At 62.9% G+C, this 82372-nt stretch carries 74 protein-coding genes and 1 riboswitch; of the genes, 43 read left to right on the forward strand and 31 right to left on the reverse strand.

Features of this window, described 5'->3' with window-relative positions; genetic code table 11:
- The 8 genes from ABDX79_RS17025 to ABDX79_RS17060 all read left to right on the forward strand — a co-directional run.
- Nucleotides 1-679: hypothetical protein (locus tag ABDX79_RS17025; RefSeq protein WP_346221505.1), on the forward strand; the 679-nt coding region annotated here is incomplete at its 5' end.
- Complete coding sequence (locus tag ABDX79_RS17030) at nt 679-1572, forward strand: Mu-like prophage major head subunit gpT family protein (protein ID WP_346221506.1); 894 nt, start codon at nt 679-681, stop codon at nt 1570-1572. The genes ABDX79_RS17025 and ABDX79_RS17030, both read left to right, overlap by 1 nt.
- Nucleotides 1573-1582: 10 nt before the next feature.
- Nucleotides 1583-2572, forward strand: coding sequence for a phage protease (locus ABDX79_RS17035; RefSeq protein WP_346221507.1), 990 nt, complete (start codon nt 1583-1585; stop codon nt 2570-2572).
- Nucleotides 2573-2576: 4 nt separating this feature from the next.
- Nucleotides 2577-2981, forward strand: a complete 405-nt coding sequence (locus ABDX79_RS17040; protein ID WP_346221508.1) for a hypothetical protein — start codon at nt 2577-2579, stop codon at nt 2979-2981.
- 42 nt (nt 2982-3023) lie between these two features.
- The gene (locus tag ABDX79_RS17045) at nt 3024-3344 is read left to right on the forward strand and encodes a hypothetical protein (RefSeq protein WP_346221509.1); all 321 of its coding nucleotides are present in this window, start codon (nt 3024-3026) and stop codon (nt 3342-3344) included.
- A 259-nt stretch (nt 3345-3603) separates the two neighbouring features.
- Complete coding sequence (locus ABDX79_RS17050; RefSeq protein ID WP_346221510.1) at nt 3604-5223, forward strand: peptide chain release factor 3; 1620 nt, start codon at nt 3604-3606, stop codon at nt 5221-5223.
- A 12-nt stretch (nt 5224-5235) separates the two neighbouring features.
- Nucleotides 5236-5961, forward strand: coding sequence for a DNA repair protein RecO (recO, locus tag ABDX79_RS17055; protein WP_346221511.1), 726 nt, complete (start codon nt 5236-5238; stop codon nt 5959-5961).
- 28 nt (nt 5962-5989) lie between these two features.
- Nucleotides 5990-6430, forward strand: a complete 441-nt coding sequence (locus tag ABDX79_RS17060; protein ID WP_346221512.1) for an acyl-CoA thioesterase — start codon at nt 5990-5992, stop codon at nt 6428-6430.
- Here the strand turns inward: ABDX79_RS17060 and ABDX79_RS17065 are convergent.
- Together ABDX79_RS17065 and ABDX79_RS17070 are read right to left on the reverse strand one after the other, a co-directional pair.
- Complete coding sequence (locus ABDX79_RS17065) at nt 6409-7332, reverse strand: DMT family transporter (protein ID WP_346221513.1); 924 nt, start codon at nt 7330-7332, stop codon at nt 6409-6411. The genes ABDX79_RS17060 and ABDX79_RS17065 overlap by 22 nt on opposite strands.
- Nucleotides 7333-7347: 15 nt before the next feature.
- Complete coding sequence (locus ABDX79_RS17070) at nt 7348-8589, reverse strand: MFS transporter (RefSeq protein ID WP_346221514.1); 1242 nt, start codon at nt 8587-8589, stop codon at nt 7348-7350.
- 241 nt (nt 8590-8830) lie between these two features.
- Here ABDX79_RS17070 and ABDX79_RS17075 point away from each other — a divergent pair, with 241 nt between their 5' ends.
- On the forward strand, nt 8831-9457 hold the full coding sequence (locus ABDX79_RS17075; protein ID WP_346221515.1) for a hypothetical protein: 627 nt from the start codon (nt 8831-8833) through the stop codon (nt 9455-9457).
- Here ABDX79_RS17075 and def read toward each other — a convergent pair.
- Nucleotides 9454-9975 carry a peptide deformylase gene (gene def / locus ABDX79_RS17080; RefSeq protein WP_346221516.1) on the reverse strand — a complete coding sequence of 174 codons (522 nt, stop codon included), beginning with the start codon at nt 9973-9975 and terminating at the stop codon, nt 9454-9456. The two genes, ABDX79_RS17075 and def, sit on opposite strands and share 4 nt — an antisense overlap.
- Nucleotides 9976-10523: 548 nt before the next feature.
- Between def and ABDX79_RS17085 the strand changes: the two genes are divergently transcribed.
- Complete coding sequence (locus tag ABDX79_RS17085; RefSeq protein ID WP_346221517.1) at nt 10524-11147, forward strand: CarD family transcriptional regulator; 624 nt, start codon at nt 10524-10526, stop codon at nt 11145-11147.
- Nucleotides 11148-11690: 543 nt separating this feature from the next.
- A complete protein-coding gene (locus ABDX79_RS17090; protein WP_346221518.1) occupies nt 11691-12554 on the forward strand; it encodes an RNA polymerase factor sigma-32 in 864 nt (287 codons plus the stop codon).
- Nucleotides 12555-13482: 928 nt separating this feature from the next.
- Here ABDX79_RS17090 and putP read toward each other — a convergent pair.
- The 7 genes from putP to ABDX79_RS17125 form a co-directional block, all read right to left on the reverse strand.
- Nucleotides 13483-14988 carry a sodium/proline symporter PutP gene (gene putP, locus ABDX79_RS17095; protein ID WP_346221519.1) on the reverse strand — a complete coding sequence of 502 codons (1506 nt, stop codon included), beginning with the start codon at nt 14986-14988 and terminating at the stop codon, nt 13483-13485.
- A gap of 86 nt (nt 14989-15074) precedes the next feature.
- On the reverse strand, nt 15075-16418 hold the full coding sequence (gene glcF, locus ABDX79_RS17100; RefSeq protein ID WP_346221520.1) for a glycolate oxidase subunit GlcF: 1344 nt from the start codon (nt 16416-16418) through the stop codon (nt 15075-15077).
- Complete coding sequence (locus ABDX79_RS17105) at nt 16418-17140, reverse strand: endonuclease NucS domain-containing protein (RefSeq protein ID WP_346221521.1); 723 nt, start codon at nt 17138-17140, stop codon at nt 16418-16420. Before ABDX79_RS17105 ends, glcF begins: the two co-directional genes overlap by 1 nt.
- 9 nt (nt 17141-17149) lie before the next feature.
- Complete coding sequence (gene glcE, locus ABDX79_RS17110; protein WP_346221522.1) at nt 17150-18397, reverse strand: glycolate oxidase subunit GlcE; 1248 nt, start codon at nt 18395-18397, stop codon at nt 17150-17152.
- A complete protein-coding gene (locus tag ABDX79_RS17115) occupies nt 18394-18990 on the reverse strand; it encodes a Uma2 family endonuclease (protein WP_346221523.1) in 597 nt (198 codons plus the stop codon). The genes glcE and ABDX79_RS17115 overlap by 4 nt, the downstream gene beginning before the upstream one ends.
- Nucleotides 18991-18992: 2 nt before the next feature.
- On the reverse strand, nt 18993-20486 hold the full coding sequence (locus ABDX79_RS17120; RefSeq protein ID WP_346221524.1) for an FAD-linked oxidase C-terminal domain-containing protein: 1494 nt from the start codon (nt 20484-20486) through the stop codon (nt 18993-18995).
- A 386-nt stretch (nt 20487-20872) separates the two neighbouring features.
- On the reverse strand, nt 20873-22618 hold the full coding sequence (locus ABDX79_RS17125) for a peptidoglycan D,D-transpeptidase FtsI family protein (RefSeq protein WP_346221525.1): 1746 nt from the start codon (nt 22616-22618) through the stop codon (nt 20873-20875).
- Between the two features lie 214 nt (nt 22619-22832).
- Between ABDX79_RS17125 and ABDX79_RS17130 the strand changes: the two genes are divergently transcribed.
- The 7 genes from ABDX79_RS17130 to ABDX79_RS17160 all read left to right on the forward strand — a co-directional run bounded on the left by ABDX79_RS17130 (nt 22833) and on the right by ABDX79_RS17160 (nt 31537).
- Nucleotides 22833-23258 carry an RrF2 family transcriptional regulator gene (locus ABDX79_RS17130; RefSeq protein WP_346221526.1) on the forward strand — a complete coding sequence of 142 codons (426 nt, stop codon included), beginning with the start codon at nt 22833-22835 and terminating at the stop codon, nt 23256-23258.
- A gap of 191 nt (nt 23259-23449) precedes the next feature.
- The gene (locus ABDX79_RS17135) at nt 23450-24220 is read left to right on the forward strand and encodes a sulfite exporter TauE/SafE family protein (protein ID WP_346221527.1); all 771 of its coding nucleotides are present in this window, start codon (nt 23450-23452) and stop codon (nt 24218-24220) included.
- 274 nt (nt 24221-24494) lie between these two features.
- Complete coding sequence (gene fliF, locus ABDX79_RS17140; protein ID WP_346221528.1) at nt 24495-26150, forward strand: flagellar basal-body MS-ring/collar protein FliF; 1656 nt, start codon at nt 24495-24497, stop codon at nt 26148-26150.
- Nucleotides 26151-26153: 3 nt separating this feature from the next.
- Entirely contained in the window at nt 26154-27044 is an 891-nt protein-coding gene (locus ABDX79_RS17145) for a hypothetical protein (RefSeq protein WP_346221529.1), read from the forward strand.
- Nucleotides 27041-28219, forward strand: a complete 1179-nt coding sequence (locus ABDX79_RS17150) for a MotB family protein (RefSeq protein WP_346221530.1) — start codon at nt 27041-27043, stop codon at nt 28217-28219. The genes ABDX79_RS17145 and ABDX79_RS17150 overlap by 4 nt, the downstream gene beginning before the upstream one ends.
- 178 nt (nt 28220-28397) lie before the next feature.
- Nucleotides 28398-29744: a hypothetical protein gene (locus tag ABDX79_RS17155; protein ID WP_346221531.1), complete on the forward strand. Its 1347-nt coding sequence runs from the start codon at nt 28398-28400 to the stop codon at nt 29742-29744.
- Complete coding sequence (locus ABDX79_RS17160) at nt 29741-31537, forward strand: flagellar hook-length control protein FliK (RefSeq protein ID WP_346221532.1); 1797 nt, start codon at nt 29741-29743, stop codon at nt 31535-31537. The genes ABDX79_RS17155 and ABDX79_RS17160 overlap by 4 nt, the downstream gene beginning before the upstream one ends.
- A gap of 16 nt (nt 31538-31553) precedes the next feature.
- Here the strand turns inward: ABDX79_RS17160 and ABDX79_RS17165 are convergent, their stop codons facing one another.
- On the reverse strand, nt 31554-32660 hold the full coding sequence (locus ABDX79_RS17165) for a 2'-deoxycytidine 5'-triphosphate deaminase (protein ID WP_346221533.1): 1107 nt from the start codon (nt 32658-32660) through the stop codon (nt 31554-31556).
- Between the two features lie 97 nt (nt 32661-32757).
- Nucleotides 32758-32835: riboswitch (SAM riboswitch) on the forward strand.
- Between the two features lie 95 nt (nt 32836-32930).
- On the opposite strand from ABDX79_RS17165, the gene ABDX79_RS17170 reads away from it, so the two are divergent.
- The 5 genes from ABDX79_RS17170 to ABDX79_RS17190 all read left to right on the forward strand — a co-directional run bounded on the left by ABDX79_RS17170 (nt 32931) and on the right by ABDX79_RS17190 (nt 39582).
- Nucleotides 32931-34127 carry an O-succinylhomoserine sulfhydrylase gene (locus ABDX79_RS17170; protein WP_346221534.1) on the forward strand — a complete coding sequence of 399 codons (1197 nt, stop codon included), beginning with the start codon at nt 32931-32933 and terminating at the stop codon, nt 34125-34127.
- Between the two features lie 263 nt (nt 34128-34390).
- Nucleotides 34391-35146, forward strand: coding sequence for a sulfite exporter TauE/SafE family protein (locus ABDX79_RS17175; protein WP_346221535.1), 756 nt, complete (start codon nt 34391-34393; stop codon nt 35144-35146).
- Nucleotides 35147-35234: 88 nt separating this feature from the next.
- Complete coding sequence (locus tag ABDX79_RS17180) at nt 35235-37181, forward strand: KUP/HAK/KT family potassium transporter (RefSeq protein ID WP_346221536.1); 1947 nt, start codon at nt 35235-35237, stop codon at nt 37179-37181.
- 106 nt (nt 37182-37287) lie between these two features.
- A complete protein-coding gene (locus ABDX79_RS17185) occupies nt 37288-38757 on the forward strand; it encodes a mannitol dehydrogenase family protein (RefSeq protein ID WP_346221537.1) in 1470 nt (489 codons plus the stop codon).
- A gap of 87 nt (nt 38758-38844) precedes the next feature.
- Nucleotides 38845-39582, forward strand: coding sequence for a glutathione S-transferase (locus tag ABDX79_RS17190; RefSeq protein ID WP_346221538.1), 738 nt, complete (start codon nt 38845-38847; stop codon nt 39580-39582).
- 69 nt (nt 39583-39651) lie between these two features.
- Here ABDX79_RS17190 and ABDX79_RS17195 read toward each other — a convergent pair whose 3' ends face one another.
- On the reverse strand, nt 39652-40476 hold the full coding sequence (locus ABDX79_RS17195; RefSeq protein ID WP_346221539.1) for a lytic murein transglycosylase: 825 nt from the start codon (nt 40474-40476) through the stop codon (nt 39652-39654).
- Between the two features lie 302 nt (nt 40477-40778).
- Nucleotides 40779-41126 carry a hypothetical protein gene (locus ABDX79_RS17200; protein WP_346221540.1) on the reverse strand — a complete coding sequence of 116 codons (348 nt, stop codon included), beginning with the start codon at nt 41124-41126 and terminating at the stop codon, nt 40779-40781.
- Nucleotides 41127-41330: 204 nt separating this feature from the next.
- Between ABDX79_RS17200 and queD the strand changes: the two genes are divergently transcribed.
- Both queD and queE read left to right on the forward strand, forming a co-directional pair.
- Complete coding sequence (gene queD / locus ABDX79_RS17205; RefSeq protein WP_346221541.1) at nt 41331-41684, forward strand: 6-carboxytetrahydropterin synthase QueD; 354 nt, start codon at nt 41331-41333, stop codon at nt 41682-41684.
- Complete coding sequence (gene queE / locus ABDX79_RS17210) at nt 41663-42385, forward strand: 7-carboxy-7-deazaguanine synthase QueE (protein WP_463671195.1); 723 nt, start codon at nt 41663-41665, stop codon at nt 42383-42385. Before queD ends, queE begins: the two co-directional genes overlap by 22 nt.
- Nucleotides 42386-42473: 88 nt before the next feature.
- On the opposite strand, the gene acs is transcribed toward queE, so the two are convergent.
- Nucleotides 42474-44429 (reverse strand): acetate--CoA ligase, encoded by a 1956-nt coding sequence (acs, locus tag ABDX79_RS17215; protein ID WP_346221543.1) that lies wholly within the window; start codon nt 44427-44429, stop codon nt 42474-42476.
- Nucleotides 44430-44658: 229 nt separating this feature from the next.
- Complete coding sequence (locus ABDX79_RS17220; RefSeq protein ID WP_346221544.1) at nt 44659-45057, reverse strand: DUF1761 domain-containing protein; 399 nt, start codon at nt 45055-45057, stop codon at nt 44659-44661.
- Between the two features lie 244 nt (nt 45058-45301).
- Here ABDX79_RS17220 and ABDX79_RS17225 point away from each other — a divergent pair, with 244 nt between their 5' ends.
- Nucleotides 45302-46489 carry a winged helix-turn-helix domain-containing protein gene (locus ABDX79_RS17225; RefSeq protein WP_346221545.1) on the forward strand — a complete coding sequence of 396 codons (1188 nt, stop codon included), beginning with the start codon at nt 45302-45304 and terminating at the stop codon, nt 46487-46489.
- 233 nt (nt 46490-46722) lie between these two features.
- On the opposite strand, the gene holA is transcribed toward ABDX79_RS17225, so the two are convergent.
- From holA to ABDX79_RS17250, 5 genes are all read right to left on the reverse strand, one after another.
- Nucleotides 46723-47760, reverse strand: coding sequence for a DNA polymerase III subunit delta (gene holA, locus ABDX79_RS17230; RefSeq protein ID WP_346221546.1), 1038 nt, complete (start codon nt 47758-47760; stop codon nt 46723-46725).
- A 36-nt stretch (nt 47761-47796) separates the two neighbouring features.
- Entirely contained in the window at nt 47797-48339 is a 543-nt protein-coding gene (locus ABDX79_RS17235; protein WP_346221547.1) for a hypothetical protein, read from the reverse strand.
- Nucleotides 48326-50941, reverse strand: a complete 2616-nt coding sequence (leuS, locus tag ABDX79_RS17240; protein WP_346221548.1) for a leucine--tRNA ligase — start codon at nt 50939-50941, stop codon at nt 48326-48328. Before leuS ends, ABDX79_RS17235 begins: the two co-directional genes overlap by 14 nt.
- Before the next feature lie 118 nt (nt 50942-51059).
- A complete protein-coding gene (locus tag ABDX79_RS17245; RefSeq protein ID WP_346221549.1) occupies nt 51060-51503 on the reverse strand; it encodes a GNAT family N-acetyltransferase in 444 nt (147 codons plus the stop codon).
- 68 nt (nt 51504-51571) lie between these two features.
- Nucleotides 51572-51877 (reverse strand): type II toxin-antitoxin system TacA family antitoxin, encoded by a 306-nt coding sequence (locus ABDX79_RS17250; protein ID WP_346221550.1) that lies wholly within the window; start codon nt 51875-51877, stop codon nt 51572-51574.
- Nucleotides 51878-52179: 302 nt separating this feature from the next.
- Between ABDX79_RS17250 and ABDX79_RS17255 the strand changes: the two genes are divergently transcribed.
- Complete coding sequence (locus ABDX79_RS17255) at nt 52180-52854, forward strand: YggS family pyridoxal phosphate-dependent enzyme (RefSeq protein WP_346221551.1); 675 nt, start codon at nt 52180-52182, stop codon at nt 52852-52854.
- A 37-nt stretch (nt 52855-52891) separates the two neighbouring features.
- Here ABDX79_RS17255 and ABDX79_RS17260 read toward each other — a convergent pair whose 3' ends face one another.
- Both ABDX79_RS17260 and ABDX79_RS17265 read right to left on the reverse strand, forming a co-directional pair.
- Complete coding sequence (locus ABDX79_RS17260) at nt 52892-53638, reverse strand: M48 family metallopeptidase (RefSeq protein ID WP_346221552.1); 747 nt, start codon at nt 53636-53638, stop codon at nt 52892-52894.
- Nucleotides 53639-53853: 215 nt separating this feature from the next.
- Complete coding sequence (locus ABDX79_RS17265) at nt 53854-54297, reverse strand: DUF2852 domain-containing protein (RefSeq protein WP_346221553.1); 444 nt, start codon at nt 54295-54297, stop codon at nt 53854-53856.
- Between ABDX79_RS17265 and ABDX79_RS17270 the strand changes: the two genes are divergently transcribed.
- The 4 genes from ABDX79_RS17270 to ABDX79_RS17285 all read left to right on the forward strand — a co-directional run bounded on the left by ABDX79_RS17270 (nt 54296) and on the right by ABDX79_RS17285 (nt 57288).
- Nucleotides 54296-54490: a hypothetical protein gene (locus tag ABDX79_RS17270; protein ID WP_346221554.1), complete on the forward strand. Its 195-nt coding sequence runs from the start codon at nt 54296-54298 to the stop codon at nt 54488-54490. The genes ABDX79_RS17265 and ABDX79_RS17270 overlap by 2 nt on opposite strands.
- 42 nt (nt 54491-54532) lie before the next feature.
- Entirely contained in the window at nt 54533-54982 is a 450-nt protein-coding gene (locus ABDX79_RS17275; RefSeq protein WP_346221555.1) for a YqaA family protein, read from the forward strand.
- Nucleotides 54983-55138: 156 nt separating this feature from the next.
- Complete coding sequence (locus ABDX79_RS17280) at nt 55139-55645, forward strand: TadE/TadG family type IV pilus assembly protein (RefSeq protein WP_346221556.1); 507 nt, start codon at nt 55139-55141, stop codon at nt 55643-55645.
- Nucleotides 55642-57288, forward strand: coding sequence for a pilus assembly protein TadG-related protein (locus ABDX79_RS17285; RefSeq protein ID WP_346221557.1), 1647 nt, complete (start codon nt 55642-55644; stop codon nt 57286-57288). Before ABDX79_RS17280 ends, ABDX79_RS17285 begins: the two co-directional genes overlap by 4 nt.
- A gap of 30 nt (nt 57289-57318) precedes the next feature.
- Here ABDX79_RS17285 and ABDX79_RS17290 read toward each other — a convergent pair whose 3' ends face one another.
- Nucleotides 57319-58881 (reverse strand): SLC13 family permease, encoded by a 1563-nt coding sequence (locus ABDX79_RS17290; RefSeq protein ID WP_346221558.1) that lies wholly within the window; start codon nt 58879-58881, stop codon nt 57319-57321.
- A 315-nt stretch (nt 58882-59196) separates the two neighbouring features.
- Between ABDX79_RS17290 and ABDX79_RS17295 the strand changes: the two genes are divergently transcribed.
- The gene (locus ABDX79_RS17295; protein ID WP_346221559.1) at nt 59197-60477 is read left to right on the forward strand and encodes a glycerophosphodiester phosphodiesterase family protein; all 1281 of its coding nucleotides are present in this window, start codon (nt 59197-59199) and stop codon (nt 60475-60477) included.
- Between the two features lie 524 nt (nt 60478-61001).
- Here the strand turns inward: ABDX79_RS17295 and ABDX79_RS17300 are convergent.
- The gene (locus tag ABDX79_RS17300; protein WP_346221560.1) at nt 61002-61892 is read right to left on the reverse strand and encodes a branched-chain amino acid aminotransferase; all 891 of its coding nucleotides are present in this window, start codon (nt 61890-61892) and stop codon (nt 61002-61004) included.
- Between the two features lie 289 nt (nt 61893-62181).
- Here ABDX79_RS17300 and ABDX79_RS17305 point away from each other — a divergent pair, with 289 nt between their 5' ends.
- The 3 genes from ABDX79_RS17305 to ABDX79_RS17315 are packed head-to-tail and all read left to right on the forward strand — an operon-like array spanning nt 62182 to nt 64949.
- Nucleotides 62182-62727, forward strand: coding sequence for a MarR family winged helix-turn-helix transcriptional regulator (locus ABDX79_RS17305; protein ID WP_346221561.1), 546 nt, complete (start codon nt 62182-62184; stop codon nt 62725-62727).
- Nucleotides 62724-63440, forward strand: a complete 717-nt coding sequence (locus ABDX79_RS17310) for a response regulator (protein WP_346221562.1) — start codon at nt 62724-62726, stop codon at nt 63438-63440. Before ABDX79_RS17305 ends, ABDX79_RS17310 begins: the two co-directional genes overlap by 4 nt.
- A 12-nt stretch (nt 63441-63452) precedes the next feature.
- Nucleotides 63453-64949 (forward strand): ATP-binding protein, encoded by a 1497-nt coding sequence (locus ABDX79_RS17315; RefSeq protein ID WP_346221563.1) that lies wholly within the window; start codon nt 63453-63455, stop codon nt 64947-64949.
- Nucleotides 64950-65073: 124 nt separating this feature from the next.
- Here ABDX79_RS17315 and fae read toward each other — a convergent pair whose 3' ends face one another.
- From fae to ABDX79_RS17335, 4 genes are all read right to left on the reverse strand, one after another.
- On the reverse strand, nt 65074-65613 hold the full coding sequence (gene fae / locus ABDX79_RS17320; protein ID WP_346221564.1) for a formaldehyde-activating enzyme: 540 nt from the start codon (nt 65611-65613) through the stop codon (nt 65074-65076).
- A 141-nt stretch (nt 65614-65754) separates the two neighbouring features.
- Complete coding sequence (locus tag ABDX79_RS17325) at nt 65755-66738, reverse strand: MBL fold metallo-hydrolase (RefSeq protein WP_346221565.1); 984 nt, start codon at nt 66736-66738, stop codon at nt 65755-65757.
- A gap of 50 nt (nt 66739-66788) precedes the next feature.
- Nucleotides 66789-67313, reverse strand: a complete 525-nt coding sequence (locus ABDX79_RS17330; protein WP_346221566.1) for a DUF1993 domain-containing protein — start codon at nt 67311-67313, stop codon at nt 66789-66791.
- 52 nt (nt 67314-67365) lie between these two features.
- Entirely contained in the window at nt 67366-68205 is an 840-nt protein-coding gene (locus ABDX79_RS17335; RefSeq protein ID WP_346221567.1) for an MOSC domain-containing protein, read from the reverse strand.
- Between the two features lie 208 nt (nt 68206-68413).
- Between ABDX79_RS17335 and ABDX79_RS17340 the strand changes: the two genes are divergently transcribed.
- Nucleotides 68414-68548 (forward strand): hypothetical protein, encoded by a 135-nt coding sequence (locus ABDX79_RS17340; protein ID WP_346221568.1) that lies wholly within the window; start codon nt 68414-68416, stop codon nt 68546-68548.
- A gap of 122 nt (nt 68549-68670) precedes the next feature.
- On the opposite strand, the gene ABDX79_RS17345 is transcribed toward ABDX79_RS17340, so the two are convergent.
- Entirely contained in the window at nt 68671-73584 is a 4914-nt protein-coding gene (locus ABDX79_RS17345) for an NAD-glutamate dehydrogenase (RefSeq protein ID WP_346221569.1), read from the reverse strand.
- A 233-nt stretch (nt 73585-73817) separates the two neighbouring features.
- Here ABDX79_RS17345 and ABDX79_RS17350 point away from each other — a divergent pair, with 233 nt between their 5' ends.
- Both ABDX79_RS17350 and pdxY read left to right on the forward strand, forming a co-directional pair.
- Complete coding sequence (locus ABDX79_RS17350; protein ID WP_346221570.1) at nt 73818-74075, forward strand: hypothetical protein; 258 nt, start codon at nt 73818-73820, stop codon at nt 74073-74075.
- A complete protein-coding gene (pdxY, locus tag ABDX79_RS17355) occupies nt 74072-74968 on the forward strand; it encodes a pyridoxal kinase (RefSeq protein WP_346221571.1) in 897 nt (298 codons plus the stop codon). Before ABDX79_RS17350 ends, pdxY begins: the two co-directional genes overlap by 4 nt.
- A gap of 627 nt (nt 74969-75595) precedes the next feature.
- Here pdxY and ABDX79_RS17360 read toward each other — a convergent pair.
- A complete protein-coding gene (locus tag ABDX79_RS17360; protein WP_346221572.1) occupies nt 75596-76501 on the reverse strand; it encodes a LysR family transcriptional regulator in 906 nt (301 codons plus the stop codon).
- 100 nt (nt 76502-76601) lie between these two features.
- Between ABDX79_RS17360 and ABDX79_RS17365 the strand changes: the two genes are divergently transcribed.
- From ABDX79_RS17365 to ABDX79_RS17385, 5 genes are all read left to right on the forward strand, one after another.
- Nucleotides 76602-77492: an NmrA family NAD(P)-binding protein gene (locus ABDX79_RS17365; RefSeq protein WP_346221573.1), complete on the forward strand. Its 891-nt coding sequence runs from the start codon at nt 76602-76604 to the stop codon at nt 77490-77492.
- A 34-nt stretch (nt 77493-77526) separates the two neighbouring features.
- A complete protein-coding gene (locus tag ABDX79_RS17370) occupies nt 77527-78678 on the forward strand; it encodes an epoxide hydrolase family protein (RefSeq protein ID WP_346221574.1) in 1152 nt (383 codons plus the stop codon).
- A 383-nt stretch (nt 78679-79061) separates the two neighbouring features.
- Nucleotides 79062-79703: a DUF3885 domain-containing protein gene (locus ABDX79_RS17375; protein ID WP_463671193.1), complete on the forward strand. Its 642-nt coding sequence runs from the start codon at nt 79062-79064 to the stop codon at nt 79701-79703.
- A gap of 203 nt (nt 79704-79906) precedes the next feature.
- Nucleotides 79907-80560 (forward strand): carbonic anhydrase, encoded by a 654-nt coding sequence (locus ABDX79_RS17380; protein ID WP_346221576.1) that lies wholly within the window; start codon nt 79907-79909, stop codon nt 80558-80560.
- Between the two features lie 382 nt (nt 80561-80942).
- A complete protein-coding gene (locus ABDX79_RS17385) occupies nt 80943-81533 on the forward strand; it encodes a protease inhibitor Inh/omp19 family protein (protein WP_346221577.1) in 591 nt (196 codons plus the stop codon).
- Between the two features lie 103 nt (nt 81534-81636).
- On the opposite strand, the gene ABDX79_RS17390 is transcribed toward ABDX79_RS17385, so the two are convergent.
- Nucleotides 81637-82372: phosphohexomutase domain-containing protein (locus tag ABDX79_RS17390; RefSeq protein WP_463671194.1), on the reverse strand; the 736-nt coding region annotated here is incomplete at its 5' end.

The following is an 82372-nucleotide window of genomic DNA, read 5'->3' on the forward strand; positions in this document are numbered from 1 at the left end:
CACGCTCGGTGATCTGTGCGACTGCATCGCGCTTGAACTCATCAGTGAAATTGACAGACCGCATCCGGACCTCCTTGCCTCAAAATCAGGGAAGAAGGCGTCCACAAATCTCGGGGCTATTCACACACGCTGTTTGGCAGCCGCAACTCCTACCCCCCCATCATCCTTCCGGGTGTGTTGCGTTTCTATGGGGGGTAGTTCTCGGTCTATGAACATCACGTGGACCGACGCTTCCGGCATTCAATATACCGCTCCCGTGCCGGAAGTGGTGGCCCCGTTCGTCGAAGCGATCGGCCTTGAGAAAACCGCCCGGCTTGTGACGAGCTTCGGCGGGACGCGGGTATTCTTTCCCGTGAATACCACCAACGAGAAACGCTGCGAAGTTTCGTCGTTGCTGGAAAGGGAGGCTACCCTGACTATAGGTCGGACGCTCGGTCCCGGTGAGATAGATATACCTCTCGCGAATGTTTTCCTCGCCCGCCACCTCAAATCCACTGGTCTTCCTCACGCAAAAATCGCTCGAAAGCTTCGCGTCTCGGAAGTGACTGTCCGAAATCTGCTGCGACCTGACGAGGCGCGTCAGAGTAGGTCGCGAAAAATCGAAGACACCTTCGAGCGAAATCCAAACCGCCGCGTCGGAGTTGGTTCGTATCCGGCTATCACGAAAGAGAGTTCGTAATGGACATCACGCAGGAAAACATAGAACTCGCCTTCCGTGGGTTCAAAAAGACGTTTGAGAACGCATTCGGCGATGTGAAATCCCACCGGGACACGCTGGCGATGACGGTCAATTCCACAACGTCCGAAGAGAACTACGCATGGATGGGCGAATTCCCTGAGATGCGTGAATGGCTCGGCGTACGTGTCATCAAAACGCTTCAGAACCATGGGTTCAAAATCGTCAACAAAGATTTCGAGAGCACGGTTCGGGTCAAGCGCAACTCTTTCGAAGACGACAATCTCGGCGTCTACACGCCGATGGTGAAAGAGATCGCTCGCATGTCGAAACAGCATCCCGACAAGATGCTGTTCAACCTGCTTTCCGATGGGATTGCGAAGAATTGCTATGATGGTCGGCCATTCTTCTCGGAATACCATCCGCGATCCGGCCAAGTCGGAGATGAGGCCGAACCGATCTCCAACCTTCAGCCAGGCGCGCAACCGATGTGGTACCTCATGGACCTCAGCCGGCAGATCAGGCCGCTCGTATGGCAGGAGCGCAAACCTTACAATTTCGGGGCTCTGACCGATGAGAAGAACGAGCACGTCTACATGGCGAACGAGTTCTTGTTCGGCGTCCATGCACGTGTGAATGCTGGCTTCGGTCTCTGGCAACTGGCCTACGCGTCGGGAGCCGAACTCAACGCCGCAAACTACGAGATGGCTCGGCAGGCCATGATGCGGTTCCGGGGAGATCAAAACCATCTCCTCGGCATCATGCCGACGCATCTGGTCGTTCCGGCTGAACTGGAAGGGCAGGCCCGCCAGCTTATCACCGCGAGCGTCATCGCGAACAATTCCAACATCTGGCAGGGCACGGCGGAACTGATCGTCACGCCTTGGCTGTCATAAGGGGATCACGATGGACGGAACCGCTCATTTTCCGCATCCCATCGTAACGCTCGCCGTCGGTGGAGAACTGGATACCAAACCGACGACGAGCGGGTGGATCAAGATCGCGCCGCGCGGCCGGGTGACCGACCGCAACGGCGTCTCGCACGCCTTCGATCCCGAGTTGCTCGCATCTCGCTTCAACGCCGACGAAACGAAAGTTCCGCTCGACTTCGACCATTCGACCGTCCTTCTTGGCGCGAAAGGCCAAAGGTCCGATGCGATCGGCTGGATCGAGGAGATGGAAGCGCGAGCAGACGGGCTTTACGGCCGCGTTGACTGGCTCGACACCGGTAAAGCGGCTCTTGGCGCCCGCACTCATCGCTACGTCAGTCCCTCGTTTCCGCGCGATAAGGCCGGCAACGCCGTCTGGATACATACGGTCGCTCTCGTGACCGCGCCAGCACTTGCGAAGATGCCAGCGCTCGCAGCGGCACGCGCCGCCGCCGACCATTCGCAGGAAGAAGAACAAGCGATGCAAAGCGCTTACGCTGAAGCGCGATCGTCGAACTTCATGGCTGATCTTCGGAAGGTTCGCGACCTTCCGGAAGACGCTGACGAGAAAGCCATTCTCGAAGCGATCCGTGCTTCGAACGCTACGAAGCTTGCAGCTTCGTCCACTGCCGAGCTGCTTCTTCTCGATCTCGCAAAATCGAGGGGCGAACAGTCGGCGCGTCACGCATCCGAACAAGCTGACAAAGCAATCGCCAGGGGCGTTTTCCCGGCTTACGCACGGGATTGGGCCATCGCGACATGCGCAGCCGATCCACATGCATTCGAAGGTATCGTCGAGCGCGTCGGCGCTCCGCTGGCTCATCTGTTCCGGCCTGCCATCACACCGGAAATGGAAGCCAATATGCAGATGACGGCGCTGTCTTCGCGCCTGGATATCTCCCGGTCGGAAGCTGCTGAACTCGTCGCGAAACAACTCGGCTTGTCGGCCGACGACCTGAAGGACTGATAGAATGGCCGCGACCAAGAATATCAACACGCCCCTGCGTGGGCCGATGTCAGGTTCCCGTTACGATTATCCGGTCGCCAGTGGCGTCCGTATCTTCGGCGGAACGATGGTGGGCGTGAATGCGGCGAAGGAAGCCGTTCCGATCCATAACGCTTCTGCGGTCGCGTTCGTTGGGATCGCGCTCGATCCAGCCGACAATCGAGCCGGGGCGGCTGGGGCAAAACGGGTCCTCGTGGGTCGCGGCGTGTTCGACGGCGGTGCTCTATTCGTCGGCGCAGTCGCCGCTGACATCAACCTTCCCCTTTACGTGGTTTCAGACGACGAACTGACGAAAGACGAGGTAGCCGGTTCGTATCTCGCCGCCACGATCGAGGCTGTCGATGAGGAAAGCGTCTGGATCAAGGTCTAGGCCCGCACCTGCGTTCTTCGCCGCTCGATCAATGGGATGCCGATGCCTGAACGGTTCGTTGTTCATCGCCCGACTGTGCGCGAAGTCTTGAACGTATGGGAGCGCGACTTTGCGGCGTCGGCTGGCCTGCCCGTCTGGCGCAATTTCGAAATCCGGGAATTCTGTGCGGTCAAGCTTCGCGAGTTGTCGCCTCGCGAGGCGTTCGGTGACTGTCTGGAACGCTACGGCGAAGCCGAAACACCGACGCTCAAGGCGCTTCAGAATTTTGACGATCGGCTTCGTGACATTGAGGAGCAACTCCTGATCGATCGCCTTGGCATCACCCTCGATAAGTCCTTTGATCGTCGGATCGGGCGAAGCTGAGATCGATCAAGCACGGCGCTATCCAAGCGTCACCACTTAATCCCGTCAAATACCGGCTAATCCCGGATAAATCGTACCGATACCGATTATCGTTCAACAGTACAGAATCACCTGAGCCTCGTCTTTCCTGTTTCCCAAGTCGTCAGCTTGTGCGACATGCGAAGCATCGTACATTATCGAGATAAGCCCCCCACAGATGCGCCGTTTTTCGCGGCGACAAGGGCGGCAATCATATTCGAACACCTGAAGAAAGCCCGTCATGAGCAGCCTTGCCCTTGAGGCCGAAGACAGATCGAGCCCGACGCCCTCCGCAAAGTCGAGCTACTCCAACCGGCGGACCTTCGCGATCATCTCGCACCCCGACGCCGGCAAGACGACGCTGACGGAAAAGCTGCTCCTCACCGGCGGCGCGATCGAGATGGCCGGCGCCGTGCGCGCCAAGGGCAACAAGGCGCGCGCGAAATCCGACTGGATGGGCATCGAGAAGGATCGCGGCATCTCGGTCACCTCCTCGGTGATGACCTTCCAGAAAGACGGCGTGAACTTCAATCTTCTGGATACGCCCGGCCATAGCGACTTTTCCGAAGACACCTATCGCACGCTGACGGCTGTCGACTCCGCCATCATGGTGATCGACGCGGCGAAGGGCATCGAGGGCCAGACCCGCAAGCTGTTCGAGATCTGCCGCCTTCGCGACATTCCGATCATCACCTTCGTCAACAAGATCGACCGCGAGGGCCGCGACCCGTTCGAGCTCCTCGACGAGATCGAGGAACAGCTCGCCATGGACGTCGCACCCATGGTCTGGCCTGTGGGTCAGGGCGGCCTGTTCAAGGGCGTCTACGATCTTGCCGCGAACGATTTCATTTCGGCCAAGGGCGAAGGCACGAAGCATTTCGACGGCGGGCTCGACGATCCGGGCCTGGAAGAAGCGCTCGGCACGGAGACCTATGCCGGCTTCCGCGAGGCGGCCGAACTTGCCGGTGAAGGCTATGCCAGCTTCGATGCCCAGAGCTATCGCGACGGCCATCTGACGCCGGTGGTCTTCGGCTCGGCGCTCGAAAATTTCGCCGTCGACCGGCTGATGGACTTCATCGCCGCCCATGCGCCGGAGCCGCGCCCCCAGCCATCGGACAAGGGTCCGATCGATCCTTCGGGCGAGAAGGTCTCGGGCTTCGTGTTCAAGGTGCAGGCCAATATGGACCCCAAGCACCGGGACCGGGTCGCTTTCGTCCGGTTCTGCTCGGGCCATTTCAAGCGCGGCATGAAGCTCGATCATGTGCGCTCGGGCAAGGCGATCGCTGTGTCCAACCCGATCTATTTCGTCGCGCAGGAGCGTTCGCTCACCGAGGAAGCCTTTGCCGGCGACGTGATCGGCATTCCGAACCACGGCACCCTGCAGGTGGGCGACACGCTGACCGAAGGCGAAACCTTCCGCTTCACCGGCCTTCCCGCATTTGCGCCGGAGGTGCTGCGCCGGGTGCGCCTCGAAGACACGATGAAGATGAAGCAGCTGCGCCGGGGCCTTGAAGACCTTGCCCAGGAAGGTCTCGTCCAGGTGTTCCGCCCGACCATCGGCTCCGACTGGATCGTCGGCGTCGTCGGCCCCCTGCAGCTCGATGTTCTCGCCTCTCGCATCTCCGGCGAATACAAGGCGGACGTGACCTTCGAGCCGGTGCAATACAATGTCGCGCGCTGGATCAGGTGCCCGAACGAGCAGACGCTCAAGCAGTTCATCAAGGACAACACAAATCAGATCGTCCGTGACCGCGACGACCGCCCGGTTTATCTCTGCCGCGACGACTGGGACCTGCGCTATGTGATGGACCGCAACAAGGACATCGCCTTCGACGCAACCCGCGAGATCGTGCAGCAATAGGGCGCCACCGCCATGGAATGGCGTGAGGAAGGCATCGTCCTCGGCGTGCGCCGCCATGGCGAGACGAGCGTCATCGCAGAGCTGATGACCCGGTCCCGGGGCCGTCACCTGGGCCTCGTGCGGGGCGGACGGTCGAAGGCGATGCGGCCGGTGCTTCAGCCCGGCAATTCGGTGCTCGCCCATTGGCGGGCGCGGCTCGACGAGCATATGGGGGCCTTCGCGCTGGAGCCGGTTCTGTCCCGCGCCGGTGGCCTGATGGAAAGCGCCGTCGGGCTCCATGGCGTCCAGCTCGCGGCGAGCCATTTGCGGCTTCTGCCCGAGCGCGATCCCCATCCGCGCCTGCACGACGGGCTGATCGTGCTTCTGGAAAATCTGGGCGCGGACCGCATGACCGCCGGCGAACTCATGCTGCGCTTCGAACTTGCCGTTCTGGAAGAGCTCGGCTTCGGCCTCGATCTCACCCGATGCGCCGCAACCGGGGCCAGCACAGACCTCGTCTATGTCTCGCCGAAAAGCGGGCGCGCGGTCAGCCGAGAGCCGGGCGAGCCCTATCGTGACAAGCTTCTCGCCCTCCCCGCTTTCCTCACCGAGACGGACCGTGCGGCCGATGGCGAGACCCTGAAGGCCGGCTTCACCCTCACCCGCTATTTTCTCGCCCGTCACGTCTACGAGCCGCGCGGGATCGACGAGCCTCTTTCGCGCACGGGCTTCATTTCGGCGGCGAGTGCGTCAGGTTAGCTGGCTCAGACGGGTTTTGAGGAAGACCATGGCGGACCACAGCGAAAACGGAATCGACCTTGGCGGCTTCGTCGTCCATCCCTGGCATCTCGATCAGTTCGGCCACATGAACGTGCGCTGGTACGCGCCGGTCTTCGACGACGCCTCGTTTCTCTTCTGGGAAAAGGCGGGGCTTTCCATGCGGGCCATGACGGAAATCCATGGCGTCCACACCGTCACGCTCAAGGCTGAGACCGAATTCAAACGGGAGCTTCTGGCCGGCGATTGCACCTTTATCGGGGGCCGCGTCACCCGCGTCGGCGGCAAGAGCGTCACGCTGGAAATGACGCTTCATACCTATCGCACCGGCGAGGTTCACGCGATCTATCGCACAGTGGAGGTGTTCGTGGAGGCCGGCTCCCACGCCTCCTGCGCGATACCCGACGCGGTCCGCGAAACGCTCGAAGGCTACTTGCCCGACGAGGGCTGAGCGCCGGTCTTTCGCGGCCAGACCTCCAGACCGCCCGCGATCAGCACCAGCGCCCCGCCGGCAAGCTCCAGGGAGCCCAGTTCCTCGCCCGCAAGCCAGGCGGCCGAGAGCGCGCCGATGAGAACCTCCGCCATGAGGAGAATGCCGACGCGTGCCGGCTCCAGCCGCGAGGCCGCCCAGATGAGCGCGGCCATGGACAGGCCCCACCACAAGGGGCCGGCAAAGACGGCCCAGCCGAGGGCGCGGATGATTTCATCTCCGCCAAGCAGGGACGGGAAGGGCTCGAGCGTCGGCGCAAGCAGAAACGCGCCGATCATTCCCCCGAAGGCGAAGACGAAGGCCGATTCCGAAGCCCCAAGCGATGAATTGGCTCTCATACCGGTGGTCGAGATCGACCATAGGATGCCGGAAAGAAGCGCCAGCCACTCCCCCATGCCGCGCGGTATCGGGACTTCGCCGTTCGCGCCCAGCATGACGGCGAGCCCGGCAAGGCCGGTGACGAGAGCCGCGATGCGCAGGCCCGTAATGGGCCATCCCATCACGAAGCGGCCGATCAGTGTCGACCAGACGGGGGTGAGGAAGAACAGGAGAATGATGATCGCCACCCGGCCATAGACGAATCCGACCGAGTAGAAGACGAATGCGGCCCCGCCGATCGCGAGCGCGGCAAGTTCCGGCAGGCCCGCGCGCTTCAGGCTGCGCCGCCGCTGAAACGCGACGGGCATAAGCAGGATCACGGCAGAGGCGACGATTGCAAGCGAGCCCCAGGCACCGCTCAGACCCAGCGCGTCGAGCCGGCGGACCGGATACCAGTAGAAGCCCCAGAGCGCACCCGTTGCAACGACGATCAGCGTCGCCACAGTCAGGGTCCGCCGGCGTGCGCTGCCGTCCTCTTCAACCATTCGGCAGCATTCCGATCAGGTTGCCGCGGCAAGGCGCGGCGCGGCTTTTTCCTCGATCGGCCAATGGACGATCGCGGCGAAGACACCAAGTCCGACGCCGATCCACCAGACCGGATCGTAACTGCCATAGGTCTCACGCAGATAGCCGCCCAGCCAGACCCCGAGGAACGAGCCCACCTGATGGGAGAAGAACACCGCGCCCCCCAAAAGCCCGAGATATTTCGTGCCGAACATGATCGCGACGAGCGCATTCGTCGGCGGCACGGTGGAGAGCCATAGAATACCCATGACGGCTGAGAAGATGACGACGCTTGTCGGCGTGATCGGCATCAGGAGAAAGGCCGTCACGGCGATCGAGCGGCCGAGATAGATGAAGACGAGAAGGATCGGCTTGGAGCTTTTCTGCCCGATCATGCCGGAACCCAGCGAGCCGATGATGTTGAAAAAGCCGATCAGCGCCATGCCGACCACCGCCCAGTAAGGATCGATCCCGCGATCGGCGAGGAAGGCCGGATAGTGCGCGGTGATGAAAGCCACCTGAAACCCGCAGACGAAGAAACCGCTCGTCAAGAGCACATAGCTTCGCGTTGCGAAGGCCTCGCGCAGGGCCTCGCCCATGCTCTGCTCGATCTCGTTCGTCGAAAGCGCCGAGCCCACCTTGGGCGCGCCCTTGAGGGCAAAGGCGAGGAGCGGAACGATCAGCATGGTGCCGGCCATGATGAACAGCGCATCCACCCAGCCATAGGCATCGATCAGCCCGCGCGTGAAGGGTGCGAAGATGAACATGCCGGCAGAGCCTGCCGCCGTGCCGAGGCCGAAGACGAAGGAGCGCTGTTCGGCCGTTACCCGCCGGGCGAAGGCGGCCAGAACGATGCCGAAGGAGCCCGCGGCAACGCCGAGGCCGACAAGTATCCCCTGCCCGACGATGAGCCAGATCGGCGCCTCGCCGATCGCCGTCAGCGCAAGGCCTGAGGCATAGAGCAAACCGGACAGGATCAGCACCTTCGCCGTGCCGAACTTGTCGGCGATCGCCCCGAAGATCGGCTGGCCCGCCCCCCAGAAGAGGTTCTGGATCGCGATGGCGAGGGCGAAATCCTCCCGCGTCCAGCTGCGATCGGTGATCATCGGAAGCTGGAAGAAGCCGATCGCCGATCGCGGCCCGAAGGTGAGGAGGGCGATCAGGCATCCGGCGGATATCGCAAGGATGGTGGCCAGGCGTGTTTCCGCGCCGGCACCGGCTGTCGAGGGCGTTGTCATCGAGCGGCATGTCCCATGGCTAAGCTCGCCGTCGCAGCGAATGGCAGACAGGCTGGAGCGGTCGTGTCATCGAATGGATGAGGAACGGTGGGCAGGCCAGGACAGCACCCGTTCATTGTCTTATCTCGGCTTTCTACGCCCCGAGCTGCGCCATGGGCAAGGGATGTCTTCCACTTTCCCCTCTTCCGATCAAAGATGGGGGCAAGACCCCGCCCGCTCGCCGCCTCGAAAGGATCGCCCCATGCCAATCCCTCATGTCCGCTTCGCCGGGCTCGCACTCGCCGCATGGGCGTCGCTGTCGCTCCCGACGCCCGCCAAGGCACAGGATATGGCCGGGGACAGGTTTTCGCCCGAGGATATCATCACGGTCGCGACGGGCGATTTCGACGGCAATGGCGCGGCGGATGCGGCGATGATCGTCTCCCCGCAGGACGAGGACGCCTTCGCGTCCGATCTCTACATCTTTCTTGAGGGGACGGGCGAGGATACCCCGCCCGGCAAGCTGGGGCTTGCGCTGTTTCGAAAGGGTGCGGCCTGGGGCGCTCGGCCGCTGCTGGCCGGACAGGTGCCTCATCTGACCGCCCTCTCCAACGGCTCGCTTCGGATCGAAACGGAAAATATCGCGATCGGCCGCAATGCCTGGGAGCAGCATGTGACGCTTGCCTACCGCGATGGCCGCTTCCGTGTCGCCGGCTTCACCTACAATGCCTATGACCGGCTGCAGGAGGAGGGCGAGGTCAGCTGCGATCTCAACCTCTTTTCAGGCAAGGGGCAGATCAACGGCGCGACCGTGCGGTTCGACGTGTCCCGCACGCCCTTCGAGGACCGGAAGGACGAAGACGCGCTTCAGATCTGCGGAATAAATTAGGCGGTGACGCGCTTCGTCTTCGCGGCCTTGGTGAACTTCTTGATCACCATGTCGCGCTTGAGCTTGGAAAGATAGTCGATGAAGAGCACGCCGTTGAGGTGGTCGATCTCGTGCTGCAGGCAGGTCGCGAGAAGGCCGTCGGCCTCCTCCTCGTGCATTTCTCCGTCGAGCCCCAGATAGCGCACCGTGACGCGCGCCGGGCGCTCCACCTCGGCGAAATATTCGGGAATCGAGAGACAGCCTTCCTCATAGACGCTGAGATCGTCGGAATGCGAGACGATCTCCGGGTTGAGATAGACCCGCGGCGCCTTCTCCTCGTCTTCCTTCGAGAGGTCGATCGTCAGCATCCGGAGCGGTTCGCCCACCTGGATCGCGGCAAGACCGATGCCCGGCGCCTCGTACATGGTCTCCAGCATATCGTCGGCGAATCGTTTCACGTCGTCGTCGACCCGCGCGACAGGTTCGGAAACTTTCCGGAGCACCGGATCGGGAAGGATGATGAGCGGCTTGATCGTCATGGTTTCGAGGTAGCGAGTGTTTCGCGCCCGGTCAATTCATCAGAAATCCGTTCAATCGCTTTGCGATAGCACAGTTGAAAATCGATCAAACGACGCGGCGGACTTGGTGTGCCGTTGTCGGTTCAACAGTCCGGCTGCGGCAGGTGACGATACGGAATCAGGACATCGGTCCCGGTCGGCCGTCATGGTGCGGCGCACTCGTCCGCCGTTTCGAAGCGGAGGGCAAGCCGTCCCCAACGCCCGGATTCCCTATGGGAATTACTTTATTCTTGAGATTTGGCGGGTTTTGGGGTATTCTCAGTACACGGTCGGGCAGTTCGAATTTTTGCACCGCATCGTGCGCAAAAAGGGGCGCCGGCAAAACCATCCGAAACGACGACGATTCGAGCTCGGTTCAGGAGCCATCGTCGTCTTGCGGCATGCCTCCACGTCCAGCGCGTAAAGGGTCGATCCGCCATGAAGGCGGATTTGAATCAAACCGGCGGCATGTTCGCCGTGACGTGTCTAGCGGCTGTAGCGGCCCGACACAAGAAGGAGTTTGAAAGCGTATGAGTAGCCCAAAGAAGGCGCCCGCAAGCAAGGGCTTCAAATCCGGCGAAAGCATCGTCTATCCGGCACACGGTGTCGGCAAGATCATCGCGATCGAGGAGCAGGAAGTCGCGGGAATGAAGCTCGAACTCTACGTCGTCGATTTCGAGAAGGACAAGATGCGCCTCAAGGTACCGGTTGCCAAGGCCAAGTCGGTGGGCATGCGCAAGCTCTCGGAAACTGATTTCGTCGATCGCGCCCTCAAGGTCGTGCAGGGCCGTGCCCGCGTGAAGAAGACCATGTGGAGCCGGCGGGCCCAGGAATACGATGCGAAGATCAATTCCGGCGATCTGATCCAGATCGCGGAGGTGGTTCGCGACCTTTATCGCGCCGATACCCAGCCCGAGCAGTCCTATTCCGAGCGTCAGCTCTATGAGGCCGCCCTCGGCCGCATGGCGCGCGAACTCGCCGCCGTCAACGAGGTGTCCGAGACCGAGGCCGTCCGCCTGATCGAGGAAAATCTCAACAAGGGTCCGAAGCGCGGGCCGAAGTCCGATGCCGACGACGCCGATGACGCCGATGACGAGGACGGCGAAGAGACGTCTGCCGACAACGACGCAGCGTCCAAGGACGAGGCTGCCTGAGCAAGGTGGTGCCGAGGCCTCCGAAAAGGGCGATCTCAGCAAATCGTGAAGCCGGCTCCTCCCAGGGGGCCGGCTTTTTTCATGATCTTTGCCCACTCGTCGACCCGAACGAAAAAAGATAGCCGCTTAAAGACTTAGCCCATGGGGCGTGGGCCGAACGAAGACCCTTCTGCGTAAGGGAAATACCATCAAAAGCCCGGCGAACCGGGGCGCGGGGTTGATTGCGCTCTCTCTTTCCGGCATTGTCCGCCCGAACCCGCACCCTAAGGCCGGCCTTCGAGCCCCCAACTGGAGCGGATGCAACGACGCGTTCGAAAGACATACCGGACCATGAAGAGCCGGGCCCCTCGATTGCGGCGATATTGATCGCACTTCACCGTCGTTTGACTTGCCTGACGCACATCCCCCTCTACATTTCGTAAAAAAGTTTCCCCTTTTGGGAACGTTTCCAACCCTCCCCGCATTACGCCAACACCACAGCGCTGTGTGAGCAATGCAGCGCAGTTGGCTCAAAAGCCTGGAACGCTTCACCGGAGGGATAGCATGAAATCTCAATCCGCACGCCGCACGATGATCCGCGCCGCCATGGCAGCGCCCTATCTCGAGCGCGAAGAGGAATATCAACTCGCGGTCCGGTGGAAGGAAAACCGGGATCAGGAAGCTCTCCATAAAATCACCTCGGCGCATATGCGCCTCGTCATCTCGATGGCCTCGAAGTTCCGCCATTTCGGCCTGGCGATGAACGACCTCATCCAGGAGGGCCATGTGGGTCTCCTGGAGGCGGCCGCCCGCTTCGAGCCCGAACGCGAAGTGCGTTTTTCCACCTATGCCACATGGTGGATCAGAGCTTCGATCCAGGATTACATCCTGCGCAACTGGTCGATCGTCCGGGGTGGCACGTCCTCGGCCCAGAAAGCCCTCTTCTTCAACCTTCGCCGCTTGCGCGCCCGCCTCAGCCAGGGCGCCGAACCCATCAGCGGCAATGCCATGTATCGTGAGATCGCCGGCGCGCTGAAGGTCTCCGAAAGCGACGTCGCGCTGATGGACTCGCGCCTGTCCGGGCCCGACTCCTCGCTCAACGCGCCCCTTCTCGACGATGAATCCGGTAGCGCCGACCGTCAGGATTTCCTCGTCGCCGACGATCCCCTGCCCGACGAAACCGTGTCTGTCTCAATTGACGACGAGCGCCGTGTGATCTGGCTCACCAATGCCCTCGACGTTCTGTCCGAGCGCGAACTCAAGATCATCCGCGAGCGCCGCCTGCAGGACGACGGGGCGACCCTCGAAGCCCTCGGCACCAAGCTCGGCATCTCCAAGGAGCGCGTGCGCCAGATCGAGACCCGCGCCCTCGAAAAGCTTCGCTCGGCGCTTCTGGAAACCAACAAGGACCGCTCGGCCTATGTTTGATATCGGCGTCCGGTGAAGTCAGCCGGACCCTCGTATCAAAGCCCAGGTAGCCGATACGCATATCTGAGATCCGTCGAGGTGAAGCGGTCGGGCACGCCTCGGCAAGCGCTCAAGCAAAAAGCGGGCGGAAAATTGCATCCGCTCGCGGGAATACGCTCACAGATGGCTGCTCTCCGGCCATCAGCGCGACATCGCCAGATCTCCGTCGATGACATATGAAGATTTTGGCTCCTCACGGGGCCCGATCGTCTCGACATGAAAGGCCTGCCAGAAATCCCTTGGCTTCCGCTCGGATTTCTTTCCCGACCCTTCCGACAGATCGCCAGCCCCGCGCCGGCCATCGGGCGCAAGGCACGCCTTCTGCAGCTGGAAATTCAGTCACCACTTCCGATGGCCGGTTGTCAGCTGGTTTGGTTTCGCGCGTCGTCGCCAACTCCCGTGAATGGCATTTTGCTGAATTTTTCGGGCTCGATCGCGAAGCCTCTTGCCAAATTGGACTCACCGTCCTCATGTTCGAAAGTCAGGTGATCGCCTGGTCTGAAGCCGGATCGAAGCCATGCAGCGCGCGCCCGAGCGCCGCCATGCCGAACCTCGCGCGCAAAAATCGCGCCTTCGGCTGTCATCCAACGAAGCGATTGCACTGAATGTCCGCCCATAAAGCGGACGCCGGGGATGACGAGACGCTTCGACGCAAGCCCCTCTGCGCATTTGCGCCGCACCACCAACAAAGCTCGACCAGGACCCGTGCCGTGCGGGACGAACGTCCGCGGGTCGCTGCCGCCGCTGGGTCTTGTCGCGATAACGCAAAACGCCCCGGACAATCTGGAAGGATCATCCGGGGCGCAGTCGTTCGTTTCAGATCCGCCCCAGCTCTGACACGAGAGCCCGGCTCAACCAGCCGGGCCGCCCTATCGACCGGACGCTCGCCTCACTCGGCGGCTTGCGCGCTCCCCTCCGGCCGGAACTCGCCGCTCGTCTCGGTCGCCTTGGAAACCACGACGATCGCGATGAAGGCGAGAACGAAGCCCGGAATGATCTCGTAGACGCCGGGACCGCCGAGGAAGCTCGAATTCCAGCCAAGCGAGATCCAGACGATCACGGTGACCGCCCCGGTCACGAGGCCGGCGACCGCGCCCGCGCCGGACATGGCAGGCCAGGTGAGCGCCAGGATGATCAGCGGACCGAAGGCTGCGCCGAAACCGGCCCATGCATTCGCGACGAGCCCCAGCACCTCCGAATTCGGATCGCTCGCGATATAGGCGGCAACGAGCGCCACCAGCACCACGCAGACACGGCCGACATTGACCATCTCCGTCTCTCCTGCCTGCTTGCGCAGGAACAGCCGGTAGAAGTCTTCCGTCAGCGAAGAGGACGCGACGAGAAGCTGGGACGAGATCGTGCTCATGATCGCTGCCAGAAGGGCCGCGAGGAGGAAGCCGGTGATCAGCGGATGGAAGAGAAGTTCGGCAAGCACGATGAAGATCGTCTCGGGATCCTCGACATCGAGCCCGTTGCGCTGGGCATAGGCCCGGCCGAACACCCCGACGCCCAGCGCGCCGATCAGCGAGATCGCCATCCAGCTCATGCCGATGTTCCGCGCAGCCGGCACGTCCTTGACCGAACGCACGGCCATGAAGCGCACGATGATATGCGGCTGACCGAAATAACCGAGACCCCAGGTGACCGCCGAGAAGAAACCGACAACGGTCAGTCCGTTGAACAGGGACAGGAAGTTGGGATCGACCGCATTCAGGGTTTCCTCAGCACCGGCAAAGCCGCTGCCCTGGCCGGAATAGAGTACGACCAGCGGCATGATGATGAGGGCGAGCATCATGATGCAGCCCTGCACGAAATCCGTCAGAGAAACCGCGAGGAAACCGCCGACGACCGTATAGGCAAGCACGATGGCAAGCGTCAGCCAGATGCCGACCGAATAGTCGCTCATTCCGCCGATATTGATGAATTCACCGAAGGCGCTGTCGAAGAGCTTGCCGCCGGCAACGAGCCCGGACGCGGTATAGACGGAAAAGAAGACCACGATGATGATGGCCGAAATCGTCCGCAGCGCCGTCGCCTGCGTGGGAAAGCGCTTGCCGAGAAAGGCCGGGATCGTGAGCGAATTGTCGTAGCGCTCGGTCTGTTCCCTCAGACGCGGGGCAACGATGAGCCAGTTAAAGAACGCGCCGACGAAAAGCCCGATCCCGATCCAGGCCTCGACGAGACCGGACGCGAAGAGCGCGCCGGGCAGGCCGAGAAGCAGCCAGCCGGACATGTCCGAAGCACCGGCGGAGAGCGCCGCAACCGAAGGGCTGAGCTGCCGCCCGCCCAGCATGTATTCTTCCGAACTCGACGTCGATTTTCGCCAGGCGTAAAATCCGATGCCAAGCATGAGAATGAAATAGGCTGCTAGACTGATCCATACGCCGATCTGCATGGGTGCTGCTCCGTCGGTTTGATCGATCGATAGGCAGCTAGAGGTAAGGACAAGTCCGTCAACACATTTCTGTCATTTTAGCGTCGTCATTCCGCCGCGATTGCGCGCTCCCTGCCAATGGGTTCGATACCCTGAAGCACTGCCGGCTTCTCGCCCCCATAGGCCCAGTCGAGCAGCTCCGCCGTGTGCAGGATGGGGATTTTCGTGCCGGACGCGATCTGCGTGATGCAGCCGATATTGCCGGTTGCGATCGCCTGCGGACCGACGCTCTCGATATTCTTCACCTTGCGCGCCTTCAGCCGCGCGGCGATCTCCGGCTGGGTGATGTTGTAGGTGCCGGCCGAGCCGCAGCAAAGATGGCCCTCGGGAATTTCGTGCACGGTGAACCCCGCTTTCGACAGGAGCGATCGCGGCGGGGTCTTGATGCGCTGGCCGTGCTGCATGGAACAGGCGGAGTGATAGGCAATGTCGAGACCGGTCGCGTTGACCGGTTCGGGGATATCGAGGGTCGCCAGATATTCGGTGATGTCGAGCGTCTTTTTGGAAACGGCAGCCGCCTTGTCCTTATAGGCCGGGTCCAGGCGCAGCATGTGGGCGTAATCCTTCACCGTGGTGCCGCAGCCAGACGCGGTCATGATGATGGCGTCGAGACCCTCGCCCTCGATCTCCCGCATCCAGGTATCGATATTCTGTTTGGCGAAGGCGTGGGCATCGTGCTCCTTGCCCATGTGGTGGACGAGGGCGCCGCAGCAGGTCTCGCCTTTCGGCACCACAACCTCGACGCCGAGCCGGTTGAGAAGGCCGACGGTCCTCTCGTTGATCTTCGGATCGAGCACCGATTGGGCGCAGCCACGCAGGATCGCGACCCTCCCCCTTCGCGCGCCTTCGGCCTTGCGCACGCCCGGCTCATTGACCGTCGACTTCGCCGGCACCTTGTCCGGGGCAAGCCGAAGCATCGCGCCCATGGGCTTCAGCGGCTTGATCGTCTCGATCAGCCCCGCAAAGGGCCGGCCGAGCCTTGCAAGCTTCAGGCTTGCGCGGAAGCGGTCCGGATAGGGCAGGACGAGCGCCAGCAGCTTCCTCGTGATCCGGTCGATCAGCGGGCGCTTGTAAGTGCGCTCGATATGGTTTCGCGCATGGTCGACCAGATGCATGTAGTTGACGTCGGCCGGGCATGTGGTGATGCAGGCGAGGCAGGACAGGCACCGGTCGATATGGGTGACGATCTGATCGTCCGCCGGCCGGTCGTTTTCCAGCATCTCCTTGATCAGGTAGATGCGCCCGCGCGGGGAGTCGAGTTCGTTGCCGAGGGTCACATAGGTCGGACAGGTCGCCGTGCAGAACCCGCAATGCACGCATTTGCGGATGATGCCTTCCGAATTGGCGACCTCCGGATTTTCCAGCTGAGCGGGTGTGAAATTGGTCTGCATCAGGCCTCAACCTCAAAATTGAAACTTATCGAATAGCGCTTCAATTCCAGTTGAGGAACGACACGCGATGCCGCCTTGGATCGGCGATCGAAATCATGGGCTACAAGGATTCCGCGAACCGGCGCATTTTCCTCTTCTGCGGAGAGATCGCCCATGTAACCAAGTATCTGGCCTATAGCTCTGCTGTCACCGCGCCCAGCTTTAAGTTCGACTACGACGAGACAACCGCCGCGATCGCGGCATGTGATATCGATAAAACCGGAATCGACGGATCGCTCAGCGCCATCGTCGATGATTGTCAGTCCGCTTTCGAGGCTAGCAATATTGCGACGCAGCTCGAACTGCATATCGCGTTCGAGCGAAAATCGAGACTGGATAGCGACCTCAGAGTCAGGTTCTGCCGCGTTGTCACTTCGAATAGACGCGTTTTCCGAAGCGAGCAATCTGAAGCGGATATAGCGTTTGGCGGCATCTCGAAGCGATTGTAGCCCAGTGCGGAAGTCTCCGTTTAAAACAATTCTCGACGGGTTCGGCCTGTTGCTCTGGGCATCTGCGGTCGTATAGCCGAGTTCTTGGACAAGCCCTTCAATCGTGCCCGTGTCGAACAATTCATCAAGCGAACCGTATGCGCGCTCCAAACGCTCTATACGAGCGATCTGCATGGTTTGAGTGCTTTCGGCATATCCCTGGTCGACAAGCCACGCGCGGTAATCGTCTCTCATAGCGATCGATTACCCCATCTTTCCCGGATTGAGCACGCCGGAGGGGTCGAACTGCTCCTTCAACCGCCGTGAAAGGCCGGAAAGCGCCTGCGGCTGCGGCTGGAAAACCTCGCTCGCGGCGCGCACCTGTTCGCTGGCACGCACGAGCGTCGCATGGCCACCGCCGATTTCCTTCACCCCGGCGCGGACCAGATCTGCCTCCGGCTCGCCGCCCTCCATACGCAGCCAGATCAGCCCGCCCTGCCAGTCGTAGAAGGCGTCGATCGCGGCGTGACGCCTCAGGCCCATGACAAGATCGTGCCCCGCCGTCGGCGCGACCGAGATGCGCCAGACCGGGCGCTCCGTGCCGTCGGCGAACGGCGTCACGTCCTTGATATCGCGCCACAGGGCCTTGGACTCCTCGCCATAGAGGTGTTGGAGCTTGCCCATATCCTCGAGCACGGTGCCAAGATGCCTCGCCCGCGCCTCGACGGACGGCCCGAATCCCTCGAGCCGGATCGCCGTCGCGGCCTCGTCGCCCAGCCCGCCCTCGACCACACGCTTGGCAACGAGCATTGGCAGGTGAGCCGCACCCGACACTTCGGCCGGCGAGCCCATGGCTCGTGCCATCGCGGCGCTCGCCTCCTCGTCGGACAGGCCGCGCAGGATCAGCGTCGTCTCGGCCTCGGCCTTCGGCAGCACCTTGATGGTGATGTCGCTCATCACCGCGAGCGTGCCGAAGGAGCCGGCAAGGCCCTTCGACAGGTCGTAACCGGTCACGTTCTTGACGACCCGGCCACCGGATTTGAAGGCCTCCGCTCGCCCCGAAACGGCATGAACCCCCAGGATATGATCCCGCGCCGCGCCCTGTTTCAGCCGCCGTGGCCCTGCGAGATTGCAGGCGATCACACCGCCGAGCGTGCCCTCTCCGCGCTCCCGGCCATGCAGCGGGCCGTAATCGATCGGCTCGAATTCAAGGCGTTGTCCTTCCTTTTCGAGCATCGCCTCGATCTCGGCGATCGGGGTGCCGGAGCGCGCCGAAAGAACCAGTTCGTCGGGCTCGTAAAGGGTCACGCCGGACAGATTGCGGGTCGAAAGCGTCGCGCCGGCCTGCACCGGCCGCCCGAGCCCGGATTTGGATCCGGTTCCCTCGACCGCCAGCGGCGTTTCCTCCGAGACCGCCGCCGCGATGATCTCCCGCAACGCCTCGACGGAGTTCGGCGCGTAGACGCGGGGCTCGGTCCCGGCCCCGTGTTCAGGTTGTCGAAGCTGACTCATAGGAGATCCGTTCGCGCGTAGAGGTCTTTCAGGCGGCAGGAGAAGCTGAATTCGGGAAGGTCGAACACGGCCTCTGGGTCCATATAGACACGCTCGGCCCAACCGCATGATCGTGCCCAATGGCGCAGGCGCATCTCGTTTTGCGATAGGATGACGATGTGCTGGCACTCCGGCAGTTCGGTGTAACGCTGGCGCTTCGTCACGAGATCGACATGCTCGGTCGATGGCGAGAGCACTTCGGCCACGAGCCTGCAGGTTTCGTAGAAGCGGTCGGTCGGCCGGGCGACCTCCTCATCCGGATCAATCACGACCACATCGGCTTCAGGACGAAAAGACGTGTCGGTCGGATGGCGCAACGGAACTTCGCGGTCTGCTTCGAGTGGTAGCTGCGCAGCCCGCAAGGCCGCGTTCAGGAGCCGCTCGAGGTTCTTGGCAATGGCCCGGTGTCGCATGGATGGCGGCGGCATCATGAACGGAATTCCCTCGATCAGTTCCCAATGGCCATCGTCGGACCTCTCGTCGAGGAAATCGAGGAAACTTGCCTCGTCGAAGCGGGATCGAGCACGGCTGACCAGTTCTTCCACAGCACTCATCGTCAAAACCTCGGCAGATCGGGAAAGGCGACCTCGCCCTTGTGAACATGCATCCGGCCGAGTTCGGCGCAGCGGTGGAGCTGCGGAAAGACCTTTCCGGGATTGAGCAGGTGCTTGGCGTCGAAGGCGCATTTCACCCGCTGCTGATGCTTCATGTCGATTTCAGTGAACATCTCGCCCATCAGGTCGCGCTTTTCGACGCCCACGCCGTGCTCACCGGTCAGGACCCCGCCCACCTCGACGCAGAGCTTCAGAATGTCGTTGCCGAACGCCTCGGCCCGTTCCAGCTCGCCCGCATTGGCATCGTAAAGGACCAGCGGATGGAGGTTCCCGTCGCCGGCGTGGAAGACGTTCGCGACCTGAAGCCCGTATTTCGTCTCCATCGCCTTCATACCGGCCAGAACCTTCGGCAGTTCCTTGCGCGGGATCGTCCCGTCCATGCAGTAATAATCGGGCGAGATGCGCCCGACCGCCGGGAATGCCGCCTTGCGGCCCGCCCAGAACGCCGCGCGTTCGTCTTCGTTCTGCGAGACCCGCGTCGTCGTCGCGCCGTTCTCACCCGCAATCGCCTCGACTTCGGTCAGAAGGTGGTCGACTTCCGCCTTCGGCCCGTCGAGCTCGACGATGAGAAGCGCCTCCACATCCCGTGGATAGCCGGCGTTGACGAAGTCTTCCGCCGCATGGATCGCCGGCCTGTCCATCATCTCCATGCCGCCGGGAATGATGCCCTTGGCGATGATCGAGGCGACGCACTCGCCCGCCTGTTCGGAGGAGGGAAAGCCGATCAGCACGGCCCGCGCCGTTTCCGGGGCCTGCAGAATGCGCACGGTCACCTCGGTCACGACACCGAGAAGCCCCTCCGATCCGGTCATCAGGCCCAGCATGTCGTAATGCCCGTCCGCATCGAGATGCTTGCCGCCCAGCCGCACGACCTCGCCCTCGATCGTCACGAATTCGATGCCGAGCACGTTGTTGGCCGTCAGACCGTATTTCAGGCAGTGCACGCCGCCGGAATTTTCCGCGATATTGCCGCCGATCGAGCAGGCGATCTGCGAAGAGGGATCGGGCGCGTAATAAAAGCCGCGATGCTCCACCGCCTTGGTGATGCCGAGATTGGTGACGCCCGGCTGGACGACGGCGCAGCGATTGTCGAAATCGATGTCCAGCACCTGGTTGAACTTCGACAGGACCAGAAGAACCCCGTCCTCCAGAGGCAGGGCGCCGCCGGAAAGCGAGGTGCCGGCCCCGCGCGGCACGACCGGGATGTCGTTCTGATGGCAGTATTTCAGCACTTTCGAAACCTGGCGCACGGTCTCCGGCAACACGACGACGAGGGGAAGCTGGCGATAGGCGGTGAGGCCGTCGCTTTCGAAGGCCTTCATCTCGTTGGTGGCATCGACGACGCCTTCGCCGGGAACGATCGCGCGCAGGGCCGACACGATGTCCTCGCGCCGGGACAAGACCGCCTCGGACGGTTTCGGCATCGCAATCGACATGGGCTGACCTCCTCAAATTCCTCAGCTTCAAATTAAGGGTGAAGCGAAGGCGCGTCCACTGCGCGATCGCCGCATGGGCTTGCGGGGGGTCCGAAAGCCGGCAGGGCTGGCCAGTTCTTGCCCAATAAAGGCTGATGCGCCGTGGCCTGCCTCCCTTACGCCTCTTCGTGCCGATCTGGCGAAAACGAACCGCCGGGGAAGGGCTTTCATCCTCTCGTTAGCGGCGAGGAATGGATCGTATCCTGCCGGCCATTCGACGGGCCGAGTGAAAGTGCGATCGCCCTTCAGCGCGAAATGCGATGAGACGGACTCGAGATTTCGCTCTGAAGGTTTGGCTTTGCGCATGATGCTATCCGAAACGGCATGCTGCGTTTCGGCGACATACCCTAACGCGCATTTTCCTCCGTCGACACCTCCATACGCGGCCCGCTCCAGCTCGCCTCCACCACCGGCAGCATCAGGTCCTGCCGGCCCGGCCTGAACCGTTCGGAGCCGAAGGCACCGGCCTCGATCATCTGCGGGAACGTTCCTCGTCGTTCCCAGTCCGGAGAAATCCCGAGCATCGGCACGATGCGCTCGATCAGCTTGCCCGCGACCGGCACCGCGTTCCAGCCGGACGTGCGGAAGCCGTAGGTTTCCTTCAGTCCCTTCGGTTCGTCGAGCATCACCAGAATGAGGTAACGGGGCTCGTCGGCCGGCACCACGCCCATGAACGAGGTGAGCACCTTGTCCTTGGCGTAGCGTCCGTTCACCACCTTTTCGGCGGTGCCCGTCTTGCCGCCGATCATGAAGCCGTCGACATTGGCTTTCTTCGCCGAACCGACCTCGGCATTGAGGCGCATGAGATAGCGCAGTGCCTCGCCGGTCCGCTCGCTGACAAGACCGGTTTGGAGCACGCGTCCTTCGACCGGCGCATCCTTGATGAAGGTCGGGCGGATCAGCGTTCCCCCATTCACAAGGGCGGCGATCGCCGTGCTCGCCTGAAGCGGCGTCACCGCCAGACCGTGGCCGAACGAGATCGTCGCCGTGTTCAGCATGCGCCAGTTGGAGGGGAGGATTGGCGAGGCGCTTTCCGGCAGCTCCGTCGTCAGCCGATCGAGAAGGCCGAAGCGCTTCAGAAAATCGCGCTGCCCGTCGACACCGATCTCCATCGCCATCTTCGCCATGGCGATGTTGGAGGAATGAATGAAGGCCTCCGGCACGCTGAGCGGGCGCTTCTCGCCGCGATAATCGTTGATGCGGAAGCGTCCGAACTGGAGCGGCTTCGTCGCATCGAGCACGGAACGGATACTGAAGCGGCCCGAGTCGAGCGCCATCGCCGTGTTCAGTGCCTTGAAGGTCGATCCCATCTCGTAGGTCCCGACATTCATCCGGTTGATCCTGTCCGGCTTCAACGCGTCGGATGGCTGGTTCGGATCGAAATCGGGCAGGGAGACGAGGGCAATGACCTCGCCCGTCTTCACGTCGAGGACGAGGCCCGAGCCCGCGACCGCGTCGAACGTGTCGATCGCCTTCACGAGTTCGTCGCGCACCGCGTGCTGGACCCGGTTGTCGATGCTGAGCGCAACGGGCTCGAGATCCTCACGCGTGAAATCGAGACCGGCTTCGCGCAGGCCCGCATGCCCCTCCCGGTCGATCCATCGCTCGATCCCGGCCGTTCCGCGATTGTCCACATCGACCGTTCCGAGAAGATGGGCCCCGCTCGGACCGTTCGGATAAAGCCGCTTGGTTTCGGTTCGAAAGCCGACGCCGGGAATCCCCTGGGCGAACACGGCCTGGCGCTCGGCCGGCGTCACGCGCCGCTTGATCCATGCAAAGCCCGAGTCCGACGAAAGCAGCCGGTGGGTCGCCACCGGATCGAGATCGCTTAAGGCCGCCGTCAGCTTTTCCACCGCCTCGTCCACGTCGACGATGCGCCGCGGCTCCGCGAAGATCGAGCTTGCGGGCAGATCGGTCGCCATGGTGGTGCCGTTCCGATCGAGAATATCGGGGCGGGCGGCGGACGGCGCTGACAGGGCAAGCACGGCCTGCGTCGGCTCGATATTCGCGAATTCGGCAAGGCGATAGACGATTGCCCCGTAGACGGCGCAGAAAGCCGTGATGGCCATCAAAAGACGTGGCGATGCCTGCATGACGCCTCCGAAGGATCATCACGTTCAGAATTCATTAAGAATACTGCCGATTCTTGACCACGTATTCCCTGACACCACTCAGCTTAGCTGCGTTTTCAGTCCGTCAAAATGAATTAAATTTGTGTTCTATTTGAATTCATATGCGATAATCTTGCGCGACCGATCCCCTCGCCGGGCCGCTTGACGGCCGGACCTCGGCGGATCAAATGGTCCCATGATCTCCCAGCGTGCCCGCTATGCCATCCGCGCGATGTTCAACATCGCTCCAAGAACGATCCCCGTCTCGGCCTCGGTCATCTCGGACGAAGAGGCCATTCCGAAGAAATTCCTGGAAGCCATTCTCGCCGAACTCAAACAGGCCGGCTTCGTCTCCAGTTCGCGCGGCAAGAACGGCGGCTATCTCCTTGCGTTGCCGGCCTCCGAGATCAGCTTCGCCGATGTTCTGCGGGTGGTCGACGGTCCCCTCGCACTGGCCCCTTGCGCCAGCCGCACGGCCTATCGCCGGTGCGATGACTGCAGGGATGTCGAAACCTGCGAGACCCGCAAGGCGCTTTTGAGGGTCAGGGACGCGACCGCCGAAATCCTGGAAAACCGGCGGTTCGACGAGATCCGGGCGGCTGATCCAGTCGCCGGACCTTAGCCTTCCGGCTGGTCCATGCCTTTGCGAACTGCGGCTGGACGCGGCGGGGCGGATTTTTCACGCTTCGACCCGGTTCGGAGGATCAATTGGAATATCCTACTCATTCAGTGGGGTTATTGAAAACATAAATACCTATCGAATGAGTATGATATTGACATAGGCTTGCTCCATCGTCCCTTTGGAGTTCGCAAATGACCGATTTCCTTCTCTTTCTCCTCGTCGGCGGGCTCGCCCAGCTCGTCGATGGCGCCCTCGGCATGGCATACGGCGTCGTCTCCTCGACGGTCCTGATTTCGTTCGGCGTCGCCCCCGCTGCCGCATCGGCATCGGTCCACACCGCCGAACTCTTCACGACCGCGGCCTCCGGCACGGCCCACGCCCTGAACCGCAATATCGACTGGAAGCTCTTCTGGCGGCTGGTCCCCTTCGGCGTCCTTGGCGGCGTTGTCGGAACCTATGTGCTGACGAGCTTTTCCGGCTCGGTGATGAAGCCCTATGTCGCCGCCTATCTTTCGATCATCGGCCTCTACCTGATCACCCGCTCTTTTCGAAAGATCCCCTCCCGGCCCGTTCCGGGGCCGGTCGCCCCGCCCCTCGCCCTTGCCGGCGGCTTTCTCGACAGTGTCGGGGGCGGTGGCTGGGGACCGGTCGTCACGACCGGGCTCCTGGGCGCGGGCGGGGCTCCGCGCTACGTGATCGGCACGGTCAATACGGCCGAATTTCTCGTCACGCTCGCGGTGTCCCTGAGCTTTCTCTTCGCGCTCCTCACCGGGCACTGGGAAGACGCCGGCGATCTCGCCTCCCACGGCCTTGCGATCCTCGGCCTGATCGTCGGTGGCGTCATCGCGGCACCCTTTGCCGGCTACGTCGTGCGCAAGCTGAAGGAGACGATCCTCCTGCGTCTCGTCGGCGGCCTCATCACCGTCCTGGGACTGGTGCAGGTCGTCCAGATCCTCCTGTAACCCGAACGCCGTCCGCTCGGTTGACGATAACGGATTTTACGGACGCTCAAGCACCGCACCAGGCTGTGCCGGGCGTCCGGCCGCATCAGCCGAAGTCCCCGCCCACGCCCTGACACGCAAGGCTTTGCGCTGCCCGGCAAGGCTCTTCGAGGCGCCCCGGCTTCACAGGCGAACCTCCGCGTTAACCCTTTGTTAACCGGGGTTTCGCGCAAGCTTACCAACGCATGGTCGGCTCACGGTAACCTTTTATTAAGCGTGAAATCGGGGGTGCGTCATGGCTGGTGCTCTAGGCGGACAGGCACAACAGATCGTTTCGAACCTCTCACAGCTGGGACCCAGGAAACTGGCGGCTCTCGGCATTGTGGGACTGCTCGTCGTGGTTCTTGTGGGGCTTGGAAGCTATTTCCTGTCCCGCGCGGACATGGAAACACTTTATTCAGGCCTCGACCGCCAGGATGTCACCCGAATCGGTGCGGCTTTGACGGAGGCTGGCATTCCGTTCGACGTGACGGCCGAAGGCGACGCGGTCAAGACGCCCTTCTCGCAGACCGGCGATGCGCGCATGCTGCTTGCCGAAAAAGGCCTCCCGCGCTCGGAAAACGCCGGCTACGAGCTGTTCGACAATATCGGCTCGATCGGCCTCACCTCCTTCATGCAGGAAGTCACCCGCGTCCGGGCGCTCGAAGGTGAGATCGCCCGCACCATCCAGTCGCTGTCCAATATTCGTGCCGCGCGGGTCCATATCGTCCTTGCCGACGAGGGCTCGTTCCGCCGCGAGCGCCGCAAGCCCTCGGCCAGCGTCGTGATCCGGACCGATTCCTCGGGCGATTTCGGCTCGGCCGGAGCGATCCGCTCGCTGGTCGCCGCGGCGATCCCCGGCATGACCGCGCAGGAAGTCACCGTCCTCAACTCCGACGGAACGCTGCTCGCATCGGGCGAGGACAGCCTGTCGAGTGCGCCCACCAAGCTCTTCGGCATCGAGAAGATCATGTCCGGCAGCGTCGAGGAATCGATCCGCCGCACGCTCGCGCCCTATCTCGGCGTCGGCAACTTCCAGACCTCGGTTCAGGCAAGCCTCAACACGGATCGCAAGCAGGTTTCCGAACGCATCTTCGATCCCGAAAGCCGCGTCGAGCGCTCGATCCGCTCGGTCAAGGAGAGCGATCAGAGCCAGAACACGACCCAGAACCAGGCAGTCGGTATCGAGCAGGACATCCAGGCAGCCGACGAGGTACAGGGAGCACCTGGCGGCGAGAATTCCTCGGACGAGAAGCAGCGCAAGGAGGAGCTCACCAACTTCGAGATCAACGAGAAGACGATCCAGACGACGTCGGAAGGCTACGAGGTCGAGCATCTGTCGATCGCGGTCGTCATCAACCGCCAGCGTCTCGCCGACGCGATCGGGGAGAATGCGACAGACGCCGATATCGACGCGCGGATCGTGGAGATCGAGTCCCTCGTTGCCTCCGCCGCGGGCTTTTCCGAAGAGCGCGGCGACAAGCTGAAGGTGACCGCCGTCGACTTCGTCGGCGCCGCCGAGGCCCTCGAGCCGATCCCGGGCCCCGGCTTCGGCGAGATGTTCATGCGCCAGTCCGGCACCCTGATCAACGCCTTCACCATTCTCACCGTCGCGGTTCTGGTCATCTGGTTCGGCCTGAAGCCGGCCATCCGGGCCCTCGCCGCGCCGGAGCCGATGGGCCCCGAAGCCGGCAACGACAACGCCATCGAAGACCTCCAGCGTTACGGAGAAGGCGTCGATCCAGCTTTGGCAGGTACATTCGGCCTCTCGACCGCCCAGCCTGGGTTTGTCGAGGACATGTCAGGAGCGACCCCCTCCCCCCAGGCCCGCCTGGAAGCGCTCGTGAACATCGACGAAGGTCAGGCCGCCAATGTTCTCAAGCAGTGGCTCAAACAGAAAGAGGCCGCGTAAATCATGATCCCTCTGGCACAATATCTGAACGATCGCGAAAACGATTCCGGCTTCAAGAGTCTCGCTCCCAAGCGCCCGGCACGCGGCGCAAAACAGCCCGGCGAATTCAATGCAATCGGCAGCGAGCGTCCGGCGCGCACCCGGCGCAAGCCGCAAGGCTTCGAGGGCATGGGCGGCGAGGCGGCAGAATCGGCCTTCCCGTCCGAGGACGGCATCGATCTCGACACCGCCTCGCTGATGGAGGAGATGGAAAGCGAGCTCAGAAACAGGGCCGCTCCGCAACAGCCGTCGCAGGATGCCCGCGCTCTTCAGGACGAACTGAAGAAAAATGCCGGCCGGATCAATGCGTCCCCCTCCCCTGCCTTGGAATCGGCGCGTCAGGCCGCCTACGAACAGGGCCGGACCGAGGCGCTGGAAGAGGCCGCGGCTGAGCGCGACGCCGCGATCGAGGCGGCGGTCGAGGAAGAGCGTGCCGCCGCTCATGAACGACAGATCGAAGCAATCGAAGCGGCGCGCGCCGAGTGGGCCGAGAGCGAGGGCACGGCACTTGCAGAGGCTCTCGCCACCCAGACCGAGCGCCTCAGCGATGCCATGCGCACCACCTTGTCGAGCATTCTGAAGCCCCTGGCGATCAACACCCGTCAGCGCCAGTGCATCGACGAGCTCGTCCGCTCGATCGCGCTCGCGGCCTATGACGGCCAAGCGATTTCGGTGAAGGCGAGCGGCTCGGTCGATCTCCTCGGTCATCTGGAGGCAGCGCTTGGCGAGCGCGCCGCCCATGTCACCTTCAATCCCTCCGACGAGGCGAAAGATGTGAAGATCGAAATCGGTCAGACGGTGCTTCAGACCCGTCTTGGCGAATGGCGTTCCGCTTTGGAGACGGCTTTGTCATGAGCGAAGCAGGCCACCGGGAGCATCAGGAAATCATCATCGTCAAGCGCAAGGGCGGCGGTCACGACGAGCACCATGGCGGCGTGTGGAAGATCGCGTTCGCCGACTTCATGACGGCGATGATGGCCTTCTTCCTCGTCATGTGGCTGACCAACTCCACCGACGATGCGACCCGGACGCAGGTCGCGCAGTATTTCAACCCGATCAAGCTGACGGACTCGAAGCCCGCCTCCAAGGGCCTGGACAACTCCCAGGACCAGTCCAAGAAAAGCGCGGACAGCGATGGCGATTTCGAGAAGGAAATCGTCGGAAAGAGCGGCGGCAAACCGATTGCCGGCGACGAGGAAGGCGGCGAGGAACAGGCCCTCTTCCGCGATCCTTACGCGGTTCTCGCCGAGATCGCCGCCAATTCCACCTCCTCCGGGTCCGGGGAGAGGGAAGGCGAGCCCGACGGCAGCGGCCTGCCCGGTCTCAACGGCGGCGACGCCTATCGCGATCCTTTCGATCCGCAATCCTGGCAGCTTTCGCCGAACATGGCAGAGACCGGCGGCGACCTTGGCGAGCTTCCACCGTCCGAATTCAAGACCGCCGTCCTGCCGCCGGAAGGCGCGGATGCCGGTGCCACCGAAGGCGAGGGCGAGACCGAGGTTGCGGCCAAGGCCGAACACGAGGGCGATAAAGCCGACGCAGCCAAGGAAAAGGACGAGGAACCCGTCGACAGCGAGACGGCGGACCTGAAGAGCGACATCGATGCCGAGCTTGCCGATATGGGCGATGGCGTACCCTCGAAGGTCGAGGTCAGCAAGGGCGATGGCGGCGTCATGATTTCGCTCGCCGACAATTTCGATACGGGCATGTTCTCGGTCGGTTCGGCCAAGCCGAATGCCGAAACCATCAAGATGATGGAGAAGATCGCCAGTGTCCTGATGACGCGCAAGGGCAAGATCATCATTCGCGGCCACACGGACTCGCGTCCGTTCAACGACGAGAACTACGACAACTGGCGTCTTTCGACGGCACGCGCTCACATGGCCTATTACATGCTGACGCGGGGCGGGCTCGGAGCCGAGCGCGTCGAAGCGATCGAAGGCTTCGCCGACCGCAAGCCGAAGGATCCCGAAAATCCGGAAGCCGACATCAACCGGCGCATCGAGATCCTTCTGGTCGAGGACACCTGACATGGCGCGCAGTTTTCTCCTCCGCTCCCTCCTTGCCGGCACATGTCTCGCCCTTTCCGGGGCGAGCATGGCATTGGCCGCCGGGGAAAGCTCGCATGAGGCCTCATCCCACGAGGCAAAGCCGCACGAAGCCTCATCGCACGAAGCCACGTCTCACGACCCAGAGCCGCAAAAAGCCATGTCCGAGCAAGTCCGCGCGGCCTCCGAGGCGGCCCGGAACGAGGATACTCACAGCTCCGGCGACGACAGCGATCATCATGCCGAGGCCGCCGTTCCTAAAGGGGCTGAGCACGCCGGCGAGGTCGCGGACGATCACGGGACGGATCATGCAAGCGAGGACCACTCGGCAGCGGAGGGCCACGGGAGCGACGAGCACGCGGACGCAGAGCATGCGGACGAGGAACACGCAGGCGGGGACCATGCCGGCCCAAATTGGCAGACCGAGCGCGAGCCCATGCCGTTCGAGGTCATCCGCTCGCTGCAATATCTTCAGGATCAGGCCGCGCGCGGCAACAGCGCCGCCCTCGGCGTCCAGCGCCGCATCCTGAAGCGGTTCGGTCCATCGCTCAAGGTCCGGCCCCACGAGATATGGCAAGACAAGCGTAATGTGCGCGCGATCGTCCTGTTCGTTCTCTCCGGCGGCCCTTCGGAGCCGCTTTCCGAGCTCTACCGGCAACGGGTTTTCCCCGAGGAGGACATGCAGCTGATCCAGGGGGTTCTCGCCTACGCGAACAACCAGATGGAGGACGCGGAGGCAAAGCTCTCGAGCATCGATCTCGAGCATGAAGAGACGGTTTTCGCCGCACAGATCCAGCTCGCGCTAGCCCAGCTGCGTCAGGGAAGCGATCCGGCCGGCTCGCTCGCGGCACTGGAACAGGTGATGCTTGCCGCGCCCGGCACCCTTCTCGACGAAGCAGCTCTCCGGCTCGGCGTCATGCTTGCCGAAGACGCTGGCGAGACGGAGAAGGCCGACCGCTATGCGCGGCAATATTTCGATCGCTATGCCGCTTCGGTCTATGCCGGCAACTTCCGGGCCCGCTTCTCGGCGGTCTATTCCGACCGGCCGAAAGGCAGCGAGGAACAGACGCTGCAAACGCTCTCCGACACGCTGCGTCTCCTCCCCGATGACCAGAAGCTCGCAATGTACCTCTCGGTCGGACGGCGCGCGCTCGTCGGCGGCAATCTGGAACTCGCCGCGGAGGCGTCCGCCAAAGCCCTTTCCATGGGCGTTGGAACACCGGCCGACAGGCAGCGCGCTCTTCTCTACAGGATCGCCTCGACGCTTTCGTCCCTCGATGCAGGCGAGATTCTCGCCTCCCTCGACGCCATCGACGACGATCAGCTGCACCCGGCCGATCGCGCCCTGAAGGAAGCCGCGCTCGATGTCGTGAACGCAATCCGAAAACCAGCCGAGATCGCGTCTTCCGAAGGAGAAGCCGACGAGGCCCCCGAAAATCAGACCCTTGCACGCGCCGCATCCCTGATCGATGCCATCGACAAGGATTTGGAGAATTTCGCCCCATGAGCGCGCTCATTTCTAGTTCAATCCCCGACAACGCCAGCCTGTCGAAGCGATCCGGCACCGCCGCCGGTCGCGACGATGGCGAGGCATCGGGCTTCGACATGATCCTCAAGGGAGGAACCGAGCGCAAGACGGCGGGCGCAGGCGAACGGGATGCTCGCGGCGCGCAGACCCTTGCCGCTCAGGATGCGGACGCTCCCGAGAGCGACGACGCGACCCCGGCCGAGACCGTCCAGCCGAAAGGCGTGAGGGCCAGAGGCGGATTCGGGCGGCTCGGATTCGAACGGTCCCTCCTGCAGGCCCAGCACGAAGTCAAACCCGCTCCATCGAGCCGGGAGACCGCAGAACCGCAAGACATGGCGACGTCGGCAACCGGCCGCGACCACCCGGCCAGCCTTGCGGGTGAAACCATCATGCTACCGCACCAGACCTCGGCACAAGCGGAGGCGACCCTTGCAGCTGCCCCCGGCATTGAGACCAACCAGCGACCGGGCGCAAAGGCGACGATCGAACAGCTTTTAAGCGGATATGGGTCGAAGCCCGGCGCGGTCGCGCAGGATGCTCCGCCTTCAACGGGCGCGCAGCTGCAGGCGGGTACCGCTCTCGACGGCAAGGTGGCCGGCACGAATGCGGCACCGGTCTTTCCCTCATCCGACGCAGCGGCAGCCGTCTCTCTTGCGGCCGGACGGGTCGTGCGCGCGGGCGAGACGCAAGGCTCGATGTCGGCGCGGGCCGATCTCGTTTCCATGCGCACCGACTTCCAGCCGGCCGGCATGGATGCAAGAGGCGCAAACGCTGCGGTCGGCGCCAATCCGCTCGCGGCGCAGAAGCTCGAAACGGCGATGCGCGCAGGGGCAGCCTCCGCGTCAGCTCAGCCAGGCGATGGAACAGAGGTGTCCCGAAACGACAAAGCCGGCGCGGAAGCGGCAGGCACAGCCCTGCCCGACCAACGCGTCAAAACGAGCGAAGCCGGCACTCCCGTTCCAGGCCAGCGCGGCGTGAAGACCGATCGAAGCGCGGACACGGCGGAAACGCCGTCCATGACCGCCAACGACAGCAATGGCGCGATCAACGACAAGCAGATGAAAGCGGTCCGGCATCCGATGGAGTCGGCTCGCCTCACGACCGACAGGCCCGTGAAAGCCGATGCCGGCATCGCGATCGAGAAATCCGTCGATGGCGATGGCGAGTTCGGCAAGCAGATCGGCTCGATCATCGCCGAGAACATGCCCCAGAGCGGCAGTCGTCAAGGACCTGCGCCCCAGGCTTCAGCCACAGCCCATGCCGCATTTCAGGGTTCCTCCGAGCGCGTGCGCTATCAGGCCGGCGGTGCCGCGATGAAGACGCTGCAGATCCAGCTCCAGCCAGCCCATTTCGGCAAGCTCGACGTCCTGATGAAGGTCGTGAACGGCCAGATGGCGCTCGAACTCTCCGTGAGCGAGCCGGAAACCCTGATGCGCCTCCAGGATGATCGCGAGGGCTTGAAAGCGGCCATGGCATCGGCCGGCTTCGATCTCGACGAAGCCCAGGTGACGATCACCCTGAGGGATAATGGCGGACAGCAGGTCAGGGCAAGCGGCTCCAACGCCGATCCGGCCGGCCAGACCCGGACCGACGGCAATGCCGCGAATGGTGGCAATGCTGCCAACGGCGAGGCGGGCGGGTCGCGTGGCCAGGATGGTCAGCGCGGCGGCCGGTCGTCGCAAGCCCCGATGCCGGCAGACCATGCCGGCGCATCGGCTCAGGGTCCGGCCCTCGAACGTGGTCGCCGCACCGGCTCGGACTATTATCTCTAGCCTTCGGACCTTCGCCTCAGGCGAAATGCTTCGACAGCTTGAGGCCCTGCGCCTGATAATTGCTCCTGAGGTCGGCTCCGTAGAGCCGATCGGGCAGCGAGGCCATGTACTCGTAGACGAGACGGCCGACGGTCTGGCCGTCCTCCAGAATGAACGGCACCTCGTGGCTTCGGACCTCCAGCACCGCGCGGGACCCTGAGCCACCCGCCGCATCATGCCCGAAGCCCGGATCGAAGAAGCCGGCATAGTGGACGCGGAACTCGCCCACCAGCGGGTCGAAGGGCGTCATCTCGGCGGCATAGGCCGGCGGCACGTGGACGCTTTCCTTGGAGACGAGAATATAGAACTCGTCGGGATCGAGAACGAGCTCGCCCGCCCCCGATCGATAGAGCGGTTCCCAGAAGTCGGCGACCGGGTTCGCCCCACGTTTGTCGACATCGACGACACCGGTATGGCGCTTGCCGCGATAGCCGACGAGGCCGTCGTGATTGCCCTTCAGATCGATCGACAGCGCGATCCCGCCGCCGGTGATGTTGGCGGCCCTGTCGGATGTCAGGCGGTGCGCCTCGTGCAACTCTTCCAGCTCTGCGCCGGTGAGCGTCGGCTCGCCGCGCCGGAAGCGGATCTGCGAAAGCCGCGAACCCTGACGAACCAGCACCGGGAAGGTGCGCGGGGAGATTTCGAGATAGAGCGGCCCGTCATAGCCCGCCGCCACCTTGTCGAATTCCCGGCCGCGATCGGTGAGGACGCGGGTAAAGATGTCGAGCCGGCCGGTGGAGGATTTCGGGTTCGCCGTCGCCCGCACGTCGTCCGGCAGGCGCAGCTTTTCCTGCAAGGGCACGATGTAGACGCATCCGGTCTCCAGGACAGCGCCCTCTTCAAGCGAGAATTCGTGGAGGGAAAACCGCTTCAGTTTGTCCTCGACGGTGCGTTCGATGCCCGGAAGGAAGCTCGCCCGCACCCGGTAGGCCCGGTCCCCGAGCCTCAAATCGAGCGAGGCCGGCTGGATCTGGTCCTCATCACGGGCGCGCGGTGCCGTTATCGCGCCGCTCTCGAACAGACGGGCGATATCGCGATCGGGCAGAATGCCGTCGCCTTGAGGTTGTCCCTGCTCGTCCGCCACCGCTGATCCCGCTCGCTGCTTCGTGTTTCGGGCCCTCTCGCATAAGCGCGCGGCCGCTTTTTCCAAGAATTGACGCTTAGACGAATTCGGCGTATGCGCAAAGTGAAGTGGTGATTTGGCCGGCCGGCTTGCAGCCACGTTAAACAACTTGCTAAAGGGCCGATCCGATCGTGGACCGAAGAGGGTCCCTTTGTCGAACCGGCTCGCTAGCGATCTTCGCCAGGCCGGTTTTTTTGTGCCCAACTCTCATGCCCAGGAGTTCGAACGACCATGCTGAAGCGCAACGACAAAAAGAAGGGCTGGCGGCCCGCGACCGAACTCGTGCACGGCGGGACGATGCGGTCCAATTTCGGCGAGGTCTCCGAAGCGATCTTCCTCACCCAGGGCTATGTCTACGACACGGCCGAACAGGCCGAGGCCCGTTTCAAGGGCGAGGATCCGGGCTTCATCTATTCGCGCTATTCCAACCCGACGACCCGCATGTTCGAGGAGCGGATGATACTGCTCGAAGGCGCCGAGGACGCGCGCTCGACGGCGTCCGGCATGGCGGCGGTCTCCACGGCTTTGCAGTGCCAGCTTCAGGCCGGCGACCACGTGGTTTCGGCGAGAGCCCTGTTCGGCTCCTGCCGCTATGTCGTGGAAACGGTCCTCGGGCGCATGGGCGTCGCCTCCACCTTCGTCGACGGGCGCAATCTCGACGAATGGCAGGCGGCGGTGCGGCCGAACACCAAGGTCTTCTTCATGGAGACCCCGACCAATCCGACGCTCGAGATCGTCGACATCGCGGCGGTCGCCGAGATCGCCCATCAGGCCGGTGCGCGCCTTGTCGTCGACAATGTCTTCGCGACCCCGCTCTTCCAGCATCCGCTTGAGCTCGGCGCGGATGTCGTCGTCTATTCGGCGACCAAGCATATCGACGGTCAGGGCCGATGCCTCGGTGGTGTCGTCCTTTCCTCGAAGGACTGGATCGACGAGAACCTGCACGACTATTACCGCCACACCGGGCCGGCCATGTCCCCCTTCAACGCCTGGGCACTTCTCAAGGGCCTCGAAACCCTGCCCCTTCGCGTCAGCCAAGCGACCGCCTCGGCGAGCCGGATCGCCGATTATCTCGCCGATCATCCGAAAATCGCCCGCGTCTTCTATCCCGGCCGCGACGACCATCCGGATGCGGCGGTCGCGAGGAAGCAGATGAGCGGCGGCTCGACGCTGATCGCGTTCGAGTTGAAGGGCGGCAAGACAGAAGCCTTCGCCTTTGCCAACGGGCTGAACCTCGTCCTCCTCACCAACAATCTCGGTGATACTCGCACGCTGACGACCCATCCGGCGACCACCACCCACAAGAACCTCAGCCAGGAGGCGCGCGACCAGCTCGGCATCTCAGACGGCCTGATGCGGCTGTCGGTGGGCATCGAGGATGCAGACGATCTCCTGGAGGATATCGAGGGCGCGCTGGCGGGGGTCTGAGTGGCCACATCGGAAGGGGCGCAGACCTAGTTGCCGCGACTGCCAATCACGGCTTTTCGCGGGATCATTGTCGTGCGCATCAGGCATACGTCGAGGCGACCGCCTGGCTGACGAAGAATGGTTTGCGGGAGAGTGCTGTTATCGAGGGTACCTGCTCACGGGTCGCCCTCGCCCGCCTTCCGGAGCGCAGGGTTCTTCCAATTGCACGCATGCATTGGCCGTGACATAGCAGCGAACGCTTCAATCGAGATCGCCCGAAACGAATGTCCCTCCTCACCATTGCCCTTCTCTTCGTCGCCGGCTTCATGTCGGGCTCGATCAACGCGGTCGCGGGTGGGGGCACGTTCATCTCCTTCGGGGCGTTCTCGCTCATCGGCATGCCGCCGATCGTCGCCAACGCCTCCTCGTCCATCGCGCAGCTGCCGGGCTACTTCACCTCGACGCTGCCCTATCTCAAGGACATCAAGACGCTCTGGCGCGGGTTGATCCTGCTCGCCATCGCCTCGGTCCTCGGCTCCGTCATCGGCGCGCTGATCCTGCTCTGGCTCGATAATGACCGCTTCCGGGTCATGGTGCCCTGGCTGCTTCTTGCCGCGACGGCCCTCTTTGCCGCCGGCCCCTGGCTGAAGCCGAAGCGCACCCACGAGGCGGACGCTGCCAAGGGGCATAATTATTCAGGGCCCCTCGTCCAGTTCATCACCTCCATCTATGGCGGCTTCTTCGGCGCCGGCATGGGAATCATGATGCTGGCAACGCTGGGTCTGACGGAAAGCGGCGACTATCACCGCCTCAACGCCATCAAGAACGTCCTCTCCAACGTCATCGCCGTCGTCGCCATCGTCGTCTTCGTCTCGGGCGGGGTCGTCGACTGGCTCGGGGCGCTCGCCATGGCGCCCGGCATCGCGCTCGGCGGGTTTTCCGGCGTCTGGATCGCCAAGCGCGTGCCGCAGATCGCCGTCCGGCTTTTCGTCATCTGTTTCGGCGTTTTCCTCGCGGGCTATTATTTCTTCACCGGTTGAAGATCGCGCGCCGACGATCAGATTGAGATTATTCCGGCCCGGGCCGTTCCGCGGCCCTTTCGACGTGCCCCTTTGATCGCAAAACACGATGTCTGACCCCTTGCCGGGCTCCCGGACCAGAACGCCCTCCTCAAACAACGAAACCGCGGAAGCTGCGAAGGCGGGCCATGCCACGTCCGCCTCGCTTCTCACCCTTGGTCCGCTTGGCGTCGTCTTCGGCGACATCGGCACGAGCCCGCTCTACGCCTTCCGCGTCGCCGTCGGCATCGCCGGAACCCCCGATCAGATCGCGGTCCTCGGTATTCTCTCGCTCATCGTCTGGTCGCTCGTCCTCGTGGTCACGATCAAATATGTCGGCTGGATCCTGCGCGCCGACAACGGAGGAGAAGGCGGCATCCTGGCGCTCGTTGCCCTGATGAAGCTGCATCGCAGGCAGGAAACGCGCTTTCGCCGGATCATTCTTCTCGTCGCGCTCTTCGGCGGTGCGCTGCTCTTCGGCGATGCGGTCCTGACGCCGGCGATCTCGGTCCTCTCCGCCATCGAAGGCCTCAACGATATCGCGCCGGCCTATAGCGACTGGACCGTGACGACGGCGGTCGCGATCATCGCGGGCCTGTTCATCGCCCAGGCCTTCGGCGTTGCGCGGATCGGGGCGGTCTTCGGGCCGGTGATGCTGGTCTGGTTCGCGGTTCTCGCCATCAGCGGCATCGTCGCGATCGCCTCCTATCCGCAAGTGCTCGCCGCGCTCTCGCCGACCTATGCGGTGTCGCTTTTCGTCGCGTATCCCTATTACGCGACGGCCTTTCTCGGGGCGGTGTTCCTCGCCGTCACCGGCGGGGAAGCGCTCTATGCCGATCTCGGCCAGTTCGGGCGTCCGGCGATCACCAGAGCCTGGCTCCTGATCGTCCTGCCGGCGCTCACGCTCAACTATTTCGGCCAGGGCGCCATGGTGATCCATGATCATCGCTTTGCCGAAAGCACGTTCTATTCGCTGTTTCCGGCGTTTCTCCTGCCGGCCATCGTGCTTCTCGCCGCGAGCGCCTCGGTCATTGCGTCCCAGGCCGTGATCACCGGCCTTGCGAGCCTCACCAGCCAGGCAATCCGCCTTGGCTTCCTGCCGCCCATGAACGTGACCTTCCTGTCGCCGAAGAACCCGCACGACGTCTACGTGCCGGTGGTGAACGTCATCGTCGGCGCTCTGACGATCGCGGTGGTCGTCTCCTTCGGATCGTCGGACGCACTCGCCAACGCTTACGGGATCGCGGTTGCGGGCGCGATGATCACGACGACGATTCTATTCATCGCCTATGAGCGGGGCGTTCCGGCCCGCGATCTCAGGGGCCGCATCTTCGCCGCCGTCCCCTTCGCCTTCCTCGCCATCGATCTCGTCTTCATCACCGCGAATGCCGGCAAGATCCCGAGCGGCGGCGCGCTGCCGCTTTTCCTTGCCGCGATCGTCTTCCTCCTCGTCCAGTGCTGGCGTGCCGGACAGTCCCGGCTCGACGCGCTTCGCATGGGCGAACAGACGACGATCCGGGATTATCTGCGCGAGCATGCAGGGTCCGGCACTCTGGCGACGGCCAACCGGACCGCGATCTTCCTTGCACGGCCGGACATCGCCATCCCGCGGGCGCTCGCGGAGATGACGGAGCTCGTCGGGATCCGCTTCGAACGGGTGGTGATCGTTTCGGTGCGCACCTTCTCGGTCCCGCGCCTGCGTCCCGAAGACCGGGTAACGGTCGAGCATCTGAAGAACCGCGACGTCGTCCGCGTCCAGGTCGGCGTCGGATATCTGCAGCGGATCAATCTTCCGGCCCTTCTCGGCGAAACCCTCGGCAAGCTCGATGTGAAAGCCGAAGCCGCGACCTATATCGTCGGCCTGGAACGGCCGATCGCGCCAAAGCTCCTTTCCGGCTGGTCCGCGCCCGTCTTCGCGCTCTACGCCTTCATGGCTCGGCTTGCGCTCCGGCCGACGGATCGCTTCCTCCTGCCGCCCTCGCGCACGCTGGAAGTGGGCATGCCGCGATGGCTCTGACCCGGCATGAGCGGAGGGTTTGTCCAGTGCCATCATGCACTATGTTCGACTTGCTAAACCATTCAAGCCGACCGGAGAGATCGGCACACGGGCAGGAGGAAACCCGATGACCACGAAGCTGTCCCTTCACACGCTCGACGATCTGCCGGAGGGTGTCGCCAAGCCGTCCTATCAGCGCTCGGACCTCAAACCCGGTATCCTTCATATCGGTGTCGGCAACTTCCACCGCGCCCACCAGCAGGTCTATCTCGACCGGCTGTTCGAAACCGGCCGCGATCTCGACTGGGCCTTTGTCGGCGCGGGCCTCATGCCCTTCGACGCCAAGGTGCGCGATACCCTGAAGGCCCAGGACTATCTTTCGACCGTCGTTGCCCAGGAAGCCGGCAGCTCCACGGCCCGCGTCACCGGCGCGCTGATCGATTTCGTCGAGCCGGGCGATCCGGAAAAGATCGTCGAACGTCTTGCCGATCCGGCCATCCGCATCGTCTCTCTCACCGTCACCGAGGGCGGCTATTTCGTCGACCCCTCCACCGGCGAGTTCGATCCGGCAAACCCGAAGATCGTCGCCGATGCGAACAATCTCGATGCGCCGCAGACCGTCTTCGGCGTCATCCTGAAAGCGCTCAGGAACCGGCGGGAAGCGGGCCAGAAGCCCTTCACGGTGATGAGCTGCGACAACCTTCCGCACAATGGCAAGGTCGCGCGCGATGCCGTGATGGGCCTTGCCCGGGAAGCCGACCCGGATTTCGCCGCCTGGGTGGGCGAGAACGTCGCCTTTCCGAACGGCATGGTGGACCGCATCACGCCGGCCACCGGCGACCGCGAACGGCGGATCGTCGCTGAGGACTTCGGCATTGCCGACGAATGGCCGGTGTTCTGCGAGGACTACATCCAGTGGGTTCTGGAGGACAAATTCACCGATGGTCGCCCAGCGCTCGATCAGGTGGGCGTCCAGTTCGTGCCCGACGTTTCGCCATACGAGACCATGAAGATCCGCATCCTCAACGGCGGTCATGCGATCATCGCCTATCCGGCAGGTCTCATGGACATCGAGTTCGTCCACGAGGCGATGGAGACCGATCTCATCCAGCGCTTCCTGAAAAAGGTCGAGACCGAGGAGGTGATCCCCATCGTCCCGCCGGTGCCCGATACCAGCCTTGAGGATTATTTCGCCCTGATCGAGACGCGCTTCGCCAATCCGAAGATCGCCGATACGATCCGCCGGCTCTGCCTCGACGGTTCGAACCGGCAGCCGAAATTCATCATTCCCTCGATCAAGGACAATATCGCCAAGGGCCGGGACGTCTCGGGGCTCGCGCTGGAAAGCGCGCTGTGGTGCCGCTACTGCCTCGGCGAAACCGATAGCGGAACGGCGATCGCGGACAACGATCCGAGCTGGGACCGGCTGACGGTGCAGGCGAAGGCCGCGAAGGAAAACCCCTCCGCATGGCTGGAGATGACCGATATCTACGGGACCCTGAAGGACGAGCCGCGCTTTGCCGAACCCTTCGCGCGCTGGCTGAACATGCTCTACGAGAAGGGCACGAAGGCGACGCTGGAAACGTATCTCGGCTAAAATTCAGGCACCCGGCCGGTTGTCATCGCCGGCCGCAGGCGTAGCTCCGCAATCGTCACGACACCGACGCTTGAAGGCATCAGAGCCATGATCGATCTCTATTACTGGCCGGGCATTCCCGGCCGGGGCGAATATGTCCGGCTGGTTCTCGAAGCCGGCGGCGTTCCCTATCGCGATGTCGTCCGCCTGCCGGAGGACGAAGGCGGCGGCATGGCGGCGATGACGGCCTATCTGGAGGGCCGCAAGGGCTATCCGATCCCGTTCGCGCCGCCCTTCATCATCGACGACGGCGTTCTCATCTCGCAAACCGCCCTCTGCTGCGCCCATGTCGCAGAGAAATGCGATCTCGCGCCCAAGCAAGAGGCGGATCGCGCCTTCGCCCTCTCGATCGCGGTGACGACGGCCGATTTCGCGGCCGAGGCCCACGACACCCACCATCCGGTCGGCGTTTCACTCTATTACGAAGACCAGAAGCCGGAGGCGGAGCGACGGGCGAAGAACTTCCGCCTCGAGCGGATTCCGAAATTTCTCGCCTGGTACGAGAATCTCATCGAGAACAATCCTGAGGATTCCGGCTGGCTCGTCGGCGACACGATGACCTATGCCGATCTCGGCCTCTTCCACACCTGCCGGGGCCTCGCCTACGCGTTCCCGAACGCCATGGGTGAAGCCGCCCGTGCCGCACCGAAGGTGCAGGAGCTCTGCCGCACCACCGCGAACCTGCCAAAAGTGCTCGCCTATCACGACAGCGACCGCGCCCTGCGTTTCAACGAGGATGGTCTTTTCCGGCGCTATACGGAACTCGATCCGGCAAGCGTCGGGTAATTCGACCAAAAAAGCCCCGGCCGCTTCGCGCGACCGGGGCTTTTTCAAGTCTTCATGACGTGATCGCGATCAGCGCGCCGCGTCGATCTGCTGGCCGAGATAGGCGATCGCCTGCTGGTAGACCGGGGCCGCGTTCCAGCCCTGAATACCGCGATAGCCAGCCTGTCCCTGCTGATAGTTCTGCGTCATGCCGTGGGAGCGCAGGAAGTTCGCGGTCGAATAGAGCGCGTCACGGGTGCTGGACAGGTCGACCCGGCCATTGCCGTCGCCATCGACGCCGTAGCGCAGGATGTTGCCGGCGAGGAACTGGGTGTGACCATACTCGCCATGGCCGGCGCCGCGCGAGTTCGGCGACAGGCCGCCGCGATCGACGAGCTGAAGGGCCGCGATGAGATGCGGCTTGAAGAAGTCGGACCGACGGCAGTCATAGGCGATGGTCGCGGCGGAGGAGATGACGTTCTCGCCGCCCATGAACCCGCCGAAGCCGGTTTCCATGCCCCAGATCGCGAGCAGCGGTCCGGGCGGAACGCCGTAGCGGCGCTCGATGTCGTTGAACATCGCCTTGTTCTGGGCGAGCTTGCGCTTGCCGGTGTTGACGATGGAGGCGCCGCCACGCTTCTTCAGGAAGGTGTCGAGGCTCATCGTGAAGGCTGAGCCACCCTTCTGGGCCGCGCGATCGATGCGGATGGTCTTCTGGTTGTAATTGGCGTTCATCAACGCCTGGATGCCGCGGCTGCCAACGCCGTTCTGCTGGGCGACGCCCGCGAACTGCTGCTTCCACTGGTCGAAGCCGGCCGCGCTGTTGCCGCAGGATTGGGCATAGGCGGAGGTCGCACCGAGCGAGAGGGCGGCAGCGATGCCCAATCCCTTCAGCATGGTCTTGAATGAAGTCATTTACAGGTCCTTGTCGGCTGGCCCATCATGGGCGCGGTCGCAATAGCATGGGCGCGGCCCAGGGCAATCATCCACCATTCTCGGCTGAACGTTTGAACGTTCACTGAACGGCGTCACGCTGTCGAGACCGGCAATCTGTTTTGCGAGAGCGGGTTAACCCCTCGCAGCACGCGCTTATCAACCGAAGACAACGGCAAAACGGTGACAGCACGCAATCTTGAGCAAGAAAGCTTGAGAAGGCGTTGCGAAAACGCACCAATCGGGTCGCCCGCCGAAGCATGCAGGCCACAGGAAAAGGCGCGTCAGCGCTCGGCGTCGACGGCTTGGTCCGCTTCGTCCTGCCTCTCGGCCCACCAGTCGGCATAGGACGAGTTCCAGGGCGCCTTGCGGGTTTCGTCGGGCGCTCCGTCGTCCCACCAGACCGGACCGCGCTCGCCGAGCCGGCGCTTGGCCTCGTCGACCCGGTCGCGCGCCGCCCGCTCCTCCTCGTCGTTATCCGCATTCCTCACGGCCCGGCGCGCTTTCATGAGCTCGCTGACTGCCGCTTTCCGCTCGTCCTCGGAAAGGCTTGGATCGGTCTTTCGCCAGAGCCGGTCCCTCGCGACGAAATAGCGCCCGTCCGGCGTCTCGGGATAGGGTTTCGCGGCCATCGCTGCCTCTTCTGCGCTCGGCGCGTCGTTGCAAAGAACGGTCACAGGATTTAGGTCAGGGAAAACCGGTCGCAGCCTACCCGGTCATCAAAACAAGGGTTTATCGATGACTTTCCCATTCGCCCGTTCGTGCGGGCTTCGCTTCTCGCCGTCAATGCTTCACGGCCGCACGTGCCATGTGCCGGCCGGGCAAGGATCGGCCTGATGTTCCGCATCACGAAGGAATTTCACTTTTCCGCCTCCCATGTCCTCGAGACGCTCCCAGAGGACCATCCCTGTGCGCGCCTCCATGGTCACAACTATGTCGCCGTGGTCGAACTTGCCGCCGAGACGCTGAACGACCACGGCTTCGTGCGGGACTATCGGGACCTCAAAGACCTCAAGGCCTATATCGACGAACGGCTCGACCACCGTCATCTCAACGACGTCCTCGACGGTTCGCCGACTGCGGAAAATCTCGCAAGGCATCTCCATGACTGGTGCGCGGCCCGCTGGCCGGAAACGCGTGCCGTACGGGTATCGGAAACGCCCAAGACCTGGGCCGAGTACCGACCGTGACCCTGCGCATCGCGGAAATCTTCGGTCCGACGATCCAGGGCGAAGGCCCGCTGATCGGCGAGCCTACGGTGTTCGTACGCGCGGGCGGCTGCGATTACCGGTGCGTCTGGTGCGACAGTCTTCATGCCGTCGAGAGCCGCTACCGGCACGAATGGCAACCGATGGAAGCGCCTGAGGTGATGGAGCGGATCGAGCGCCTGTCCGGCGGACGCCCGCTTCTCGTTTCCATCTCCGGCGGCAATCCCGCCATTCAGGACTTCGAACCGCTCATCGCGCTCGGCAAGGCAAAGGGTTATCGGTTCGCCTGCGAGACCCAAGGAACGCTCGCGCCATCTTGGTTCGCCGATCTTCACACGCTCGTCCTGTCTCCCAAACCGCCCTCGAGCGGGATGGAAACCGACTGGAAGGCGTTCGAGGCCTGCCTCGCGGCGAAGGGGACTGTGAGCGCCGCCATGAAGATCGTGGTGTTCGACGATGTGGATCTGGAATTCGCCCGCGACGCCGCCGATCGTCATCCAGATCTGCCGCTCTTCCTCCAGCCCGGCAATGCCGAAACCGACCCGGCGAGACCCGTCGATCTCGATCAGATGGCCGGTCGCCTCGCATGGCTCGTCGACGAGACGGTCGGCAAGGGCTGGCTCAAGCCGCGCATCCTGCCGCAGCTTCATGTGATCGTGTGGGGCAACCGGCGCGGCGTATGACGCCGCCGAGCGGTCTCTTTTCTCAGAGCATCCGCAAATGTCAGGATGACCCGAGGAGCGGAAATCGGTCCTCGGGTCTGCGCTTGTGTCAGGCGGAAGCCTTGCCGCCCTTGTTCTGGCGGTTGTCGATCAGGTGATCGACCACCGACGGATCGGCGAGTGTCGAGGTATCGCCCAGTTCATCGAGCTTGTCCTCGGCGATCTTGCGCAGGATGCGGCGCATGATCTTGCCCGAGCGGGTCTTCGGCATGTCGGGCGCGAACTGCAGCGCGTCGGGCTTGGCGATCGGGCCGATCTCGGAGCGCACATGCTTGACGAGTTCGTCACGCAGTTCGTCGCTGGGCTCCGTGCCCTCCATCAGCGTGACATAGCAGTAGATGCCCTGACCCTTGATATCGTGCGGGAAGCCGACGACCGCAGCCTCGGACACCGCCTTGTGGGCGACGAGCGCGCTTTCCACCTCGGCCGTGCCCATACGGTGGCCGGAGACGTTGATCACGTCGTCCACACGGCCGGTGATCCAGATATAGCCGTCCTCGTCGCGCTTGGCGCCGTCCTCGGTGAAGTAATAGCCCTTGTACTGCTGGAAATAGGTGTTCGCGAACCGCTCGTGGTCCTTGTAGACCGTCCGCATCTGGCTCGGCCAGGAATCGGCCATGGCGATGACCCCTTCGACGCCATTGCCTTCCAGAACCTCGCCCGACTGCGGATCGAGGATCACCGGCTGCACGCCGAAGAACGGCTTGGAGGCCGAGCCCGGCTTCAGCGGCGTCACGCCCGGCAGCGGCGTGATGAGGATACCGCCCGTCTCGGTCTGCCAGTAGGTGTCGACGATCGGTACGTTGGACTGGCCGACTTCCTCGTAATACCAGTTCCAGGCTTCCGGATTGATGGGCTCGCCCACCGTGCCGAGAACCTTGAGCGCCGAAAGGTCGTGCCCGTCCACATGCTTGCGGCCCTTGCCCATCAGGGCGCGGATCGCCGTCGGCGCGGTGTAGAACTGGTTGACCTTGTGCTCCTCGCATACCTTCCAGCAGCGCGAGGCGTCCGGATAGGTCGGCGTCGATTCGAACACCAGCGTCGTCGCGCCATTGGCGAGCGGGCCATAGACGATGTAGCTGTGGCCGGTGATCCAGCCGACATCGGCCGTGCACCAGTAGATGTCGCCCTGATGATAGTCGAAGACGTATTCGTGCGTCATCGAGGTGTAGACGATATAGCCGCCAGAAGTATGGACCACGCCCTTCGGCTTGCCGGTCGAGCCGGAGGTGTAGAGGACGAAGAGCGGATCTTCCGCATTCATCGGCTCGCATTCGCAGTCGTTGCCGACCTTGGCTTCCATCTCGTGCAGCCAGAAATCGCGGCCGTTCGTGATCGGCGTGTCGTCGCCGGTGCGCTTGACGACGAGACATTTGACGTCGCCCTCGATACCCTCGAAGGCCTTGTCGGTGTTCTTCTTCAGCGGCGTCGCCTTGCCGCCGCGCGGCGCATGGTCCGCCGTGATGACCACCTTGGCCTCGGAATCGTTGACCCGGTCGCGAAGGGCGCCCGGGGAGAAGCCGGCGAAGACGACGGAGTGGATCGCGCCGATCCGGGCGCAGGCGAGCATCGCATAGACTGCTTGGGGGATCATCGGCAGATAAATGACGACGCGGTCGCCCTTGCCGACGCCGAGTTCCTTCAGAACATTGGCGAACTTGCAGACATGCTCGTGCAGCTGCTTGAAGGTGATGTGCTGGGCATTGCCCGGCTCGTCGGCCTCCCAGAGGATGGCGGTCTCGTCGCCCTTGTCCTTCAGGTGCCGGTCCACGCAGTTGTAGCAGACGTTGAGTTCGCCGTCCTCGAACCATTTGATCGAGACGTCGGGATACATGTAATCGACCGACTTGATCTTGGTCGGTTCCTTGATCCAGTCGATGCGCTTGGCATGCTCTTTCCAGAACCCTTCCGGGTCCTCGATCGACTGCTTGTACCACGCGTCATAGGTGGCCTTGTCGAGCTTCGCGCGCGACTTCCACTCGTCCTTGACTTCGATCATCGTCATTCGACTGTTCCTCCCAAAACTCATCTGTGCCGTGTGCCCCGCGGCCTCCGGCGAACGCGACAGACGACGATGGCACGACCACGTCCCATCGGCTTCCGGCGTCAGCGGCGCGCGATGCCCTCGTCACAAACTTAAACACCTGACGGCATCTGGCAATCCGTCCTAAGTCGGACACGGGGTAAGCGGCCTGATGTTAGCCGGCTTCGCCGATGGTCCGCGCGGCCCGATCTCAGGCTCCGAAAAGGCCGATGATCACGCTCATGATCAGGAACACGCCGAACCAGTGGCCCGCATTGATGTAGGTGAGTTTGCGCGAGCGGGCCTCGAAGGAATGATCGACCACGATGGTCGCCAACACGAAGCCGGCCCAGACGAGGATGCCGGTCACGAAGGTCTCGTAGACGCCGACCGTGCCGATATGGGCCGTCAGCCCCGCGAGCATGCCGGCGATCACGATATAGGCGATGAAGACGATTACCAGCGGCCCTGGCTTCAGGGCCGGCTTGCTGCCATAGCCGGCGGCCGTCATCCAGGGCTTTTCGAGAAACCTGTGCCAGAAGAAGCCGAAGATGAAAGCGGCAAGCGCGGCGATGACGACGCCGAGCGGGCTGAAATTGGTGAAGCCCATCGGGTATATCCTTGTGCTGCGGCCGACGCGCATCACCTGCGGTCCGGCACTCATTGATTCGCGAATGGTCGAAGGCCCAACGGACTGGCGAGCATTCAGGTTCAATCTGCAGTGACCGGGAGCGATCAGCGCCCGACACATCGAGCGCCCGGCTGGCAGCGCATCAGGTTTTCGAATTTGGGATGGCGCGCCAGATGGTCCAAACACCGGACACTTATGTCGAAACGCTCTCGGAGGCGGCGCCGTGACGATCCCCGTTTTACACAATCGCGATGCACGGCACATCTTCATGGACCGCCATCTCCTCGCGGGACGTCCGGCAAGCGGCCAGGATCTCATGGGCCTCGTTCGCAATCTCGGCTTCGTTCAGCTCGATTCGATCCGCACGGTCGAGCGTGCCCATCACATGATCCTCAGGGCACGGCAGCCCGGCTACAAGCCGAAGGCGCTGACGCTCCTGATGGAGCGCGACCGGGCGATCTTCGAGCACTGGACCCACGATGCATCTGTCATCCCCATGGATTTCCTGCCCTATTGGAAGATGAAGTTCGAGCGAACCACTCCGGCGCTGCTTCAACGCTTCATCGAGTGGCAAGGTCCCAGGTTCAAGGACAAGCTCGACGAAACGCTTCGCCATATCGAGGCAGAGGGCCCTGCAGGCGTCGGAGATGTCGGTCAGGACGAGGAGCGCTCGGCCGGGGGCTGGTGGGAATGGCACCCCTCCAAGACCGCACTGGAATTTCTGTGGCGCACGGGGCAGCTTGCGATCGCGCGGCGCGAGAATTTCAACAAGATCTATGATCTGGCAAGCCGGATTTACCCGGACTGCCGCACCGCGAGCCTTGAGGAGACCGTGGACTGGTCATGTTCTGCCGCGCTCGATCGGCTGGGCTTTGCGACATCCGGCGATCTTGCCGCCTTCTGGAGGCTGATCAGTCCGGCGGAGGCAAAATCATGGGTCCAGCGCGAACTTGAAGCCGGTCGGCTCGAAGAGGTGGATGTGGAGGCCGACGATGGTCGCCTCAGGCGACACATCGCGCGTCCGGGCCTCATCGATACCATCCCCGAGATGCCGGCGAACGCCACCCGCGTGAAGATCCTCTCCCCCTTCGATCCGATGCTGCGCGACCGGAACCGAACCGAGCGCCTGTTCGGCTTTTTCTACAGGATCGAGGTCTTCGTGCCCAGGCCGAAACGGCAATACGGCTATTACGTCTTCCCGGTCCTTCAGGGGGACCGCCTGATCGGGCGGCTCGATGCCAGGGCCGAGCGGGCAAACGGCACGTTGAACGTTCGCGCGTATTGGCCCGAGACCGGCATCAGGCGATCTGACGGCCGGATCGCGGCGCTCATTACGGAAATCGAACGCCTCGCGCGCTTTGCCGGATGCAGCGCCGTGCGCTACGGGGCCGACTGGTATCGGGAGGGGTGATACCATATCCGGCTGATGAGGCCGGAAACGGTATCGAAGCCCGCGCGGCGCAGACACGTTCCTGAAATCCCATATCGCGAAGCGATCAAACGGATTTCGCATGATAAGCCGGCTTGTTTTCGCCAGACGAATGAACTGATCCTCAGGGCCGGTTTTCACCCGGCTGGTGGCTCAAGCGCCGCTCGACCTGCCGGCGGACCGTCGAAAGCGGTGCTTTCACATATCCACCGGCATTACTTGCGCCGGTTCAAGGCCGCCTCGACGGCAATCGAAAGCATCATCTGGCGGGTGATCGTCAGCGCCATCTGGTTTTCCTTGCGGCTCTTCAGGATATCGGCCTCGATCCGACGGCCCGTACGGGCGAGCGCCTCCAGCGGCCATGCAGCAAGGGCCGTCTCCAGTGCGGGCTTGCGCTTGAAATGCGGCCTGCGGCGCTCGACGACGCGGCCCACCGGCTCGCCCTGGCGCTCCACGACCTCTCGCATAGCGGTCAATTGCTGGATGGTCCGAAGAAGATTCTGCTGGAGCTGGAAAATCGGCGTTCCCGCATCCGTCAGCCGCTCGATCAGCGCCGGCAGCTTCTTCACCGCGCCGCTGATCGTCGCATCGATCGCCTCGTCCACGGCATCGGCCGACACATCGCCGACGATCGCCGCGACGTCCTCGGCGGTCACCCGCTCGGTGCCATAGGCATAGACGCAGAGCTTCTCGACCTCGCCGCGCGAGGCCATGCGGTTTGCCCCGAGCCGGCTCTTCAGCTCCTCGCGCCCCTCCCGGTCGATCTGCAGGCCGGCGCGCGTGAACTCCTCGTCGATCATCCGGTCGAGCGCCCGCCCCTCGTCCTGGTAACACGGCAGTGCGATCGCATATTTCGCCCGCTCGACACCGAGGCGCAGCGCCGCATTCTTCTTGAGCTCGCCAGCCTCGACGATGAGGATCGCGCCTTCGAGCTTCTTTTCGGAAAGGGTCGTGACTGCTTCGGACAGGGCCTTGCCGGTGCCAGCCCCGCGAACGCGGATGAGGCGCGTCCCCCCGAACAGGGAAACCGTCAGGGCCTCGTCGTAAAGCCGGCCGATATCCTTTTCTATGTCGTCGGCGGCAAGACTGACGCTCGCGAAGGGATCGCTCGGATCGACGCCCGAATGCTTCGCAATCGCGCTCGCGCGTTCGGATACGAGGCCCGGATCGGGCCCATAGAGAAGGATCACCGGATAGGAAAAATCCGGCCGCGAGAGAAAGGCGTCGACCTCCCCGGCTTTCTTCTGGGCCATGACGAACCTTTCAAGCCGCGATCGGCGAAGTCGAAATCAGTAGCCCTGCTTCTCGAGCGCCACCGCGATCGCGAGTTCCAGCTGGGCCGCAGCTTCCTTGCCGGCCTGCGTGCGGGCATTCAGCAAGGCGCGCTGGGCCTGGAAGAGCTGACCCGTGCGGTCGAACGGGGTGATGACCTCCCGCTTTCCGCTGTCGATGGTCTGGTTGTCGGAGACCCGGACGAGCGTATAATCGACGGTGAGACGGTAGACCGACGATGTCGGCACACCGCCCGGCTCGATCGTGATGCCCTGCTCGACACCGCTTGCCGTCAGATTGACCGCGTAGACCGGCTCGGACACGGGCTTGCCTTCATTGAGCCGGGACAACAGCGCGTTGCGGACGATCTGTGTCGTGCGCGTGTTCGCCTCGCTGATCGCGATCCGGCCGCGCAGGCTCGCAAAATTCGGGGACGAGATGGCGCCCGACGGTGAAAGGTCGCCATAGAGCGGCCTTGCCGTGCAGGCGGAGAGCGCACCGAGGCCGGCGACGACGGCGAGCGCGACACCGCAACGCTTGAAACGATCAGACGACCACATTCACGATTCTCCCCGGCACCACGACAAGCCGCTTGGGCGTGCCGCCATTCAGCGCCTGCTGCACGACGTCGGCGGCGAGCGCCGCCTGTTCGATGTCAGCTTTGCTGGCGTCGGCGGGGACGGTCAAGTCGCCGCGCTTCTTTCCGTTGATTTGCAAGGGAAGTGTGACGCTGTCGTCTCGCAGGAGATCGGCTTCGACGACCGGCCAGCTCTGTGCGGACACGAAATCGTCATGGCCGAGCAGCGTCCAGCATTCCTGGGCAAGATGCGGCATCATCGGCGCTATCAGCCGCACCAGCATGTCGAGCGCGGCCGCTGCCGCCGCCTTCGTATCGGCGTCGGCCCCATCGAGCTTGGAGAGCGGGCCGGCAAGGACGTTGACGAGTTCGTGGATGCGCGCAACGGCCTTGTTGAAGCCGAGCCGCTCGATATCGGTCTCAACGCCGTGAGCCGCACGGTGCGCCGCCTTGCGGATGTCGAGAGCCGGCTGAGCCTCGGGGTCGCTCACGGCGCCGGCACCCGCCACATGGGGCGCCGCCTCGCTGACGAGCCTCCAGACCCGCTGTACGAAGCGGAAAGCGCCCTCCGCACCGGCTTCCGTCCAGATCACGTCGCGATCGGGCGGTGAATCCGACAGGACGAACCAGCGCGCGGTATCGGCGCCGAAGCGGCCGATGATGTCCTCCGGGTCGACCACGTTCTTCTTCGACTTCGACATCTTCTCGATGCCGCCGATGGTGATTTCCGCCCCCGTGGAAATGCGTGTCGCAACGCGCTTGCCGTCCTCCTCGACGATGTTCACGTCGGCAGGCGAGACCCATTCACGGCCGTCCTTGTAGGTCTCGTGGACGACCATGCCTTGCGTGAAGAGGCCCTTGAACGGCTCGTCCAGATCGAGATGGCCCGTCGCCTTCATGGCGCGCACGAAGAAGCGCGAATAGAGAAGATGGAGGATCGCATGCTCGATGCCGCCGATATACTGGTCGACTGGCAGCCACCTGTTCGCGATCTCCGGCACGGTCGGCGTTTCGGCGCGCGGCGCGGTGAAGCGGGCGAAATACCAGGACGAATCGACGAAGGTGTCCATCGTGTCCGTCTCGCGCAGGGCCTCGCCGCCGCATTGCGGACAGGACGTCTTGCGCCAGGTCGGATGGCGGTCGAGCGGGTTGCCCGGCTTTTCGAAATCGATGTCGTCCGGCAGCTGAACCGGCAGGTTCTCGCGCTTCTCCGGCACCACGCCGCAGGCCTCGCAGTGGATGACCGGGATCGGGCAGCCCCAGTAGCGCTGGCGCGAGATGCCCCAGTCGCGCAGGCGGAAATTGATCTTCCGCTCGGCCTGAGGTTTGCCGGCTAACTCGGTCTCTTCCAGCCGTTTCGCCACGGCCTCGAAGCCCTCGTCCGGGCTCTTGCCATCGAGAAATTCCGAATTGAACAGAACGCCGTCGCCGTCATAGGCTTCCGAATAGATCGAGAAGACCGTCGGGTCTTCCTTCGGCGGCAGGACGACCGGCTTGACCGGAAGCTCGTATTTCCGCGCGAAATCGAGATCGCGCTGGTCGTGGGCGGGGCAGCCGAAGACCGCGCCCGTGCCGTAATCCATCAGCACGAAGTTCGCGACATAGACGGGAAGCGTCCAGTTCGGATCGAACGGGTGCACCGCCTCGACGCCCGTTCGGTATCCCTTCTTCTCCGCCGTCTCCAGCGCCTCGGCGCTGGTGCCCGTCCGCCGGCAATCGGCGGCGAATTCTGCGAGGTTCGGATCGCTCTCGGCAAGCTTCAACGCCAGGGGATGATCGGCCGCGACTGCGAGGAAGGACGCACCGAACAGCGTGTCGGGCCGCGTGGTGAAGACCGTTAGCTCGTCGAAACCGTCCGGCTTGCCTGTTTCTGCAAGCTGCCAGCGCACCATCAGGCCTTCCGACTTGCCGATCCAGTTCTTCTGCATCAGCCGGACCTTTTCCGGCCAGTTCGGCAGATGGTCGAGCGCCTCCAGAAGGTCTTCGGCGAAATCGGTGATCTTTAAGAACCACTGGGTCAGCTCGCGCTGCTCGACGAGCGCGCCGGAACGCCAGCCGCGTCCGTCCTCCACCTGTTCGTTGGCGAGCACGGTCATGTCGACCGGGTCCCAGTTCACCTTCGACTTCTTGCGATAGGCGAGCCCCGCATCGAGGAAATCGAGGAAGAGCATCTGCTGGCGGTGGTAATATTCCACGTCGCAGGTCGCGAACTCCCGCGACCAATCCAGCGACAGGCCCATGCTTTTCAGCTGGGCGCGCATGGAGGCGATGTTCTCATAGGTCCATTTCGCGGGATGCACCTTGTTCTGCATCGCCGCGTTCTCGGCGGGCATGCCGAAGGCGTCCCAGCCCATCGGGTGGATCACGTTGAAACCTTGCGCGCGCTTGTATCGCGCCACGACATCGCCCATCGTGTAGTTGCGCACATGGCCCATATGGATGCGCCCCGAGGGATAGGGAAACATCTCGAGCACGTAGTATGTCTCGCCCGGCGCATCGGTCTTGGTCTCGTAGAGACCCGCCTCGTCCCAGGCAGTCCGCCAGCGAGGTTCGACGGCGCGCGGATTATATCGTTCGGTGGTCATGAAGCGTCGCGATCTTTGGGCCGTGTCGACCGGCCTTTTGGAATAAGTCAGCGCTGACTTATCCTTTTCGCGATGGCGAATTCAACCTGATACCGCAATGTGCCGCCGCCACTCTCGATCAACGTGCCATGGCCGCGTTGAGAGATGCGACGATATCTTGGGTCGGCAGGATCAGTTTCATCGGGTTGATCTTGGTCGAGGCAAAGCCGAAGCGCCTGTAGAATGCCGATGCTTCCTCATCGATGGCATCGACCACGACAGCCCGAAATGCCACGGCTTGGGAGGCCGAAGCAGCATTGCGAAGCGCGTTCGAAAGAAGTGCTTTGCCGATGCCTTTGCCCTGCAAATCCTGCGCAACGGCGAGACGGGCAAGCAAGGCAACCGGAATTTCAGACGGAGACCCGTGAGGCGCGACCTTCTTCGGCGCCTCCTTGCGCAGGATCATCCCCGCGCACAAGGCATAGAAAGCCCGAACCTTCCTGTCCTCATCGCAGATGACGAAGGTGCGAGAAAAGTTGTTGGCCTGATTATGGAAAGCGAGCTCGGTGAGCCATGAATCCATGACCGGCTTCCCGCTTGAAAAGCCGGCCGGATCGTGCGCTTCGTTCAAAGGTTCAGGCGCGTAGAGCCCTAGTCGTTTGAAGTCGCCCACGCATTCTCTTCCGCAAACAGATCGACCAGTGCCGGATGGGTCTTCGCAGGCTGAGACAGGGTTTCGGATACGGAATCGAACAGCTTTGCATCGAGATGCATGAAACGCTGATCCATCAGCGACTTCTGGGCGCTATTTATGGCTGATTCCATAACGAAATTGGAAAGGCTCTTTCCGCAAACGGCGGCGGCTCGGCGGATCAGTTCGAGATCAGCCGGCGCGATACGAGCCGTGAATGTTTCGTCTTTTTTTGCGGCAGACATAACCATATCCTTCATGACCATTCGGTCATGCTCAGAGCCAAGGCGTCAGGCTTCAAGCGCTATCAGCTTCGAACCGATTATCACGAGAAACCTGTACTGACAATGTATGAACGAACAATGAGTTTAACAGAGCCGCCACCTCTCACGGGTTTGTGTTGCAGCGCCAAATTTTAAAGGCAGAAGCACGCATGGGGATAACTCAATTGCAAACGCAGCTTTCGCTGCGTTTGCAATTGAGCCTTCTTCAGACGCATCGGGGCTGGAGATTGCCACCACCCGTGCGATAAGAGAGGCCAATCTTAAAAGCTTCTGCGAGGAATTTCGTGTCCACCGCCGACCAGTATCACGTCGTGAAAGACACCATCGCGAAGGCCGTGACCGATGCCGGGCGCGAGGCGAACAGCGTCGCCCTCGTCGCGATTTCCAAGACCAAGGGCGAGGAGGAGATCGTGCCGGTTCTCGAGGCCGGCCATCGCATCTTCGGCGAGAATAAAGTGCAGGAGTCCCAGGCGAAGTGGCCGCCCCTCAAGGAACGCTATCCGGGTATCGAACTGCGCCTCGTGGGCCCGCTCCAATCGAACAAGACCGCCGATGCCGTCGCCCTTTTCGATGTGATCGAAACGGTAGACCGGGAGAAGATCGCCCGCGAGATCGCCAAGGAAATCTCGAAGCAGGGCCGGACGCCGCGTCTCTATGTTCAGGTGAATACGGGCGAAGAGGATCAGAAAGCCGGCATCATGCCGAAGGAGGCCGTCGCCTTCGTGGAGCGCTGTCGAACGGAGCATGGCCTGACCATCGAAGGTCTCATGTGCATCCCGCCGGTGGACGAGAATCCTGGCCCCCACTTCGCCCTCCTCGCCAAGCTCGCCGGTGAAGCCGGCATCGAAAAGCTCTCCATGGGCATGAGCGGGGATTACGAGACTGCGGTCGAATTCGGCGCGACGAGCGTGCGCGTCGGTTCGGCGATCTTCGGCGAGCGGGATTATTCGAACGGCTGAACGGGTTTCCCGTTTCACGTGAAACATCGCACGGCGTTCAATCGAAGCGGATGCGATGAAGCGAGGCGCCGTTCGTCTTCAGCCAGTCCCGGCCCTCGTCCATTCGGGGGCACAGCTCGCGGCACACCGCCCAGAACGCCGCCGAATGGTTCATTTCCTTGAAATGCGCCACCTCGTGGGCCGCGAGATAGTCGAGCACATGGGGCGGCGCCATGACGATCCGCCAAGAGAACGAGAGACGGCGGTCGGAAGTGCAGGACCCCCAACGGCTCACCGTATCCTTGAGGGTCACCATCTTGGGGCTGAGGCCGACGCTCGCCGCATGGGTCGAAACCGCCGCCATCAGATCGGCCTTGGCTTCCTTCCTCAGGAAATCCTTCACCCGTCGGCCGAAATGCTCCGGCATGCCGCCAACGGTCAATTCGCCCGACTGCGTATCAAACCGCGATACGCGCCGGCCGCCGCGATAGACCAGCTTCACGGTCTCGCCCCGCAGCGGGATCGATCCGCCATCGGTAACAAGCACCGGCGCGGCCGCCCCCCCTGCCCGCTCGGCGATCCAGCCCTGATGGCGTGTGATGAAATCAGACAGTGTCTTCCTGCGCGTCTTCGGCGGCACCGTCACCACCGCGCCGCCGTCCGGCGCGATGCGCAGGATCAGCCGCTTGGCGCGTGCGTTCTCGCGCACGGTAAGCGGCACCTGCCGTCCACCGGCTTCCACAAAGTCCGGCAATGGCGTCGACGCTTCCGGACGCCGGTAAAGACTGCGCAGTTTGAGAGCCATGAGCGTGACGCCGCGAATGATTTGGGTCGGTCTGATTTGCCAGATAACACGGCAATCGAGCAGCTCCCATGGCGAGGATCATGCGCCCGGCCGTCATCCCCAGACGATGCCATGTCAGGGCCAGGCGGACAAAAGAAAAGGCGGCACCCTCGCGGCACCGCCTTCATATTCATTGCACCAAGTCAGGCTCTTGTGAGCCGTCCCGCAAGCGGGGATCAGGCCGGATGGCCGTCAACCACCGGGCCGTCGTCGCTGCGGGTATCGCGCGAACGGCGATCCTTCATGAAGCGATCGAACTCTTCCTGATCCTTCGCCCGGCGCAATTCGCGGGCATAGGCCTCGAATTCGGCCGAAGCCTCATGCAGCTTGCGGCGCTCCTCGTCGAGACGCTTCAGCTCGGCATCCCGCCAATCGTCGAAAGCGACATTGCCGGTGCGCTGGGCGCTGAAAGACGACGCATTGAAGCCGGCGCGCTTCAGACCACCGAACAGGCGGTCAGTCGAGGTATTGACGTCGCGCTTGAAGGCGTCGAGGCGATCACCCCAAAGAATATAGGCCAGAACGGCCAGGCCAAGCGGCCAGAAAACGAAGAAACCGCCAACCATCAGGGCGATCGTTGCTGGCGTCCAGGCCGGCCGAATCAGGGCGCGTGAAGTCATGGAGATCCCGTTCCTTTCAAAAATCGGCGACGACGGCAAGCATCGTCAGCCAGAAGAGAGTGTTCATCTGTATTTCCCCTATGATGTGGTGATGACAGACAGTGCGTTCAATCTCTGTGATCCAGAAAATCGACAGGTTGCCGCAACCACTTCTTCAAATCATCGGCCTTGCGATGCGGCCGAAGGATCGTGACACCTTCTTCCATGCCGTCGGCAGCCCGGCTATCGCTCACCCATGACCGCACTCGCCATTTTCGCCGGCCTCTTCTGGAGCGCCTTTCTCGCCGCCACCATCCTGCCCGGCGCATCGGAACTCGTGCTGATCGCCGCGCTCGCAGAAACTGCGGTCGATCCGGTCACCGCCGTCTTGATCGCCGGCACGGGAAACACGCTGGGTTCGATCGTCAACTGGGCGATGGGACGCTACTTCGCGCGTTATGCCGATCGGAAATGGTTTCCGGTGCCCAAGCCAGCACTGGAGAAAGCGGAGATGGTCTTCAGGCGCTACGGCTCCTGGACGCTTCTCTTCGCCTGGTGGCCCTTCGGCGGAGACGCCCTCACTCTGGCCGCCGGCTTCCTGCGCATCCCTCTCCTCACCTTCACGGTTCTCGTCGCAGCCGGCAAATTCGCCCGCTACGCCGTCATCGCGGCGGCTACCCTGGGTGTGGAGAACTGTATCCTCTAAGGCCATTAATGCTACCTATATAGGTATAACCTGAAGACGCGTAAAATTAGAGATAACGCAAATTGTCACGTGTCTGTGATCAGCCGCGGTTACTATTTGTTAGGCCGCTAAAAGCAAGCATAGCTTAGTTTTATGGCGACGGATGGTTAAGACCCCATGCGCATTCAGAAACCGATTGCTTCCGGATTCCATCATAACGTTGACGGAGCTTTCAGGCCGGACCCGATCAGGCTTTCAACGTCAATAAGGGCACGATCTCAGCTGATCTCGCTTTTCACCCAATCGAAAGGCGCAGCCGGCGTCGAGTTCGCGGTGATCCTGCCAGTTTTCCTCTTCATCGCCTTCGCGGTTGCTTTCTTCGGCGTCTATATCGGCCTCGCCCATTCCCTACAGGCGATCTCCGCCGATGCGAGCCGCTACGCCATGGTGGGGCTTGATGCCGATGAACGCCGGACCCTCGTCGGCGCGGCCATCGCGAATTCTTCCGAACAATATGCACTGATCAACCGGGACCTTCTCACCTACGAGGTCAAGGAAGACGGGCACTGGTTCACGGTCAATGTCGCCTATGACGTGTCCGGTTTCGGGCTTCCCGCCATCGTGACCAAGCCGCTCGGCGAGACCGAGAGCCTCCGGCGTTCGGCGACGGTGCTTTTGCCATGAAGCGATTTCTTCAGCTCCTCGGGCCCCGTTCGAACAGCGGAAATATCGCCATCACATTCGCCCTGATGCTGCCCGTCATCCTTGGCTTCGGGGGCTACGCGACCGATCTTGGTCTTGCCTATCTGGAACGGCGCGCCTTGCAGGCCGCCAGCGATGCAGCCGCACTCGCCGCGATCCGACACCCGGACGACGCCGAGGCGATTGCCGCCAAGGTTTTCGCCGCCTCTTCCCAGGACGACGTGACGTTCGATCTCGTCTTCGGAACATACGAGGCCGCGAAACCGCGCGAGGAGCGCTTCCAGGCAGGTGTTTACGGCAGCTCGCCTGTCGTGAGGATCGAGGCACGCAAGCCGCATGTCTATACCCTCGCTCGTGTCCTCGGCATCGATGGCGTCGACCTGACGGTGCGCTCGGACGCCGCGATCGATGCGAGGGTGGTGTTTCAGGCCGGCAGCCGCCTCGCAAGCCTCGATCCGAAGCTTCTGAATACGATCCTCAAGGATGCGATTGGCGTCGAGCTCTCGCTGGACGCCCTCGATTACAACAATCTCCTCAGTACATCCGTCACGCTTGGCGATCTCATCCCCACAGACGGCCCCGACAGCTCGAAAACCTCGGATTTCGCCGCGGCGGTCGGCACGGAGATGCCGGCATCGGATCTGCTGATGGCCGGTTCGGACGCTCTGGCAGAGAGCGGAAAGGCGATGGCAGCCGCATCCATGCGCAAGGCCGCGCAGAGTTCGTTGGCGCTCGATGCCAAAATGCGAGTGTCCGATCTGATCGATCTCGGCAGCGACGATATTTCGATCACGCGAAATGCTGCGGCAGAAATTCTGAACACCCGGCTGTCGGCGCTCGATGTCGTCGATGCCATTGTTAAAAAGGCGGCATCCGGGCTTACTGCGTCTCTCGATCTCGATCTGCCGACGCTTGGCACCGTCGAACTGGACCTTCTTCTCGGGGAGGCGATGAAGTCGACGCCGACGCTGGGGATTGCCGCGATGGGCCGGGGGATCGAAACCGGTCAGGCAAGGCTACGCCTTCGCGCTGAAACGCAAAGCCCCTTGGACGGGCTGGGCATCGGTCTCGATCTTCCGATCGAAGCGATCCTTGCGGGCGGACGCGTGGACGTCGCCGCCATCACCTGTTCGTCCGACCCGAACGCCCGATCGGTGACCCTTGCCGTGACGCCCGGACTTGCCCGGCTATCCCTCGGACGGTGGACGAAGCGCCTCGAAGAGATCTCGATGAGAGATCGTCTTTACTACGCACCGATCGTGGAGGCCCTCGTCGCTCAGGTCGACGCCCGCGCCAATCTCGCGATCGAGAACGCTGAGCCCGTCCTCGTCACCTTCACCGGCACAGATATCGCAACCGGGAATACGAAGGCCGTCCGGACCACCTCGCTTCTGTCTAGCCCCATGACGAGCCTCTTCCGCGAAACCGATCTGTCGGCGCGGGTCGGCTTGATCGGGCTTTCCACCGGATCGCTGACCGCAATGGTGAACGATGCGCTTCTCTTCGACGCAACGCCGCTCGACGCGCTTCTCGCGGATGTCCTCGCGGTCGCAGGACTAAGCCTTGGCGAGATCGACGTGAAGGTCAGCGATGTCCTCTGCCGCAATGCGAGGATCGTTGGCTGACGAACACCCTCATCCCATCGACGGACCAGATCAGCTCGTCGAACCGCCGCTCGCCCAGCCCGGCATCTCGCCGACCGTAACGCCGAAGAGCGTCGTCAAGATCAGGTAGCCAAGGGTCGAGATGATCACGAGCGCCGCGAGATTGTGCCAAGCGCCATATCGAACCATTTGCGGGATCGAGATGTGACCGGACGCGAAGACCAGCGCATTCGGCGGGGTCGCAACCGGCATCATGAACGCCATGGAGGCAGACAGGGCGGCGGGGATCGCCAGAAGCAGGGGATTTTCGCCGATGTTCAGGCTGAGCGCGGCAAGCAGCGGCAGGAAGGTGGCGGAGGTCGCGGTGTTGGAGGTGAATTCCGTCAGGATCATCATGATCCCGGCGACGATGACGATGAGGACGAAAATCGTCAGAGCCCCGGCGAAACTTCCGATTGCCTGACCGATCCAGCGATCGAGTCCGGTCCCGGCAACGGCGGCCGCGAGCGTCAGCCCGCCGCCAAACAGGATCAGCACGCCCCAGGGAATGTTGGCAGCGGTCTTCCAGTCGAGCAGCGCGACCCGCATGCCATCTTCGTCCTTCATTCCAGTCGGAACGAGGAACAGAACCAGTGCCGCCCCGATTGCGATGGCCGCATCGTCGAGGCTCGGGATGAAGTTCTGGAGCCAGGAGCGGGTCATCCAGAGGATGGCGGCCGTCATGAAGACGGCAGCGACGATCTTTTCGGCACGCGACATCTTGCCGAGGCCTTTCAGTTCATCCGCGATGATCCTGTCTGCACCCTCGACTTCATGCGTCGGCAGACGCAGCGCGAACTTCGTCAGGATCAGCCAGGAGATGACGAGCATCAGGATCGAGACCGGCAGGCCGATCAGCATCCAGCGGCCAAAGCCGAGATCGAAGCCGTAGTTTTCGCTGAGCATGCCGGCAAGAAGCGCGTTCGGCGGCGTCCCGATCAGCGTCGCCACACCGCCGATCGAGGCGGAGTAAGCGACACCAAGAAGCAGGGAGAGGGCGAAGAGCTTCGTCGCCTTCTCATCGCCCGTCTCGTCGCCGACGAGGCCGATGACGGAGATGGCGATCGGCAGCATCATGACGGTGGTCGCCGTGTTCGAGACCCACATGGAGAGAAAGGCGGTGGCGATCATGAAGCCGCCAACGATCTGGTGCTGGCGCGAGCCGGTGCGCGAGGCGATGTTGAGCGCAATCCGACGGTGGAGATTCCAGCGCTGCATGGCACCCGCCAGCATGAATCCGCCCATGAACAGGAAGATCGTCGGATTGGCATAGGGCGATGCGGTTGCGCTCATGGACATGGCGCCGGTGAGCGGAAAGAGAACGAGAGGGACGAGGGCGGTCGCGGGCACCGGCACGGCCTCCGTGAGCCACCAGATCACCATGAGCGTGGCGACGGCGACGACGCGCCAGGCCTCTATCGAAAGATCGTCGGGTTTGGGAAGAAAAAGGAGAAGGACAAAGGCAGCGATACCAACAAGGGCCGGAACGAGTTTGAGCGTGCCTGTCGCGCCCTCGCCGCTCGTTTCACGTGAAACACCCTCTTTGCGGTCCTTCGACCGATCAGTCGTTGCCATCGCGCGACATCCTCCACCAAGTGTTTGCTACCCTCTGGTGAACTGGCTCAGGAAACCGTGAGCGACAAGTCCAATCGGCCCACAGCTCAGGGGGCGCGCCGTCATCTTTTACCCACGGGTAAGTGATAAGAGAGCCGACCGATCCACCTGGATCTGCGTATAGGTGCGCGCGCGGCACGGCGGCACCGATAAAAGCCATCATCCCTAAGCGGTCAAACCGGTTTCAAAAGTCCGCCATCTGTCGTTCCTCTGTCGTAAAACGTCTCTATCTCCCTCCTCAAGACGCTGGCTCCGCACGATCACGGGAAAACCTTCATGCGCGCGACCTTGACCCTTGCGACGGCCCTCACCGGCTTTGCCTTCCTCCAGCCCGCGATCGCCCAGAATCAGGGCACGGGCGCGGTGGCAATGCCCGCATCCGCCGAGATCGGCGTCCGGCCCGGCTATCTCGTCGATCAGCTGGAGGACGGAGACCTCAAGACGAAGCTTTCGGCCTGTCTCGGCCAGCCGATGAAGGCCAGCGACTGGTCGATCGGCCATCGCGGCGCGCCCTTGCAATTTCCTGAGCACAGCCGCGAGTCCTATATCGCCGCGGCCCGGCAGGGCGCCGGCATCATCGAATGCGACGTCGCCTTCACGAAGGACCGCGAGCTTGTCTGCCGGCATGCCCAGTGCGATCTCCACACGACGACCGACATTTTGACCCGTCCGGAGCTTGCGGCGAAATGCACCACGCCGTTCACTGCCGCCACCGGCACGGGCGAAGGCGAGGAAGCGCAGGCGAAGTGCTGCACATCAGACCTGACGCTTGCCGAGTTCCAGACGCTGAACGCCAAGATGGATTCCTTCGATCCGGCGGCCGAAACCGCCGAAGACTATCAGGGCGGCCTCGCGGACTGGCGCACCACGCTCTATTCGCCGGGCACGTTGATGACCCACAAGGACTCGATCGAACTCATCAAGTCGCTCGGCCGCAAGTTCACCCCGGAGCTGAAGGGCCCCGAGGTCGAGATGCCGTTCGAGGGCGAGTACAGCCAGGCCGATTACGCCCGGCAGATGATCCAGGATTATATCGACGCGGGCGTTTCGCCGGGCGACGTCTACCCCCAGTCCTTCAATCTCGCAGATGTGAAGTTCTGGATCGCGGAATTTCCGGAGTTCGGACAGCAGGCCGTCTATCTCGACGATCGCTACGAAACGCTCGACGGCTTCGACCCGATGAAGCCTGACACATTCGAGCCGACCATGCAGTCGCTTGCCGACGACGGGGTTCGGATCATTGCGCCGCCGCTCTGGATGCTCGTCACCGCCGAAGACGGGGAGATCGTTCCCTCACCCTATGCACGGGAAGCGAAAGAGGCCGGTCTCGACATCATCGCCTGGTCGCTGGAGCGCTCCGGTCCCCTCGCCGCCGGCGGCGGATGGTACTACCAGTCGATCAACGACATCACGACGTCCGATGGCGACATGCTGAAGCTTCTCGATGTCCTTTCGAGCGATATCGGCGTGAGGGGCGTCTTCTCCGATTGGCCGGCGACAACCACATTCTTTGCCAACTGCATCGAATCCGCCGAAAATAAGGCGGAGACGAATTGACTCGCGATGACAAGCAAAGATAAACTTTAAATGACAGGGGAACGAGCGATAATCCGGCGCAGTTTCTCTTTCGTCTTCTGCAAAATAGGACGTTGATGACCGCGATGACCTTGTCTTTTCTTCGCAGCCGCGTTCTTGAACGCACGCCCGAGGTCCCTCAAGAGGCCGAAACGGAGGCAGTCTCGAGCATCCCGGGGCTTCCAGCTGAAACCGAAACACGGCGCCTCCATCCGTTCTCGCAGCCGAGCGATGTCAGTGCTCTCTACCGCGCGGCCGATGCCGCCGGCGGAGCAACCGCGATGGCCACAAACGACTGAGGCAGTCGGAGGGTCATCCGCAACGATCCTCCTTGCCTTCAATACCAGTCGGACATCAGGGGCGCTGTGTGCGCCCCTTTTTCATTTCCGTCGTCAAGGGAAAGCCACGGCGCAGGACTTGGTGTTCAGATTGGCCCCCGCGATCGCAAAGCCTGTCGCGAAAGCTTCGGGCCGAACCGTCCTGCACCGTTTCCGGCACCCTCGCCCTTACTCCGCGGCGGCGCGCTTCGGCTGAACTTCCGCCGTGTAGTCCTCGATCAGCTGGCGCGTGATCTCGCCCGGCGTGAAGCGCCAGTCGGCGATCTCTGCGACCGGCGTCACCTCGGCGGCCGTGCCGCAGATGAAGCATTCGGAGAAACCGGACAGTTCCTCCGGCATGATCGCTCGCTCGATCACCTCGATGCCGCGACGTTTGGCGAGTCCGATCACCGTTTGGCGGGTGATGCCATTGAGAAAGCAGTCCGGGTCCGGCGTGTGGATGGCACCGTCCTTCACGAAAAAGATGTTGGCGCCCGTCGCCTCGGCCACCCGGCCGCGCCAGTCGAGCATCATCGCATCGGCATAGCCCTTGGCTTCCGCCGCATGCTTGGAAATCGTGCAGATCATGTAGAGGCCGGCGGCCTTGGCGCGCGAGGGCGCCGTCATCGGATCGGGGCGGCGATATTCGGCAAGATCCAGGCGGATGCCCTTCATCCGCTGTTCGGGATCGAAATAGCTCGGCCAGAGCCAGGCGGCGATGGCGACGTTGATTGTGTTCTTCTGGGCTGAAACGCCCATCATCTCGGACCCACGCCATGCGATGGGCCGGATATAGGCATCGGTGAAGCCCTGGCGCTTCAGAAGCTCATTCGTCGCCGCATCCAGCTCGTCCGCACTGTAGGGAACCTTGAACCCGAGGATCCGGCCGGACTTGATCAGTCGCTCGGTGTGCTCGCGCAGCTTGAACACTTCGCCGCCATAGGCGCGCTCACCTTCGAAGACCGAGCTCGCATAGTGTAGACCATGGGTCAGAACGTGGATCTTGGCGTCCTTCCACGGCACGAACGTGCCGTTCATCCAGATTTCGCCTTCGAGCTGATCGAACGGAACACTGCTCATGGTCTGATGTCCTTCCGGCGCCGGATACAGGAGTGGGGCGCGAGTAAAAATCGAATGCGTCTCGGTTGAATTCAGTCTCGAAACCGCCCCTTTCAAGGGGGGCTCGGCCTGTCCGATGGCGGATGCGCGAGGCCCACCCTATTTCGGCTTATACCGACCGGGCGAACCACACTGGGCCCGTCATCATCGTCTCGACACCGTGCGGGCCCATGGTGACCACGCAGTTTTCAACATCTGCGCAGTTGTGTAACGTGGACCGAAAAATGCGTCAATAGTGCTGACCTATTTCATGAACAAATCTGTTGCAGATGGATCAAAGCTTGAGCAAGCGGAGCTGATCGTCTCCGAGCCGCTGGAAACGCTCGGCGAGGTGGATTTTCGTTTCATCGAGCTGATGTTCTTCGCCTATCGCCAGTTCACGGCGGATGCGGACGCGATCCTTGCCTCCTACGGCTTCGGCCGGGCCCACCACCGGATCCTGCACTTCGTCAACCGCTCTCCGGGGATCACCATCGCCGAACTGCTGGAACTCCTGAAGATCACCAAACAGTCCCTCTCGCGGGTGCTGCGCCAGCTGATCGACGAAGGTTTCGTCGCCCAGTTGCCGGGCGAGGAGGATCGCCGCCAGCGCCGGCTCTACCCGACGCCGAAGGGCCGGGACCTCACCCTCGAACTCTCGCGCCAGCAGTCGAAGCGCCTCGACGCGGCCATCGCGAAGATCGGACCGGACGGCGTTGGCGCCGTCGCCCATTTCCTTGCCCATCTCGGCGCAAGCGAGCCACCGGCCCGCAACTGGCTCGAGAGCCGCGTTTGGAACGAAGGACCCATCGAATGAGCGAAGCACCCACGGCAGAGCGCGACATCCTTGACGACAGCGCGCCCCATATCCTCATCGTGGACGACGATCGCCGCATCCGTTCGCTGCTCTCGCGATTTCTCTCCGAGAAGCGCTTCCGCGTCTCGACCGCCTCCGATGCGGCCGGAGCCCGCCGCATCCTCGAAGGGCTCGATTTCGACCTGATGATCGTCGATGTCATGATGCCCGGCGAAAACGGCCTCGACCTCGTGCGCTCCCTGCGCGAGACGCGGGACTGCCCGATCCTCATGCTCACGGCCCGTTCGGAAATCGATTCCCGCATCGAGGGCCTCGAGGCCGGGGTCGACGACTATCTCGCCAAACCCTTCGATCCGCGCGAGCTTCTGCTGCGGCTCAACAACATTCTGAAGCGCGGGGTCAGTCAGGCGCCGGTCGCGATCGAGACCGTCTGTTTCGGGCCCTTCGCCTTCAATCTGTCCCGGCGCGAACTCAAGCGCGGCGGCGAGATCGTGCGCCTGACGGACCGCGAACAGGACATCATGGCGCAATTTGCCGCCAAGCCCGGCGAGACCGTGCCCCGCCTCGATCTTCTCGGCGAGGAGAACGAGATCGGCGAGCGGACGATCGACGTGCAGATCAACCGGCTGCGGCGCAAGATCGAGGCCGATCCGGGCAATCCGCTCTGGCTGCAGACCGTGCGCGGCGTCGGCTATCGCCTGAACATCGACTGAGGGTTCGTCCCCATGACCTTCATCGAGCGCATGCGCAAAGGCCGAAGCGACACGACGAACGCCCTTTCCAAGGCATCGCGCTTCTCGCGGGACTGGTTGCGGCGCTGGCCCGATGTCTGGGGGTGGCGCTGGCTGCGCCGCGTGCCCATCCCCTCGCGCATCGACATCTGGCGCGGACCGCTGCGACCCATTCCACGCTTCTTCGCGCGCTACACGCCCAAGAGCCTCTATGCCCGCTCGCTGATCATCATCATCGCGCCGATGGTCATCCTGCAATGCGTCGTCACCGTCGTCTTCATGGAACGGCACTGGGCCATGGTGACCGAGCGCCTGTCCGAGTCCGTGGTGCGCGACATCGCGGCGATCGTCGAGATGGTGCAGACCATTCCGGGCGACGAGAGCGATGCGATCGCCATGCGGATCGCCCGGCAGGACCTCGATCTCAACGCCTCGATCATGCCGCTGGAACCGCTGCCGCCGCCGGCGCCCAAGCCCTTCTTCAACATTCTCGACAGCATTCTTTCCAACGAGATCCGCGACCAGATCGGTCGCCCGTTCTGGATCGATACAGTCGGCGATTCGAAGGTCGTCGAGATCCGCATCCAGCTGGACGACAAGATCCTGCGCATCTTCGCGCCGCGCAATTCGGCCTATGCGTCGAACACCCATATCTTCATCGTCTGGATGGTCATCACCTCCCTCGTCCTCCTGCTGATCGCGATCCTCTTCCTGCGCAATCAGATCCGGCCGATCCAGAACCTTGCTGCCGCCGCCGAAGGCTTCGGGCGCGGTCAGCCCCTGCCCCCCGATTTCAGGCCGCGCGGCGCGTCCGAAGTGCGCCGGGCCTCGATCGCCTTCATCCAGATGCGCGACCGGATCGAACGCCAGCTCGAACAGCGAACCCAGATGCTGAACGGCGTCAGCCACGATCTTCGCACCATCCTCACGCGCTTTCGCCTGCAGATCTCCTTCCTCGGCGAAGGCGAGGACGCCACCGAACTGAACGCCGATATCGACGAGATGCAGCGCATGCTGGAAGGCTATCTCGCCTTCGCCAAGGACGAGGCGAACGAGGATGTCGGCGCGGTGGATATCGAGGAGGTTCTGCAGCGGTTCCGCAGCGAAGCGCAGATGAAGAACAAGCGCCTGACGATCCGCATCATCGGCGATCCCCGGCTGACCGTGCGGCCGGACTCGTTCCAGCGCATGGTCACGAATGTCGTCGGCAACGCGCTTCGCTATGCCGACAAGGTGGCGGTCGAGGCCAATCACCAGGGCCGCTGGCTGACCCTCGAAGTGGAAGACGACGGGCCCGGCATTCCGGCCGACAAACGTGAGGAGGTGTTCAAGCCCTTCTTCCGGCTCGACGATGCGCGCAATATCGATGCCGGCGGAACGGGCCTCGGTCTCGCCATTGCCCGGGACATCGCACGCAGCCACGGCGGGAACATTCTTCTGTCCGAGAGTCGCTTGGGCGGACTGCGGGCGCTCATCCGTTTGCCGGCTTAATTTCACGAAGATTTGCCGGCTTATTATACAGTGAACGAGAGCGGATCAGAAACTTTGCCGGCTTGATAAGCCGACAAAGAAGACCTCTGGTCCCTTGCGAAAAGGGACCTTCAGAACGCGTGGCTCAGTAATCCACGACGCCGTCGAGAGCGTAATGTTTCACCGTCTTGCGGTTCTCGATCAGCGTATCGATCGACGGCTCGTTGTTCAAGGCGCGGGCGATGGCAAGCTTCGTCGCCTCGTAATTGGTCCGATAGAGATCGGCCTTGTCGAGGTTCTCGTCCTCGGCGCAGCGCGGATCGAGCCAGATCGTCACGATCATGCAGATGTCGTCGACGATGTCCTTCGGGATTACGCCCTCGATGACGCAGTCGACGATCGCATCGCCGGTGGCTGCCTGCACGACACCACCGAGAAGCTCCACATAGGCTTCCGTGTGGATCGTCGCCTTGGTGGTCATCATGGTCGCCGGACGAACCATCTGGTTAAGGTCGCGCACCACGAACATGCGGGTATGGCCGACGGTCTGGCCAAGCATGCCGGCAAAGGCGTGGCCGACGGGCCCCGAGAGTGAGCCGATGACGATTTCGGGCATGGCGTCGGTCGCCTGGCCTTCGGCCGCGAGAACAGTTGCCTCGCCAGTGCGCATGATGATGTCTGACATGCGGAAATTCCTTGAATGGGAGGGGGTTCGGCTCGCTCGCTTCCCGTTTGTCGAGCCGTCTTTCGAGCGGCTCTTTAGGGGTTTTGATCCGCCTCGGACAAGAGCGCCGCGAGTAAAATTCCTAGAGCCGATCCGGAGCCGTCATGCAGGCCCGAGATCAAGCGTTCCGCCGGGCTCCACAGCAACGAAGCTTTCACGGGGCATGCCCCGCTCGTCGAGCGCCTTCATCAAACGCTCGCGCGGCTCCTCCCGCGCTTCGTCCGTCAGCTGGAACGTGCCCCAATGAATCGCCAGCGCGCGTTTCGCTTCGAGAATCTCGAAGACGGAGACCGCCTCTTCCGGGTTCATATGCTGGGGCTTCATGAACCAGCGCGGCTCATAAGCGCCGATCGGGATCAGAGCGAGGTCTGGCACGCCGTGTTCTTCCCGGATCTGTCTGAAGATCGCGCCGTCGCCATAGCCGCTATCGCCAGCGAAATAGATGGTCGCGGCCTTCGTCTTCAGAACGAAGCCGCACCAGAGCGCCATGCGCCGGTCGCGAAGCCCGCGCGAGGACCAGTGATTGGCCCGCGTCAGCGCGACGGACTGACCTCGCGCGATGTCGATGACATCGCCCCAGTCCCCAGCGGTGACATCGATGCCGGGGACCGCCTCACGCAGGAAACGGTCATTGCCGAGGGCCGTGATGACGCGCGGGCGAAACCGGTCGTCGAGCCGTTTCAGGCTGGCGGTATCGCAGTGGTCGTAGTGATTGTGGGAGAGGAGGACGACATCGATCTTCGGCAGGTCTTCAAAGCGGATGCCCGGCGGGGTGACACGCTTCGGCCCGGCAAAGCTCACCGGGCTGACGCGCCTCGAAAACACCGGATCGGTGAGGATGTTGAGCCCATCCACCTGCAGGAGAACGCTGGCATGGCCGATCATCACGGCGCGGCATCCCGTAACCGTTTGTTCCGGACGGGCCGGATCGACGAGGACGCTGTCCGGCCATTTCGCGCGCGTTTCCTTAAAGCGCCAGCGCAGGACATCGCTCAGCGAGCGTTCCGTCGAGGGCTCGCCCGGATTGAAGAAGCACGTTCCGTCGAAATGATCGCTGATCGGGCCGGAATAATAGGGGTTTTTCAAACTGCGACCGTCCCACCTCTGCCCATCATGTCCCGGCTTGAGAGACCGGCCTAACCCGGCTTACGGGCATAGGCGAACATATAGGGGACGTAGTCGGCCTTGCCGAGGTCGACGCCCGCCTGGCGCATGATCGCGTAAGCCGTGACGATGTGAAAATAGAATTGCGGCAGGGCCCAGTCGCGCACATAGTCGGCGCCGGTCATATCGAAAGTGACACCGATTGGAAGCGCGATCTCGATCGCGCGGCTTTCCGCCCCGTTCCATCGCGCGGGATCGGCCTGGCCAAGCGTTTCCACGGTTTCCTCGATCAACGCCACGGCCTCTTCGATCGCCGTCACCTCGCGCACCGAGTCCGCCCCGCGCACCCCATCGCCGGTCAGGCGGTCCATGCATTCGAGGCTCTGAAGACAGGAAAACCGGATCTGTGTCGCCAGCGGAAACATGTCCGGCGCGAGGCGTCCGGCGAGAATGGTCGAGCTGTCCGTGCCGGTGTCCGCCGCCTTTGCGAGCTGGCCTATCAGCGCGCTCAGCATCTGGCGATGGGTCGGCACGGTCATCTGATGAAGCGGGTTCATGGGGGCATGTCTCCGAACAGCAAATGGTCTATCTCCCTCAATGTTAGAGAGATCAGCTGCGAACCACATCCCCCTCGCGCCGCTCCAGCACCTCCACCCGGTCGCCAACATCGAACCGCCCTTCCCCGCGCGGCACGGCGTTCCAGCCGAACAGGACGCCCGGCACATTCCGGTCGGCGGAAAACCGCGTCTCGCGCAGGATCTCGAGAGGCTGGCTTCCCGCCAGGACACCATCATGCTGGTCGACCGTCGTTACCTTGCAGCGGGCACAGGGTTTCACGAGATCCAGCGTGATGCTGCCGATACGGATCGTCCGCCACTCGTCCTCGCGCCACGGCCCGCTGTCGTCGATCACGAGATTGGGCCGAAATCGGCTCATCGGCACGGGCTCGTCTCCGTCATAGACAAGCCGCGAATTGAGGTCGCGCAGGGAATCCGTGGTCGTGATCAGAAGCGGATAACCATCGGCAAGCGAAACTGGACTTCCGGCAGGCGCGAAGTCCGCATCGGCTTCACGATCGAGCCGGTCCTGATAGACCAGCCGCAAATCCCTGCCGAACCAGCGCGAGATTGCGACATTCGTCTCTTCGCCTGCGAGCGCGACTTTGAGCCGATCCTGCCACAGCCGGGCTTCGATCCACTCGGTCCCGTCGGGAAACGGCACGAAGCGTTCTCCTTCGTCGTCAAAGGTCAGGATCACACCGTCCTCGGTGGGCTCGGCATCGAGACGCGCCAGCTGCGGCATCTCCCGCTGGGTCTGGAAGCGGCCATCGGCATCGACCAGCATCCAGCGGCGGTCGTTCCGAAGCCCCTCGCGGTTCAGCTCCGCCGCCGCCTGGCTGATCGCACGGCCACCCTTCACCGGATGGATATGAATTGCGCCAAGCTTCATGGAAAGATCGTCCTGTTGTCAAAGCGGTCGAAGGCAGTTGCCGTGCTTGAGCGGCGTCATCCTCCGAAACATTAAATTGCGAATGGGTTCAAGACGGTGATAAGTTCCGCACCGGATCATCCGGTCCTCGAGACCCTTCGTCCCTTCACGCAATTTCGGACGAACCGCCTGACATCAACTCGGAATTGCAGTGTGAGGAAGGTCTATCATGGCCAAGGGACAAGTGCGCGGCAACAAGGAAGTCCGCAAACCGAAAGCCGACAAGAAAGCGGTCAAACCCGAGGCGGCAACGGCCACGCCGTCCGCAAAATTCTCCAGAAGCCAGGACGACAAGAAGAAGTAGGCCCCTCGCCTCTCCCGCCAACCGGCGGAACGACGCTGATTTCAGGGTCAGTCGTACAGCTCGAAATTCTAGAAACGGGTGCCGCAACCCAATGCGGCACCCGTTACTGTTTGCGGGTTTCCCTAACCGGCCAGATCGGCGAGGAGGCCGGCCGCAACGGTCAGACGCGGCACCGAGGTCTCACCGCTTCCCGTCAGCGTCCGGATCTGATTGCCGATCCGCTTGGCATGATCGCCCTGATCCTCACCCCACGCCGTAACCGGATCAGCCGCGTCGCCATAACGCTTCAGCGCGGCCTCCGTGAGTTTGCGGCGGGCTTCGGCAATCTGGCTGCCGGAGCGATCGAGCGCGAGGATCTCGTAGTAATCGGCCGCTTCCAGTCCGAAGATCGCCGTTTCCAGACGGCCGATCTCGAAGCGGTCCGTCATGCCGAAATAGGTCGCCATCACCGTCTCGGCCTGCTGCGATGTTTCACGTGAAACAGACGCGATATCCGGCACGAGCGCGACCAGCGACAAGAGTGCGAGATCTTTCGCGAGGTCCTCCGGCACGCCGCTCTCTGCCCATTTCCTGGCCTTGGCCTCGGTCTCGGCGCGCGAGGCATCCGAGGCGAGATCGAGAAGCTTCGGCCGCAACTGCTCCAGCGCATTGCGGCACTCGACGACGACGCCGGTGAGCCCGTCCGCAAAACTCTCATTGCGCACGAACCAGCGGGTCGTCCGGCGCAGGAAGGCCGCGACCGCTTCGTAGAGATCGTTCTGAAGCTGACCGTCGATCTTCGTATCGAGCTCGTCGATCCGATCGTAGAGCGAGGCTGCGTTGAGCCCATCATGGGCCGCGACGAAGCCGCGAACGATATGCGAGGGCGAGGCACCCGTCGCCTCCCTCACCACCGTCAGGAAGGTCGGCCCGCAGCGATTGGCAAGTTCGTTCGACAGGATCGTGGCGACGATTTCGCGCTTCAGCCTATGGCTTTCGATATCGCGCGCATAATCGCGCCGCATGGGCCCGGGGAAGTAATCGTGCAGCCGATCCTCCAGATAGGGATCGTCCGGCAGATCGCTGTCCACCAGCTGATCGAACAGGGTCAGCTTGGAATAGGCGAGAAGCACCGCGATTTCCGGGCGCGTCAGCCCGTTGCCGGTCGCCTTCAGATCGGCGATCGCACCATCGGCGGGCAGCACCTCGACCACCCGGTCGAGATCGCCGGTTTCTTCGAGCGCCGCCATGAAACGCGATTGCAGCGGCAGGATCGTATCGCCCTTGCGCGCATCGAGAGAGATCGCCAGCGTCTGCTCGTAATTGTTGACGAGCACCAGCTTGGAGACGTTCTCCGTCATGGAGGCGAGAAGCTTGTTGCGCGCCTCGCGCTCGAGCCGGCCATCCTCCATCGCCGATTTGAGGGCGATCTTGATGTTCACCTCCACGTCGGAGGTGTTGACGCCGGCGGAGTTGTCGATGGCATCGGAATTGATCCGTCCGCCCCCCCGGGCAAACTCGATCCGCCCCCGCTGGGTCACGCCCAGATTGGCGCCCTCGCCCACGACCTTGGCCCGAACCTCCTTCGCGGTGACGCGAACCGCGTCATTCGCCCGGTCGCCCACATCCGTATTCGATTCCGATGTCGCGCGGATATAGGTGCCGATCCCGCCGAACCAGAGGAGATCGGCCTCGCTCTTCAGGATCGCGGAGATGATCTCCGGCGGGGTGCCGCTCTCCTTGTCGAAGCCGATCGCCTTGCGGGCCTCGGGCGACAACGTGATCCGCTTGTGCTTGCGCGAGAAGACGCCGCCGCCCTTCGAAATCTTCGCCTCATCGTAATCGGCCCAGGACGAGCGCGCCTTGTCGAACAGCCGCCTGCGTTCAGCGTAGCTCGTTTCGGGATCGGGGTCGGGATCGATGAAGATATCGCGATGGTCGAAGGCCGCGATCAGCTTGGTGTGGCGCGACAACAGCATGCCGTTGCCGAAGACGTCGCCCGACATGTCGCCGCAGCCGACCGCCGTGAAGGGTTCGGACTGGATGTTGTGGTTCATCTCGCGGAAATGTCGCTTCACCGCTTCCCAGGCACCGCGGGCCGTGATGCCCATGGCCTTGTGGTCGTAACCGACGGACCCGCCGGAGGCAAAGGCGTCGTCAAGCCAGAAGTCCATGGATTGGGCGATGGCATTCGCGGTGTCGGAGAAGGTCGCCGTGCCCTTGTCGGCGGCGACGACGAAATAGGGATCGTCCCCGTCGATCCGCTTCACCCGGTCCGGCACGATGATATCCGCGCCGGCGATATTGTCGGTGATCGAAAGCAGCGAGGCGATGAAGACGACATAGGCCGATTTGCCGGCATTGAACCAGGCCTCGCGGTCGGCCGCGGGGTCTGGCAGGCGCTTGGGGTAAAACCCGCCTTTCGCGCCGACCGGAACAATGACGGCGTTCTTCACCTGCTGCGCCTTCACGAGGCCCAGCACCTCGGTACGGTAATCCTGGGCGCGGTCGGACCAGCGAAGGCCCCCGCGCGCCACCTTGCCGAAGCGCAGATGAACGCCCTCGACGCGCGCATCGAAGACGAAGATCTCGCGGAACGGCACCGGTTGGGGCAGGCCTTCCACCGCCGAACTGTCGAACTTGAAGGCGAGCGCCGGCTCCACCGCGCCGGGCTTGTTGTCGAGTTCGGCGCAGGTGCCGTCGATGGCGAAATAATTGGTGCGCAGCGTCGCGAGAATGGCGCTCGCATAATGGCGCAGGATGCGATCCTCATCGATCGAATCCACATCGTCGAGGCGCTGCACGATGTCGGTGAAGAGATCGACCACGCCGCGATTGACCGCCCGTTCCATCAGCGCGGCGTCGACGCCCGGCAGGCCCTTCGCTTTCTCCTCGCTGTCGAAGTCACCGCCCTTGCCCGCCGGGACATCCGGATCGAGCGCCTTGTCGAAAAGCGCAAACAGCGATTTGGCGAACTCCCAGCGCCGGGTCAGCGCTGCGGCCATGAAGCCGGTGGAATAGGTCAGGCCACCCTGTCGCAGATAGCGGCCATAGGCGCGCAGCACGTTGGCCTGGCGATGATTGAGACCGGCTTCCAGCACCAGAGCATTGAACCCGTCATTCTCGATTTGCCGGGCCCAGACGGCCGAGAAGGTGTCTTCCAGCGCCTTGCCTTCGTCGTTCAGCTGGATCGTTCCGCCGGCCCTGCGCTGAAGATCCATGTCGTGAAGATGGACATGCTCGCCATCGGGGCGGCGAATGTCGAAGGTGCGTTCCGAGACGACCGAAAAGCCCATGTTCTCGAGGATCGGCACGCGCGTCGAAAGTGCCACCGCATCGCCCAGATGGTAGATCTTGAGGCGTAGCTTCGTCTCGGCATCGCCTGGGCGCCGGTAGAAATCGAGGGTGAGCGATGCCTCGGGCGAAAGCCTGGCCATCACTCCGACATCGGACACCGCTTCCTCGGGCGCAATGATATCGCGATAGCTTTCGGGAAGACCGGCCGAAAAATCGGCAAGTTCCCCATACAGTCCCCGATGGGCGAGTTCCGCCTGGAAAGTGTCGGCCCAGTTCCTCGCGAGCTGGCGGATCTCCTCCTCGATCGCCTCGACATCCACCTTCGGCAGCTGTTCGGACCGTCGGCCGATAATGACGTGGAGGCGGGCAAGCGGGCCTTCGGGGAAGGCCGGATAATAGGCCGAGACCCGACCTTCATAGGCATCGGCGAGACGCGAGCCGATCTGTTCGCGCAGCCGTGAATCGTAACGATCGCGCGGCACGTAGACCATGATCGAGACGAACCGGTCGAACCGGTCATGGCGCGGCATGATCTTGATGCGCGGGCGCTCGTTGAGGCCGACGGTGGTCGTCGCGAAATCCTCCAGCGTCTCGGGATCGATCTGGAAGATCTCGTCGCGCGGATAGGATTCCAGGACGTTGAGCAATGCCTTGCCGGAATGGGAATCGGCGCGGAAACCGGACCGGGCGATCACCGTTTCAGCCTTCAGCCGCAGATAGGGGATCGACAGGATCGAACGGGTATAGGCCGAGGAGGTGAAGAGGCCGACGAACCGGACCTCGCCGCGCAGCGCACCGTTGTCGTCGTATTGCTTGATCCCGACATAATCCATGTAGGCGCGGCGATGGATCTTGGTCTTGGCGTTCGCCTTCGTCACGATCATCGGCTGGGACGTTTCGAGGAAGGCCCGGATTTCCGGCGTCGTCGTCGTGGGCTTGCCCTGCCGCCCGAGGATCGAGACGGACGGATCGGACAGGATGCCGAGACTGTTGTCCTCGCGGCGCGAGAGAAGGTCGCCGTCATCCTCGTGGCTGACGCCGTAATCGCGGCATCCAAGAAAGATGAAATTATCGTCGCGCAGCCATTTCAGGAGTTCGGCCGATTCGAGCACCAGCGTCTTCTCGTCCTCGCTCACCCGCTCGGCTTGGCTGCGCAGATCGGCGATCACAGCATCGGCCCGTTCGCGCATCGCGCCGAAATCGCGGTTGGCAAGCCGCACATGGCCGAGAATTCGCTCCAGGCTTTCGCGCAATTGCCGGCTCCCTTCGGGATCGGCGAAGCGGTCGAGTGCGAACTGGATGATGCTGATGCGCTCGCTCCCAGTGCCGTCGAGATCGTGATGGGATGCGGTCGCGAAGCTGGAAATGGTCCCGTCGGCTTCACGTCTCACGTCGAGGATCGGGTGCGAGATGTAATGGATGGCCGAGGACCGCGAGGCGATTTCGCCGGCGATGGAGTCGAACAGGAACGGCATGTCCCGGGTGACTATGGTGACGATCTGCAGGGCATCGCCCTCGCGCGCAAAGCCCTCCGGCTCCTCCACGCGAACCACCGGGCCTTGACCGTCATGGGCCTGCAGGCAGTCGGCCGCGGTTCTGACGGCTATGGCAAGGGCCTTGATCTCGAAGGCCCTGAGGTCCTCCACGGGAGGTCTTGCAAAGAGAAGCGGTGCAAGTGTTACGGCGGCATCCCCTTCGGGAAACTGTTCGACCACCGATGCGAGAAGCTCCGCTTTCGTCGGTCCCACCGGTCTATCCATGACGCTCTCCCGCTTTCTTTTCTTGACCTTGCTTTGCAACTGCACCCGTTTCGCGTCAGCTTATCCCCTGTCTATGCGAAGGCACAATGAAGACCGAACGAGAGCGGTGCCGGCATAGATAGGCCGGGATCTGCGCGGCAGGACCGGTGTTCGGTCGGAATTTTTTTAAGGCAGGCTTTTGAACGACCGCGCCGCTTTTCATGGTGCCACACAAAGGATAGAGACTAGACGCCATGGGAAGACGCGAAGACGAAGACGAGGCCCGTGGGCGGGAAGCGAACCGGATCCTCAAGGGCGTTCGCGAGGAAACCGATCCACAGACGGGCACCCACGTCCAGAACTGGCTTCTGCGGCCGAAGGCATTCTTCGCCGCGTCCGACGCCGATCCCGACGACAGGATCGAGCGGCTCGGTCTTCGCATCGGCCGGATCGCGAGCATTGTCGGCTTCGTCGTCTTCGCCTTCATCCTCTACAACCAGTGGATCTCATGAGCCGGACGACTGCCCGCGGACAAGCCGCGCCCGAGGGCGAGAAGGCGACGATCCTTGCCATCTCCAGCCATGTCGTGCGCGGCGCGGTCGGCAATCGCGGCGTCGTCTTCGCGCTCGAAAGCCTCGGCCACCGGGTCTGGTCCGTGCCGACGATCGTCCTGCCCTGGCATCCGGGGCACGGCGCGGCAACGAAAATCATCCCCGAAGACGACGCGTTTCAGGCGCTTTGCGCCGATATCGCCGCTTCCCCCTTCGCAGCCGAGATCGGCGCGGTGGTGACGGGTTATTTCGCGACAGCTGCCCAGGTCCATGCAGCGGCCGACCTGATCATCGCGCTCCGCAAGGCGAACCCGAAGCTCACCTATTGTCTCGATCCCGTCGTCGGTGACGAGGGGCGGCTCTACCGTCCGCCGGAGGTGCTGGCGGCGATCTCGGAACGGCTTTTGCCCCTCGCCGACATCGCGACGCCCAACCGTTTCGAGCTGGAATTCCTCACCGAGCTGACGCTTTCCGAAAACGCCCATCTCGTGGAAGCGGCCCGCACATTAGGTCCGGCGATGGTGCTCGTGACGTCGGCCTTCGGGCTCCTTGCAGGCAGCATCGCCAACCTTCTCGTCACGGAAAAAAGCGTTGACCTTGCCGAACACCGGCTGATCGAAAACGGGCCGAATGGCGGCGGCGATCTGACGGCGGCCCTGTTCCTCGCCCGGCTGATGGAAGGCCGCAGTCCCGAGGCCGCCCTTCGCCTCGCGACGGCGTCGGTCTTCGAGATTCTTGCCCGCACGGCCAAGCGCGGGCTCAACGAATTGTCGCTCCAGACCGACGCGACCTCACTGCAAACGCCCTTCGCCATGGTCCAGATGCGCAAGCTTGCCAGCGCGAAAAAACGCTGAGCGGTCGACCGTTTCGCTAAAAGAGCAAGGCGTGGTCTTCGGCGCATGACACGATGCCCGCACGGGGATGCCGCCGTCGATGGACGTGCGGCATCACACGAAATCCGCTTGATCACTTCGCGACAACGGATCTGAAGAACCTGTCTGCGCCGCCTGGGGCTTCGATACCGTCCCCGGCTTATTCAGCCGCAATCGCATCGATCAGCGTTTCGTCATTCTCGGCCTTCGTGCCGCGTATCCAGTGCGATTCCTCGTTTCGTGTCGACGCCGAATTCTGCGTATTGTCGTGACCTTCTCCGGATCCTCGGGACGGAGCCCGAGCATGACGATCGAGAGGGTGAGCCGCCGCCCAATGACAGGCGTCACGGTCGAGTGGGCCAGATTAGGCAATGGATCGTGCACAATGGGCGTCCCATTAGGTCGCACCGTAAAAGCGAACGGTATTGAGCACGGCAGCTGAAAAAGAAGCCAATGAAAGCGCTTCAAAACGAGCATCCAAAGGACCGGGAAGGATGGTAAGGTGACGGTCCGCTTATGGATCTGGTTGGTGATAAGCCGCCATTCGCGATCCTGGCAATCTTTCCCGCAGACGATGGTCGATCGAGACTGGCAAGGCCTTCTACGAGTCTATTTTGGGAGAACTTCGCTCCCCATATCACTGCGATCGACGCTGGCAATTAGCGAGTCGATGAATACCCGTACCTTGGCCGATAGGCTGCGGTGGCTCGGATATACGGCGTAGATCACGAACTGGTCGCCTTGGGTGGCGGGCCATAGCCTCACCAGCCGACGGTCCGCGACGTGCGGCGAGGCGAGGAAGTCGGGCAGTTGGGCGATGCCAGCGCCGCCCAAAACCATCGGCAGCAGAGCGGACGAGTCCGAAATGGCAACCGCCGGCGGTAACTCGATCTGGCCGGGTGTCGGCGCATCGTCCTGGTAAACCGTGGTTCGATCACCGTAGCCTAGCAGCGTGTGGTCAGTCAGATCTTCGACGCGAACGGGCGTGCCGCGTGCCGCCAGATAGCCGGGACTGGCGCACAGCCAAGTTTGAGATGCCAGCAGGCGGCGGGCAATCAGGTCGCTGTCCGCCAGCGGGCCCACCCGGATCACCAGATCGGCTGGCTCGGCAGGCATGTCGATGAAACGGTTCTCGACCGCCAGCACGACACGCACCTGAGGGTACGTTGCCATGAACTCCGGTAACATGGGGGCGACCAGCGCGGTCGCCACCGTGAAGGGCAGGCTGACCCGAAGCGTCCCCGCCGGGACGCTTCCAAGCCCTTCGAGCGCGGCACCCGCCTCGTCGACATCGGCCAGGATGCGCAATGCGTGCGGACGGAACAACCTGCCAGCGTCCGTCAACCGCAAGTGCCTGGTCGATCGGTCGACCAGCAACGCGCCGACATCGCGTTCCAGCCGCGCAAGCGCGCGGCTCACCCCGGATTTCGGCAGGCCGAGCGCCCGCGCAGCGGCCGACACGCTCATCAGGTCGGTGATACGCGCGAAAGCACGAAGATCAGACAGTTCCATCATCGTTCCACTGGCTGCAACACCCTGTCGCGTTTCGCCTGTCTAATCGCAGGCAACTGCAACGACTATCCTTCTTTCGATTAAGAAACAGGAGGATCATGCCATGAATGGCGAGCAGAACCGGCCCGTCGTGGTCGTAGCGGGCGCCACGGGCGACCTCGGCGCCCGGATCGTCAGGTCGCTGGCAGCCAAGGGCGTACTGGTGAGAGCTTTGGTGCGCCGGCGGTCCGGCAAGCTCACCCCTGACATCGAACAGGTCACGGTGGAGTTTAGCGACAGCGTGGCTTTGACCCGCGCCGTCACCGGCGCCGCATCCATCGTATCGGCTCTGAACGGCACGGGGCCCGTCATTTTGGGCGCACAAGGCCGGCTGCTCGATGCCGCGGTGGCTGCGCGCGTGCCTCACTTCATCCCGTCCGACTTCTGCTTGGACTATCTGGCGACCCGCCCGGGCGACAACCGCAACATGGATCTGCGGCGCGAGTTCGCTTCCCGCCTCGACGCGGCGCCGATCAAAGCGACCTCGATCCTCAACGGACCGTTCGCGGAGCTGCTCCAAGGCCAGGCCCCGATCGTGCTGCACCGACTGCGCCGCGTCCTCTACTGGGGCGACGCCGGCCAGATGTTCGACTTCACCACCAAGGAAGACGTGGCGGCGTTCACCGCGGACGCGGCGCTGGACGTCGACGCGCCGCGCTTCCTGCGCATCTCCGGCGATCAGATCAGCCCGCGTGGGCTGGTCGAGCTGCTGAGCGGCTTGGAAGGGCGGCGATGGAAGCTGCTGAGGGCCGGTGGCATCGGCCGCTTGAGCGCGATCATCGCCGTGGCGCGCACGCTGACACCTGCGACCGACGCGCCGTTCCCGGCGTGGCAGGGGATGCAATATCTGCGCGACATGTCGACTGGACGCGCCAAGCTGCACGGCCTCGACAACGCCCGCTACGGCAAGTCCGACTGGACCAGCGCGGCAGCCGTCCTCACCCCCACGCTCTGACCAACCTCGACGACGCAAGAAAGAGAACGCTGCCATGACCGATGCCATCACCCCATTCCCGATCCAAGTCGCCGATGCTGAGCTTGCCGACCTGACCGACCGATTGGGCCGCACCCGCTGGCCCGACGCCGGCACCGTCACCGACGGCAGCCAGGGGCCGACCTTGCCGGCCATCCGTCGCCTGGTCGACCGCTGGCGGGGCGGCTACGACTGGCGGGCGGCCGAAGCCCTCATCAACGGCTGGGGTAGCAGCCGCACCGTTATCGACGGTATCGGCTTCCATTTCCTGCACATTCGCTCCACCGAGCCCGACGCGGTACCGCTCTTGCTCGCCCATGGCTGGCCAGGCTCAATCCTGGAGTTCCGCGATGTGATCGGGCCGCTGACCGATCCGGCAACTCACGGCGGCGATCCCCGCGGAGCCTTTCATCTGGTGATCCCATCGATGCCGGGGTTCGGCTTTTCCGACAAGCCGACGGAGCCCGGCTGGAACGTCGGCCGGGTGGCCGGCGCCTATGTCGAGCTGATGCAGCGGCTGGGCTATGGCGAGCGCTGGCTCGCTCAGGGCGGCGATTGGGGCGCGGCTGTGGTGACGGCGTTGGCGCACATGCGCGCGCCAGGTCTCGCCGGCATCCACCTCAACATGGTCATGTTCCAGCCAAGCGAAGCTGAGATCGCGGACGCAACCCCGGAGGAGCAGTCAATGCTCGCCGATATGAGGCGATATGAAAAGGAGCAGTCGGGCTACATGAAGCTCCAGAACACACGGCCGCAGTCGGTCGGGTTCGCGCTGGCGGACTCCCCGGTAGGGCTGGCAGCGTGGATATACGCACTGTTCCAGGACGTGACCGACAGCGGCGGCGAGCCCGAGCGAGTGATCGCCGTGGACCATATGCTTGATGACATCATGCTCTACTGGCTCCCCAACGCTGGCGCGAGCTCGGCACGGTTCTATTGGGACAACGCACAAGGACAGGGCGGCATGGTCACCGACCCGATCCCGCTGCCGGCCGGGGTCAGCATGTTTCCGGGCGAAGCCGTGCGGCTGTCGCGGCGTTGGGCGGAAAAGCGGTTCGTTGATCTGCGCCACTATCATCAGCCCTCCAATGGCGGTCACTTCGCCGCCTTGGAGAACCCGACCGAATTTGTGGCGGGTGTACGCGCGACGTTCGCGACGCTCGGATAGCCTCCGGTGGAGCGGCAGGATGGATTCTCGGTCCTCACTCGCTGCCTCTGTCATTCCCACAAACAAGCGCGATGCGGAAAAGTTGTATGCAGACCGGATACGCCACCTGGAACCGCCGTCATGTTCCCGAACCCTGGTCCAGAATGTCCTTTCCGAGTTGACACAAAGACAGCGCGGAGACGGGGATAAGGCTGGAGGTTGATTGACCGCTCTATGTCAGATTCCGGAGGCCTTGGAACGACCGCGATGGGTCGAAACCTGCCGATCTCCCGCCTTGCCGGATCGAACGTAGAATGGGTAATCCCGTTGCAAACGTGCCCGGATAGGTGGCCGTCAGTGTCCGACCTATAACGAACATTGAGACGCTCCATGAGCGGAAGGCGATGATCACGGACCCCCTCCAAGCAATAGACAACGCATTCGGATGGCAAGGTTTTCCCGATGCCATGTTTGACCATGCGCCTTTCGGCCTGCGGTTCGAACTCGGCGGCGATCTCCCCATGGGCCCTCTCCGGTTCATGCAGGCCCTCGATCGGGCAAGATCGGTCGCTCGCGCCCTGTTTTCGGGTTCCGAAACACTCATCGCTGTCGTTTCGATCAACGGTGAGGACTGTCTTACAAAACGGCAGTCGACGTCCATCCAGCAGTTGAAGCGGATCGGCTTTCCGCATCGGTTTGAACTGGCATCCAAGGTCGCGCAAAACGATCAGGACCATATCGCTGAGTTTGGCCGAGACATGGTCCGTCACTGCCATGTCGCGGAGTTCGCCAATGACGAGGCGTCGGTTTTCGCTCTCCTATGGGCGAGCGTAGGCAGAGAAATGGACGTCCAGCCAAAGGCGCGTTGGCTCGACACGATACACCTCGCCGACATCAAGAAGAAACTCGCTCTTACAGCCTATGATGACAGAGGAATGGACGTGGTTGGACCTGACGCACGCGAGCTGTCCTCACTCTACCGGACGTTCAATCCGTGGCTCCTGGACCACGACCGCGCCGTGATGGACACGAAATTCTCCCTCTGATCGACGTCATCAATCGCTGACACTGGCTTTGCGCGCCGGAGAAGTGCGAAGCCTGACCTGGATCGCCCGCAGGCACGTCGGTGCGTTGGCAGTCTCGATCGCCCCGTCTCCCCAGGACCTGACGAACGGAAAATGGTCCGGACCGCGCGATTTTCGTGATTTTTTAAATGGAGACCTCTCCGCCGAAGTTCTATAAGACGCCCATGAGCGATCATCTGCCCCACCATCTCATCGCCGGTTACCGGACTTTCATGGAAAAGCGTCTGCCCGGCGAACGGGAGCGCTTTCGTCAGCTGGCCGAAGCCGGCCAGAAGCCGACGACCATGGTGATTGCATGCTGCGATTCCCGCACGGCGCCCGAAACGCTGTTCCAGTCGTCCCATGGCGAGATCTTCGTCGTGCGGAACGTCGCCAATCTCGTGCCCCCTTATGAGCCGGACGGGGAATATCACTCCACCTCGGCCGCCCTCGAATTCGCCGTGCACGCGCTGAAGGTCGAGCACATCGTCATTCTCGGCCATAGCGGTTGCGGCGGCATCCATGCCGCGCTCTCGCCGAATGCCGATCCCCTGTCGCCGGGCGACTTCATCGGCAAATGGATGAGCCTTCTCAATCCGGTCGCAAGCAGCATGAAGGACAACGGGCACATGACCTCGCGCGAGCGTCACGCTGCCCTCGAACGCATCGCGATCCGCTATTCGATCGGCAATCTCAGGACATTCCCGATGATCCAGGAGCTGGAGGCCCAGAAAAAGCTCACGCTGCATGGCGCCTGGGTGGATATCGCCAATGGCGATTTGTGGACGATGGACCCCAAGACCGGCGATTTCGACAGAATGGGGCTTCTGGCCGAATAAACCCCCGAAAAGCTGCAGTTTTTCCTAAATTCAGCCGCGTTTTCATTCTTAGACGCCCTTCTCGTTCACAGGTGAGGGATACTCTGCGGGGCAAGCCTTGCCTCTCGAACCGACGATGCGGGCCGCTGACGCCGCGGATCGTTCACCCGCGATGAGCGATATGCGGATTCGGGACACACCACGCAATTCGGCGATCGCGGCGCGAGATGCGGGATAAACTGTTGTAAATGCGTGTCAGCGTTGCAGTTTGGCACAATTTGCGCCGCGGTGCGCTTGCATGACGGAAAAACCATCCGTCTAGTAAGGTTTGAGCGCGTCACCGGGGATCGACCCCACTGAGCAAACCTGCCGCGTCAGCGAATGATAGGGGAAGCATTCGACGATGAAACAATCTTTCTTGAAAGCGGGCGCGGCTCTGGCCGTCATGCTGACGGCGGCCGGGTGTTCGCCAACGGTCCCGACCTTCAACAGCAACAATAGCGGACCGGCGCCCTTGATGGCCGCGCCGACCCCGCAGGTCTCGCAAAACCAGCTGCCGCCACCACCGCCGCCACCGCCGCCGCCTCAGGGCCAGGACATGGCGGGCGACATGAACAATCAGAACGCGAATGGCGACAACACCGAGGTCGCGGCGCTCGACCCCAATGCCGGTTCGAGCACGCCCGCATCCTCGTCGTCTTCCGGCGGCGGCGCGGCGCTGTCGCGCAACAAGGTTCTCGGCGCCTACAAGGTGACGACGGCGGGTGGCAACTGCCAGATCATCCTGTCGCTGACCAAGTGGAGCGGCGGTTACCGCGCCGCATCGCGCGGCTGCCCCGGCACCGTCGCCGATGTCTCGGCCTGGGACGTTTCGGGCAGCAACGTGGTCCTCAGAAATTCCAGCGGATCGCAGGTCGCGAGCCTCTCCTCTTCGGGTGAGTCCCGCTATGACGGCCAGACCCAGGGCGGACAGGCGATCAGCCTCTACCGCTGATCTGGAGCCGATCCCAAGACATCAAGAAACCCCGGTCCCTCGCGGCCGGGGTTTTTGTTTGCGCAAGGTTTTTGATCTTTGTTTACAGCGCCGTTCGATCGGCTCAGCCGAGTTCCCGGCGCGCCGTCTCAAGACCCCAGTCGAGACGCTCCTTCGCGGCCTCTTCGCTGTCCGCCTCGATATAACAACGCAGTTCCGGCGCATTGCCCGAGGCGCGAAAATGAACGACCTCGCCATTTTCGAGGATCGTCCTCACCCCGTCCGTATCGTCGACCGACGCGATCTCGCCGACCGGCTTGAACAGACGCGCCGCGTAATCGCGGTCCCCGGCAAGACGGGCGAGGAAGGGCGCACTTTTGTCGGCCGGAACCTCCTTCAGACGGTCGGCCGCGGTGAAGCCGGCCTTCATCTCCCGCACCACGGCGGACAGGGGCTTGCCGGCGCCGGCAGATTCCGCAAGGGCGCAGATGATCGGCAGCACCGCATCGCGGGTCGGAAGAGCGGCAAGACCCCGCCCGTCCCGTTCGACGGACGAGCCCAGGAGAACACCGCCATTGGCCTCGAAGCCGATGATGGCGATCTCGCCCCTTTGCGCTGCCTCGGCCATGCCCGCGATCACGAAGGGAGAGCCGACTCTGGTGCGCACCACCGCGCCGGCAAAGTCCGACGATTCGATCGCCGAAGACGAGGTCACCGGCGTCACGATGGTCGAAAGACCGAGATGCTTTGCGCTGATCATGCCGAGGATATCGCCGCGCAGGATCGCTCCGGTCTCGTCGGCAACCAGCGGGCGGTCGGCATCGCCATCGGTGGAGACGATGGCATCGAAGCCGTATTCC

Origin of the sequence: Fulvimarina fulva, from assembly GCF_039652615.1 — a bacterium.
Taxonomy (GTDB): domain Bacteria; phylum Pseudomonadota; class Alphaproteobacteria; order Rhizobiales; family Rhizobiaceae; genus Fulvimarina.

Coding starts and splice junctions, on each gene's coding strand:
- putP (WP_346221519.1), bottom strand. CDS start 14,988: ATGCAGATCGGCGTATGGATCAGTCTAGCAGCCTATTTCATTCTCATG.
- ABDX79_RS17125 (WP_346221525.1), bottom strand. CDS start 22,618: ATGCAGGCATCGCCACGTCTTTTGATGGCCATCACGGCTTTCTGCGCC.
- ABDX79_RS17115 (WP_346221523.1), bottom strand. CDS start 18,990: ATGAGTGCTGTGGAAGAACTGGTCAGCCGTGCTCGATCCCGCTTCGAC.
- ABDX79_RS17175 (WP_346221535.1), top strand. CDS start 34,391: ATGTCCCTCCTCACCATTGCCCTTCTCTTCGTCGCCGGCTTCATGTCG.
- ABDX79_RS17105 (WP_346221521.1), bottom strand. CDS start 17,140: ATGAGAGACGATTACCGCGCGTGGCTTGTCGACCAGGGATATGCCGAA.
- ABDX79_RS17290 (WP_346221558.1), bottom strand. CDS start 58,881: ATGGCAACGACTGATCGGTCGAAGGACCGCAAAGAGGGTGTTTCACGT.
- ABDX79_RS17375 (WP_463671193.1), top strand. CDS start 79,062: ATGATCACGGACCCCCTCCAAGCAATAGACAACGCATTCGGATGGCAA.
- ABDX79_RS17190 (WP_346221538.1), top strand. CDS start 38,845: ATGATCGATCTCTATTACTGGCCGGGCATTCCCGGCCGGGGCGAATAT.
- ABDX79_RS17250 (WP_346221550.1), bottom strand. CDS start 51,877: ATGGTCATGAAGGATATGGTTATGTCTGCCGCAAAAAAAGACGAAACA.
- ABDX79_RS17265 (WP_346221553.1), bottom strand. CDS start 54,297: ATGACTTCACGCGCCCTGATTCGGCCGGCCTGGACGCCAGCAACGATC.
- def (WP_346221516.1), bottom strand. CDS start 9,975: ATGACGATCAAGCCGCTCATCATCCTTCCCGATCCGGTGCTCCGGAAA.
- leuS (WP_346221548.1), bottom strand. CDS start 50,941: ATGACCACCGAACGATATAATCCGCGCGCCGTCGAACCTCGCTGGCGG.
- ABDX79_RS17180 (WP_346221536.1), top strand. CDS start 35,235: ATGTCTGACCCCTTGCCGGGCTCCCGGACCAGAACGCCCTCCTCAAAC.
- ABDX79_RS17120 (WP_346221524.1), bottom strand. CDS start 20,486: ATGTCGATTGCGATGCCGAAACCGTCCGAGGCGGTCTTGTCCCGGCGC.
- glcF (WP_346221520.1), bottom strand. CDS start 16,418: ATGCAGACCAATTTCACACCCGCTCAGCTGGAAAATCCGGAGGTCGCC.
- ABDX79_RS17380 (WP_346221576.1), top strand. CDS start 79,907: ATGAGCGATCATCTGCCCCACCATCTCATCGCCGGTTACCGGACTTTC.
- ABDX79_RS17085 (WP_346221517.1), top strand. CDS start 10,524: ATGAGTAGCCCAAAGAAGGCGCCCGCAAGCAAGGGCTTCAAATCCGGC.
- ABDX79_RS17130 (WP_346221526.1), top strand. CDS start 22,833: ATGATCTCCCAGCGTGCCCGCTATGCCATCCGCGCGATGTTCAACATC.
- queD (WP_346221541.1), top strand. CDS start 41,331: ATGTTCCGCATCACGAAGGAATTTCACTTTTCCGCCTCCCATGTCCTC.
- ABDX79_RS17050 (WP_346221510.1), top strand. CDS start 3,604: ATGAGCAGCCTTGCCCTTGAGGCCGAAGACAGATCGAGCCCGACGCCC.
- ABDX79_RS17145 (WP_346221529.1), top strand. CDS start 26,154: ATGATCCCTCTGGCACAATATCTGAACGATCGCGAAAACGATTCCGGC.
- ABDX79_RS17245 (WP_346221549.1), bottom strand. CDS start 51,503: ATGGATTCATGGCTCACCGAGCTCGCTTTCCATAATCAGGCCAACAAC.
- ABDX79_RS17360 (WP_346221572.1), bottom strand. CDS start 76,501: ATGATGGAACTGTCTGATCTTCGTGCTTTCGCGCGTATCACCGACCTG.
- fae (WP_346221564.1), bottom strand. CDS start 65,613: ATGTCAGACATCATCATGCGCACTGGCGAGGCAACTGTTCTCGCGGCC.
- ABDX79_RS17385 (WP_346221577.1), top strand. CDS start 80,943: ATGAAACAATCTTTCTTGAAAGCGGGCGCGGCTCTGGCCGTCATGCTG.
- ABDX79_RS17155 (WP_346221531.1), top strand. CDS start 28,398: ATGTCCGAGCAAGTCCGCGCGGCCTCCGAGGCGGCCCGGAACGAGGAT.
- ABDX79_RS17065 (WP_346221513.1), bottom strand. CDS start 7,332: ATGGTTGAAGAGGACGGCAGCGCACGCCGGCGGACCCTGACTGTGGCG.
- ABDX79_RS17300 (WP_346221560.1), bottom strand. CDS start 61,892: ATGAGCAGTGTTCCGTTCGATCAGCTCGAAGGCGAAATCTGGATGAAC.
- ABDX79_RS17185 (WP_346221537.1), top strand. CDS start 37,288: ATGACCACGAAGCTGTCCCTTCACACGCTCGACGATCTGCCGGAGGGT.
- ABDX79_RS17070 (WP_346221514.1), bottom strand. CDS start 8,589: ATGACAACGCCCTCGACAGCCGGTGCCGGCGCGGAAACACGCCTGGCC.
- ABDX79_RS17200 (WP_346221540.1), bottom strand. CDS start 41,126: ATGGCCGCGAAACCCTATCCCGAGACGCCGGACGGGCGCTATTTCGTC.
- ABDX79_RS17220 (WP_346221544.1), bottom strand. CDS start 45,057: ATGGGCTTCACCAATTTCAGCCCGCTCGGCGTCGTCATCGCCGCGCTT.
- ABDX79_RS17275 (WP_346221555.1), top strand. CDS start 54,533: ATGACCGCACTCGCCATTTTCGCCGGCCTCTTCTGGAGCGCCTTTCTC.
- ABDX79_RS17170 (WP_346221534.1), top strand. CDS start 32,931: ATGCTGAAGCGCAACGACAAAAAGAAGGGCTGGCGGCCCGCGACCGAA.
- acs (WP_346221543.1), bottom strand. CDS start 44,429: ATGACGATGATCGAAGTCAAGGACGAGTGGAAGTCGCGCGCGAAGCTC.
- ABDX79_RS17280 (WP_346221556.1), top strand. CDS start 55,139: ATGCGCATTCAGAAACCGATTGCTTCCGGATTCCATCATAACGTTGAC.
- ABDX79_RS17160 (WP_346221532.1), top strand. CDS start 29,741: ATGAGCGCGCTCATTTCTAGTTCAATCCCCGACAACGCCAGCCTGTCG.
- recO (WP_346221511.1), top strand. CDS start 5,236: ATGGAATGGCGTGAGGAAGGCATCGTCCTCGGCGTGCGCCGCCATGGC.
- ABDX79_RS17340 (WP_346221568.1), top strand. CDS start 68,414: ATGGCCAAGGGACAAGTGCGCGGCAACAAGGAAGTCCGCAAACCGAAA.
- ABDX79_RS17035 (WP_346221507.1), top strand. CDS start 1,583: ATGGACGGAACCGCTCATTTTCCGCATCCCATCGTAACGCTCGCCGTC.
- pdxY (WP_346221571.1), top strand. CDS start 74,072: ATGAGCCGGACGACTGCCCGCGGACAAGCCGCGCCCGAGGGCGAGAAG.
- ABDX79_RS17060 (WP_346221512.1), top strand. CDS start 5,990: ATGGCGGACCACAGCGAAAACGGAATCGACCTTGGCGGCTTCGTCGTC.
- ABDX79_RS17270 (WP_346221554.1), top strand. CDS start 54,296: ATGGAGATCCCGTTCCTTTCAAAAATCGGCGACGACGGCAAGCATCGT.
- fliF (WP_346221528.1), top strand. CDS start 24,495: ATGGCTGGTGCTCTAGGCGGACAGGCACAACAGATCGTTTCGAACCTC.
- ABDX79_RS17045 (WP_346221509.1), top strand. CDS start 3,024: ATGCCTGAACGGTTCGTTGTTCATCGCCCGACTGTGCGCGAAGTCTTG.
- ABDX79_RS17195 (WP_346221539.1), bottom strand. CDS start 40,476: ATGACTTCATTCAAGACCATGCTGAAGGGATTGGGCATCGCTGCCGCC.
- ABDX79_RS17335 (WP_346221567.1), bottom strand. CDS start 68,205: ATGAAGCTTGGCGCAATTCATATCCATCCGGTGAAGGGTGGCCGTGCG.
- ABDX79_RS17235 (WP_346221547.1), bottom strand. CDS start 48,339: ATGTGGTCGTCTGATCGTTTCAAGCGTTGCGGTGTCGCGCTCGCCGTC.
- holA (WP_346221546.1), bottom strand. CDS start 47,760: ATGGCCCAGAAGAAAGCCGGGGAGGTCGACGCCTTTCTCTCGCGGCCG.
- ABDX79_RS17370 (WP_346221574.1), top strand. CDS start 77,527: ATGACCGATGCCATCACCCCATTCCCGATCCAAGTCGCCGATGCTGAG.
- ABDX79_RS17330 (WP_346221566.1), bottom strand. CDS start 67,313: ATGAACCCGCTTCATCAGATGACCGTGCCGACCCATCGCCAGATGCTG.
- ABDX79_RS17150 (WP_346221530.1), top strand. CDS start 27,041: ATGAGCGAAGCAGGCCACCGGGAGCATCAGGAAATCATCATCGTCAAG.
- ABDX79_RS17285 (WP_346221557.1), top strand. CDS start 55,642: ATGAAGCGATTTCTTCAGCTCCTCGGGCCCCGTTCGAACAGCGGAAAT.
- ABDX79_RS17345 (WP_346221569.1), bottom strand. CDS start 73,584: ATGGATAGACCGGTGGGACCGACGAAAGCGGAGCTTCTCGCATCGGTG.
- ABDX79_RS17040 (WP_346221508.1), top strand. CDS start 2,577: ATGGCCGCGACCAAGAATATCAACACGCCCCTGCGTGGGCCGATGTCA.
- ABDX79_RS17260 (WP_346221552.1), bottom strand. CDS start 53,638: ATGGCTCTCAAACTGCGCAGTCTTTACCGGCGTCCGGAAGCGTCGACG.
- ABDX79_RS17350 (WP_346221570.1), top strand. CDS start 73,818: ATGGGAAGACGCGAAGACGAAGACGAGGCCCGTGGGCGGGAAGCGAAC.
- ABDX79_RS17090 (WP_346221518.1), top strand. CDS start 11,691: ATGAAATCTCAATCCGCACGCCGCACGATGATCCGCGCCGCCATGGCA.
- glcE (WP_346221522.1), bottom strand. CDS start 18,397: ATGAGTCAGCTTCGACAACCTGAACACGGGGCCGGGACCGAGCCCCGC.
- ABDX79_RS17135 (WP_346221527.1), top strand. CDS start 23,450: ATGACCGATTTCCTTCTCTTTCTCCTCGTCGGCGGGCTCGCCCAGCTC.
- ABDX79_RS17030 (WP_346221506.1), top strand. CDS start 679: ATGGACATCACGCAGGAAAACATAGAACTCGCCTTCCGTGGGTTCAAA.
- ABDX79_RS17315 (WP_346221563.1), top strand. CDS start 63,453: ATGACCTTCATCGAGCGCATGCGCAAAGGCCGAAGCGACACGACGAAC.
- ABDX79_RS17075 (WP_346221515.1), top strand. CDS start 8,831: ATGCCAATCCCTCATGTCCGCTTCGCCGGGCTCGCACTCGCCGCATGG.
- ABDX79_RS17295 (WP_346221559.1), top strand. CDS start 59,197: ATGCGCGCGACCTTGACCCTTGCGACGGCCCTCACCGGCTTTGCCTTC.
- ABDX79_RS17305 (WP_346221561.1), top strand. CDS start 62,182: ATGAACAAATCTGTTGCAGATGGATCAAAGCTTGAGCAAGCGGAGCTG.
- ABDX79_RS17310 (WP_346221562.1), top strand. CDS start 62,724: ATGAGCGAAGCACCCACGGCAGAGCGCGACATCCTTGACGACAGCGCG.
- ABDX79_RS17365 (WP_346221573.1), top strand. CDS start 76,602: ATGAATGGCGAGCAGAACCGGCCCGTCGTGGTCGTAGCGGGCGCCACG.